The sequence below is a fragment of the Amycolatopsis sp. NPDC049691 genome, from assembly GCF_040675005.1.
Taxonomy (GTDB): Bacteria; Actinomycetota; Actinomycetes; order Mycobacteriales; family Pseudonocardiaceae; genus Amycolatopsis.
The window spans coordinates 327994-435273 of record NZ_JBFANX010000007.1 but is presented as its reverse complement, the minus strand read 5'-3'; the positions used below and the strand labels follow the sequence as shown (position 1 = coordinate 435273).

The following is a 107280-nucleotide window of genomic DNA, read 5'->3' as shown; positions in this document are numbered from 1 at the left end:
ATCAGTTCGTGTTCCTGGCGTTCCCGCAGTGCTTCGACGGTGAGGCGGAGTTGTTGTTCGATCTGGTTCATCGGCTGGTTGTAGAGGTCGGCGACGCGGGAGTGGACGCGTAGGACGGTTTGGGCGACGGAGAGTTCGTATTCGCGGGGTTGGGCGTCGTAGTCGACGAAGGTGCCGGGCAGGACCGGTTCGCCGTCGTGGCCGGAGGCCAGCGAGATTTCGGCTTCGCCGTGGTCGTTGCGGGCGGTGGAGCCGACGGCGAGGTAGGCGTCCAGGTGGGCTTGCAGGGTTTCGGAGCGGGAGAGGACGTCCTCGAACGCGTGCCGGGGGAGGGTGAGGACGGTGCAGGTGGTGACGGCTTTGGCGGTGAATTCCCAGATCCCGTCGCCGTGGGTGAGGGCGGTTTCGCCGAAGTAGTCGCCGTCGGCCAGCGTGCCCAGGACGGTTTGGTCGCCGTAGGCGCCGGTGCCGATTTTGGTGATCTTGCCGTGGGCGATGAGGAAGACCTGGTCGGCTTGGGAGCCGAATTCGACGAGGGCGTCGCCGGGGGCGTACTCGTGCTGGGTGAACCGCGACGCGAGTTCGGTGAGGACGTCTTCGTCGTCGTAGCCGCGCAGGGGGGCCAGTTCGCCGAGTTCGGGTGGGATGACGCGGACCTCGGCGCCGGTGGTGGTGAAGGTGACGCGGCCATCGCCCACGGAGTAGGACAGGCGGCGGTTGACGCGGTAGGCGCCGCCGGACACTTCGACCCAGGGCAGGACCTTCAGCAGCCAGCGGGAGGAGATGCCCTGCATCTGGGGGACCGACTTGGTCGTGGTGGCCAGGGTCCGGGCGGCGGCCCGGCCGAGGCTCAGCGGTGCCTGGTCGGTGTCCACCGGGTCGGTGACGGTCACAGCGAAAACCACCCAATCATTCGTAGGTCACTACTGGTAACGGGGATTGGTGGCGTGCCAGGTGAAGCCGCCGCCCATCCAGGAACGGACACCCACGAGGAACCGCTGCAGCTCCGGCGACGGGACCGCCATCAGCTCCCGGTGGCCGTCCTCGAACTCGTGGACGATCTTGTTGTGCAGCTCGACGGTCGCCTCGATCGCCTCCTCGACCGAGCACCCCCGATCGGCGGCGATCTGCAGCACCATGTTGCAGACCGGCTTCTCGTCAGCCGCGTCCTTCGCCACCGAGTGCAGGTCGTTGACCAGGACCGACGCCGTCCCGGCCCGCATCATCGCCTCCCGCACGCGCGGGTCGTAGTAGAACGGCGCGGCCAGCTCGTAGCCGCCGACCGCGTCCACGAGGGTCATCGACGTGTAGAAGCTGTCGTGCTGGCGGGCCGCCAGGTACTCCCACGCCGGTGGGTAGCGGCCGGTGTGGCGCCACGCCGCGTAGGCGTCCCAGCTGACGAACATCGAGAACGTCGCGTAGCAGACCCGCTGGACCAGCACGGGTGAGCCGTGCCGGCCCAGGTGGCCGATCGCCGAGTGCAGGCCGACGAGGATCGGATCGGCCCGCAGCGCTTCTTCGAGGGGCGCCGAGAACTCCCCGGCCGGCGCGACCGGGTCCATGGCCGCCATGACGAGCGCCAGGCGCGGCGGCAGTTCGGTCGGCGCCGCGCCCAGCGTGCTGTCGTCGGCGTAGTAGTCGTCGGCCGCCCACCAGACCGCGTTCAGCTGCGCCGCGACGAGCAGCCGGTCCGGGTCGTCGCAGTCGGCGTGGGCGAGCATCGCCAGCCTGCCGAACCCGGCGCGGGCGATCTGGTCGAGGCCCGCGCCGGTGAACCCGCAGTCCTCGGCCCACGCGACCAGCCGCCGGTCGACCTCCCCGGCGAGGGCGTCGTCGACGCGGCCGGCGACCGGGCAGTACAACGGCGGCCCGCTGCCGTCTCCCCACGGCAGGTAGGCGTAGGTCGGGTCCTGCCCGGCCGCCGGCGCGAACTGCGTCGCGATCCGGGCCGCCGCGGTGCCGAGGCCGAACGGGCCGGCGAGCAGGCTCGCCGCGCCACCATCCGTCCACTGTGGACACTGGGTGCCGGTCGTCATGGGTTCTCCCTCGTCGCCCGGCCGCCTCAGACGCGGTCGGCGGCGATGAGCAGGTAGTGGAAGCTACCCTCGCGGTAGGCGGTCAGGAACGGCTGCTCGATCCCGGTCGCGACCGACGACTTCGCCCGCAGCTCCCAGTAGGGGATCGTCGCCGCCGTCAGGTCGACGACGTTGATCGGCACGAACCCGTTGGCGGACAACGCCTTGAAGTAGTCGCCGCGGGCGTGGATGTTGCAGATGTAGTGCTGGTCGATCTGGCTCACCGCCCGCGACCGGCCGCCGGTGACGTCGTTGTAGCACCCCGTGATGGTCACGTACCGGCCGCCGGGCTTGAGCTGCCGCGCGTGCTCGGCGAACAGGTCGTTCAGGTCGACGTACATCGTGCTCTCGTTGTTCCAGATGCCCTGGAAGATTCCGGATTTGAAGCCGGTGTCGAGCATGTTGCGCAGGTGGTAGCGGACCGAGCCGTCGATCCCGCGCTGCCGCACGTGTTCGTTGGCGAACCCGACCTGCTGCTCGGAGATGGAGATCCCGTCGACCTGGCAGCCGAAGCGCTGGTGGGCCATGACGCTCGTGCCGCCGCGGCCGCAGCCGGCGTCGAGCAGCCGGTCGCCGGGCCCGATCGGGCCGAGGTGGTCGAGGAGGACGTCGGCCTGCGCCGTCTCGAGCCGGTGCATCTCGGCGATGATCGCCTGGTCCCGCTGGGCCTCCGGCACCTCGAGCACGGCCGGGTCGTAGTCGCCGAGGCCGTAGTGGTGGTGGTACAGACCGTCGACATCGCCCAGCCGGAGGTTCACCGGGTCCTTCTCCGCGTTCCAGTAGTCGGCGACCGACTGCTGGTACGCGGTGCGGGTCACGGGCTGGTCGAGAGCCGTCATCGAGAACTCCTCGTTCGGTTTTCCTTGGTGTGCAAGGAACTTCCCGGACAGCCCGGTGTCGTCCCCTCCCCGTCGACGCTAGCGAGGAAAGATCGGCAGGGACAAGGAGGTTCACTCGCGCTGGCCGGGTGTGGCCCGTCTGGCCCAGCGGCGGCCCTGCACGGGGTGGTGGGCGGCCGCCGCGGAGGAACCCTTTCGAGACCGGCCGTGACTCGTCCGGCTGACGAGGTGCGACCCTGGGTCGCAGGACGCCACGTCAGCCGACCCAGGGGTTCGGGCGGCAGACGGCACCGTCGGGCCGGATCCTCGTGGCGGCCCCGGGCTCTACGCGGTTGAGTTCGGCGAGGTAGGAGTTGGAGAGGCCGAAGGTCTGCTGCATCATCACCGGCGCGGGCGCGCCGGGAGCGGGACAGCCGACGTGCCCGAAGCCGAGGGCGTGCCCCATCTCGTGGTTGACCGCGTAGGCGCGGTAGCCGGCGAGGTCGCCGCCGAAGGAGTGAGCGCCCCGGATCCAGCGTGCGAGGTTGAGGACGATCCGGTGGCTCAGGTGGCACGAGGAGTCGTAGGGGATGGCGAACCCGCAGAGCCGGCGGCTGGTGCCGGGGGTGGTGAGGCTGATCCGCACGTCCGGCTGCGCGTCGGGGGTGGTTTCCCGCCGGAAGGCGACCTTGCCCTGGCCGATCCAGCCGCGCGGGTCGCCGAGGACGGCGTCGACGTCCTCGGCGAAACCCGGTTCGTCGACGCCGTCTTCGAGTTCGACGGTGTAGGTGAGTTCTTCGGCGCCGTCCCCGGCTCCGGCGAGGGTGGCGGGACCGGGGAGGACGTGCCAGGTGCCGCGCCCGGCCGGGGTGACGGGAGGACCGTCGGGAAGGGCGGCGGGTTCCGGCGGCCGCGTGGTGACCGGCGAGGCCGGCGCGGAGACGGCGGCGGCCGGAGTACCCCCGAGCCGCCGCGGTTCGGCGGCGCGAGGGAGCAGGAGCAGGGCAACGGCGAGAGCGACGGCGAACACCAGCACCGCGGGCGGCCACCACGCCATGGGGGCCGGGGGTTCGGCCGGTGAGTCGAGTAGGTTCGCCGCGGTGGTTTCTTCGGTGGTGCGCCGAGGTTCGGTGGCGAGCGGGAGAACGGCGGTGGTGGGCGGCGCGGGTTCAGGCCCGGACGGCCAGACGATCGCCGTCGGTTGCTCGTCCGGCGCCGGACTCGGCGGCTCGGCCGGAGTGACGAGCGGCGCGGGCTGTTCCGCCGCTGGGGACGGCTCCGCTGGTGTAGTCGGGTGCGGGGGTGGTGGTTGGGTCGCGGGGCAGGCTTGTGGTGCGGCCGGCATGGTTGCGGGCGCCGGCTCGGTTGCGGTGGTCGCTTGTGGCGCCGTGGTGGGCAGTTCGGTCGGTGCGGTCGGGTGCGCGGGCGTTGGTTCGGTGACGAGGCTTGCTTGTGGTGCCGTGGCCGATGATGCGGGGCTCGCTTGCGGGATGGGTGGTTCGGCTGCCGCGACCTGCTGCGCGGCCGCCCATGGCTCGGGCCGCTCGGCGACGTTGGGCTGCGGCTGCCGTAGCGGTTGCTGCAGTGGTTCCGTCGCCGGTTCGGCGCGAGGCAGCTGCTCCGCAACCGCGGGGCTCCCTTGTGCTTGCAGGATGCGTGGTTCGGCTGCAGCAGCCTGTGGCTTGGGCTTCTCGGCCACTTCGGACAACGGCTGCCGCACAGATTCCGCCGTCGCCTCGGGCAGCTGCACCTCCGTTGCCGGTGGGCGTGGTTGCACTGGGGCCTCAGGCGAGCGCCCCTCCACCACCGTCGTGCTCTGCGGTGACCGCGGCCGGGGCACCGTCCCCGTCCCCGTCCGGCGGAACCGCAGCCGGCGGCGGGCTCGCGGCACCCCCGCCGCCGGGGGTTCCTCCGCCTCCGAGCGGGCCTTCCTCGGACGGGGCTGGGGCAGCCAATCGACGCGCGCCGGTTCAGTAGGCAAGGCCCACGCTCGCGCACGCCGGGCCGGGGGCCGCCGACGATCGGGGGTACGCCACCGTCGTCGGGTCGCCGTCGGACGTGTAGCGGTGGCCGTTCGGTCCGGCCAGCACGTCGAGCCAGTGCGACGACCCGTACTCCGCCTCCGCCCCGCTCGACTGCGACCGGATCCGCGGGATCGCCCCGGGGTCGAACCCGCTCGAACACGGCGAAGGCGCCGGCCCGGCCCCCACCAGCAGCGCACCCTCGTACGCGTAGCCCGGCCCCCGCAACGCCGATTCCGCGCGCCGCGGGCGCGTCCCGTACGGCAGCGCCAACGTCCGCGGCTGGTAGCCGGTCGCGCGGATCGCCGCGTCCTCCTCCGTGATCGCCGTCGTCACCTCGCTCTCCGACGCCGTGCGCAGGTTCGTGTGGTGCCGCGTGTGGTTGCCGATCTCGAAACCGTGGGCGGCCAGCCAGCGCAGCGCCGGCCCGTCGTCCGGCGCGCCGAACGGGTGCTCGTTGACGTACAGGCTCGCCACCGGGCGGAACCGCGGGTGCGCCGCCGCGACGTCCAGCAGGATCCGGACCGCCGTGCCCGGCGCCGGCTGTCCCTGCGGGGTCAAGGCGAACGTGCTCGGGTCGCCGTCGTCGAAGGTCAGGACCACCGGGTGCGCGCCGGCCGGGAGGTCGAGCCGGCGCGACACCAGCTCGGCCGTCGTCACCGGGACGTAGTCCTCCGCCGCCAGCCGTTCCAGCTCCGCGGTGAAGTCGGCGGGCGTGCGGTCGTACACCGACCGCGGCCGCTCGACGATCCGGTGGTACATCAGGATCGGCACCCGGCCGAGCTCGTCGGCGCCGACCTGGCGCGCGAACGCGGGCGTGACGCGGGTGGGCGTGGCGGCGGCGGGCGCCGGCCGGGGCGCCGGGGACTCGGCGGGCGCCGGGGCGCCGCACGCCGTCACGGCGGCCACGACGGCGAACCCCGCGCCGAACCGGAAAAGGCTACGCATGCGGGGAAGTGTGGGGGCGGGCCCGCCGCGGCGCGGCCCGGTCCACCGGGTCGGGTGAGCGCGGATTTCCGTGCCACGGGCCGGAATTCGCCGTTTCCGCAGGCAGCGGCCGTGGTCACGAAACGGTCTCCGGCACGATGCGGTGATCATCGCCCGCGACGTTTGCCCGAAGATCACTGCGGGTATTTCCCTGCGATGGTCCCGAAAACGGCCTTCGCCGCCGCCCAACGCACCCTCGATCGACGTCTGGTCCTCACCGCCGCACTGGCCGGTCTCGCGGCGAGCGCGTGCGGCGCGCGCCGGGCGGGCCGGGCCCTCGCCGTGCCGGTCACCGCGACGCCGGCCCCGCCGACGCCACCGCCGAACCCCTTGGAGAAGAACCTGCTCGTCGGCTTCTGCGGAGCCCCGGGTTCCCCGGCGCTCGGCCGGATGACCGGCGACCTGACGGCGGCGAGCCGCGAGCTGCGCCAGCGGATCCGCGCCTTCCCGGCGGGCCGGCCGGTCACCCCGGTCGTCGAGCTGATCGCGACCACCGTGCACCGCTCGCCCGGCGAGGACGGCATGTACCGCAGCCGCTGCGCGGAGGAGACGGTCCGGGACTACCTCGACGCCGCCCGCGCCCTGAACGGCCTGCTGCTGCTGAACATCCAGCCCGGCCGGGCCGACTTCCTGCCCGAGGTGCAGGCGTACGAGCGCTGGCTGACCGAGCCGGACGTCGGCGTCGCGCTCGATCCCGAGTGGGCCGTGGAGCCGGGCGTGATCCCGGGGAAGAAATTCGGTCGCACGACCGGCGACGAGCTCGACGGCGTCGCCCGCTACCTGGGCGGCCTGGCCGAAGCGCACCGCCTGCCCGTCAAGGTCATGGTGTACCACCAGGTGGCCTCGTCGGTGGTGCGCGACGAAGAGCTCCTGCTCGCGCACCCCGGGGTCGCGCCGGTGAAGGTCGTCGACGGCATCGGGTCGGCGGCGGCCAAGAAGGCGACCTGGAAGACGCTCATGACGACCCGGCCGGCGCACGTGCGGCCCGGGTTCAAGCTGTTCTTCGACGAGGACACCCGCCGCGGCGCGGCGTTGATGACCCCGGCGGAGGTGCTGGCGCTGAGCCCGGTGCCCGCCTACGTCGTCTACGAATAACGGCGGAAGTACGAAAGCCCGGTGCGGATTCCGCACCGGGCTTCTTCGTAGGTGGCCGAAGACGACGAAAGCCCGGTGCGGGGAGGTGAGCCGCACCGGGCCATCGCCGGCTGTCCGTCCGGGGTTCCGATCGGTCCCTAGCCGACCGGGACGGGCAGCCCGCCGAGAAGGTCGTTCACGAGAGCGGACAGCGAGATCAGCACGCGCTGCAGCAAGGCGTTCAGGAGCGCGGAGACCGGCGGGAGGCTCTGGCGGGCCTTCATGTCCGCCGCCAACCGGTCGACGCCTTCGCGTGCTTCGGTGGTGTCGTGCTGGGCCGTCGCCGCCTTGTCGCGGGTCTCGGCCTGGATGGTGTACCGGTTGCCCTGGGCCAGATCCGTGAGCACCGGATCGAGGTCGGTCAGGGTGACGCGCGTGCCGGCGACGTCGCCGTCGTCCGCTCGCGAGACCAGCTGGTCGCGCAGGGATTGGACCTGGGCCGCCGCGCTCGTCGTGCTCGACGAGCCGCTGCCGCCGGGCCCGCCCGCCGATGCCACGCCCACCCCGGTCAGGGTCACCGCCGTCGCGGTGAGGAAAACCGTGACCGCTCGGGCCAGTGCACTTTTCATGTCGTACTCCTCCGGAATTCCGATACCGACTGGAGATCATGGTGATCTCCGGCGCCGAATACCGCGAGCGGATCCGCTGACCTCGGCGGACGCGTCGATTCCGCTCGGTGCACGGCCGTTCGGGAACCGCGGAACAAACATCAAGTTCGCGTGAAGCCGATGATCGACAATTCCGCACGCTGATGACTGATCGTGATCGCATCACTCGTTCGTGAGTGTTGGTTACGATGAACGGCTGAAATGGGGCCGGTTTCTTCACCGAAGGTATGACTGGGGTGGTTCTCGCGTGGCACGCAGGTTTCATCCGATTGTGAGGTTTGTTGGGACGATTAATGGGTAACCATGCGCATTTGCCTACGGCCGGAAAGCCACTCTTAAGAAGGTTACGACGCAAAACCACTTCTTGCGCGCTGAGTGCCTCGCTAATCTGGGTGGCGGCCACCGGACCCGGTTTCCGGCCCTCCGGTGGCCTCCTCGGTGCCGAGACCTGACAACTGGGCGCCAATCGGAGAACACGAAAACGCAGAACGTCCCGGCGCCACCGGTGCCGGGACGTTCTGTGCGGGAGAAGAGGGGATCAGGTGCGGCGCGCCAGCGGAACCCGGCCACCGGAAGCGGTGCGAGGGAAGAGTTCCGGCGCACCCGGCTGCGCCGACGCGCTTGGCGGCGCCGGCTCAGCCGATCCCCGGCCCCGGCCGAGAGCTGGGGAAACCGGCGGCTTCCGCTGCGGCGCAAGTGACCGGGTGGGGTCGAGTCCGCGGGGAATCGGTGGATTCAGTCGCGGCGTGGTGGGCGGCGGCGTGGTGGCCGCTTGGCTGAAGCCTCGGGAAACCGGCGCGTTCGACCAAGGTGCCATGGCTACCCGCCCCGCCGGCGAACCTGCTTGCACCACTACCCCCGCCGGGCCCTGGCCGAGACCTCGGGAGACCGGCGGTCCCAACCACCCCACCGCGCCTCCCGGGTCCCGGCCCGAACCTCAAGCCCCCGGCGGGTTGCGTCGCGGCTCCGCCGGCGGGTACGTGTTCATCGGGGGCGCCTGCCCCGGCCGCGAAGGCTCCGCGGGCGGAACCGCGTCAGGGTGGGAAGGCCGCCCCGCGGCGGGATACCCCGCCATGGCCCCGGACTTCGGCCCGCGCCGGGCCAACCCGGCCAAGCCCAGCAACCCGACCAGCCCGAGCAGGCCCCACAATCCGTTGTCGTCATCGTCGGCCTGCACCGACGACGTCGGCTCGTTCGGTTCCGCCGAAGCAGGAAACGCCCCGGTCAACGTGATGGTGGCCGCCGCGGCTGTCGCGGCCAGCAGGTTTCGTGCCGTTCGGTTCATCTCGGTTCTTCCTTCCGTTCGGGCGGACGGTCACCGGGCGCGTACCCCGGCCCTCCGCCTTCACACCCGGAGTCACGGGAACGGGCGACGCGACCCGGATTCCGGTGCCCCGGCGGCGTTTGTAGAATGGCCGTCGGTTCAAGCAGGAGCCGTGGAAGGACGTGTGCGTCCGCCACCGGCGTCCTTCCCCTTGCTTCGCGCGAGTGCGCATCCGTTCTCGGAAACACCGTCCACTGCTGTGGACCCGGGGGAGTAATGAACAGTCAGCTCGTGGTCGCCCCGCTGGGCGCGACCTTCTCGGCACGCTTGATCTGCACCACCGGCGACCGCCTGATCCACCCGGCGGACGGCCGCAACGACCTCGCCCGCATCGTCGTGCGCTGGGCCCGTGCCTGGGTTCCCGAAACCTGGCCCGCCCGGCAGTACTTCGCCGCGCTCGGCATCGGTGACGACGAAAACCCTTGCTACACCGACGAAGACGTCACCGGCTGGCACCTCCTCGAGCCCCGCCCCGGCTCGCTCGCGTGGCGGGTGCGGTCGGGCGAGATCGACGTGACGACGGCACTCACCGCCGAAGCGGAGGCGTGGCCCGGCTAGAAAACCGACGGCACCAGCCCTGCGTCGCCTTCACCGAGGCGGCGCAGGGCTCTTTGGTGTGCCCGGATATCCCTGCCGCACAGGCAATGCAAGGCGGCGTGATCGGCAAACCGTTGCGGGCAAACGTAACCCGATCGGACCACTGAAAGGCCGGTCAGAGGCTTGCGGCACCCACACGATGGTGGCATGGAGTGGAACCGGTGCGGCCGCATCAGTACGTTTCCCTCACACCAGGCGGAGAACACACCTTCACTGCCGCCCCATCCGACGCAGATTGTCGATCGAGGAGAAATCCATGCTGAAGAAGCTCGGCTTCGTCACGGCCGCCGCCGCGGCGGGCGCCTTCCTGGCCGGGGGCGTCGCGTCCGCCGGCACCCCGGACGAGCACGGCCACCACGGCCACCACCACGGCGGCTACGACTACACGGGCCAGGTCGGCCTCGTGAACCTGAACAACACCGACGTGCTGCACAACGTCGACGTCACGCCGGGTCTCTGCGGCAACGACATCAACGTCCTCGGCGTCCAGGTCCCGATCCGCGACTCGCTCAACGGCATCGGCGTCCCGGTCCTCTCGCCGGGCGAGAGCGAGGCCAACGGCGACGCGCCGTACAACTGCGCCGCCAGCGCGCTGACCGACGGCGGCACGAGCCAGGGCAACTGAGGTTCCGTGCCGCCGCCGCCCGCTGTGTGTGCGGACGCCGGCGGCCGGCACGGGAAACCGGCGATTCGCGTCGACGTCGTGACGCGGGCCCGGAACGCGGAGCGAGCTGCACACTCCGGTTCCGCGTCCCGGGCCCGCCGCGACGCCGGACGTCGCCGGCACGGGTGGGACCGGTCACGACCTGGAGAAGTGCGCCGGTCCCACCCGGCGTGAACCGCACCCTAACCGACTTGCCGCGGCTCGGCGAACCGAAGCCGGGCCCGGTTCCCTTCCCCGATCTCCCACCGGACGGTCCGGTGGGTCGCTATAAGGAGTTCTTCAAGTGATCAAGCAGCTCGGCTTCGTGGCCACCGCTCTCGCCGCCGGGATGGCGGTGCTCGGCGGATCCGCGTCCGCGACCGGCATCACCGTCGCCGGCCAGCCGATCGACCACAGCGACCAGGTCGGCCTCGGCAACGTGCAGAACCTCGACGCGGTGCACAACCTGAACGCGGTCGGCGGCGTCTGCGACGACAACGTCAACGTGCTCGGCGTCCAGGTGCCGGTGCAGCACGTCGCCGACGGCGTCGGCGTGCCGGTCCTTTCCCCGGGCGGGCACGAGGCCGAGGGCGAGACCCCGTTCAACTGCGCCAGCGGTGCCATCTCCGACGGCGGGACCGCGCAGGACAACTGACCGGTCCTGGTCGAAGCCGCCGCGCGGTTGCCCCCCGCGCGGCGGTTTCACGTCCGGTCGAGCCGGTGCACGGCCACTTCCCGCACCACCAGGAGCACGGCCGCCGCGACCGGCACCGCCACGAACGCGCCGACCACGCCGAGCAGCTCGAAGCCGATCAGCACGGCGACGACCGTGACGAGCGCCGGGATCCGCACGGCCCGGCCGACGATCTTCGGCAGCAGCACGTAGTCCTCGAGCACGCGGTAGCCGACGAAGAAGCCGGCGGTCGCGAGGCCGACGGGCACCGACACCGTCAGCGCGATGAGGGTGGTGCCCGCCCCGGCCGCCGCCGAACCCGCGACGGGCACCAGGTCGAGGACGGCGACGAGCAGGGCGAGCACCAGCGGGTAGGGCACCCCGAAGGCCCAGAGCCAGGCGAACGTCAGTGCCCCCGCGATCAGCGACACCACGACGTTGCCGACCAGGTAGGCGCCGACCTTCCGGAAGACGGCGTCGCCGATGAGGATCACCCGCGGCCGCCGGGACCGGGGAGCCAGCCGGTAGAGCGCCGTGCGGACCCGCGGGAAGTCGGCGACGAAATACGTGCTGAGCACGACGACGATCGCGGCGTCGCCCAGCACGGCGGCCAGCGACTTCGCGACCTCCGTCAGGCGGATGCCCCGGAGCGCGGCCTCGAGCCCGAAGGTGGCGTTGGCGCGGCCGATGAGGGTGCCGGGGTCGCGCAACAGCGCGAGGTAGTGCGGCGCGCCGTCCCGCAGCTGCCCGATCTGGTCGGCCAGCGGAACGGCGGCACCGGCGACGGCGGCGGCGAAGACGGCCAGCCCGGTCAGGACGACCAGGCCGGCGGCGAGCGCGCGGGGCACCCGGCGGGTGAGCCGGGCGGTCACCGGTTCCAGCCCGACCGCGATGAAGAACGCGATGCCGATCAGCAGCAGCACGTCGGACGCCGCGAGCACGACCTCGACGACGGCGACCGTGACGACCACCCCGGCCGCGGCGGTCAGCCCGGCGAAGAACGGCGACCGGCGGTCGAGGGGCTTTCCCGGCGTGCCCAAGGGTTTCTCCTGGCGCGTCGCCGCCCCTTCGGCCTCCCCGACGGCGTGGCCGGCGCGGTAGGCGCCACGGCCTTTCGTTGCGTGCATGCGACGGCGGCTACCCCGCGGCCGCCGATCGAATCCACCCGATCCGGGCGCGCGGGCAAGTCCACGCTTCCCGGTGAACGCGTTTGCCGAAACCCCAGGAATGTCAAGAGAATCGCCTATGAGCACCCGGTACTTCCTGCTCGCTCCCGTGATCGCGCTCGTGGTCGCGTTCGCCGTCTGCCCGGCCGCGTCGGCCGTCAGCGAACCGCGGCTGCTGATCAACCAGGACTTCCCCGACCCGGACATCGTGAAGACCCCGGGTGGCTACTTCGCGTTCTCGACGAGCACCGGTTCGGGCCGGGTCCCGGTGGCGACCGCGTCGGCGCCGGAAGGACCGTGGCGCATCAGCGGCGACGCGCTCGGCGCGGTTCCCGCGTGGGCCAAGCCGGACGGCGGGTTCTGGGCACCGGACGTCACCCAGCTGCCGAACGGCACGTTCGTCCTGTACTTCTCGGCGGCGAAGACGGCGGACGGGGAAATGTGCCTCGGCGCCGCGACCGCGGCGAAAGCGGACGGGCCGTACACCCCGGCCGGCGACCGGCCGCTCGTCTGCGTCCCCGAGGACCACGGCGACATCGACCCGCAGACGTTCCTCGACGCGGACGGAACCCGTTACCTGCTCTACAAACGCGACGGCGCCGCGACCGGCGTGCCGGCCGCGATCTTCCTGCAGAAGGTCGAGGCCGACGGGCGCACGCTCACCGGGCCGCGCACCGAGCTGCTGCGCGCCGACCTGACCGCGGAGAAGGCGGTCGTCGAGGCGCCGTCGGTGGTGAAGACCGCGAGCCGCTTCCTGCTGTTCTATTCGGCGGACACGTTCCAGAGTTCGGGCTACCACACGTGCTACGCGTCGGCGCCGACCGTCACCGGGCCGTTCGTGAAGGCGGACGCCCAGTTCCTCTCGACGGAGCTGCTCGGCGGCAAGGTGGACGCGCCGGGCGGCGCCGACGTCGTGGACGGCCACATCTACTTCCACGGCTGGCTGGGCGGTGCGCGTACGGCGCGCGGGTTGTACGAGCTGCCGATCTCGTTCCCGAACGACGTGCCGCAGCTGGGCTGAGCTTCACTCACACGGGTAGCGGTCCGGTTGGCGTGCGCGTGGCCGGTTATCCGAGGTGCGAGCGCGGAAGAGGAGGACGGTCATGACGGTGTTTTGGGGTCTCGTCGGCTTGCTCGGCCTGCTGGGGTGCGTCGGGTTGCTGCGGAGCCGGGCGGTGCCGACGGAGGCCGATCCACTGGCCCGGTACCCGGAAGCACGGGAACCGGCGCGGCCGAACGCCGACGCCGCGCACACGCCGCTGATGACGCCGGTCGTCACGCCGGACATGCTCGGGTCGGAGCAGCCGCTGAACCAGGTCCGCGCGCAGCCGCAGGGTGAGCCGCGGCCTCGGGTTCAGGCTCAAGGGGAGCCGCAGTCCGCGCCTCGGCCCGTGACCGAAACCCAGCTGCCGGCCCAAGTTCGTACCGAGCCGCAGCAGCGGGTTCGAGCCGAGCCCGAGTCCTCTCCGGGGAGCCAGGTTCGGGCGCAGCCGGCGGTTCAAGCCGAACCGCCGGCCGTGCCCGACGTGCCGCGACAGCCCCGCCATGCGCCGACGGCGGCTCCCGTCCCGGCGCGCTCGGCGGCGGCTGCTCCGGCGTCGGCCCACGCCGCCGAGCCGCGGCCCGTCGCGCGGCACGCCGTCGAGCCGCAACCCGCCGAGTCGCAACCCATCGCGCAGCAATCCGTCGAATCGCGGCCCCGCGAGCCGCAGCCCGTCGAGCCGCAATCCATCGAACAGCGGGCCGTCGATCCGCGATCCGTTGAGCCGCAGCCCGTTGAGCCCCAATCCGTCGAATCCCGTCCGGAACCGTCTGCGCCCGAGTCGGGAACCATCACCGGCGAAATCCCCGCGCCGCGAGGGCAATCCGCGGCGGAGACACCCGAGAAGCCGGCGCCGGGCAAGACCACCGTCGGCCGGAAAGCCGTGCGGGGCTTGCTGAACCGGGCCAAGCGCGTCCTCAGCCGGCACTAGGGCAGCGGCGCCCGGCTCTCGGCCAAGCCGGCGAGCAGATCACCGTGCTCGTCGACGCGGTCGAGGACGTCCTCGGCGGTGAACGTCAAGTGGTTCACGTGCCGGCAGGCGCTGACTTCGTCCCACGTCACCGGGGTCGAGACCGTCGGGTGGTCGCGGCCGCGCAGGGAGTACGGCGCGACCGTCGTCTTGGCCGGGTTGTTCTGGCTCCAGTCGATGAACACCCGGCCGCCGCGCTGCGCCTTGGCCATCACCGCGGTCACCGAGCCGGGCGTCTCCCGCGCGAGCTGCTGCGCGAGCCGCTTCGCGTACGCCGACGGCGCCGCCGGGTCGTCGGTCCGGATGCCGCAGTACAGCTGCATTCCCTTCGAACCGGACGTCTTCGCGAACGGCGTGAGGCCGTCGGCGACCAGGACGTCGTGGAGGCGTTCGGCGACGCGCGCGCAGTCGACGACCGTCGTGCCCGGCCCGGGGTCGAGGTCGAACATCAGGCGGTCGGGCGGCCGGCGCGTCGCGTCCGAAGTGACCGTCCATTGGGGAACGTGCAGTTCGAGCGCCGCCATGTTCGCCGACCAGACCAGTGCCGGGAGGTCGTCGAGGAGCGGGTAGTCGATCGTGTCGCCGCTGCCGCGCGAGCCCGTGCTGGGCAGCCGGACCGTGCGCAACCACGACGGCGCGCCGTTCGGGACGTTCTTCTCGAACCACTTCTCGCCGCCGACGCCGTTGGGGTACCGGATGAACGTCACGGGACGACCGGCCAGGTGGGGCAGCAGGACCGGCGCGATCCGCGAGTAGTAGTTGATCACCTCGCCCTTGGTGAACCCGTCCGCCGGGTACAGCACCTTGTCCAGGTTGGACAGGGTGAGCCGCCGGTTCCCGGCCTGCACGGTGATCCGCTGACCGGCCGGTTCGGGCGGCGGAGGCGGGGCGACGGGTTCCGCCGCCCGCGGCGCGACGACGTCCGCGGGCTTCTTGTCGGCCCGCAGGCCGCGCCAGGCGGTGTGGCGGACGCGGCCGCCGCGGGTGAACTGCCGGTAGACGATCTCCCCGACGAGCCGCGGCTCGACCCAGCGCGCGCGGACGGTGTCCTCGCGCGGCGGTGTCGTCGCGAACGGGTGGGTGCGGCGTTCGAGCGGCTGCAACTGCGCCATCAGGTCGGCGCGGGTGGCCTGGCTGAAGCCGGTGCCGACGTCGCCGATGTAGACGAGCTCGCCGCTGCCGGGGTTGTGCGCGCCGAGCAGGAGGCCGCCGAGGGTGCCGGTGAAGCTGCGCTGGCCGGGGCGCCAGCCGCAGACGATGACCTCCTGGGTGCGGATCAGCGGGTGCTTGAGCCAGGAGTCCGGCCGCTGCCCGGGCACGTAGGCGGAGCTGCGAAGCTTCGCGACGACGCCCTCGTAGCCGGCGGCCGCGGCATGGGCCAGGAAGTCGTCCGGCGTGCGGCGGTCGGCGGCGAGCTCGTCGAAGGTGACCGCGCGGACCACCGAAACGCGGTAGGGATCGGGCATCGGCAGCCCGGCCAGCAGGCGGCGGCGCTCGTCGTACCGCTCTTTCAGCAGGTCGCGGTCGCCGAGCCGCAGCAGGTCGAAGGCGAGGAACCGGACCGGGACGTCGTCGAACGGCCGGCCCTTCGGCCCGCTCTGGTGCCGGACCCAGCGGCCGCGGCGCTCCTGCATGAGCTCGAAGTCGATCCGGCCGTCTTCGCCGTAGGTGACGACCTCGCCGTCGAGGTAGGCGGCCTGGCCGTCGAGCGCGGGGGCGAGCACGCCGGCGAGCTCGGCGAATTCGGCGGTGAAGTCGATGTTGTTGCGGCTGGTGAGGACGGTGGTGCCGTCCGGGGCGATCCGCATGGCGGCGCGGTAACCGTCCAGTTTGTACTCGTACGCCCACTCGGCGCCGCTGCGCAGCCGGCCGCCGTCGGCCTTGGCCAGCATCGGCTCGACCCACGCCGGGACGCCGGACGCGTCGTGAGCAGCCATGCCGAACCTCCGTGTGTGCCTCTCGAAGGTAACCCGTTCGGCCTAGCCCCGCTGAGTTTGTGCAGGTGAAAGGCTACCGGAACGCTTGTTCCCATTCGTCGGCGCGCAGTTCGCCCGGCGTCGTCCAGCACGCGGCGAGCAGGTCGTAGCCGCGGTGGACGAGCTCGGCGTGCGCGGCCCAGTGCCGCCGCGTCCAGGCGAGGTCGTTGTGGGCCGAGTCGACCGCCGCGCGCGTAGTGCCCTCGAGTTCGAACTGCAGGTCGCGCCGGAGGTGCATGGCCGCGGGGCCGGCCGCGAGCAGCGTCCGCGCGGCGGCGCGGACGCGGGATCCGGTCCAGCGGAACGTCGTGCGGTGGGCGTTCGGGGCGAGCAGGTACTGGGCGAGGACCGCGAGCACGACGCCGATGAGCGTCTCGACCAGACGGTCGCGCACGACCGGGCCGATCGCGCCGGACGCCGCGGCACCACCGGCGAGGAGCGCGACCGGCGTGATGAAGACGACGGCCACCGCGTAGTTGCGCGGGACGAACAGCTCGATGCAGAACTGCAGCACGGCGACGGCGGCGACCAGCGCGATCCCGGTGGGCGCGAGCAGGGAGAGCGCGGCGAAGAGGGCCAGGCCGACGGCGGTCCCGGCGAAGCGCTGCAGGCCACGGACGTTCGCGTGGAGGCGGTCGGTGCCCTGCTGCAGGACGACGAGCGCGCTGAGGATGGCCCAGTGCGGACGCGCCAGGCCGAGCGACGCGCTGAGGGTTCCGGCGAGCACGCAGGTGCCGCCGACGCGCAGGGCCGTCACCGTGGCGTGCGAGCGGAGGGACGCCGACCGTCGCAGCCGGTAACCGACGCTGGGCCGGGGGAGCGGCAGGGGTGCGGCTTCGTCGTCGGTCGCGGCGGTGAAGCGCCGGTGGGCGGTGATGAGGGTGGTGGCCAGTGCGGACTTCGGTGGGTGGCCCGCGTCGTGGACGGCGTTCCAGGCGGCCGAGATGGCCGAACCCGCGGCGTGGCGGGTGGCCGCGCTGGGGTTTTCGGCTTCCAGAAAGGCATCGACGGCTTTGACTGCCTTGTGGACGGCCGAGCGTTCGGGCTTCTGGCGGTCGGCGAGGGCGCCGGCCATGGAGACGACGGCGGAGGACGCGCCGCCGAGCGCGGTGCAGAGAAGGAGCGGAAGAGGATCGGCGCCGGCCTCGGTGGCGATGAGGGCACCACCGCAGACGAGGGCGAAGAAGAGAGCGCCGGGCGGCCCGAGCCGCAGGGCATCGACGGTGTAGACGGCGAGGACGGCCACGGCGGTGACGACGATGACGACACCGGCTTTGGTACCGGTCGCGCCGACGGCGGTCCCGAGCCCGGCGGCGAGCAGCAGCATGACGGCGGCGGCGAGGACAACCCGGGCGCGGACCCGGTAGGGGCGGCCTTCGCCGTAGAGGACGGCGAAGGCGCCGAAGGTGACGAAGAGGGCTTCGGAGGGATGGCCGGCGAGGACGACGATGCCGCCGGCCAGGAGAACGGCGGCCGCCGCCCGAAGACCGGCACTCCACCGCCGCCCGGCGGCGGGGAGGGCGAAGAGCAGGGCCCGGGGGCGGGCGATGCGGGGAAGCGGATCTTCGGACGGCACGGCTTTCATTCCAGCACGGCCGGTGGGGTCGGATCGGGAGGACCGAGTGCAGGGGTGAGGTGGGTCGCTACGCGCGCGACGGCGGCCGGCGGCGCGGGTGATGGTGGGCGGCGCGGAGGTGGCTCGGGGTTCGGTCGGCCGCAGTGGGCGGCGTGAGAGATGGTTCGGGTTCTTGAGCGAGGGCGGCTTGGGTCGCGCGCCGCCGGGAGCGACGTGCGCTCAGGCCGGGAAGAACTCCTCGACCGCTCGCCGCAGGGTCGTCCGGACCGTCTCCGCGTCGTCCAGCTCTCCGCCGTGCAATGCCCCGTCGCGCAGCAGGACCAGCACCCTCGCCGCGTGGCTGGGCTCCGGATGGCCCATTGCCGCCGCCTCCGACCTCAGGGTCTCGAAGAACCACTTGCGGTGGTCCTCGATCACCCTGCGGACCCCGCTCTCCGGGTCCGGGTACTCGGCCGCCGCGTTGAGGAACTGGCAGCCGCGGAAATCCTTGCCGCACGTTGCCTCTCCCACCACCGACAACGCCGCCGCCAGCGCCTCGCGCGGGGGCTTGCCCGCCCTCGCCGCGTCCACCGCCTCGCGGATCTGGCGGCTTGTCTCCGCCAGGTACGCCGCCACCAGGTCGTCCTTGGTGGGGTAGTGCCGGTAGAACGTCGCCCGCGTCACCGATGCCTCGGAAACCAGCCGCTCCACCCCGACCGCGTGGATGCCCTCCGCGTAGAACAGCCGGGACGCGGTCGCCAGCAGCCGGTCCTTCGGGTGCACGTCGGCAGTCGTCATCAGCCCAGCATAGAGAAAGAATGATCGTTCTGCAAGATCGCCTACGTCACGTTGCCACGCGGCCCCCGAGCAGCCAAAGTATGGAGACAGAAAGACTGATCGTTCTCGCTAAGGAGCCCGCCATGAGCAAGCCCACCATCGTCCTGGTCCACGGCGCTTTCGCCGACTCGTCGAGCTGGACCGGCGTCGTCGCGAAGCTGCAGGAGCAGGGCTTCCCGGTCGTCGCGGTGGCGAACCCGCTGCGCGGCGTCGAGTCCGACGCGGCGTACGTAGCGGACGTCGTCAAGGGCATCGAAGGCCCCGTGGTCCTCGCCGGCCACTCCTACGGCGGCGCCCTGATCACCCGCGCGGCGACCGAGACGCCGAACGTCCGCGCCCTGGTCTACATCGCCGCGTTCCAGCCCGACGCGGGGGAGAGCGTCTTCGAGCTGTCCGGCCGCTACCCGGGCGCCAAGCTCGGCCCGGAGACCACGAACGTCCTGGTCCACGAGGGAACGCCCGAGCTGTCGATCAAGCCGGCGGACTTCGCCGAGGTCTTCGCGGCCGACGTCCCCGCCGAGACGGCCGCGATCCTGGCCGTCACCCAGCGCCCGGTGGCCCAGCAGGCCCTGGCCGCGCCGTTCGAGGGCACCCCGGCGTGGACGAAGCTCCCGTCGTGGACGCTCATCGCCAACCAGGACAACGCCATCCCGGCCGCGGCGCAGGAGTTCATGGCCGAGCGCGCGTCCTCGACCGTCCGGCGGATCGACGCTTCGCACGCCGTCGCGGTGTCGCAGCCCGGCGTTGTCGCCGAGGTGATCGTGGCGGCCGCGGGCGAGTGACCCTCAGGTGATCGGCGGGAGGCCGGCGCGCGCCGCCCGGTACTCCCGCACGATCCGGGTCACGATCTCGGCCGCCCGCGGCACGGAGTCGACCAGCCCGGCGGACTGGCCCGCCTCGAAATGTGCGTCATGCCTGCTCCAGCAGGGAACGCGCGTGTGCGGCCAGCCGGTTCTTCTGCACCTTCGAGCTCGCCGTCATCCCGGTGCCCTCGAAGCCGTCGACGATCCGCAGGTGCCCACCTCGGCCGCACTAGCGGCGCAGGGGCGTCTCTTCGTCCAAACGCGACAGTTTCTCCGGGTTCCGCACCGCGTACAACCCCGTGACGAGCCCATCGTCGATGCGCAGCGCCAGCACCGTGTCGACCTCCCCGTCGCGGCGCAGGACCAGCGCCGGGTGGCCGTTGACCTGGGCCGGCGCCAGTGCGCCGGTCGCGAAGTTACCCAGGCCCGCCGTGAGCAGCCGGGCCACCGCCGCGGCGCCGACCACCGGTTCGAGGACCGCCTGGACCACTCCGCCGCCGTCGCCGAGGAACACCACCTCCGGGGCGAGGATCTCCAGCAGCTCGCGCAGGTCGCCCGTCTCGACCGCGCGTCGGAACGCCTCCAGCGCGTCGCGGGACGTCGCCGGGGACACCTCGCCCCGGGGCCGGCGCGCCGCGACGTGGGAGCGGGCGCGGTGGGCGATCTGGCGGACCGCCGCCGCGGTCTTGCCGACCGCTTCGGCGATCTCGGCGTAGTCCAAGGCGAACACCTCGCGCAGCACGAACACCGCTCGTTCGGCCGGGGTCAGCGTCTCCAGCACCAGCAGCATCGCCATCGAGACGCTGTCGGCCAGCTCGACGTCCTCGGCGACGTCCGGTGTCGTCAGCAACGGCTCGGGCAGCCACGGTCCGACGTAGGACTCCTTGCGCCGGCCCAAGGATCGCAGCCGCATGAGCGCCTGACGCGTGGTGATCCGGACCAGGTACGCCCGCTCGTCGCGCACGGCGGCGCGGTCCACGCCCGCCCAGCGCAGCCACGTCTCCTGCAGGACGTCTTCGGCGTCGGCCGCCGAGCCGAGCATCTGGTAGGCGACGGTGAACAGCAGGTTCCGGTGCGCGAGGAACGCCTCGGTCGCGGGGTCGGCCATCGGGGGCTCCTCAGTCGGCGTCGAGCGGAGTTTCCCACCAGATGCCGCGCACTGCCCCGATGTGACAGTGACCGTCGTCACGCGCCCGTGGTGTCACGCACGCCGGGGGCTCCGGCATCTCCTGGCCGACCGTTCCGCGACCACGAAGTGAGGACCCATGGCACCCCGGTTCACCTTGACCGACAACGAAATCGGCGCGAAGTTCGCCAAGCGCTTCGGCACCGCGAGCCTGGCGATCATCCAGTCGCCCCTGCCGAAGGTCACGCAGGAGCTGGTGTCGCTGCGCGTCAGCCAGATCAACGGCTGCGGCTGGTGCGTCGACATCCACACGAAGGAGCTGGCCGCCGCCGGGGAGCCGGCGGTCCGGATCAACCTGGTCGCCGCCTGGCGCGAGGCCACCGTGTTCACCGAGGCCGAGCGGGCCGCGCTGGCACTGGCCGAGGAGGGCACCCGGCTCGCCGACGCGGCCCCGGGCGTCTCCGACGACACCTGGGAGAGCGTGCGCAAGCACTTCGACGACGACCGGACCGCGGCGCTGGTCGCGCTGGTGGCCCAGATGAATTCGGCCAACCGGCTCGCGGTGATCCTGCACCAGCGGGGCGGCTCCTACGAGCCCGGCATGTTCGGGTGAGCAGTCCCGGCCCGGGAGCACCCGATCCCGGGCCGGTTCGTGCTTCGCTGGGGGCATGACGAAGGCGCAGCGGTGGAACCGGTACTGGGACCGCAAGTCGGCGACCTACGACGCGGAGATGGGCGTCTGGGACCGCCGCCTCTTCGGCGACTCCCGCGAGTGGGCCTGCGGGCAGGCGAGGGGCGAGGTGCTGGAGGTCGCCGTCGGCACCGGGCTCAACCTGCCCTGGTACCCCGCGGAGGTGACGCTCACCGGCCTGGACCTCAGCGCCGGGATGCTGGAGATCGCCCGGTCCCGGGCGCGGGAACTCGGCCGCGAGGTGACGCTCCGGCAGGGCAGCGCGCACGAGCTGCCGTTCGCGGACGCGTCGTTCGACACGGTCGTGTGCACGTTCGGCCTCTGCGCGATCCCGGACCCCGCGGCGGCGGTGGCGCAGATGCACCGCGTCCTGCGCCCGGGCGGGCGGCTGATCCTGGTCGACCACGTGGCGGGCTCATCGGTCGTCGTCCGGGCGGCGCAGTGGCTGGTGGAGCTGGCGAGCGTCCCGCTGGCGGGCGAGCACTTCCGGCGCCGTCCGCTGAAACTGGTGGAGGCGCTGGGAATGCCGGTCGAGCGCCGGGAGCGGTTCAAGCTGGGCCTGGTCGAACGGCTGGTGGCCCGCAAGGTCAGCTGAACAGCCGCGCCAGCGGGCTCTTCTCCAGGTCGGCCAGCAGCGCGGCGACGTCGTCGTACGTCGCGATCGCGCCCGCCTCCTTCAGTTCCGCCTCGCTCACGCCGCCCGACAGCACGCCGATCGTGCGCACGCCCGCCTTCGCCGCGGCGCGGACGTCCCAGACCGCGTCGCCGACGAAGACCGTGTCCTCCGGGGCCGTGCCCGCCTTCTCGAGGGCCACCTGCACCGGTTCCGGGTCGGGTTTCGTCGCCTCGACGTCCGAGCCGGCGACGATGTCCCGCACCACGTCGTCGACGCCGAGGGTCTTGCGCAGCACGTCCAGCTCGTCGGGACCCGCCGACGTCGCCAGGACGACCCGCACGCCCTTCGCGGCCAGTGCCCGGACCAGCTCCGGGGCCTGGGCGAACGGCCGCAGCAGCTCGGCGTCCTCCAGGTAGTAGCGGCTGTGCAGTTCCTTCGCTTCGTCGCCGACGCGCTCGGCGTCCTCGTCACCCAGCAGGGTGCTCAGCAGCTTGCCGGAGCCCTTCCCGATCGCGCGGTGCACGCGCCAGGAGTCGACCTTGCGGTCCAGCTCGTGGAACGCGCGCCGCCAGGCGTGGACGTGGAGGTAGTTGGAGTCGACGAGCGTGCCGTCGACGTCGAACAGGACCGCGGTGGCGATGGTGGTCTCCTCGGGTTTCTGCGGGCTCCGGGCGGGTATCGCCGACAGCGAGTACCCGACGCGAGGAGGACCTACACATGACGACGCCGGACGACCGCGACGCCGCGACCGAGCTGGACCGCGAACTCGGCGGCACTGACGAACTCCAGCCGGGGGAGCAGCGCGAGACGGCCGAGCGCGAAGCGACCGAAGACCGTTGACCGGTCTCGTGGCGGCCGGCTTCCGCGGGCTGGCCGCCCTGCGCCGCGCCCGCGCGTTCCACCCCGCCGGGCTGGTGCTGCGCGGCGAGCTGCGGCCGCTCGACGACGACCTGCCGTGGCCGGCCGGGCCGACGGCGGTCGTCGCGCGGCTGTCCAAGGGCGCGGGCACGCCGGGCCGGCTGCCGGACGCGCTCGGGCTGGCGGTGCGGATCCCCGGCGCGGGCCGCGACGGCGGGCCGTGGGACCTCACCCTGACGACGTCCGGCCGCGGCCACGTCGGCCGGATGCTGCCCCGGCCGGCGGCGACGTGGACCGGCGGGGCGTACAGCAGCCTGGTGCCCTACCGCCGCGCCGATCGGCTGATCTGGCTGGCGGCGTGGGCGGCGGCGGGCTCGCCGCGGGTCGACGCGTCGCTCGAAGCGGTGGTGGCGGCGGGCGGCCTGGAGTTCGTGCTGCGGACCGGACGGGAAGACGGGCGCTGGTGCGACAGCGCGGAACTGACCCTGTCGGACGTCGGGGGTGACGCGCCGGCGTTCGACCCGATGCTGCACCGCCCCGTAGGCCTCGAACCGGCTCCGGGGTGGCTGGCGGAGGTGCGGGAACGGGCTTACGCGGGGAGCCGGGCCGGGCGGCCGTGAAGGCCGCCCGGCCCGCGCGGCTCACCGCGAGTCGGCGATCGGGCCGCGGGTCGCGCCCAGCGGGATCAGGCCGAGCGCGATCATGCCGACGCCCAGGCCGAAGTGCAGCCAGTTGTCGGCCGTGTTCACCGGGACGAAGTTGGCCGCGCTGTCCTGGTCGATCAGCAGGCCGTAGAGCCACAGCACCAGGTAGATCACGCCGCCGCCGACGAGGAACGCCTTGGCGCCGCCCGGGGTCCGCGCCAGCGCGAGCCCGGCGACGCCGAACGCCAGGTGCACGATGTTGTGCAGGATCGACACAGTGAAGATGCCCAGCAGCAAGGCCCCGGAGTGGTGTCCCGCGCCGGTGAGCATGTCGTAGTTCGTCGTCACGCCGGGGATGAAGCCCAGCACGCCGACCAGCAGGAAAACCACTCCCACGATCGCCGCGAGCAGCTGGCGCGGGGTCCGCCGGACGGCGGTCTCCGTCGATGCCATGGTGGTTCCTCCGATTCGGATGGGACGGGCCCTCGGCCGGGGGCCGCGCCGGGGCGGCATGCCCGGCGCGCGGCCCGGCAAACGCGTTTCGCCGCGCCGGCCGCCGGGTATGCCCCGGTTTCGCCCGAACGGAGGAACCGATGAGCACTCCCGAAATCGACCCGGTGACCGCCGAAAGCATGGAAGAGGACGCGGACGTCGGCGGCGAGCACACCGAGCCGACGTTCCGCGACCAGGAGCCCGGCCCCGCGCCGACCGACGAGGACGACGCCGACCACGGCGGCATGCCCACCGGCTGAGGTCGGGAGCGGGCGCGCGGGTACGTCCGGCGCTCGCCGATCCGGCCGTCCTCCGTGTGGATGAAGTGCGCCGTGCCGCGCTTGAGCGCGAGCTTCGCGCGGGCAGCGTGCCGCCGCCGGGTCGCCCTCGAGCAGCCGGGCGTCGCCGTCCGAGCCGCGCGGGTTCCCTCGTTCGCCGCGATCACCCGGGAAACCGGCCGTTTGAGTGCTCTGTGACCGGATATCCGCTCCGGAGTTCTTTCACCAGGAGGTGGTCCCGGTGCTCGCCCGGCACAATTCCGTGTGGCTGGTTTCCCCGGCGGGGTCGGCCGCCACCGCTTCCGTCGTCGGCGTGCTCGACCGGACGACCTATCCGCGGCTGCGCGACAGCCTGCTCGAGCTCGCCGCCGACTCCGACGGCGCCGTGCTCGTCGACATCGAACGCCTCGCCCTGCGCGACCCGGAGCTGCTGCGGGTCTTCGCGCTGGTCGCGCTGCGGGTCGGTGACTGGCCGGCGGTTCCGTTCGCCCTCGTGACCGGACGCGCCGAGCAGCGGGCGGTGCTGGCCGGTGGGCGGGTGCCCGTGTACGCCGACGTCGCCGCGGCCGAAGCCGCGCTGAGGCGGCCGGCGGGAAAACGGGCCCGCCAGGCGCTGGCCCGCTCCGCGAGCACCTCCGCGCGCGCCCGCGAGTTCGTCCGGGGCACGTGCGCCCGGTGGGGGGTGCCCGAACTGGCCGAGGACGCCGAGCTGATCGCGACCGAACTCGTCGAAAACACGCTGCGGCACACGGATTCGGCGCCCCGGCTGCGGCTGGAGCTGCGCCGTGGGCGGCTGTCGGTCGAGGTGGCCGACGAGAGCTCGCGCCCCGCGGTCGTCCGCGAAGGGCTGGACCTCATCGAGACGGGACTCGGCCTGCGGATGGTCGCCAAGGTCGCGAAGACGTGGGGGAGCAGCCGGTGCCGGTCCGGCGGCAAGACCGTGTGGGCCGTGCTGGCCCGCCGCTGAGGCCCGCGTCACGTCCGGGAACACGGCCGTTTCCCCTGCGTTGTAACGGATGCAGGCTCCCGCCTCCGCTCGCAGGTAACCCCCAGCCTTCGCCGAGCGGGGGCGGGTCTTTCGTCTACTGTGGACGCTTGGCGCGCGGCCGGTAGTCCCGCTCGGTCTCGACGTCGCCTTCGGGCGTGTGGACCACGTGCCCGACGCGCCGCTTCTTCGCGATCAGCCGGCCGGACAGCACCGCGTCGGTCCGGCGCGGCGAGGTGTTGGACGCCCGGCTGCCGCCTTCGACGCGGTTCTTCCACAGCCCGTCCTCGAAGTAGGTGTGCACGTCACCCTCGGCCACGACGTCCGCCTCCGTCCACAAACCGCCAGGCTCTGCGGGTGCCCGGGGACGGACCGGACAAACGTTCAGCCCAGGCCGAGTACCCGGACGGCGTTGTCCTTGAGGATCAGCGGGCGCACCTCGTCCTTGAGGTCGAGGGCGGCGAAGTCGGCGAGCCAGCGGTCCGGCGTGATGACGGGGAAGTCCGAGCCGAACAGCACCTTGCGCTTCAGCAGCGAGTTCGCGGCGCGGACCAGCTGCGGCGGGAAGTACTTCGGCGACCAGCCGGACAGGTCGATGTACACGTTCGCCTTGTGCGTCGCGACCGAGATCGCCTCGTCCTGCCACGGCACCGACGGGTGGGCCAGGATGATCGTCAGCTCCGGGAAGTCGGCGGCGACGTCGTCGAGCAGCATCGGGTTCGAATAGCGCAGCTTGATGCCGTGCCCGCCCGGCAGGCCGGCGCCGATCCCGGTCTGCCCGGTGTGGAACAGCGCCGGCACGCCCAGCTCCCGGATCGCCTCGTACAGCGGGTAGTACCGGACGTCGTTCGGCTCGAACGCCTGCAGGCTCGGGTGGAACTTGAAGCCCCGGACGCCGTGCTCGGCGACCAGCCTGCGCGCGCGCCGCACGGCGGCCTTGCCGGCGTGCGGGTCGACCGAGCCGAACGGGATGAGCACGTCGGCGTGCTCGGCCGCCGCGTCGGCGATCTCCTCGCTCGAGAGCGCGGGGTGCCCGGTCGCGGCCGGCGCCTCGACCGTGAAGACGACGGCGGCCATGTTCCGCGCCCGGTAGTGCTCGGCGATGGAGGCCACCGTCGGCGTGCGGTCCTGGTCGGCGCGGAAGTACTTCGCCGACGCGTCCAGCAGCTCCTGGTCGAGGGCGAAGCAGCCGTGCCCGTCCTGTTCGACGTGGGTGTGGACGTCGATGGCGGTCAGTGCGGAAAGGTCCACGGGATTCTCCGGTGCTCAGGGCAGGTCGGGCTGGGCGGCTTTCGCGGCCAGCAGGTGGTTCAGGACGGCGTCACGGGCGGCGACGAGGGCGCGGTCGTCGGTGCCGGCCAGCTCGGCGTCGACCCCGGCGACGAGCGTTTCGGCCAGCTCCGGCGTCAGGTGGACGCGGCCGAGGTCGCGCCACCACTCCTCGGTCGGCGGCCCGAGGTGGGCGAGGACGTGCGCGAGCCCGCCCGCGCCGCCGGAGAGGTGCTGGTTGACGAACGGGCCGAGCACGGCCCAGCGCAGGCCCGGCCCGTTGGCGATCGCCGCGTCGATGTCGGCGACCGTCGCGACACCGCGCTCCACCAGTGAGTACGCCTCCTGCCACAGCGCGGCCTGCAACCGGTTCGCGACGTGGCCGGGCACCTCGCGCGCCAGCCGGATCGGCCGCTTCCCGACCGAGGCGTAGAACTCGACGGCGCGGTCGACGACCTCCGGCGCCGTTTCGCGGCCGGGCACGACCTCGACGAGCGGGATCAGGTGCGGCGGGTTGAACGGGTGCCCCACGACGACCCGCTCGGGGTGGCGCGGGCAGCCGCGCGCGATGGCGCTGGGCAGTAGCCCGGACGAGCTGCTCGCCAGGACCACGTCCGGCCGCGCGGCTTCGTCGAGGACGGCGAACAGCGCGTGCTTGACGTCTTCGCGCTCGGGCCCGTTCTCCTGCACGAAATCCGCGGCGGCGGCCGCGACGCCGGCGTCGGCGACGAACCGCAGCCGGTCGGTCGCCACGTCTTCGAGAGCGGAAAACAACTGCTCCTCGGCGCCGGGTGCCGGATCGGTCGCGACGACGTCGAGGCCGTGGGCGAGGAAGAGCCGCGCCCAGCTCGCGCCGATCACGCCGGTGCCGACCACCGCGACGGTGCTCACGCCGACGTCCCGAAGTGGTCCAGCGCGGTGGGATCGGCCAGGACGTCCCGGCCGACGACGTCGTCGGCCCGGGCGCCGAGCAGGAGTTTCTTCACGGGCAGCTCCAGTTTCTTCCCGGTGCGGTTGCGGGGGATCGCCGGGACGGCGGTGATCGTGTCCGGCACGTGCCGCGGGGACAGCGCGCTCTTCAACGCCGTCGCGATCTTCTCCCGCAGCGGTGCGTCCAGGACGGCGTCCCGGAGCACGACGTAGAGGCGGAGGTCGCCGTTCCCGCCCGCCGGGTCTTCCAGGTGCACGACGAGCGAGTCCTCGACCTCCGGCAGCTCCTCGACGACGGCGTAGAACTCGGCGGTGCCGAGCCGGACGCCGCCGCGGTTGAGGGTGGCGTCCGAGCGGCCGGCGATCACGCAGCTGCCCTCGGGGGAGAACCGGATCCAGTCGCCGTGGCGCCAGACGCCCGGATACGTGTCGAAGTACGTGTCGCGGTAGCGGGAACCGGTGTCGTCGCCCCAGAACCCGACCGGCATGGACGGCATCGGCGCGGTGATCACGAGTTCGCCCAGCTCGCCGACGACCGCGGTGCCGTGTTCGTCGAACGCCTTCGCGTCGACCCCGAGGCAGGGCCCGGAGATCTCCCCGGCGACCACGGGTTGCAGCGGGCCGCCCTGGACGATCCCGCTGCAGACGTCGGTGCCGCCGCTGCCGACGTTGAGCAGGACGTCCGGTCCGAAGACGTCCCGCACCCAGTGGTAGCCCTCGGCGGGCAGCGGGCTGCCGGCCGCGCCGAGCTGCCGCAGCGCGCTCAGGTCGTACTCCGCGGCCGGGTCGAGCCCGGCCTTCCGGCAGGCCATCAGGAAACCCGGGCTCGCGCCCATCAGCGTCGCCCGGGTCTCGGCGGCGAGCCGCCACTGCCACGCCAGGTCCGGGTGCAGCGGGTTCCCGTCGACCAGCACGATCGACGCGCCGGTGAGCAGGCCGGACACGAGGGCGTTCCACATCATCCAGGCGGTGGTGGAGAACCACAGGATCCGGTCGCCGGGGCGCAGGTCCCAGCTGAGACCGTGGTTCTTGAGGTGTTCCAGCAGGATCCCGCCGTGGCCGTGCACGATCGCCTTCGGCTTGCCGGTGGTGCCGGAGGAGAACAGCACGCACAGCGGGTGCGCGAAGCCGACCGGCTCGAACCCGGGCGCGCTTCCGGTGAGGAGTGCGCTCCAGGCCAGGGCGTCCGGGAGGTCGTGGTCGCCGTAGGGGACGTGGACGACGTGCTCGACGGTCGGCAGGCCGGCGCGGATCTCGGCCACCTCGGCGCGGCGGTCGACGTCCTTGGCGCCGTAGCGGTAGCCGGACACGGTCAGCAGGACCTTCGGTTCGATCTGGCCGAACCGGTCGACGACCGAGCGGGCCCCGAACTCGGGCGCGCAGGACGCCCAGACCGCGCCGAGGCTCGCGGCCGCCAGGTAGGCGACGACGGTTTCGGGGATGTTCGGCAGGTACGCCGCGACGCGGTCGCCGCGTCCGACGCCGAGCCGGAGCAGGCCCGCGCGCGCCCGCGCGACCTGGTCGCGCAGCTCGGCCCACGTCAGCTCGGTGCGGTCGCGGGTCTGCGAGTAGGCGACGACGGCGACTTCGCCGTCGGGGCCGCCGAGGGCGTGCTCGGCGTAGTTGAGGGTCGCGCCGGGGAACCACTCGGTGCCGGGCATCCGCCGGTCCGGGACGACCGCGCTCTCCGGCGAGTGGAAGCGGACGCCGAAGAAGTCCTTGATCGACGACCAGAAGCCGTCGAGGTCGGTGACCGACCAGCGGTGGAGCGCGGCGTAGTCGTCGAACGCGTGGCCGCGCTCGGCGAGCCAGGTCAGGTACCGGCCGATCTCGGTGGTTTCGCGGACGTCGGGCGCGACCGGGCGCAGGATCATCGGCCGACCTTCCCGGCGCGCTTGTCCAGGAACGCCTGCATCCGGTCCTTGGCCTCGGCGCTGCCGCCGGCGACGGCGGCCATCAGCGCCTCCAGCAGGTAGCCCTCGGCCGGGTTGGCCTCGGCGATGCGGGGAAGCGCCTGCAGCACGGCGAAGTTCGTGACCGGGGAGTTCCCGGCGATCTTGCGGGCGAGGTCGAGCGCGTGCGCCGAGCCGTCGTCGACGAGGTAGTGCGACAGCCCGGCGGCGTGGCCTTCGGCGGCGTCGAGGACGCGGCCGGTGAGCATCATGTCGGCCATCCGGTGCGCGCCGATCAGCCGCGGCAGCCGGACCGACCCGCCGCCGCCGACGAACAGGCCGCGCCGGCCTTCGGGCAGCGCGTAGAACGCCGACTGCTCGGCGACGCGGATGTGCGCGGCCGCCGCCAGTTCCAGGCCGCCGCCGATGACCGCGCCCCGCAGCACGGCGACGACCGGGACGCGCCCGCGTTCGAGCCGCTCGAAGGCGCGGTGCCACATCATCGAGTGCTCCAGGCCCTCGAAGGTGTCGCGCTCGGTCAGCTCGGAGAGGTCGAGCCCGGCGGAGAAGTGCTTGCCGACGCAGTCGAGCACGACGGCCTTGACCCCGCGGGGCGGGGCGCCGAAGAACGCTTCGAGGCCGAGCACGCTGGCGTCGTCGAGCGCGTTGCGCTTCTCGGGCCGCGCGAGCCGCAGCACGGCGACGTCGTCGTGCAGCTCCAGGCGCAGGGACGGGGGCAGGAAAGCGGTGGTCATGCGGGTCCGTTCGAGAAGGCTTCGGCGGCCCGCGCGCGGAGTTCGACGCGGCGGATCTTGCCGGTGGCGTTGCGGGGCAGGGCATCGGTGAACCGGATGTGCTTCGGGATCTTGTAGCGGGCGAGGTGCTCCTCGAGGTGGGCGCGGAAGGCGGCTTCGTCGAGCTCGGCGCCGGCCCGGCGGACGACGAAGGCGGCGCCGACCTCGCCCCAGCGCTCGTCGGGCACGCCCACGACGGCGCAGTCGCCGACCGCGTCGAGGCGGACCGCGACGGCCTCGATCTCGGCCGGGTACACGTTCTCGCCGCCGGAGATGATCATGTCCTTGACGCGGTCGACGACGTGGGCCCAGCCGTCCTCGTCGACCTTGACGACGTCGCCGGTGCGGAACCAGCCGTCCTCGACGAAGCTCGCTTTCGATTCTTCGGGCCGGTTCCAGTACCCGCCGAAGACGTGCGGGCCGCGCACCAGCAGCTCCGCCGGGGTCGCGGTGAGCGGCTCGGGGGTGAAGCCGGGCCCGAGCCCGGCCACGTCGGTGAAGAAGTGCGGCACGCCCGCGGCGACCGGGTGGTCCAGGGTGCCCTCGTGGGTGGCCATCGAGACGCCGGGAGAGGCTTCGGTCATGCCGTAACCCTGAAGGAGTTTCACACCCCGGTCGAGCCACGCGCGGGCCACGCGCTCGGCGACCGGCGAGCCGCCGTAGAGCACGCACGTCAACGAGCTCAGGTCGGTGCGCTCCCAGTCTTCGTGGCGGCTCAGCAGCTCCAGCATGGTGGGGACGGCGGAGAAGCTCGTGATGCCGGCCTCGCCGATCCGGCCGAGGATCGTGCCCGGGTCGAACTTCGCCACCGGTTCCACGCTGCCGCCCTTGAACAGCGTCGGCAGCGTGATCTGGCCCAGCCCGACGCAGTGGAACAGCGGCGCGATGCACAGCGCCTTGTCGGTGCCCAGGACGTCGAGGTGGGCGAGCTGGTTGACGGTGTTCCAGGTGAGGTTCCCGTGGGTGAGGACCGCCGCCTTCGGCCGGCCGGTGGTGCCGGAGGTGTAGAGCAGCAGGCACGGGTCCTCGAGCGCCACCCCGGTGGCCGGTGGGTCGCCGGCGGCGGCCAGCTCGGCTTCGTAGTCCAGCCCGCCCGCCGGGCACGACGCCGGGTCCGTCGCGACGACGTGCCGGAGCGTCTCCGGGAGCGGGCCGGCCAGCAGGCCGTCGGTGTCCGGGCTGTGCACCAGCACCGAAGCGCCGCTGTCTTCGAGCATGTAGCGGATTTCGGCGGGGGAGAGGCGGTAGTTGAGCGGCACGAAGAGCGCGCCGAGGCGAGCGGTGGCGAAGAGCGTCTCGAAGACGGTGACATCGTTGACGCCGAGGTAGGCGACGCGGTCGCCGTGACCGACGCGGAGCCGGGCGAGCGCGCCGGCCAGCCGTTCGACGCGCTCGGCGAGCCCGGCGTAGGTGCGCGTGCGGCCGGGCTGGACGAGCGCGGTGCGCCCGGGGGAGATCCGCGCCCGGCGCGCGGGCCAGCTGCCGAGGCCGAAGTCGGCCGGGCCGTGGGTCATGCCGCACCCCTTCTATGTCAGGAACCCTGAGATGCCTCCGAGCATGACCGTCACCCGCGCGGGCTGTCAAGAGCGGGCCGTCCGGCGGTGGGTTTTTGGTGCCTACGCCGGGAAGACGCGCTTTCGGCCGACATGGGTTCACCACCGGTTCGGCCGTTGGCGGGGTTGCGCCGTTTGGATCAAGTACTAGGCTGCGAGGGTGCGGTTCAGGAGCAGCCGCCCTCCCCCAGACTTGCCGGCGTTCGAGCGGGCAGTGGACACCGCTCGGCACGCCATCCGCGACTGAAGGCGTACAAGATGTTGGTCGTGCAGCACCCCGCGACGGCGATCCCCGTGCCGTCTCCCCGCGTGGAACGAAGTTCCTCCGCCATCAAGGTCATCCGGCCGTACTTCGGCGCGGTGATGGTCCGGATCAGCGGCGCGCTCGACGAGGACAGCGCCGCCGAGCTCGGTTCGGTCCTCGCCACCTGGGCGCACCGGCGGTTCCCGACGCTGGTGCTCGACCTCTCCGAGGTCGACTTCCTGGACTCGGCCGGGCTTTCCGTGCTCGCGGACATCCACGTCCGGACGGTCCGCGAGAACACCACCCTCCGGATCGTCACCGGCGACAACCGCGTCGTGCGCCGGGCCCTGGCCGGCAGCGGCCTCGACCACGCGCTGAACCTGAGCCCGCTGCCGTCGGGCTGGGAGCGGGCGACGGAGATCCCGAACTGAGCGGAGTTTCGCGGGCAGGCCGGCCGTCACCGTCTCGGCGCGCCGGCTCTACCGGCGTGCGCAGATCCTGAGCTGGCTGACCGGGCGCGGGGCCGGCCGTCACCGCGTTGCTGCACCGGACTTTCCGGGGTGCTTCGGACCTGTAAGCCCTTCGATGGTCTCCCGCAGGGCGTCGTCGGTCGGGGTGGGCTCGATGCCGAACGCCGCCGTCGCCGCCGCCGAATCCAGCACGAACGGCCCGCGCAGCTGGTACTGGACCTCCAGCAGCTCCCGCGCCGTCGGGTTGAAGACTCCCGCCAGCCGCAGCGCGATGCGCGGCATCGTCCTCACGCGGGCCGCCGGGGCTCCCGTCAGCTCCGCCGCCCGCGTCGCCAAGGCGCGCACCGACATCGGCGGCGGCGTAGGCACGTGCCACGGGCGGCCCCACGCGCCCTCGTCCGCCGCGACCGCCACCAGCGTGCGGGCGACGTCGCCGACGTAGGTCCAGCTGTACGGCGCGTCGAGGTCGGCCGGGGCCGCCGCGCGCTTGCCCGCCAGTACCTTCGGCAGCACCAGCGCCGTGAACGCCGACAGCGCGCCCGCGCCGAGGTAGTCCGAGCCGCGGACCTCGGCCGTGCGGAGCCGGCCGGCTTCGTGCGCCGCCAGCGCGTCGGCCCAGAGCTTCGCCCGGACCTCGCCCTTGACCGAGTTCGGGCGCATCGGCAGCCGCTCGGTCATCGGGCCGTCGACCGCGCCGTAGGCGTACAGGTTTCCGGTCGTGACGAGCACCGCGCCGCTCGCTTCGGCCGCGTGCCGGAGCGCCGCGCCCAGCGGCGGCCAGTCGGCGGGCCAGCGGTGGTACGCCGGCCCGGCGCAGCTGTACAGCGCGGCCGCGCCGGCCGTGTGGCGCGCGAGTGCGGCGGCGTCGGTCGCGTCCGCGGCCAAGCGCTCGACGCCGTCGACGGCCGGGCCGCCGCCGCGCCGGCTCAGCAGGCGGACTTCGTCGCCGCGGGCGGCGAGCAGGCGCGCGGTGGCCGAACCGACCGGACCGGCGCCGACGATCACGTGCAGAGCCATGGAAACCCCCAATGAGAGAACACTGTTCTCGGACGAGAACACCGTACGAGTTCCGGGCGCGCGGAGTCAAGAACAGTGTTCTCGCCTGTGCGACACTGGGGCCGTGTCCGCCTCGTCGCTGCGTGCCCGGGTCCGCTCGGAAATGCACCAGGAGATCAAGGAAGTCGCCCGCCGCCGCCTCGCCGAGGAGGGCGCGAACCTGTCGCTGCGCGCCGTGGCGCGGGACATGGGCATCGTCGCTTCGGCGCTGTACCGGTACTTCCCGAGCCGTGACGCGCTGCTGACGGCGTTGATCATCGACGCCTATGACGGGCTCGGCGACGCGGCGGTCGACGCCGAAGCGGCACTCCCGCGCGACGACCTGCGCGGCCGGTGGCTGGCGACGTGCCACGCGGTCCGGACGTGGGCGCTCGCGCACCCGGCCGAGTACGGCCTGCTCTACGGCAACCCCGTCCCCGGCTACGCGGCACCGCAGGACACGGTGGCGCCGGCGTCGAAGGTGATCCTGCTGCTGGCGGCCATCGTCGCCGAGGCACCGGCGATCCCGGCCGGGCCGCCGGTGCCCCCGGCGGTCCGCACCGACCTGCGCCGCCTGGTCGACGAGCAGGCGGGCGACCTCCCGGAGGAACGCCTGGACCGGGCGCTGCTCGCCTGGACGCACCTGTTCGGCCAGGTCAACTTCGAAGTCTTCCACCGCCTCGACGACATGATCCACGCACGCGCCGAGTACTTCGAGCACCACATGACCGTGCTGGCCGACCTCGCGGGCCTGCCCTGACGGCCATCAGGGGCGGAAGTACGCGCGGAACGTCGTGCCGTGGTCGCCGGTGTGCAGGCGGACCAGGTCGGCCAGGTAGTTGACCAGCAGCAGCCCGCGGCCCCGCGGCTGCTCGGGCGTCGCCGGGTGGCGGCCGGCCAGCGGGTCGGCCAGGGTGCCGCTGTCGTGGACCTCGCAGACGAACTCGCCGTCTTCGCTCCACAGCCGGACCGTGCCCGTGCCGCCGCCGTGTTCGACGCAGTTGGACAGCAGCTCTGTCACGACGACCTCGACGTCGGCGATCCGGTCGGGGCTCAGCCCGCCGGCCGCCGCGCGGACGTGGGCCAGCGCCCGGGCCGCCGCGAGGTCGGTCGTGTCCGCCAGCTCCACCACGCGGTCGGCCGCGGGACCCGGCGGCAGCGGCCGGTTGTAGCGGGTGAGGACGTCGTCGGGGGCGTACGCCGTGCTGGGGCGGCGGCCGGCCCCGTCGATCAGGACCGGGTGCGTGGCCTCGGCGTCGGCCAGCGCGGCCGGGTCGAGGCGCGAGACGTCGTACGGGCACAGGATCGTCACGTCCCGGCCGGTGAACGCGTGGTTGATCAGCGCTTCGTGCTGCACGCACGCCGGGTACTCGACCTCGGACCGCCCGGCCCAGATCGGCTCGCCGATGATCCGCACCGGGCCGTCCGGGTGCGCGTCGGCGAAGGCCCGCAGCACGCGCGGGATGATCCGCCCGGGGTTGCGCCCGGCTTCGGTCATGTCCAGCAGCCGGACCTTCTCCGCGTCCGCGCCGAGCTCGCGGCGCAGCAGCTCGAGGTTGGGTCCCGGCACGGCGACGGCGACCGGTTCGCCGGCGGCCAGCCCGCCCCACACGAACGGAACGGTTCCGGCCACGTACTCGGCGTCGTCGCGGTAGAACAACGCAGGGTGCACGAAGGGATCCGCGCTCAAACTGGCCTCCTCCGGGTACCGAGGACGCCTCCCAGTATGCGCGACCGACGTCACCGGTTCGGGGGAACCCCGTCAGGAGAGCCGCTGAGCCGCCTCGAGCAGCGTGGCGTGGACGAACGCCTGGGGCAGGTTCCCCCGCAGCTGCCGCTGCCGCACGTCGTACTCCTCGGCGAACAGCCCCGGCGGCCCGCACGCCGCCCGGTTGCGTTCGAACCAGCGGAACGCCTCGGTCCGCTCGCCCTGGTGCGCGCACGCCAGCGCCATGGTGAACCCGCACAGCAGGAACGCGCCTTCGGCCTCGCCGAGCGGACGCTCGTCGGGCGCGAAGCGGTAGACGTACCCGTCTTCGGCGAGGTTTTCGCGGACCGCGGCCAGGGTCGCGCGCGTCCGCGGGTCGTCGGCGGGCAGGGCGCCGCGCACCGGCGGCAGGAGCAGCGCCGCGTCCGTTCCGGTGTGCGCCGGGCTGCGCCGCCAGAACCCCCGCGGGTCGAGGCACCGGGACGTCGTCTCCGCCAGCAGCTTGTCGGCGAGCGCGGACAGCTGCGCCCCGTGGCGTGCGGGCACCTCCCGCGCCAGCGCGTTCAGCCCGGCGACGCAGGCGAGCCGCGAGTGCGTCCACCACTCGTCTTCCAGCTCCCAGACACCGGCCTCCGGCTGGTCCCACCGTTCGGTGAGCAGCCGGACGACGACGTCGGAGGCGCGCTGGACGTCGCCGTCGAACCGGCCGTGGCGCGCCGCGGCCGCGTGGAGCTGCAGCAGCTCGCCGAGGGAGTCCAGCTGGAACTGGTGGGCGACGTGGTTGCCGACGACGTCCGAGCCGCCGGGGTAGCCGGGCAGCTTCAACGTCGTCTCGTCGGGGGGCGGGGTGCCGTCGGTGCGGTAGGCGGGCAGGAGCCGGTCGCCGTGGTCGAGGACGCGGGCCGTGCTGAACCGCAGCGCGTCGTCGAGCAGCGGGTGCGGCTCGTCGACGGCCGCGGCGAGCCCGGCGTAGCACTGGTCGCGCAGCCAGACGTACCGGTAGTCGTAGTTGCGGCCGGCCTCCGACCGCTCCGGCAGGCCCAGCGTGGCCGCGGCGACCATGCCACCCGTGCCGGTGGTCAGGCCGCGCAGGACCGCGTAGGAGTGCCGCGCGTCGCGGGGCGCGACGGTGTGCTCCAGCTCGGGAACGTCCCGGTGCCACGCGGTTTCGGTCGCGAGCCACGCGGAATCGACGTCGACCGGGTCCGGCAGGCGGCCGCCGATCTCGAGGACGAGGTCGTGGTGGCCGCCGGCGGGCACGGTCAGCTCGAAGCCCAGCCCGCCGTCGCCGGGCACCGCGTCGCCGGCGCCGGTCCACCGCACCCGCAGGTCGCCGGTGCGGCCGGTCCAGGTGCCGTCGCCGGAGCGGTGCAGCTCGCGCAGCGACCGGCGGCCGAAGCCGTCGGCCAGGTCCAGCCGGACGCGCACCCGGACGTCCCGCTCGACCGCCTCGACCCGGCGCAGCAGCACAACGTGGTGCGGGTCCCCGGGGTAGGCCAGGGCGTCCCGGCACTCGACGGCGGTCGACGTCGTCACCCAGCGGTTGCGCCAGATCAGCGTGCCGGGCTCGTAGAAGCCGCCCCAGACGCAGGTTTCGGTCGGGGTGACGGTGTAGCTGCCGGTGCCGCCGATCAGCGAGGACAGCACGGCGCTGTCGGACCAGCCGGGCGCGCAGAGCCACGCGATGTCGCCGCGCGGGCCGCAGAGCGCACCGCGCTCGCCGTCGGCCAGCAGGGCGTACTCCCGCAGGACGTGCGGGGACATGCCGGTCACGACCGGGCTCGGCGCCACACCGCCAGCGCCGTCGCGGCGAGCGCGCTCCCGCCGGCGGCGAGCAGGCCGTGGTGCCGGCTCGCCCACAGCTGGAAGCTGCGTGGGGTGGCCTTGGCGTCGAACTCGCCGTGCGCGCCGAAGTCGCGCGTCCGGTCGGCGGGTGCCCACAGGTTGGCGGGCTGGTCCGCGGGCTTGGCGTCGCCGGTCTGCTGGGACTTGTAGCCGGTCTTCGCGAGGTAGCGGTCGAGGATGCCGGGGGCGACGGCGTTGGCGACGAGCGTCCCGACGGTGCTCCCGCCCACCCAGTATTCGCGCCGGCGCGGGTGGTCGGCGGCGTGCACGACGGCCCGCGCGGCGACTTCCGGCTGGTAGATCGGCGGCACGGGCTGCGCGTGGTCGGGGAGTTTCGAGAGGACCCACGAGAACTGCGGGGTGTTGACCGCGGGCATCTGCACCATGGTCGTCCGGACGTGGCTGCCTTCGTGCAGGAGTTCGCAGCGGAGGGATTCGTTGAAGCCCTGGATGGCGTGCTTGGCGCCGCAGTAGGCGCTCTGCAGGGGGATTCCGCGGTAGGCGAGTGCCGAGCCGACCTGGACGATGGTGCCGCGGTCGCGCGGTTTCATGCGCTTGAGGGCGGCCATGGTGCCGTGGACGTAGCCGAGGTAGCTGACCTCGGTGACGCGCCGGAACTCGTCGGGCCCGATTTCGGAGAAGGGCGCGAAGACCGAGGTGAAGGCGACGTTGACCCAGACGTCGATGGGCCCGAGTTCCTTTTCGGCCCGTTCGGCGGCGGCTTCGACCTGGTCGAAGTCGGCGACGTCGGTGGGGAGTTCCAGGGCGGTCCCGCCCTCACCGGTGATGTCTTCGGCGGCTTCGTGCAGGCCTTTTTCCCCGCGGGCGAGGAGGGCGACGCGGGCGTGCCGGGCCCCGAAGGCCCGCGCGACGGCTCGCCCAATGCCCCCGCTGGCCCCGGTCACGACGACGACTTGGGTGCTGGACATGGAACCTCCGATCAGGAGTGGGTGGTGGTTTCGGGCGGGGTGCCGACCCGCCGGTGCTTCGGCCGGGCCGCGCGGGCCCAGGCGGCGGCGACCGCCGCGTTGGTCAGCGCGGCCGCACGCCACCGGCGGGAAACCGCGGCCCAGACGAGCATGCTGGCGCTGTGGGCGGCATCGGCCGACCAGCCGAACCGGGCGACGAGCCCGGCCGGCCGCCGCAGCGCGGCGGCGGCCTGGACCAGGTGGCGGGCCGCGAGGACCACGGCGATTTTGCGCGGGATGGGGAGGTAGCGGGCGGCGAACAGCACCCCGCCGGCCCACAGGAGCCGAGCCCGGGCGACCCGCTTCGCGGTCCGCTGGAGGTGGGCTTGGCGCTCCCCGGCCGGCCGCACCTCGGGCTGCCGCCCTGGGCGACCCTGGGTCACACTCGCGAGCCCTGCCACCGCGAGCCGCTTCACTGGATCCTCCGGCGCCGAGCGAGTCCGAGCGCAGCAACGGCCGCGGCTCCGATCCCCACCGCCGAAACCAGCGTCTTGCCGCGCCGCCGGGGAACTTCGTCCGGCCCTTCCAGCCCGCTCGCCAGCAACTCCGCCAAGTGCATCCCTTCCCGGCCCCCACTGTCCAGCTGGTGCAGCTGGGTCCGGCAACTGAACCCATCGGCCAGCACCGCGGTCTCCGGAGCAGCCGAACGCACCCGCGGCAGCAAAACCCGCTCGGCGCAAGCCTCCGAAACCTCCAAGTGCCCCTTCTCGAACCCGAAGTTGCCGGCCAGCCCGCAACACCCGGAATCCAGCTGCTCGGCTTCCACCCCGGCAGCGGAAAGCAATCGCGCGTCGGCGTCCCAGCCGAGTACCGCGTGCTGGTGGCAATGCACCTGCGCGATCGCCTTCGCCGCCACCCGAGGCGGGCGATACCCGGGGGAGTGCTCGGTCAGCAGCTCGGCCAGCGTCACCGTCTGCGCCCGCAGCCGGCGGACGTCCTGGTCACCCGGGAACAGCTCGGCCGCGTCCGACCGGAACACCGCCGTGCAGCTGGGTTCCAGCCCCACGACCAGCCCGCCGTCGTGCAGGTGCGGAGCCAGTGAGCGGACCGTGCGCGCCAGGATGTGCTTCGCCACGCCCAGCTGCCCGGTCGAAATCCACGTCAGCCCGCAGCACAGCGCCGCCGACGGCATCGTCACCCGCCACCCCGCGTCCTCCATCAGCCGGACCGCGGCCCGCCCGACGTGCGGGTGGAAGGAGTTGGTGAACGTGTCCGGCCACAGCACCACCGTGCCGCGGGCGCCCGTGCCGGACGGTCCGCGCCGCGCGAACCACTGCTGCAGCGTTTCTCCCGCGAACAACGGAACTTCACGGTCCTCGACGCCCGCCGCGAGCGTCGCCAGCCGGGACAGGCCCGGCGCGTGCGTCAGCGCGTTCACCACCCGCCCCGCGCGGAGGCGGCCCACGAGCCGGGCGAACGCCGGCAGCCAGCCCATCGTGAAGTCCGACCGCGGCCGCCGCCACGGGCGGCCTTCGTAGTGGTGGGCCAGAAACTCCGCCTTGTACGTCGCCATGTCCACATTGGCCGGACAGTCCGTCTTGCACCCCTTGCACGCCAAGCACAAATCGAGCGCGTCGCGCACCTCCGTGGAGCGCCAGCCATTGGACACGGGACTGTCGCCGTGCCCGTTCAGCATCTCGAACAGCAGCCGTGCGCGGCCGCGCGTCGAGTGTTCTTCCTCGCCGGTCACCTGGTACGACGGGCACATGACCTGGCCGCCGCTGGTGGTGTGCTGCCGGCACCGCCCGACCCCGACGCAGCGGTTGGCCGCCTGGGCGAACGAGCCGCCGTCGTGGGGGAACCGGAAGTACAGGTCCTGCGGGTCCGCCGGGCTCCAATCGCTGCCGAGGCGCAGGTGCTCGTCGAGCTTCGCCGGCGCGACGACCTTGCCCGGGTTCATCCGGTTCCCGGGGTCGAAGACGGCCTTGAGCTGCCCGAACGCCCGCACCAGGTCGGTGCCGAACATCTTGGGCAGCAGTTCGCCGCGGGACTGCCCGTCGCCGTGCTCGCCGGAGAACGAGCCGCCCAGCGACGCGACCAGGTCGGCGGCACGCTCCATGAACCGGCGGTAGGTGGCGACGCCGTCGGCGCTGTAGAGGTCGAACGGGATCCGCGTGTGCACGCAGCCCTGGCCGAAGTGGCCGTACAGGCTCGGCCCGGTGTCGCCGGCGTACCCGAACTCCTCGTACAGCGCGGAAAGCTTCCGCAGGTACTCGCCGAGCCGTTCGGGCGCGACGGCGGAGTCCTCCCAGCCTTCGAAGGTGTCGGCCTTGCCGGGCAGGTGCGCGGTGGCGCCGAGCCCGGCTTCGCGGACCTGCCACAGCTCGTTCTCGCGCTCGGGGTCGTCCAGGAACTCGACGTCGGCCTCGTGCTCGGTGTCGTGCAGCGCCTCGAGCATCTTGTGGGCCTGGCGGTCGGCTTCGTCGTGCGTCGTCGCGGCGAACTGGACCATCAGGAACGCCCGGCCCTCGGGCATTTCGCGCAGCGCCTGCGGGTTCATGTCCTTGATCTGCTGGTCGCGGATCAGCTTGTGGTCGACGCCTTCCAGCGCGACCGGCTCGTGCGGCAGGATCGACGGCACGGCGTCGGCCGCCTTCGCGACGTCCGGGTAGCCGAGCACCACCAGCGTCCGCTCGGGCAGCACCGGCACCAGCTCCAGCTCGGCCCGCAGCACGGTGACCAAAGTGGACTCACTGCCGACCAGCAGCCCGGCGACGTCGAAGTGGTGCTCCGGGAGCAGGGAGTCGAGGTTGTAACCTGATACGCGGCGCGGGATGTCCGGGAACCGGCGGCGGATCTCGTCGGCGTATTCGTCGCGCAACCGCCGCAGCTGCCGGTAGATCGCCGCGCGCGGGTCGCCGTGGCGCTCGATCTCCGCGTACTCCTCGTCGGTGGTTTCCCCGCACCAGAACCGGGTTCCGTCGTAGGTGAGCACCTCCAGCCGCCGGATGTTGTCGACGACCTTGCCGGTCCGCTGGGCCGTCGCGCCGCAGGAGTTGTTGCCGATCATGCCGCCGAGCGTGCAGTTCATGTGCGTCGCCGGCTCGGGTCCGAACCGCAGGCCGGTGTCGGCCAGCTGCCGGTTCAGCTCGTCGAGCACGATCCCCGGCTGCACGACGCACGTGCGCGCCTCGGCGTCGACCGACTCGAGTTCCGTGCAGTACTTGGAAAAATCGAGCACGACGGCGGTGTTCGTGCACTGGCCGGCGAGGCTGGTGCCGCCGCCGCGCGAGAGCACCGGCGCCCCGAACTCCCGCGCCACCGCGATCGCCGCCACGGCGTCGTCCGGCGTCTTCGGCACGACGACGCCGATCGGCACCTGGCGGAAGTTGGACGCGTCGGTCGAGTAGGCCGCGCGTGTCCCGCGGTCGAAGCGCACCTCGCCGTCGACCCGCTCGCGCAGGGCGGCGGCGAGCCCACCGGTGTCCAGGTCCTCGTGGTCGGCGTGGCGCACCACGGGGTCGGGGAGCTGGACGGTTCCCATCGCGGATCCTCCTTCAGAGTGCGTACTCGGCGGCGGCCTCGGGCCGGAACGCCAGCCCGTGGCCGGGCGCGGCCAGATCGGGGGAGACGGTGCCGCCCGCCGGGTCGAGGCAGCCGTCGAAGAACAGCCGCTCGATCCGGTCGTGGTCGGCGAACCACTCGATGTGCCGGAAGTTCTGCGTGGCGACGGCGGCGTGCGCCGAGAGGTTCGGCGCGCAGTGGGCCGAGACGTCCCGGTTCGCCGCGGCGGCCAGCGCCGCCGCTCGCTGCCACTCGGTGTAGCCGCCGCAGCGGGTGACGTCGACCTGGAGGCAGTCGACCGACGGCAGCATGCGCGCGAAGTAGGGCAGGTCGTAGCCGTACTCCCCGGCGGCGATGTCCGGGCCGCCGGGGAAGCGCGTCGCCGCGAGGCCGGGCAGGTCGTCGCTGGAGACGGGTTCCTCGAACCACGTCACGCCCCACTCCAGCAGCCGCTCGGCGACCCGGCGGGCCTGGCCGGGGGAGTAGGCGCCGTTGGCGTCGACGTAGACCTCGGCGGTGTCGCCGACCTTGTCCCGCGTCACGGCCACCCGGTCCAGGTCGCGGGCCACGCGGGTACCCGCCGACTCGCCGATCTTGATCTTCACGCGCGGGATGCGCTGCCGGCGGACCCAGTGGTCGAGCTGGGCGACCAGCTCGCCGTCGGTGAGCGTGGTGAAGCCGCCGCTGCCGTACACGGCGACCTCGTCGTGCACCCGGCCGAGCAGCCGGCTCACCGGCAGCTCGAGCGAGCGGGCGGCGGCGTCCCACAGGGCGATGTCGACGGCGGACATCGCGCACGAGACCAGGCCGGGGCGCCCGAGGTTGCGGATGGCGTGGCGCATGGCCGCCCAGCAGGCGGGCACGTCGAGCACCGGCCGGCCGCGGACGGCGTCGGCGAGCATGCCCTCGATCAGCGGCACGCAGGCCGCGTCCGCGTACGTCCAGCCGAGCCCGCGGATCCCGCCGGCTTCGGCGTGCACGACGACGATCGTGGTGGCGTCCCAGGCCAGGGTGCCGTCGGCCTCGGGCGCGGGGGCCGGCACCCGGTAGGCCCGGGCGCCGACCCGTTCGACCGTCGTCATCGGCTCTTCCCGGGCAGGAACTCCTGCAGCTTCGTCTTGACCCCCTGCGCGACGAGGTGGAACGCGTCGGGGTCGCCCTTCAGCACCGCCTGAGCGGCCGACTTGACCTGCTCGAACGTCGCGTGCGGCGGGATCGGCGGCACCTCGGGGTCGCAGCGGACGTCCAGCACCGCCGGCTTGCCCGCGGACAGCGCGGTGTCCCAGGCCGACGCGAGCTGGTCCGGCTTGTCGACGGTGACCGCGGTGAGGCCCAGCGAAAGCGCGAAGCCGGCGTAGTCGACGTCCGGCAGGCTCTGGGACTCCTCGAACTTCGGTGCGCCGCCCATCGCCCGCAGCTCCCAGGTGACCTGGTTCAGGTCGTTGTTGTGGAACACGCAGATCACGCAGCGCGGGTCGCTCCACAGGTGCTGGTAGCGGGCGATGGTGATCAGCTCGGCGAGGCCGTTCATCTGCATGGCGCCGTCGCCGACGAGGGCGATCACCGGCCGGTCGGGGTGGGCGAACTTGGCGCCGATCGCGTACGGCACGCCCGGTCCCATGGTGGCCAGCGTCCCCGACAGCGACCCGCGGATGTCGCCGCGGATGCGCAGGTTGCGGGCGTACCAGTTGGTGGACGAGCCGGAGTCCGCGGTGACGATGGCGTTCTCGGGGATCCGCTTCGACAGCTCGGACACGACGGCCATCGGGTTGACCGGCTCGGCGTCGACCGCGGCTTCCTTCTCGACCGTGTCCCACCACGAAGCGACGTTCTTCTCGATCGTCTCCCGCCACGACCGGTCCGGCTTGCTGGTGAGCCTCGGCAGCAGCGCGCGCAGCGTGGCCGCGCTGTCGCCGACGAGGTTCACCTCGGTCGGGTAGCGCATCCCGATGAACCGGCCGTCGAGGTCGATCTGGACCGCCCGGGCCTGGCCGAAGTCCGGCAGGAACTGGCTGTACGGGAAGTTGGAGCCGACGATGAGCAGCGTGTCGCAGTCGCGCATCATCTCGTAGCTCGGCCGGGTGCCGAGCAGCCCGATCGAGCCGGTCACGTACGGCAGCTCGTCGGACAGGACGTCCTTGCCCAGCAACGCTTTCGCGATGCCGGCACCGGTGACCTCCGCGAGCTGCCGGACCTCTTCGGCCGCACCTCGCGCGCCCTGCCCGACGAGGACGGCGACCTTCTCGCCGGCGTTGAGCACCTCGGCCGCCGCGTCGAGGTCCGCCTCGGGCGGGACCGGCGCGGGCCACGCCGTGCTCGGCGGGCTGGAGGGCACCTGCTTGAACGCGTGCTTCGGCGCTTCGTACGGTTCTTCCTGCAGGTCGGCGGGGATGATCAGGGCGGTCGGGCAGCGGCCGGCCTCGGCCGTGCGGATCGCGCGGTCGAGCGCGTTCGGCAGCTGCTCGGCGACGTTGACTTCGACGAGGTATTCGCTCGCGACGTCCTTGTAGAGCGCCTGCAGGTCGATCTCCTGCTGGTAGGACCCGCCCATCGCGCTGCGCGCGGTCTGCCCGACGATCGCCACCACCGGGACGTGGTCGAGCTTGGCGTCGTAGAGCCCGTTGAGCAGGTGGATCGCGCCGGGGCCGGACGTGGCCATGCAGACGCCGACCTTGCCGCTGAACTTCGCGTAGCCGACCGCCGAGAAGGCGGCCATCTCCTCGTGCCGCGCCTGCACGAAGCGTGGCTGGTTGTCCGCTTTGCCGAACGAGGCGACGAGGCCGTTGATCCCGTCGCCGGGGTAGGCGAAGACCTGCTCGACACCCCACTCGCGCAAGCGCTGGAGCAGGTAGTCGCCGACTGTCTGAGCCATGAGTACTCCCTGTGCGTCCTTGGCTTCCGGTGGACGGTTACCCGTGCGGCGCCCGTGGAATCGCAGTACCCGCTTTCGAGTCGTACTATTCTTGCGTGACGCAAATGTCCTGGGAGTCCGATGGGACCGGTGCCGCGATGGCCGTGCTCCGGGCGATGGTGACCATCGCCGACGCGACGGTCGGGCGGAACACCGAGCAGCTGACGCTCACCCAGTTCCGCGCGCTGCGGGTGGTGGCCGGCCGGACACCCGTCACCGTGGGCAAGGTGGCGCGCGAACTGGCCATGAACCCGTCGTCGGTCACCCGGGCGTGTGCGCGGCTGGTGACGCTGAACCTGCTGGAAAAAGCCCCCAACCCGTTGAACCGCCGGGAAACCCTGCTCGCGCCGACGGCCCCCGGCCGCCGGCTGGTCGAGCGGGTGGACCGCGATCGGCGGCAGGTGCTCGCGGCCGTGCTCGACCGGCTCGACGCCGACGCGCGGGCCGCGGCGGTCGCCGCTTTCGAGCAGTTCGCCGAGGCCGTCAAAACGTACGAAACGGATTTCCTTCCACTGTTGCGTGGCGCAAATTAAGTCGCACGCGTTCGTTTGGGCGCCTTGCGTGCGGGTATCCGCGATGGCAACTCGATCTTCGGGAGGTCTTCGCGGTGGCGCAGCGTGACGGAATCACCGAACCGTGGGGGACGAGGACGCCTTACGGGCCGGGGGATCCGTGGCCGGTCCGCGTCGACAGCCGGCTGGCCGAGGGCGTGCGGCCCGAAGACGTCGACCGCTGGGTCCGCAGCGCCGCCGTGCTGCACTCCAACGGCGACGGCCTGGACATCGCGGTCGCCGGTGGCCGGATCGCCGGGGTCCGCGGCCGCGCCGACGACCGCGTCAACCGCGGGCGGCTCGACCCGAAGGACCTGTTCGGCTGGCAGGCCAACAACGCACCCGACCGGCTGACGACGCCGCTGGTGCGCAAGCACGGCGAGCTGACCGAGGCGAGCTGGGACGAGGCGCTGGACCTGATCGTCCGGCGCAGCCGGGAACTGCTCGACGAGCAGGGCCCGGGCGCCCTCGGGTTCTACACCAGCGGCCAGCTGTTCGCCGAGGAGTACTACACGCTCGCGGCGATCGCGCGCGGCGGCCTCGGCACGAACCACCTCGACGGCAACACGCGGCTCTGCACGGCGACGGCGGCCGCGGCCCTCAAGGAGTCCTTCGGCTGTGACGGCCAGCCGGCGTCCTACGCGGACGTCGACCACGCCGACGTCATCGCGCTCTTCGGGCACAACGTGGCCGAAACGCAGGCCGTGCTGTGGTCGCGGATGCTGGACCGGCTCGCCGGGCCGAACCCGCCGGCGCTGCTGTGCGTCGACCCGCGCGACACCCCGGTCGCCCGCGCGGCGACGCTGCACCTCGCGCCGCTGCCCGGCACCAACCTGGCGCTCATGAACGGCCTGCTGCACGAGGTCGTCGAGCACGGCTGGGTCGACCGCGAGTACGTCGAGCGCTGCACCGTCGGCTACGACGACCTCATCGCGACGGTCGCGGACTACCCGCCCGAGCGCGTCGCGGAGATCTGCGGCCTCGAAGCGCGGGAGATCCGGGAAGCCGCCCGGCTGGTCGGGACGGCTTCCCGGCTGCTGTGCACGGTCCTGCAGGGCTTCTACCAGTCGCACCAGGCGTCCGCGGCCGCCGTGCAGGTCAACAACCTCGTGCTGCTGCGCGGCATGCTCGGCAAGCCGGGCGCCGGCGTCCTGCAGATGAACGGCCAGCCCACCGCGGAGAACACCCGCGAGTGCGGCGCCGACGGCGACCTGACCGGCTTCCGCAACTGGGCCAACGACTCGCACGTCGAGGAGCTGGCTTCGCTGTGGAACGTCGACGCCGGCAAGATCCCGCACTACGGACCGCCGACGCACCTGATGCAGATGCTGCGCTACGCGGAAACCGGCACCCTCCGGTTCCTCTGGGTGTCGGCGACCAATCCCGCGGTTTCGCTGCCCGAGCTGACCCGGGTACGGTCTATTTTGGACTCTCCCCGGTTGTTCCTGGTGGTGCAGGACGCGTTCCGCACGGAGACGGCGGAGTTCGCCGACGTCGTGCTGCCCGCGGCGCTGTGGGGTGAGAAGACGGGCACGTTCACCAACGCCGACCGCACGGTGCACCTGTCGGACAAGGCGGTCGACCCGCCGGGGCAGGCGCGCTCGGACCTCGACATCTTCCTGGACTACGCGCGGCGGATGGACTTCCGGGGCCGCGACGGCGAGCCGTTCCCGCAGTGGCACGACGCGGAGACGGCGTTCGACGCGTGGAAACGCGCGTCTTCGGGGCGGCCCTGCGACTACAGCGGGCTGAGCTACGCGAAGCTGCGTGAGGTGAGCGGCATCCAGTGGCCGTGTACTTCGGACCGTCCCGACGGGACGGAACGGCTGTACGCCGACGGGAAGTTCTTCGCCCGGCCCGATTACTGCGAGAGCTACGGCCGCGACCTCGTCACCGGCGCGCCGATGGAGCCCACCGAGTACCGGGCGATGAACCCGGAGGGCAAGGCGATGCTCAAGGGCGCCGGATACGTCCCGCCCCACGAAACCCCCGACGAGGACCACCCGTTCTTCCTGATCAACGGCCGGACGATCCACCACTTCCACACGCGGACGAAGACCGGCCGGGCGCCGGAGCTGCGCTCGGCCGCGCCGGAGGTGTGGCTCGAAGTGTCCGAACGGGACGCGGCCGCCGCCGGGCTCGCCGAGGGCGACCTCGCGGAGGTCTCGACGCCGCGCGGCAGCGTCCGCGCCCGCGTCCGGATCGGCGGCATCCGCGACGGCGTGCTGTTCCTGCCGTTCCACTACGGCTACTGGGACGTCGACCACCCGGCGGGCAAGGACGGCGACCGCGCGGCCAACGAGCTGACGTTCACCGACTGGGACCCGGTGTCCAAGCAGCCGCTGTTCAAGACGGCGGCGGCCGCGCTGCGCAGGATCGGCCCGGTGGGGAGCCCCGCTGCCGAGCGGGTGCCCGCGGTGGTGGAGGAGGACGTCCGATGAAGCTCGACCTCGTGCTGCGCGAGCTGCACCGCGCGGAGAAGGTGCTGGCCAGGGATCTGCTGAAGACCTCGGACCGCCACCACGCGGAGCACGAGGTGCACCACCTCGCGCGCGATCTGGCGGCCTGGTCGGCCGAGCACGTCCGCGAGATCGCGCGCGCCGGGCGGGCGTTCGACCTGGACCTGGACGAGGACATTCCGGGTCCCGGTCCGCTGGAGCCGTTGCGGACGGCGCTGGCCGACCTGACCGGCCGCCGTCCCGAGCCGGGCGTGCTGCTGCTGGCCGACCTGCGCCGGCTGCACCGCCGGGCCGCGGGCGTGTCGCTGGACTGGGAGCTGCTCGCGCAGGGCGCGCAGGCGGCCAAGGACAGCGGCTTGCTGGATTTGGCGAGCCGGTGCCACCCGCAGACGTTGCGGCAGCTGAAGTGGACGAACGCGATGCTGAAGGTGCTCTCGCCGCAGATCCTGACGAGCTAGGTTAGGTTCCGCGGCCGGGGGTATGGCGTGATCATGCTGCCCACGGTGAAGGACCTGACGGACCTGGTCCGCCTGTACGAGAGCGAAGGCGACGACCTGTACGTGCGGTGGTCCCGGGGTCCGGAGGTCGATCTGGCGGACTCGGCGTCCAGCCGTGACGGGTTGACGGGGATCCCGCTGCCGGGGTTGTCGGCGAACTCGTTGCGCCGCGAGCCGTGGTGGGGCGACCGGTCGGTCCGCCTGTGGCTCGCGCGGCGGCTGTACGACTACGAGCACCTGCGGGACCTGCGCGGCCCGGGCGTCCGGCCGTGGGTGCTGCGGGCCCGGGAGATCGCGCGCGGGCCGGACAACGAGCCGCTGGTGGTGGCGGCGGAGCCGTTGGCGTGGGTGGCGGACGAGGTGCTGCAGGAGGCCCGCCGGCTGGTGGACGAGCAGGGATCGGCCGAGTGGGGGCCGATGGACCGCCGGGCCCACCGCTGACCACCCGGCCGGCCCCCCTCGCCCGGCTTCGACCAAGCCATTTGGCCCGGCCCGGCTTCGACGAACCCGCCCGCCTTCGACCAACCCGCCCAGCTTCGACCAACCCGCCCGGCCCGCTCGCCGGCGCGCCCAGCCCACTCGCCTCCCGCTGCCGCCCCGCCCGCGGAAGGCGGCCTACCGTGGCCGGTCGTGAGTGTTAGAGGCGTTCCAACCCTTCCAAGCACTCATGAGGGGCGGTCGCCGGAATTGCGGTGGGCCGTCTCGATGCTGCGCAGGAACGCCACCGGGTCCGCGCCGAACCGATCGAGCGCCCGGTGGCGGATCCCCGACGCCACCACCGTCGAGCCGACCGCCCACGCCGCCACCACCACGACCACCGCCGGTGCCGGCAGCACCCGGCCGAGGAACGCCAAGCACACCGTCGCGGCCAGCGCCGCGATCCGGGCCATCCCGCCCCACCAGCGCTCGGCCGGACCGGCCGAGAACACCCGCGTGCCGGACAGGTACAGCGTCAACCCCACCGTCGTGAACCAGCCCGCCGCCTGGGGTGGGGACTCGTGCAGCGACAGGTTCACCCCCGCCGCGATGAGCAGCAGCGCGAACGCCGGGAACAGGTGGCCGCCCGCGTACAGCGAATACGCCAGCGCCGGGTTGCCGCCCGACAGGTCGAGCAGGCGCTCGTAGATCCGCGCCGCCGAGGTGAAGTACAGCCACCACAGCGCGCCCGCCATCACCAGGCCCGCGGCCAGCGACGCCCAGTACGCGAGGTCGTCGGCCGGCCGCTCGAGCGCCGCCGTGCCGACCGTGAGCACCAGCTCGCCGAGCAGCAGGATCATGAACAGCCCGAACCGCTCGGCCAGGTGCGCCGAGTCGACCGCCAGGCTCGGGTCGCGCGGCGGCGCCCACATGCGCCGCCACCTCGCCTCGCGCGTCGGGCGCTCCCGGCGGTCACCGCGACGTCGGTCGCCGAGCAGCAGGAAGCCCGCCTCCTGCAGCAGCGCGAACACCCACAGCGCCCACGAGTGCGGCACGACCGCCGACACGCCGAACAGGACCGCCGACGCCGCGTAGCCCCAGCTGATCCGCCGCTGGTCGAGCCCTTCGCGGGCCGGCCAGCGGTGCGCGGCCGCGAGGATCAGCCGCACCCCGGCCATCGCCGCCGCGAAGATCGCCGGGTGCCCCTCGAAAACGTGGTGCGCCTGAGTGGCGGCGATCCCGCAGGGGATCGTCCCGGCGAGCACGAACAGCCGGTCGGCGACGCGGCTGTCGTCGCCGCGGCGGTTGTACAGCACGGCGAAGCCGATCCACGTCCACCACAGCGTCGCGAACAGGCCGAGCGCGGCGGCCACGCGCGCCCAGTGCGGGTCCGCGACGACGCCGTGCGCCACCTGGCCCACCGCGAACACGAAGACCAGGTCGAAGTACAGCTCGACCCAGCCGACCCGCTTGCCGCCGCCGGTTTCGTCCACATCGGTCACGACGGCGATTCTGCCGCGTCCGCGGCGACGCCCCACCGGTGGGCGCCCCGGGAATTAATAACACACCATTCGAACAATGGGCGGAATTCGTCCCGGCAACGCCTGTGGGTAATTCTGCCGCCAATGCCGCGCGCGGTTCGATTACCGCTCGGTAGGCCCCGGAGCTGCGCGAACAGGCTTGTACGGTGTACAAGCAGCGATCATCGGGACACGATCCGTCAACTGCCGGAGTGAATCGCGATCAATTCGATCGCGGCGTTCCGAAACGCCGCTGCGCAGGGTTGACAAGGATGCCGGGCGTGGGGTTCTCTGCTGGTCGGCTCGATCAACGCCACGTTCGTGATCGGCCCTGGGGCCCCTCGTCCTGTCCGAGTTCGACGTCAGCCGTGCGCGCGGCTGGGAATCGAGCGATTCCGCCATGCACGAAAGCAGATCCACGCCCCGCCTGCCGGTGGACGCCGCGTGGTGGCCGGCGCACTGGAGCGTCCGCACCAAGATCAGCGTCGTCCTCCTGCTGCCGGTCCTGGTCGCGGTGGCGCTCGCGGAAATCCGGATCCAGGGCGAACTCGACCGGGCCACCGCGCTCAGCGCGGCCCGCGACCGGTTGCCGGTGCTGCGCGACACGATCGACCTGACCGCGTCGCTGGGCGAGGAAATGGTCGCCGCGGTGGCGGTCCCGGCCGGCGCGCCGAACACGCTGGTCGCGGCCGTCGACGCGAAGGTGGCCGCCGTCCAGCGCGACACCGGGTTCGCGCCGCTGCCCGCCGACACCGGCCGCGCGCTGAACACCGCGCTGGGCAAGCTCGCCGGCATCCGCGCGGCCGGCGCCGGCGGCGGCGACGTCCGCACGAAGGCCGCCGGCTACAACGACATCATCGCCACCCTCGGCGACCTCGTGCCCGCGATCGTCTCCGCCGACGCCGGCAACGCGGAAACCACCCGGCTGCTGGTGCACCTGCGCGGCGAACTGGCCACCGAGGAGACCTACCGGCGAGCCGCGCAGAACAGCCCCGACGACGCGTCGCTGCGCCCGGCCGTCATTCAGACCACCGCCGAGCAGGAGGTCCTCGCCGAGCAGGCGGAGCACCAGCTGACCGGCGACGTGCTGGCCCGGTTCACCGCGGCGGCCGACGGCGCCGACGACAGGCTCGACGCCCTCCAGGAGCCCGGCGGCGGCCGCCCGCTCGCGGCGTTGCTGCCCTCGATCGCCGCCGAGACCACCGCCGTGACGGCCGTGCTGAACGACGTCTCGGCGGAGCTGGCGGACGACGTTTCGGCCGCGGCCGACCGCGCGCGGTCCGACTCGCTGCGCGACACGGCACTGGTTCTCGGCTCGCTGCTCGGCGCGCTCGCGATCGCGCTGCTGGTGGTCCGTTCGCTGGTGACGCCGGTGCGCCGGCTGCGCGCGGCCGCCCTGCGCGCGGCGAACGAGCAGCTCCCGGAGACCGTCCGGCAGGTCCGGGAAGGCCACGACGTCGACTGGCGCGCGGTGCCCGACTCCGGTGTCCGGACGGAGGAGGAGATCGGGCAGCTGGCCAGCGCTTTCGACGACATGCACCGGCAGGCGGTGCGGCTCGCCGTCGAACAGGCCGAGCTGCGCAAGCAGGTCAGCGAGATGTTCATGACGCTGTCGCGGCGGAGCCAGTCGCTGGTCGAGCAGCAGCTGTCGATCATCGAAGACCTCGAGGCGGGGGAGCAGAACCCGCGGCGGCTCGACGAGCTGTTCCGGATCGACCACATCGCGACCCGGCTGCGCCGCAACGGCGAGAACCTGCACGTCCTGGCGGGCGGCCGCCCGGTCCGGCACGGCCGCGAACCGGTGCCGACGCGCGAACTGCTGCGGGCGGCGACGTCGGAGGTCAAGGACTACCGGCGGGTGGCGATGGGCAACGCGCCGCGCAGCTCGGTGCAGCCCGAAGCGGCGGCGGACGTGGTGCACATCCTCGCGGAGCTGCTGGAGAACGCGACGCGGTTTTCCCCGCCGGAGCACAAGGTGGCGCTGACGGCCGATCGCGGCGCCGACGGCGGGCTGCTCATCGAGGTGGTCGACCAGGGGCTGGGCATGACGCCGGCGGAGCTCACCGCGGTGAACGAGCGCCTCGCGGCGGCCGGGACGGTCGGTCCCGAGACGACCCGCCGGATGGGCCTGTTCGTGGTCGGCCGGCTGGCGGCCCTGCACGGGGTGACGGTCCGCCTGCGCGCGACGGGCACGGGCGCCCGGCACGCGGGGGTGACGGCGAGTGTCCACGTCCCTGGCGGGCTGGTGATCGCGGACCTGGCCCGCCCGATCGGCGGGGGAAGGCTGGTGTCCGCGGGAGCGGCCCGCAACGGCCACCACCGGCCACCGGTGGTGCCGGCGCAGGCGTCGACGCCGATCTTCGAGCAGGTGGTGACGAGCTGGTTCACCGAGCCGGCCGCGAAGCCGCCGGTCCGGCGCAACGGGGCGGCGGGGCCGGGGGAGTGGCCGGCGGTGGGGAAGAAGGCACCGGAAGCGGCGCCGGTGGAGTCCGCAGTGGACTGGCCGCCTCCCGAAGCCGAAACCCCAGCGGCGAACCGGAACTCTGCCACCGAAACCGCTCCGGCCGCACACGCAGCCGATTCGGCCGGCCCGGCCACGGGCAGGCCCACCTCCGTCGAAAAGCCCGTCGCCCGGCCCGAAAAGCCCGTCGTCGGCGAGTGGGACACCCCCGCCGATCGCGCGCGGCAAGCCGCCGAAAGCGCTCTCAAGCCCGCCGTCGCCCAGCGGCTCACCGATGCCGGCCTGCCCACCCGGCGGCCCGGTGCCCAGCTCGCCCCCGGCGCGGTCGTCCCGCGCGTGCGCGAGCAGAACGGCGGGTCGTTCCGCGACGCCGCCGCCGTCCGCACCAGCCTCTCCCGCCACTACCAGGGGATGCGCGCGGCCCGGCGGGAGACCGCGGCCCGTGCCGAAGAATCCGGAAAGGACGAAGTGGATCCGCGATGACGGAACTTCCCGACGTGCCGCCGCGACGCGCCGAACCGACGGCCCGGTCCCTCACCGGGACGCTGGCCTTCCCCGGTTCCGCCGCGCCGCCCGAACGGACGGCGACGCTGAACTGGCTGGTCAACGGGTTCGTCCAGGACGTGTCGGGGGTCGCGCACGCCGTGCTGGTCTCCGCCGACGGCCTGCTCGTGGCCGCCGACGAAACCCTGCCCCGCGAGCGCGCCGACCAGCTGGCGGCCATCGCCGCCGGCCTGTCCAGCCTGTCGCTGGGCACCGCCGAGCTGTTCACCGCCGGGCGGGTGGTGCAGTCGGTCATCGAGATGGAGCAGGGGTTCCTGCTGCTGATGAGCGTGGGCGACGGCTCGAACCTCGTCGTGCTCGCCTCGACCGGCTGCGACATCGGGCTGGTCGGCTACGAGATGACGATGCTGGTCGAGCGGGTAGGGCAGAAGGTCGACGTGCCCGCGCGCGAGATACCGGTGGCCCAGGACCACCGGTGATCGACGACCCGCCGCCCGGGCCGTACGGGGAGGAGCCGCGGCGCAGCGCGTCGCTGGCCCGTCCGTACGCCTGGACGGAAGGCCGGACGGCACCGGCGGTCGAGATCGCCGTCGAAGCGCTGGTCGAGACCACGGCGGCGGGCCGCGCCGAGGCCGGCTACCTCGGGTCGAGCGCGCTGGCGGAGGTCACCGAGCTGTGCCTGCGGCCGCGGTCGCTGATGGAGATCGCCGCGCTGCTGTCGCTGCCGCTCGGCGTGGTCCGCGTGCTCGTGTCGGACCTGATGCAGGACAACCTGGTGATCGTCCGCGACACGCTGTCGGACACCTCCACCTGGGACGAGCGCCACGACCTGATGGAACGCGTGCTGCACGGGCTGCGCGACCTGTAGGAAGGACTTTGCGATGGAGCATTTCGCACTGGGGCACTGGCTGCTCGTGCTCGCCTACCTGACGTCGGTGGTGGGCTGCGCGCTCGGGCTGGCGTGCGCCGTGCAGGCCCGGCACGCCGCGAACGCGCGGCACCGCATGCGGTGGCTGGTGCTGGCGGCGATCTCGATCGGCGGCGTCGGCATCTGGCTGATGCACTTCGTGGCGATGCTCGGCTTCAGCACGCCGGGGATGCCGGTCCGCTACGACATCTTCCGCACGGTCCTGTCGGCGATCCTTTCGGTCGCGGCGGTGTTCGCCGGCCTGCTGGTGGTGGGCGGCCGCGCGAAGTTCGGCTGGTGGCGCCTCGCGCTCGGCGGCGTGCTCACGGGCCTGGCGGTGAACGTCATGCACTACACCGGGATGTCGGCCCTGCGGGTGAAGGGCGACTTCGGCTACGACGGCGGCCTGGTCGCGCTGTCGGTGGTGATCGCGGTGGTGGCGGCGACGGCGGCGCTGTGGTTCGCGGTGGTCCTCGACCGGCTGTCGCTGCGCCTGCTGGCGGGGTTCGTGATGGGCGCGGCGGTGACGGGCATGCACTACACGGGCATGGCGGCGGTCGAGATGCACATGGACATGAACGCCCCCGACCCGGCCGGGGTGGAGGTGTTCTCCTTCCTGTTCCCCGTGTTCGTCCTGGCGGCGATCGCGATGGCGGTGCCGCTGTGCGCGGTGCTGATGGCACCGGCGGTGTCCCCGAAGGCCGGGAAACCCGAGCCGGTCACGGTGTGAGCTGCTCGCGGATGGCGTCGGTGTCGACGAGCGACCAGATCTCGGCGATCTTGCCGTCTTCGTAGCGGTAGAAGACGTGCTCGACGAAGGAGATGCTCTTGCCGGTCGGCGGAATGCCGCGGAAGGGCCGGGCCGGGGTGCAGTCGAACCGGATGCGGCACGCGACCTGGTCGTCCTGGACGACGAGGCGGTCGATCGCGTAGTGCAGATCGGGGATCTCGGTGACGTCGCGCTCCAGGAGGTCCCGGAATTCGGCGACGCTCAGGGTGCGGTCGTTGTGGATGACCGGGTCGTGCGCGAACTCGCCGAGGTCGGCGAAGCGACGCTCGTTCAAGCAGGTGAGGTACGCGCGGTAGCGCTCTTCGATGTCCGCCATGGTGCTCCTCGTGGTGTGGACGGCCCGCGAGGGGACTTCCCCCGCGGGCCGTCACCTCAACCCCCTACAGGATGCACAACAGCGAACACGCGGTCGCCGACGACCACCCCGTGTGCGACGGCGGCGTCCCCGGCGGGACGTTCGCCGGCAGGTAGCTCACCTTCGCCTGGTTCGTGATCGGGAACAGGCTCAGCAACGCGTACGTCGAGCAGTACACCTGCTTCGACTGACCCGCCGCCAACGTGAAGTCCCCCGTCTGGCACGACGGCTCCACGCTGTCCACGACGTGCGCGGACGTGATCCCGACCGGGCCGAGGTTCGTCACCGTGATCCGCCAGTACGCGGTCGCGTTCAGCAGGCCCAGCAGCCCGACCCCGGCCTGCTTCGCCCACGGTCCCGCGCCGCCCGGACCGCACTTCGAAGCCGACGACGACGTGCAGATCTCCTTCTCCACCTTGACCTTCGGCGTGCACGACGCGCCCGGCGCGACGGGGAGCGTCACCGTGTTCGACGTGAACGAACCCGTCGAATCCGTGCCGGACGCCGTGTTCGCCACCGACGACACCGCGCAGTCCGCGGAGATCGTCGTGCGGAAGCACAGCTGCGGCGCGTCGCCCGCGTAGTCCACCACCAGCCGGCCGGCGAACCCGGCCGCGGAGTGCAGGACCAGCGTCGTCGTCACCGTGATCGCCGGGTGCGCCGCCACGGATACGCCCGTCAGGTCGACCGAGCCGTCCGGGGCGAAGCCCGGCGTCGGCACCGTCGCGCCGCCGGAGTCGACCACCGTCACCCGGGACGCCGCGAAGTCGACGTTCGCCGGGTCGACGCCCGTCAGCCGCGCCGCCGTGTAGCCCTGGACGTGCGAGCCGCCGTCGCAGTAGAAGTCACCCGGCTTGAGCGTCACCTGCCCACCCGAACGGACGCACGGCGTGGCCCCGGTCGTGGGATCCATCGAGAACAGCACGCCCGCGTCGCCCAGCCCGATCAGGCAGCCGGACGGCGGGTCGTACGAATACCCGTAGTCCCGCGTGGCCCCGCCGTTCACCGTCGGGTGCGAGATCGGTCCCGGCAGGCCCGCGCACGCCGTGCCCGTCGTCCAGTCGTGGCAGAGCGCCGCACCCGCGTAGCCGCCGTTCCAGATCGGCAGGTAGGTGCGCACGTGCCCCGCGGGATCGGTGACGACCTCCGGCGGGAAGGCGTACACACCGGCCGGCAGCGCCGCCGGGCCCGGCGGGGCCGCGAGCGCGGACCCGTCCAGCGCGTAGCACGTCGTGACGTCCGGGCTGCCGGTCGTCGTCGCGCACGCGCCCACCGGGGCGCCGTTCGTGTCGAACGCCGTGTAGTCGTTGTAGTTGTAGCTGCCCGCGGGGCCGGTCGGGCGCGACGACGCCCAGTTCGCGCACGCCGTGGCCGTCGCCGGGTCGAAGCAGCCCAGCGACGGCTGCTGCCCCGTGCCCGGGCTCGACGTCGACGCGAACACCTTGCCCGCCACCACGGTCACCGCGCCGTAGACGTACGGCTGGTTGGCCGCCGGCACGATCGGCGCGTACGGCTGGCCGCCGCAGGCGCTCTGCGTGGCCATCGTCCAGCACACCACGGCGCCGGAGCTGACGATGCCGTACAGGTTGCCGCCGACCGCGACGAAGCCGCCGATGCTGCTCACCGGCGGGGAGCCACCGGTGGGGGACAGCGCCGAGTACCCGCAGTTGGCCGCCGCGGCCAGGTCGAGGCAGCCGACGCCGACCGAGGACGCGGTGACGGCGGGGTAGTAGACCTTCGCCGGGTTGGCGGGATCGTGCACGTACTGCTCGACCATGGTGCTCGCGATGTCCCCGGCCCCCAGCGTGCCGAGCGGGCCGGGTGCGGTGTTCAGCACCTTCGGCCACGGGCCGCCCGGGCAGCGCTGCCCGGTGGCGAGGTCGGTGCAGACCACCTTCGGCGAAGCAGCCCCCAGGTGGTGGTAGATGTTCCAGGCCTGCAGCACGCCGCCGGGGGTGCGGTACAGGATCGGGCTGAAGCCGTCTCCGCCGGTCGCCGTCGTGACCGCCTGCACGGGCGGGGTGAGGGCGCCGGACAGCGAGGTCGCGTCCGGCCCGGCGTCGGGGTTCGTGGCCCGCACGGCGGTGACACCGGACGCGGGTTCGGTGCCGGTGAAGGTCGAGCCGTCGGTGGACCACGACGGCGTCCAGCCGGGCGGCGCGTGCAGCGAGCCGGGCTGGAAGGCCTGGCCCGCGCCGACGGCGTCGGTGATGGTGGCGGCGCCGGACCCGGTGGCCTGGTCGTCGTAGCCGATGACCCAGTTCGCGGTGGCGCCGTGGTCGGCGGGGGACCCGGTGCCCTGCACGGACTTCGTGAGCCCCGAGACGGCGGCGGCCTCGGCGGTCACGGGCAGGGCGGCGGTGCCGGCCGCGACGAGCACGAGGGGCAGCACCGCACCCAGCATGCGTCTTCGCATGAATGGTCCTCGATTCTTTCACGGGAGTGGATTCCGGGAATCGTTTTCCCGGCCGAAGGAAAATCCTATGCCGTGCCGGGAGTGCGTTGAAGCGCTCTCACCCGGGCGCCAGAAAGGCGATGCCAACAGCGCAGTTCGTTACCGACGCGAAACAACGGGCACCTGGTGTGACAAGGGCTTTCCTGCGGTTGCTCACCCGGATGCCCCCGTGCTGTCACTCGATCGGGTAATGGCCGGCCGCGAAAACCGGCGTGATTCCGCTCCGGTGATGATCTATTTTCCGGATGCGGTCAGCCCGATTCGGCGTCGAAGCGGAGTTTCGACGTGATCCGGTACCGGTCGCCGCGGTACACCGAGCGCGTCAGCTCGACCGCCCGGCCCGTCGTGTCGCGGGTCAGCCGCTCGATGTGCAGGATCGGCGCGTACACCGCGATCTCGAGCAGCTCGGCCTGCTCCGGGTTGGTCACCGCCGGCTCGATCGTCTGCACCGCGTCGGACACCACGATCCCGAACCGCTCCCGCAGCAGCCGGTAGAAGTTGCCCGATTCCAGGTCCGCGACGGCGAGCCCCGGGACCACCGACGCCGGCAGCGCCAGCTGCTCGATCGCGATCGGCTCGTCGTCGACGTACCGGACCCGCGTCACGCGCAGCACCGGCGTCCCCGGCTCCAGTTCGAGGTCGGCCGACAGGGACCGCGAGGCCGGGGAGATCGCGAACGCGACCACGCGGCTCGTCCAGTGCCCCTCGGCGGGCGGGACGGCCAGGCCCGTTGCCAGTTCCTGGGTCACCTTGTGCGGGCTCGTGAACGTCCCGCGCCCGCGCTGGCGCACCAGCAGCCCGGTGCGGGTCAGCTCGTCGATCGCCGCCCGGACGGTCGGGCGGGACACGCCCAGCTCCGCGGCCAGGTCGCGTTCCGACGCCAGCCCGGTGCCGGGGCCGGCGTTCTCGATCACCTTGAGCAGGTGCCGCCGGACGCGGTCGCGCTTCACGGTGGGCGGGCGGTCCGCCGGCTCGCCACCTTCTTTCCGGGGCGAAGCCCCTGATGGCACGGCTTCTTTTCGGGGGCTCCGGGTGGCGGAGCCCCCGGCCTGGGGCGAAGCCCCTGATGGCACAGCTTCTTTTCGGGGGCTCCGGGTGGCGGAGCCCCCGGCCTGGGGCGAAGCCCCTGATGGCACAGCGGTCAAGGCACCGTCTTCCCGGGTACTCCGAGCGCCCCGGCGAACCGGACGCGCTCCTTCGGCAGGGCGTCCAGGGCGCGCAGCCGTTCGAGGTGACCGGTCAGGCGCTCCCGGAAGTCAGCATAACCGCGCTCCGGCGGCGACCACGCGCGCTCGGCCAGCGCGCACAGCCGCGGGAACGCCAGGTGCCGCACGTGGTCGGGCGTCGGCGCGTGCTCGGTCCACAGCTGGGCCTGCGTGCCGAGCACCCCGGGCCGGGTCCCGTCGCTGACCGGAAGCCCGCCCGCCAGGGGGTCGAAGCGGTGGACGTCCCGGAGTGTCGTGACGTCCGCGCGCGGCGGCTCGTCCGGTTCTTCGCTCTGGCGGTAGTCGAAGTAGGTCGACGTGTGCGGCGCCATGATCACCTGGTGCCCGCGGGCCACGGCGAGGGCGCCGTGCGCGGCGTCGCGCCAGGCCGTGACGACCAGGTCCGCGGGCAGCCGGCCCGCGGCGTGGCCGGTCTCGTCCCAGCAGACGGCCTGCCTGCCGAGGCCGGCGACGATCCGGTGCAGCTCGCCGAGGAACCACGGGTGCAGCTCGGCGGGGTCGCGCAGGCCGAGCCGGGCCGCCTTCTCCCGCGCGACCGGGTTCGCCGCCCACTGCGTGGTCGGGCACTCGTCGCCGCCGATGTGCAGGTGCGGCGCCGGGAAGACGTCGGCGACCTGGGTGAGGACCTCGCGGCAGAACGCGAACGCGCCGTCGTGGACGCCGAGGATGTCCGGGCTGATGCCCCAGGCGGTCCAGACCGGCAGCCGCACGTCCGGCCGGTTGCCCAGCTCGGGATAGGCGGCGAGGGCCGAGCGGACGTGGCCGGGCAGGTCGATCTCGGGCACGATCCGCACGCCGCGGCCGGCCGCGAAGGCGACGAGTTCGCGCAGCTCGCGCTGGGTGTAGAAGCCGCCGTGGGGAACGCCGTCGTAGACGTCGCTGCCGGCCGCCCCGACCATCGACTCCGTGCGCCACGCGCCGACCTCGGTCAGCCGCGGCCGTCCGTCGATCTCGATCCGCCAGCCCTGGTCGTCGGTCAGGTGCAGGTGCAGGACGTTGTACTTGTGCAGCGCCAGCAGGTCGACGAACTCGCGCAGGAACTCCAGCGGCATGAAGTGCCGGGCGACGTCGAGCAGCACGCCGCGCCACGGCAGCCGCGGCGCGTCGCGGACGTGCAGGCACGGCAGCCGCGGCGGTCCGTGCAGCGGCACCAGCTGGCGGAGGGTCTGCACGCCGTTGCGCAGGCCCGCTTCGGCCGACGCCGTGAGGAGCGCGCCCGTGGGCGTGACGTCGAGTTCGTAGCCCTCCGGCCCGTGGTCCCCGCCGGGCACGAGGTCCAGGCGGATCGCCGGTCCACTGTGGATCGACGGCCGAGGCAGGTAGCCGGCGAGCAGGCGGGCGGCGTTTTCGGCGCCGCGGCCGGCCAGGACGCGCAGGCCGCCGGCCGGCGCGAAGGAGCCGGCGCGGCGGGTCAGCCGCGCGGGGGAGGGGATGATCATCAGCCCTTCACCGCGCCCGCGGTCATGCCTTCGACCAGGTGGCGCTGCACGAGCGCGAAGAAGACGACGACCGGCAGCGCGAACAGCGTGGACGCGGCGATCAGGCCGCCGTAGTCGGTGCCGGTGCTCGTGCTGAACGACACCAGCCACACCGGCAGCGTGTAGCCCGAACTGTCCTTCATGATCACGTACGCGAACAGGAAGTCGTTCCACGCCGTGATGAACGCGAACACGCTGGTCGCGATCAGCCCGGGCAGCACCAGCGGCAGCAGGACCGAGCGCATGACCCGCCCGCGGGTCGCGCCGTCGACCATCGCCGCCTCCTCAAGTTCGACCGGGATGCCGTGCAGGAACCCGCGCAACGTCCAGATCGTGAACGGCAGCACGAGCGCCACGTAGGTCAGGATCAGCCCGAACAGCGTGTCGAGCAAGTGCGCGCTCTTGAGCCCGAGGAACAGCGGGATGACCAGCGCGGGCACCGGGACCATCTGCAGCACCAGCACGCCGATGAGGAAGCCGCGGCGCCCGAAGAAGCGGAAGCGCGTCAACGCCGTCGCGGCCAGGAAGGCGACCACAATGGACAGTGCGACGACCGCGACGACGACCACGACGCTGTTGACGAGGTCCTGTACGAACCCCGGCTTGGCGAGCGCGTCGGCGAAGTTGGCGAAGGTGACGTCGAACGGCAGGAACTCCGGTGTCGGCTGGAGGATCTTGCCCGCGGGCTTGAACGCCGTGAGCACCATCCAGTAGACCGGGAAGATCCACACGAGACAGAAGAGGGCGGCTGTGACGTTTCGGCCGATCCGCCGGATCACAGGTCCTCCCCGGAGCGGACGAGCCGGCGCACGTACACGGCCGTCATGGCGACCAGCAGCGCGACCGAGACGACGGCGATCGCCGCGCCCTGCCCGAAGTCGTTGCGGCTGAACGCCCGGGTGAACGTCCAGATGCCCAGGGTCGTGGTGCCGTCGTTCGGGCCGCCCTGGGTGAGGATCCAGATCTGGTTGAACACGGTGAAGTCCCAGATCACCGACAGGATGGTGACCAGGCCGAGGATCGGCTGCAGGAACGGGAGGGTGATGGTGCGGTGGACGCGCCACGGCCGGGCGCCGTCGAGGGCGGCGGCTTCGTAGTAGGACCGCGGGATCTGCGACAGGCCCGCGTAGAGCGTGAGCGCGACGAACGGCACGGACTGCCAGACCACGAGCAGCCAGACGAGCGTGAACGCCGACGCCGGGGACGTCGTCCAGTCGTGCTGGGTGAGGTCGCCGAAGCCGACCTGGGTGAGCAGCCAGTTGACCACGCCGTAGCCGGGCTGGAAGAGCCACTGCCAGACCAAAGTGGACGCCACGTTCGGCAGCGCCCACGCGGCGATCAGGCACAGCGTGACGGCGGTGCGCATGCCGCGGCCCAGGCGTTGCAGCAGCAGTGCGACGCCGAACCCGATGACGAGCGTGCCGAGCACGAGCGCCGCGCAGAACCCGATGCTGCGCCCGAGGACCGGGAGGAGCTGGTCGTCGCCGAGGACCGCGGCGTAGTTGGCCAAGCCGGCGAAGGACGTCGTGCCGGTGAACAGGGACCGCAGGCTGTACTGCTGCAGCGAGATGACGACCAGGCGCACCAGCGGGTAGCCCAGGACGAGTCCGAGCAGGACGGTCGCGGGCAGGAGCAGGCCGTAGGGCAGCAGCGAACGACGCCGGCGCGGCGTGGCCGGTCTCGGCGGGGCTTCGGGCGGCGCTTTCTCCAGCACTGTGCCGTTCGTTGCCAATCCGACCACAGTCACGGCCGGATGGCTTTCGTGGCCATGGCACGTACCGCTGGAGGGCCGGCCTGCTTTTGGTCGGATTGGCAACACGAGGACTCCTTCGCGGAAAGGGGCGGGGTGGCCCGGTTGGGGACGGCAGTCGGCCGGACCACCCCGCCGGTCAGCGGGCGTTCAGCGCCTCGGTCAGGTGAGCGTCGAAGTCCTTGGCGGCGTCGGCGATCGGCCGGCGTCCGGTGGCGATGTCCGCGAAGAAGGTGTTGATCGACTTGTCGCTCTCGATGGTCGCCCAGCCGGGTGCGGCCGGGGTGGCGACGCTCGTCTTGGCCGCGGTGGCGAAGGCGGCGTTGAGCGGCGGGAGCGTGGGCGTGACCTGGTCGATCAGCTGGGTGGAGATGGGGGTCCAGCCGTCGATGCCGACGATCGCGTCGCGCTGGACGGCGGGGTCGGTCGCGGCCTTGAGGTAGGCGAGGGCGAGGTCGGGGTTGCGGCTCTTGGCCGCGACGACGAGGTCGGAGCCGCCGAGGAACACCGGCTGTGTCTTGCCGGGCGTGGCACTGGGGAACGGGAAGGTGCCCAGGCGGTCCTTCAGCTCCGGCTTGTTCTTGACGACGGTGTTGACGCTCGTGTCGAGGATCGCCCCGGCGCCGCCGGCGGAGAAGATGGCGGCCTGGTCGGGGGCCTTGGTGTCGACGTTGCGTGAGGCGGCGGAGGAGTAGGCGTTCTGGAAGTCCTTCCAGGCCTGCAGTCCCTTCTGCGCCTCCGGGCTTTCGAGCGCGCCGGCCCACTTGCCGTCCTTCTGCGTGGCGATCTGCCCGCCGGCGTCCCAGACGAACTGCAGCGCGCCGAACCAGTACTTGCCCGGGAAGTGGAAAGCCGAGTAGTCCGCGGCCGGGTGCTTGGCCTTGAGCTTGTCGAGGTCCTGCGTGAGTTCGGTGAACGTCTTCGGCGGCGCGGTGATCCCGGCGTCGGCCCAGACCTGCTTGTCGTAGACGACCGCGCGGTTGCCGGCGAACAACGGGGCGCCGTAGACGTGTCCGTCCACAGTGGCCGGTCCGGCGAGGCCCGGCAGCCAGGACTGCCCGGCGGCCAGCTCGTCGCGGTGCGGGGTGAGGTCGGCGAGGGCGCCGTTCGCGGCGAACAGCGGGACGTCGGTGTTGCCGATCTCGATGACGTCGGGGGTGGTGTCCTGGGCCAGCGCGGTGCTGATCTTGGTGTTGATGTTGTCCCACTCTTGGATCTGCACGGTGACCTTCGCGCCGGTGGCCTTCTCGAACGCGGCGTTGATCGCCGCGGTGGCCTTGTCGGACAGGTCGCCGTTCATCAGCCAGACGGTCAGCTGCCCGCCGCCCTGGGCGGAGGGGGCGGGGGTGTCGGTACCGCAGGCGGCGGTGGCGGTCACGGCGGCGACGGCCAGGGCGGCGGCGAAGGTGCGTCTGCGCATGGGAGTTCCCGGAGAGTGAGGTAGCGGGGAGCGGTGCGGGAGGTGAGGGGCCGCGGCCCGGATTGGTCCCGTTGACCCGGGCCGCGGCCGGACTTCAGCAGTGGCCGAGGTCGGCCCACTGGGCGGTGAGCCCCGGTTCGGACCCCTGGGTCCACCAGTTCGCCTGCCAGAGGTGTGCGTTGTGCTTCACCCGCTGGCCGCCGAGGTACACCGTGCCCCAGTCCCATTCCGGCGCCGTCGAGCAGTCGGCGGGCTGCGACGGCGTGGTCGGTGTCGTCGGGGTCGTGGGCGTGGTCGGCTTGGTCGTCGTGGTCGCCGGCGGGGTGGTCGGCGTCGTGCACCCGGTCACGGTGTCCACATGGGACGTTCCGGCCGAGCGGTAGGAACCGGCGCGGGCCACGGCGTCCGAAGGCGAAACCACCTGGTTGCCCGCGTAGTACGTCCAGTCGACCTGTTCGGTGTAGACGCTGGTGCCGCTCGTGTGCCCGGCGGTGTCGATGAACCACATGTTGTAGTTGATCGACATCGGCGTCCGCGGGTACACCGGATCGCCCTGGGCGTCGGTCGTGTGGTCCGCGGTGAGCACGCCGTCGATGTAGTACTTCACGTGCCCGCCCGACACCTGCGTGACGATGTCGTGCCAGCCCGCGAAACTGCGGTTCTGCGCGGTGGACGTGCGCAGGCCGTCCCACGTCGGGTTGTTCCAGTAGGTGTACCAGCTGGTCTGGTAGTCGGCCGTCGGGCCGCCCCAGCCGCCGTTGGGCAGGTACTCCGAGAAGTCGAGCTCGCTGTAGAGCGGGTCGCGGTCGTACCGCAGCGGCGAGATCGTGAAGTACGTTTCGTTGACGTGGTCGCCGTCCGTGCCACTGTCCGGCGCGTCGGTGAAGCGGACCCGGCTGGCGTACGTGCCTTCGAAGAACCGCAGCTGGTTCTGGTACATCTCCGAGTGCGTGGTGCCGGCCGCGCTCCCGTCGGTACCGGCGGCGAGCTGGGCGACGCGCTCGCCGTTCACCGTCGGGAACGTGACGTTGCTGGTGAGCCACCGCGCGCCGGGCACGCCGGGGCTGCCGACGTCGTTGCGCGTGGTCCAGCCGGCGCCGCTGAACGCGGAGTCGGTGGGGGAGTTGTAGTGGAAGTCGTCGAACAGCACCCCGCAGTCGGCGGCCGCCGCGGCCGTCGGGGTCGCGGCTGCCCCGCCGGAGAGGATCAGGGCCGTCGCGGCCACGGTCGCGGCGCTCGTGAGGACTGCGGTGGTGGTCCGGGTTCTGCGGGACATGGGTCTCCTCCTGAGGATGGCCGTCCGCCGGAGCTCGCTGATTGGTCTAGACGAATCAGGTGGCGAGGACTCTCCTCCTGACCATTGGTAAAGTCAAGGCGGCGACAGAACTTACCTTTGGTAATTTCCGCGGGCTGTTTTCGCCGGGTCCCGCGTGGCCTGTCGAGTTACCGTCGTCCTGTTCGTCATCCTCTTCGACCGACGCCGGACGAAGGAGCGCGCGTGCTCTACATGCTGCTGATCTACAACTGCGAACGGCCCGAGCCGGGCGACCCCGGGTTCGAGGAGGCGCTGGCCGCCGTCAACGCCTTCGCCGACGAGTGCCGCCGCCGCGGCGTCTTCGTCTCCGGCCACCCGCTGCAGGGCGAGCACACCGCCACGACGGTGACCGTGCAGGAGGGCCGGACCCTGATCACGGACGGGCCCTTCACCGAAACCCACGAGCACCTCGGCGGCGTGTACGTCTTCGACTGCCGCGACCTCGACGAAGCCCTCGAGCTGGCCGCGCTGTGCCCGATGGCCTCCCAGGGGTCGATCGAGGTCCGCCCGGTCGCAGGCGTGCCCGGGCTGGACCACCGCGCAGCCCGTGGCTGATCGCGCCGCCGGTGCGGTCGAACGCGTCTACCGCGAGGACCGCGCGCGGCTGCTGGCCGCGCTGGTCCGGGTGCTCGGCGACTTCGAGCTCGCCGAAGACGCCCTGCAGGACGCGATCGCGCGGGCGCTGCGGACGTGGGACGCCGGAATCCCGGACGACCCCGCGGCCTGGCTGTTGACCGCGGCGCGCAACAGCGCCGTCGACCGGATCCGCCGGGCCCGCGTCGGCCGGGCCAAGCTGGCCGAGGTCGCGGCCGGGGAAAGCGGGGTGACCGCGGTGCGCCTGCCCGACGACCGGCTCGCCGAGGTCGGCGACGACCGGCTGAGCCTGCTCTTCACGTGCTGCCACCCGGCACTGGCCGAAGACGCCAGGGTGGCACTGACCCTGCAGGCGGTCGCGGGCCTGACCGCCGCGCAGATCGCCCGGCTGTTCCTCGTCGCCGAGCCGGCGCTGGCGCAGCGGCTCGTGCGCGCCAAACGCAAGATCCGCGACGCGGGCATCTCGCTGAGCGTCCCGCCGGACCACCTGCTGCCCGACCGCCTCGCCGGCGTCCTCGCGGTCATCTACCTCGTCTTCACCCGGGGCTACACGTCGCCGTCGGGCCGGGACGAGCCGGCGGAGCTGCGGCGCGAAGCGATCCGGCTGGCGAAGCTGCTGGCCGCGCTGATGCCCGACGAGCCGGAGGCGCTCGGCCTGGTCGCCCTGCTCCTGCTGCAGGACTCGCGCTCGGCCGCGCGCTACACGCCCGAAGGCGACGTCGTCCTGCTCGAAGACCAGGACCGCGACCGGTGGGACCGCGCCGAGATCGCCGAGGCGCTCGGCGTGCTCGGGCGGGCGCTGCGCCACGGGACGGTCGGGCAGTACCAGCTGCAGGCGGCGATCGCGGCCCAGCACGCGCAGGCCCGCACCGCCGCCGACACCGACTGGGCCCGCATCGCCGCGCTCTACGCGCAGCTGCGCACGCTCGCGCCGTCCCCCGTCGTCGCGCTCAACCACGCCGTGGCCGTCGCGATGGCGTCCGGTCCCGGACCCGGCCTGGCCCTGGTCGAGGCGATCGACGGGCTCGACCGCTACCACCTGTGGCACGCCGCCCGCGCGGACCTGCTGCGCCGCCTCGGCCGTCCCGGGGACGCCGCCGCCGCGTACCGGCGGGCGCGCGAACTGGCCGAAGCCCCGGCCGACCACCGTTTCCTCGACCGCCGCCTGCGCGAACTGGAGTCCTGATGCGACTGTCCATCCTGGAGAACGGCCACCGCCGCCGGGCCCGGCTCTTCATGGCCGTCACCGGCAAGCTGTCCGGCGTCACGAGCCCCGACATCGTCAAGCTGCTGCTGTACCGGCCCGGCTTCCTGACCCGGCCGCTGCTGGAGCTGACCGCGCCCGCGATGCGGGGCGAGTCGTACTGGACCGCCGCCGAGCGCGAGTACCTCGCGATGAGCACGGCGCGGGTGCACGAGTGCCCGTTCTGCGCGGTCACGCACGCCGAACTGGTGCGCGTCGCCGGCGGCGGCGACCTCGATCCCCGGCCGGAACTGCTTGCCGTGCAACGGTTCGTCGAAGACGTCTCCCGGGACGCCGACCTCGACCCCGCGCCGCTGCGCGACCTGCCCGCGCACGCCGTTTCGGAGGCGCTGAACGTCAACCTGGTGTGGAACATCGTCAACCGCCTCGCGAACGCGTTCGGCTTCGAGCTGCTCGACGGGCAGCTGAAGACGGGCACGCGGGCGCTGCACCGCGCCGGCTACCGATTCCCGGGCTTCCTGCTCGCCGACGGCCCGGACGACCTCCGGGAAAGCGTCTTCGACCAGCCCGCGTACACGAGCCCCGAGCTGCGGCGGGCGGCCGGCGCCGGCGAGGGGCTGCCCGCGCCGTGGGCCGGCTACGTGGCGCTGGTCCGCGACGCGTCCCACCGGATCGGCGACGACGACGTCCGTGCCCTGCTCGACGCCGGGTGCGGCGAGGACGAGATCTTCGAGGTCACGGTGGCCGCCGCGGTGGGCGCGGCGCTGCGCAGCTTCGACGCCGGCCACGCCGCGCTCACGGCTTAGCGGGCGGACTCGAACAGCTCGACGAGGTTGCCCGCGGGGTCGGCCAGCAGGATCTGCCGTCCGCCGGGCCCGGCGACGACGTCGCCGCGGAAGGTGAGGCCTTCGCCGGTGAGCCGGGCGATCTCGGCGTCGAGGTCGGGCACGACCAGGTGGATGCGGTTGCGCCCGGCGGCCGCGGCGTCGGCGGGGGTGGCGCGGGCGCCGGAGCTGGCGGGCCCGGAGAGCAGCAGCCGCAGCGGGCCGCGGACGACGTCGGCGAACGCGGGCCCCGCGCTCATGCGGACGGTGAAGCCGAGGTGGGTGGTGTAGAAGTCGAGGGCCGCCGGTACGTCGTCGACGACGTACCGGACGCTGGCGTACTCTTCGGTCACGGCTGGGCCTCCTTGCCTTGTGCCACCACGAGATCCGGCAGCAGGTGCCGGACGCGGACGTCGATTTCGGCCGCCGTCCGCCGGAACGCGGCGTAACCGTCGGGTTCGGCCAGGCTCCAGTGGCGGCGGCTCGGGAACTCGGGGCAGACCTCGCGGGCCTTGTCGCACAAGGTGACGACGTGGTCGAACCGCCGTCCGGCGACGGCGTCGAGGGAGCGGGGCCGTTGCCCGGCGAGGTCGATGTCGAACTCTTCGCGCAGCACTCGCAGCGTGTCGGGGTGCAGCGCGGCTTTCGGACGTGTCCCGGCGCTGGTGACGGTGATCTTGCCGCCGGCTCGCCGGTGCAGCAGGGCTTCGGCGATGGGGGAGCGGGCGCTGTTGCCGGTGCAGACGAACAGGACCGCGATCCGCCCGTGGTCCGCCGGGGTGGTTTCGCCGCGCAACGAGGGGTGCAGCGCCGCGCCGGTCTCGGCCAGCGCGGTCGCGCAGCGGTCGAGGTCCAGGTGGTAGTAGGTGTCCCGGCCGTCGAAGCTGCTGCGCGTGGCGGCGACCAGCCCGCCGTCGCGGAGCAGCCGCAGGTGGTAGGAGACGAGGTTCTGCGGCTGGCCGAGGCGTTCGGTCAGTTCGCGCACGCGCAGGTCGCTCCCGGCCAGCGCCGACAGCAGCGCCCACCGCAGGGGGTGGGCGGCCAGCCGGACGAACGCGGGCGGTTCCATCCCCGTAAAGTACATCAAACGGGTTTGATGGACCAGGGCCCGCAGGCCCTGGTCCGGTGGCTCAGACCCCGGCCGGCTTGGCCTCGGGGGCTTCGCGAAGCCGTGCCGCGCGGGTCTTCGGGCCGAACACCGCCAGCACCACGGCGCCCACGAGCCAGGTCCCGGCGATGAACAGGAACACGCTTTGGTAGCCGCTGCCGTTGTACAGCGCGGCCACGATCAACGGCCCCACCGCGTTGGACAGCCGGCCGAGCCCGTACGACACGCCCGTCCCCAGCGACCTGCCCCGCGTGTCGAACAGCTCCGGCGAGTACGCGTACCCCAGCGCCGTGTAGCCGCGCTCGAAGAGGTTCACCAGGAAGCCGAACACCACGATGAGGACCGGGTTGAACGTCAGCCCGTAGAACAGGCCGCACAGCGCGATCACCGTGCCGAACGCGACCAGGCACCACTTGCGCTCGAAGCGGTCCGTCACCAGGGCCGCCAGGTACGAGCCCAGCGGCGCGCCCACCGTCGTCAGCGCCACGTAGAACACCGACTTCTCGACGCTGAAGCCCTCCTTGGCCAGCAGCGTCGGCGCCCAGCTCGAGTAGCCGAAGAAGCCGATCGTCTGCGTCACCCACAGGACCGTCAGCAGCAACGTCGGCATGAGGTACTTCTTCTTCAGCAGCAACCGCAGCGGGGCCTTGGCCACCGGCGCCTCGTCGACCGGCGGCGCCGGCTCCGGCAGCGGGCCCTTCTCCGCCGCGACGCGCTCTTCGATCTCGCGCAGCACCGCGTCCGCCTTGGCGTGCTCGCCGCGGCTTTCGTACCAGCGCGGCGACTCCTTCAGCTGCCGCGTGAACAGCACCAGCAGCACGCCGAGCGCGCCCCACAGGTACACCAGCCGCCACGACCAGGAGTTGATCGGCACCACCGCGCTCGCGATCAGGTTCGTCACCGGCGTGCCGCAGATGCCGATCACGATCGCGTACGCCTGGTACTTGCCGCGGCTGGCCGCCGGGTACAGCTCACTGACGTAGATGACGGCGACGACGGTCATCGCCGACAACCCGGCCGAGGTCAGGATGCGGAACACCCCGAGCGACACGATGTCCCAGGAGAACACCGCCGCGAACGAAAAGACGCCGAACCACACGGTCGTCCACATGAGAGCGTTCTTCCGGCCCCAGCGGTCGGCGAGCTTGCTCGCGACGATCGAGCCGAAGAACATGCCGACGAACGACAGCGAGGTCACGTAGGCGACCTGGTCGACCGTCACGCCCCACAGCTTGATCAGCTTGGGCGCGGTGGTGGCGAAGCTGTTGATGTCGGCGAACTCGAAGAAGTACGCGAACGAGACGGCGAGGAGCGTGATCTTGTGGAACCGCGAAATCGGCAGTCTGTTCAGCCGGTTGAACGCGTTGGCGTGCTGCATTGCATGCCCTTCAGGGGGTTTCAGGCGGTTTCGCCGGGCCAGTAGAGGCGCATCGGGTTGTCGACGAGCAGCTTCCGCCGCAGCTCCTGCGTTTCCGCGATGTGCGGGACGTAGTCGACGAGCAGGCCGTCGTCGGGCATGTGGTTCTTCAGGTTCGGGTGCGGCCAGTCGGTGCCCCACAGCACCCGGTCCGGGAACTCCGTCACGACGCGCCGGGCGAAGGGCACGACGTCGGTGTACGCGTGCCGTTCGCCGTCGAGGGCCGGTGGGCCGGTGACGGTGAGGCGCTCGGGACAGCTCACTTTCACGTGGACGTCGTTGCGGTCGACGAACGCCAGGAACCGCGCGAACTCCGGGCCGTCGACGGGTTTCGTGACGTCCGGGCGTCCCATGTGGTCGATCACCAGCGGCGCGGGCAGCCGGCCGAAGAAGTCCTCGAGCTCGGGCAGGTCGGCGGCTTCGAAGTACAGCACGACGTGCCAGCCGAGCGGCGCGATCTTCTTCGCGATGGTGCTCAGGTCCTCTTTGGGCGAGGCGTCGACGAGCCGTTTCACGAAGTTGAACCGGACGCCTTTGATGCCCGCTTCGTCGAGTCGGCGGAGTTCTTCGTCGCCGACATCGGGTCGGACGGTCGCGATCCCGCGCGCCCGTCCGCCGGCCGCCCGGACGGCGTCGACCATGGCCGAGTTGTCCGCGCCGTGGCAGGTGGCCTGCACGATGACGTTCCGCGTGACGCCGAGGTGGTCCCGCAGGGCGAAGAGCTGGTCCTTGCTCGCGTCGCAGGGCGTGTACTTGCGTTCGGCGGCGAACGGGAACTCCCGCTCCGGGCCGAACACATGGCAGTGCGCGTCCACAGTGCCCGGTGGGAGCCGGAAGTCCGGTGTGGACGGATTCGCGTACCAGTCCAGCCAGCCGGGTGTCCTGGTCATCGGCCCTGTCCTTTGAGGAGGGTGTCGAGCCGCGGGTAGACGGCGCGGGCGTTGTGCTCGCGGATCGCGGCCCAGTCCTCTTCGGACAGTTTCGCGGCTTCGGCGTACCGGCGGGTGTCGTCGAAGTGGTGCCCGGTGCGCGGGTCGACGCTGCGGACCGCGCCGATCATCTCCGACGCGAACAGGATGTTGCGCGCCGGGACGACGTCGAAGAGCAGGTCCGACCCCGGCTGGTGGTAGACGCAGGTGTCGAAGAAGACATTGTTCAGCACGTGCTCTTCCAGCTCGGGCTTGCCGAGCGCCATCGCGAGGCCGCGGAACCGGCCCCAGTGGTAGGGCACCGCGCCGCCGCCGTGCGGGATGACCAGCCGCAGCGTCGGGAAGTCGGTGAACAGGTCGCCCTGCACGAGCTGCATGAACGCGGTCGTGTCGGCGTTGAGGTAGTGCGCGCCGGTGGTGTGGAACGCGGGGTTGACGCTGGTGCTGACGTGCACCATCGCCGGGATGTCGTACTCGACCAGCTTTTCGTAGATCGGGTACCACGACCGGTCGGTGAGCGGCGGGGCCGTCCAGTGGCCGCCGCTGGGGTCGGGGTTGAGGTTCACCGCGACGGCGCCGTACTCCTCGACGCAGCGGGTCAGCTCGGGCAGGCAGGTGGCGGGGTCGACGCCGGGCGACTGCGGGAGCATCGCGGCGGGGGCGAACCGCTCGGGGTAGAGCGCGCTGACGCGGTGGCAGAGCTCGTTGCAGATGGCGGCCCACTCGGCCGACGTCTCGAAGCCGCCGACGTGGTGGGCCATGAACGACGCGCGCGGCGAGAAGATCGTGAGGTCTATGCCGCGCTCGTCCATCAGGCGCAGCTGGTTCGGCTCGATCGTCTCGCGCAGTTCGTCGTCGCTGATCCGCAGGTCCGCACGGTTCGGCGGGGTGGCGTCCCCGGTCAGGGCCGCGACCTGCTGGTCGCGCCACGCCGCGAGGGCGGGCGGGGCGGTGGTGTAGTGGCCGTGGCAGTCGATGATCAAGAGGGTTCCTCGTCGCTTCCGGGCTTCGATACTCGCACACTAATCGTCGATGAAATTGTTGACAATATCTACGACGAGATTGACCTGATTGAGACGCTTCGGCGGCAGGCCGGCCTCGCATGAGAGACTGCGGCCGAACCGCCGGGGGCCGGAGTCGGCGCACCGTTGGGGGCGGGCAGCCGAGACCGAGGACGTCATGACGAATCCGCAGTACCCCGGGCCGCAGGGGCAGCAGCCGTACGCCGGACCGGGCCAGCAGCCTCATGGCGCGCCTTCGGGTGGCTTTGCGGCGCAGCCGGACCCGGGCCAGCAGTCTCACGGCGTGCCTTCGGGCGGCTTCGCGGCACAGCCGGGTGCCGGTCAGCAGCCATATGGTGCGCCTTCGGGCGGTTTTCCCTCTCAACCGGGGGCCGGCCCGTCGTACGGCGCGCCCTCCGGCGGCTTCGCGGCACAGCCGGGAGCGGGCGAGCCGTTTGGCGCGCCTTCGGGTGGTTTCGCGGCGCAGCCGGAGGCTGGTCAGCAGCCGTTTGTTGCGCCTTCGGAGGGCTTTCCCGCTCAGCCGAACCCGGGCCAACAGCCGTATCCCGCACCCTCGGGCGGCTTCGCGGCGCAGCCAGGTGCCGGTCAGCAGCCGTACGGCGCGCCCGCCGGCGGCTTCCCGGTCCAGCCGGGAGCGGGCCAGCAGCCGTACCCCTCGCCGTCGGGCGGTTTCCCGGCGCCGCAGCCGTATCCCGGCCAGCCCGGGTTCGGCCCCTACCCGCCCGCGCCCTACCCCGGCTACGGCATGCAGCCACCGCAACCCAGCGGGGCCACCGCCATCATCGCCGGTGTTCTCGCCGTCCTCGGCGGGCTCGCCTCGCTGCTCGGCCTGATCACCGGCGTCATCGGGATCTCCAGCCTCGGCTTCCTGCACTGGCTCTTCGTCGTCGCCCTGGTCGAGAACCTGATCCTCGTCGGCACGCTGCTGCCCGGCGGCATCCTCCTCTTCCTGCGCAAGCCGGCCGGCCGCCTGCTCACCATCGTCGGCAGCGGGTTCGCCATCTTCGTGGCCGTCGCGACGGTCGTGGTCGACCTGGTCGGCATCGGGCACTACGGCGCCGGGCTGTTCCCCGGCTTCGTCGGGCTGCTGCTGACCCTCGTCCCGGCCGTCGCGACGCTCGTCCTCGCCATCGTCAAGCCGACCGTGCTGTGGTGCGCTCCTCGCCCACACTGACGGCGCGGCGGACCAGGCTCACCATGGCCGCGCCGAGCACGCCCGCGATCGCGAACACCGCGAAGCCCAAAGAGGGCAGTCCACTCGCGACCAGGATGCCGCCCAACCACGGGCCGAACACCGCGCCCAGCCTGCCGACGCCGGACACCCAGCCGAGCGCCGTGGCCCGGCTGTCGGCGGGGTAGTACGCGCCGACCGCCGCGTAGACGAGCGTCTGCGCGCTGAACAGCCACGCGCCGGTGAGGAACACGACCACGTACGTCACGCCCAGCGGCAGGTGAATGGCCAGGAGGCCGACGCCGCCCGCGGTCAGCGCGAACCAGACGATCGCCACCGGCCGGGCGCCGAACCGGTCGGCGAGCCGTCCGGCGACGAGCATGCCCGCGATCCCGCCCAGGTTGATCACCAGCAGGAAGCTGATCGCGGAACCGAGGTTGTAGCCGCTGCCGCGCATCATCGTCGGCAGCCAGGTGTTCACGCCGTACACCAGGAGCAGGCCGGCGAAGGAGGCGATCCAGAACAGCAGCGTCGTCATCCGCACCGACGGCGTGAACAGGCCGCGCAGGCCGCCGCGCCGGTCTTCGGCCGGTTCGGGCGCGAACGTGCCGAGGGAGACCGCGTACTTGTCCGCGATGGCCTGAGCCCGGTCGGTCCTGCCCTTGGCCAGCAGGAACGTCAGCGACTCGGGCAGCAGGAAGACGACCGCCGGCAGCACCACCACGAGCAGCAGCGCGCCGATCCAGTACACCGAGCGCCAGCCCAGCGACTGCACGAGCGTCATCCCCAGCGCGCCGGCCAGCGCGCCGCCGGCCTGGTGGGCCGTCATCACCGTCGTGACGGCTAGGTTCTTCCGCCACGCCGGCGCGTACTCCATGACCATCGCGATCGCCGACGGCAGCAGGCCGCCGAGCCCGATCCCGGCCACGAACCGCGCCGCGCCGAAGAACTCGACCGAAGGCGCGGCGGCGCACGCGGCCGCGGCCAGCGAGAACACCGTGACGCCGGTGATGATGATCTTCCGGCGCCCGGTGCGGTCGGTGAGGATCCCGGACGCGAGCGCGCCCAGCATCATCCCGAACGTCGTCAGGCTGCCCCGATGGTCCCGCCGGTGACCGCGGTCAGGCCGAAGCCCTTGTCGGCCAGCACGCCCGGCAGCGTCGCTCCGTAGACGAACAGGTCGAGGCCGTCCAGCGGCACGAGGACCCAGCACAACGCGGTCACCCGGATCGACAGCCGGACCGTGGCGGCGGCCGTGCCGCCGAGTTCTCGTGTGGACATCCTCGTCCCTTTCGTCCGGGGCAGCGAAGAAGTCCGAAGCTACATTGGCTGAGATATTGCCCACAAGAGTCGCGGCAAGATTGTTAACAATCCTGTGAATCTGCTATGTACGCGAGCTGGTCCCGGGAGGCGCCGGCGACGTCGGCTCGCACGCCCAGCTCGGCCAGCATCTCCGCGGCCGCCGCCATCTCGGCGGTGCGGCGGACGGCGTGCTTGTAGGAGCCGTCGACCAGCCGGTCGACGGTCGCCGCGTTCGCCGCCGTGAGCTCGTCGACGATGATCTTGCGCAGCCAGTCTTCGCAGCCCGCGGCACGCGCGGCCGTCAGCGCCTCGACCACGGCGGCCGACATGCCCTTGAAGAACACGCTGCGCAGCAGCTTGCGCTCGGCGGCGAGGCCGGCGTCGCCGGCCATGACCTCCACCGTGGCGCCGAACGTGTTGAGCAAATTGGCGACGATCTCGGCGGCGACACCGGTGGCGAGCATCGGTACGCGCAGGCCCCGCCCCGGCACCGGCGCCATGATCGCGATGTCGGCGAACGGCACGCCGTGCTCGGCGGCGATGGCGGCGAGTGTGCGCTTCGTGCCCGGGGAGGCGGTGTTCAGGTCGGCCCAGGCGGCGCCGGTCTTGACGCCGGCCAGGCCGGCTTCGAGCGCGTCGACGGCCGCGTGTGCGCTGTTCACGCTGAGCACCAGGTCGGCCCCCTCGGCGGCGTCCGCTTCGGAGCCCGTGGCGACGACCCCTTCGGCGGCGGGAACGGCCGGGTCGTAGCCGCGCACGACGGCCCCGGCGGCGACCAGGTCGTGGGCGAGCGCGCTGCCCGCCTCGCCGAGCCCGAGTACCGCGATGGTTCCGGACATAGCAGAATCCTCTCTACAAGCTACGATCGAGTACACGATGTGTTCGACAATATTGTCAACAACGGAGTCGGGGTATGACCGAGAGTGCTGCGGACCGGCAGCCGGGGGAGCGTTCCGTGGTGGCGGCCATCCGCGACGCGATCGTCCGGGGCGAGTTCGTCCCCAACCAGCGGCTGGTGGAGGCGGACCTGTCCGCCCAGTTCGCCGCGAGCCGCGCGACGGTGCGCGCGGCGCTGATCGAGCTGACGAACGAAGGGCTCGTCGAGCGCGTGCAGAACCGGGGTGCCCGGGTGCGCGCGGTGTCGCTGGCGGAGGCCGTCGAGATTTCCGAGGTCCGGATGATGCTGGAGTCGCTGTGCGCGGCGAAGGCGGCCGAGCGCATTTCGGATGCGGAGATCAACGAGCTGGAAGAACTCGGCGAGCTGATGCAGCAGGCGGTGGCGGCCGGCGACGTGGTCGGGTATTCGGGTCTCAACCAGCGGCTGCACCGCCGGGTTCGCGAGATCAGCGGTCAGCGCACGGCGGCCCAGGTGCTGGAGCGGCTGCGCGGGCAGAGCGTGCGCCACCAGTTCCGCCTGGCGATGCGCCCCGGCCGGCCGCAGGTGTCGCTGCCGGAGCACCTGGCGATCATCGACGCGATCTGCGCGCACCGCCCGGACCGCGCGGCCGAGGCGGCGCGGGTGCACCTGGCGAGCGTGATCGAGGCGCTCAAGGCTGCCGATGCCGCGGAGGTTTCGCACTTGCGCCCGTGAGGTCGGCGCGGTGGTGACGGCGGTGGCGCTGCGGAGGCTCGCACTTCGGTTGTGGGCCGGCGCGCCGCGAGGGCGGTTGTGCTGGGGAGGTTTGGCGCTTGCGCTCGTGGGGCCGGCTTGACGGTGGTGCAGCAGAGGTTCGCGTTTGCGCCCGTGGGTCCGGCGCGCCGCGATGGCGGCGGCGCTGCGTGGGATTGGCCCTCGTGGGCCGGCGCGGTGGTGATGTTTCGCTGGGGAGGTTTGCGCTCGCGCCCGTGGGGTCGGCTTGGCGGTGGCGCAGCAGAGGTTCGCACTTGGGCACCTGAGGTCGGCGCGCCGCGAGGCGGTTGCGCTGCGGAGGTTTCGCTCTCGCGCCCGTGAGGTCGGTGCGGTGGTGGCGGTTGCGCAGTGGAGGTTCGCGCTGCACTCGTGAGGCCGGCGCGCCGCGAGGGCGGTGGTGCTGCGGAGGTTCGCGCTCCCGCCAGTGAGGGTGCCGCGGAAGTTTCCCGCCTGCGCCCGCGCCGGCATGAGGCTTGCCCTCCATCCCCAGGCCACAGCTGGCGCCAAGATTGTTGACAATTTCGTCTACCGAACCGTACCGTAACCCGTATGAAGCCCGTCATCGTCACCGATCCGCCGCGTGCCGACCTCGCGCACGTCGCGCAGCTGGCCGACTACGGCGTCGCCACCGTTCACGAGGCTCTTGGGCGCTCTGGGCTGCTCGGCTCCGATCTCCGCCCGATCCAGGACGGCGCGCGGATCGGCGGTACCGCCGTCACCGCGCTCTGCTGGCCCGGGGACAACCTCATGATCCACGCCGCCGTCGAGCAGTGCCGCGAAGGCGATGTCCTCGTGGTCACCACCACCTCCCCCTGCCGCGACGGGCTCTTCGGCGAGCTCTTCGCCACCGCCCTGCGGTACCGGGGCGTGCGGGGCCTCGTCATCAACGCCGGCGTCCGGGACGTCGCCGACCTGCGCGCGCTCGGCTTTCCCGTCTGGTCGGCCGCCGTCAGCGCGCAGGGCACCGTCAAGGCGACCGCCGGTGCCGTCAACGTGCCCGTCGTCATCGGTGGCCAGCTCATCCGCCCGGGTGACGCCATCCTCGCCGACGACGACGGTGTCCTGCGCGTGCGCCGCGAAGACGTCCAAACCGGACTGAAGGCCTCGCAGGCCCGGCTGGAAAAGGAAGCCGCCGCACGGGAAGCGTTCGCCCAGGGGCAGCTCGGCCTCGACCGCTACGGGCTGCGCGAAAAGCTCGAGGCCCTCGGTGTCCGGTACCTGACCGCCGAGGACTACGAGAAGGAGCAGGCATGACCGGCGTGCGCTGCATGCTCATGCGCGGCGGCACCTCCAAAGGTGCCTACTTCCTCGCCGAGGACCTCCCCGCCGACCCGCGCACCCGCGACAACCTCCTGATGCGGATCATGGGCACCCCCGACCCGCGCCAGATCGACGGTCTCGGCGGGGCCCAGCCGGTCACCAGCAAGGTCGCCATCGTGTCCGAAGCGGACGGTCAAGACCACGACGTCGACTACCTGTTCCTGCAGCTCGGCGTCGAAGAGCCCACCGTCTCCGACCGGCAGACCTGCGGCAACCTCCTCGCCGGTGTCGGGCAGTTCGCCGTCGAACGCGGGCTCGTGCCCGCCGGCCCGGACCGCACCACCGTGCGCGTGCGGCTGGTCAACACCGGGACCATCGCCGTCTCGACGTTCGCCACCCCCGGCGGTGAAGTCGACTACAGCGGGGACACGGCCATTTCCGGCGTGCCCGGCACCGCGGCCCCGGTCGAACTGGACTTCACCGAGACCGAAGGCTCGGTCTGCGGCAGCCTGCTGCCCACCGGCCACGTCCGCGACGACATCGGCGGCATCGCCGTCACCTGCGTGGACAACGGGATGCCGGTCGTCGTGGCCCGCGCCGAGGACCTCGGCGAGGAGCCGGGACTGGCCGACCGGATCGACGCCCTGCGCATCGAAGCGGGAAAGCTGATGGGCCTCGGCGACGTCCGCGGCTCGTCGGTCCCCAAGACGACGCTCGTTTCCGCGCCTCGCGACGGCGGCGCCATCGCGACCCGCACGTTCATCCCGGTCAAGCAGCACCCGTCGATCGGTGTGCTCGGCGGGGTCAGCGTGGTGACGGCGTTGCTGCTCGAGGGCGCCGTCGGGGCCGAGCTGCTCCGCAAGCCGGCGGACGGCGAGCCCGTCCAGATCGAGCACCCGAGCGGCAAGCTCGCCGTGGCGATCGAGTTCGAAGGTTCCCGCGTCCGCAGGTCGACCGTCATCCGCACCGCGCGGAAGCTGTTCGACGGCACCGTTTTCCCGCGTCCCTGAGGAGCTGTCCATGCCCGATCCCTCGCCGCGCCACGAAATCGCGCACCTCGGCCACGTCGAGCTGCTGACGCCGGAGCCGGAGCGGAGCCTGGACTTCTTCGTCCGCGTGCTCGGCCTGACCGAGAACGGTACCGACGGCGACTCCGTCTACCTGCGCACCTGGGACGACTACGAGCACCACAGCCTGAAGCTCACCGCGGCGAAGACGTCCGGGGTCGGGCGGACGGCGTTGCGCGCGTCCAGTGAAGAGGCCCTCAAGCGGCGCGTCGTCGCCCTCGAGGAGCGCGGGCTCGGGATCGGCTGGGTCGACGGCGACACCGGGATCGGCGCGACCTACCTGTTCCGCGACCCCGACGGCCACGAGCTCGAGATCTACTGGGAGACCGAGCGCTACCGGCCGCCGGAGCACCTGCGGCCCGCGCTGAAGAACCAGGCGCAGGCGTACCCGGGGCGCGGGGTCGGCGTCCGGCGCCTCGACCACGTCAACTACCTGGCCCGGGACGCCGAGGCCAACGGCCGGTTCGTCTGCGACGCGCTGGGCGGCCGCGTCACCGAGCAGATCCGGCTCGACAGCGGCGTGATTTCGGGGCAGTGGACGCACTTCGCGCAGAAGTCCTACGACCTCGTCTACACGAACGACTGGACGAACTCGAGCGGCAGGCTGCACCACATCGCGTTCGCCACCGACACGCGCGAGGACATCCTGCGCGCGGCCGACATCGCGCTCGACAACGACGTCCACATCGAGACCGGGCCGCACAAGCACGCGATCCAGCAGACGTTCTTCCTCTACGTCTACGAGCCCGGCGGCAACCGCATCGAGCTGTGCAACCCGACCGCGCGGCTGATCTTCGCGCCGGACTGGGAGCCGGTCACCTGGACCGAGGCCGAGCGCGCGAAGGGGCAGGCGTGGGGGTTGAAGACGATCGAGTCGTTCCATACGCACGGGACGCCGCCGGTCGCGTGAGCTCGCGGTAGGCGTCGGCGACGCGGCACAGGTACTCGGTGTCGCTGCCGAGGTCCTGTCCACCTTGGACGGCCGGCTCGGTCGCGAGCGGTGGTTCGCCTTGCTCGCGGGCGTGCAGGGCGGCGGCGATCTCGGCGGCTTCCTGGTGTTCGCCCGTGCCGGAGCCGGTGCGGTGGGGGCGGATGGCGAGCAGGCCGTCGCGGATCTCGATGACGCGCCGGTAGAGGTGCAGCCGCGTCGGGAACGGGGTGGTGCGCGGCGGTTCGAGCGCGATCGCGGGCTCCGCGCGGTAGAGGGCGAGCCAGAGCGGGGCGAGCCGGCGGTACTGGCGGTACCGGCGCAGCCAGCCGGCCGCCGCGGGCACGCCGACGCCGACGAGCACGAGCACGTGGGCCGCGGTGGGGAGGGCCTTGCTCAGCAGGAACCCCCGGCCGTAGTCGAAGCTGAACGGGGCGCGGGCGGTGACGGCGATGACGGTCCGGATCACCATGTAGCCGGCCGCGGCGACGACCCCGGCGACGACCAGCCCGAGGCCGGCGCGCAGGATCCGGTCGGGGGAGCGGCGCGCGTCCTGCAGGCACAGCACCGCGATGACCGCGAACTCGGGAAGGAGCGCAACGGCGTAGGCGATGCAGTACTCCATGACGAACGGCGACTGCGGCATCATGTTCGGGGCCAGGACGAAGAGCGTGACCATCGCGGCGCCGCCCGCGGCGGCCCAGGCGGTGTGCCGCCGGGCGCTTGCGTGGAGCCCGTGCAGGGTGAGCAGGAGCCGGGCGCCGGCCCAGACCGCCCCGACCATGGCGAGGTGGGCGACGAGCAGTTCGACGCTGGCGGCGCCGAGCGCGCGGGTGAGCGAACGGACGGCGGGGGTGAGCGCGGTCTGCGAGACGGCGAGGCCGAGCACGCAGCACCGCACGAGCCGGCGGCCGGGGGTGGGGCTCGGGCGCAGCCAGAGCAGGAGGGCCCAGGCCAGGACGGCGGGCCCGTAGCGGCGGACGAGTTCACCCATGGGCATCGCGGTTCGTCGTGGCGACCGGACTCCCGCCGGCGTTCGGTTCACTCACGGTCGCCGCGCTCCGGCGGAGGGGCGGTGCCGCGGATCGGCCGGGCGTGGCCGCCTGGCCGGCGCACCTTCTCGGTTCACCCACGGTCGCCGCCGTCCTCCAACGCCGAGCGCAGCCGGTCCGCCGCCGAGTCGCCGGGCTGGGCGAACCCCGTGTGCTGGCCCAGCATCGACGCGAACAGCTCCGCCTCCCGTTCCTCGGCGCTCGAATACCCCGCGCGTCCCAGCACCCGGCGGACCATCGCCGGGTCGAGGTTGGGGAGCAGGACGTGGGCCTGCTCGGCCGGGGTGAGCGTCGCCGGGTAGTGGTCGCACAGCATGTGGCCGATCTCGTGCAGCACGATGTGGTCCTGGTGCGGGGCGCTCGTGTGCTTCTCGTACGCGATCAGGTCCGTCGTGGCCGTCGCGATCCACAGGCCGCACACCTCCGACAGCCCGGGCAGGGGCAGCAGCCGGATCGGGCGGCCGCGGCGCTCGCCCAGCGCCGCGCACAGCGTCCGCACGTCGAACCCGGGCGGAAGGCCCAGGTCCCGCAGCACCGCGGCGAACCGGTGCCGCAGCCGGCGCCGGGAGGTCATCGGTCGGCGTCGCTCGCCGGTTCGGGAAGGCCCTCGAGCTCGCGGACCCGGTCGACCATGTCGCTGATCGCTTCGAGGCTCTTCGCCGACAAGCCGCGCGCGCGGAGGGCGATCTGCCGGACCGGGGCGTCCCGCAGCGCGCTGAGCAGCGTCAGTTCCGCGTCGATGCGCTCGGCTTCGGCGTCGTCGAAGAAGTACGCGGGAGGCACGCCGAAGAAGCCGGCGAGCGCCTCGAGGTGCCGCTTGGTCGGGTTGTCGCGCAGGCCCTTGCGCAGCTGCCACAGGTAGGTGGCCGAGATCGTGGGACCGCCCTGCGCGCGGATCGATTCGGCGACCTCGTCGAAGGTGTACTCGTCACCGTCGGCGGGCCGCACGACCCCGAACAGGTGATTCAGCTTCGCCGCCAGTGTCCCCGCGGCGATCTCCTCCGGCATGGCGCGAGTCTACCGTTGACCGCGTCGCCCACGTCAGTTTACGATCTCGGCCGAGTTCACCAACTGATGTGAATGGGCGAGGGGGCGGTTCACATTCCGAGGAAGCACCCGAAGATGAAGCTGAACGGACGGCTGGCCGTGGTGGGGGCCGCCGCACTGCTCTACGCCCACTGCATCGGAGGCGCCGGCTGCCCTGCGGGGCAGCGAACCTGAACCTCCGACGACCCCGTGGCGCTCGCCGCCGTCTCGAAACCGGCGTGCGGAACGCCGCCCCTCGTGCAGTTGACTCGTATAACGGTCTATACGTCGATGCTCGACCATGCCGGGCCGGTCGCGCTGACCCGCGTCGTCGCGGTCAAGCGCCCAGGAGACGGCGCGTGCGACCGGACCAGTCAGTAGCCCGTCCGGCGGGTGGTGTGCCGAAGGGCGGCGCACCTGCCACCAGAGGGCGTTGGCGAAGCTCCACACCGGTGCCGTCGCCGGGTTCGCCGATCCGGCAACGCACCACCTCGGGCAGGTTGCCGTCTTCTCCGGCGGGTGAAGGGTCACCAAGGGGAACGCGCCGGGCCGCCTGAGCTGGGCCGGTCGCGCTGACCCGCATCGTCGCGGTCAAGCGCCCAGGAGCCGGCGCGTGCGACCGGACCAGTCAGTAGCCCGTCCGGCGGCATAACACCGCCCGCGGCGCGGATCGCATGTCCGTGCCGGCCTGCGGCGATTCCGGCTGTCCGACGAAAGTCGGTGCCACGCAACGAAAACCGCGGCCTAACCTCCGATTCCCGCGGGCGGCCCTCGTCCGGCGAGGACGAGGAGACGTGCCGATGCGGAAACTGCTTGCCGTCCTGTGCTGTGCCGTCGTGGTCACCACCGCCGTGGCGGGGCCGGCGTCGGCCGCGGGGACTGTGCCCGGCCTCACCGGCGCCGCCGCGAAGGCCGCCGCCGGCCCCATGGCCGACCGGTTCCTCCAGCTGCGCCAAGGGAAAGCCGTCGCGCAGCGGCACACCTTCTGGGGCCCCGAACCCCAGCTCGCCACCAGCGCGGACGGGCTGGTCGTCACCCAGAGCGTCACCCCGTCCCTGCGGATCTCGAACCGCAACGACGTCGTCTACGCCCCCACGATGAAGCCCACCGGGCACTCGTGCGTCGAGGTCGTCACCGCCTACGGCCTCGGCGAAGCGGCGCAGGTCTGGGCGTGGGACTGGTGCCGCTCGGTGGCGCCCGCCAAGGTCGTGCCGATCGACAGCGCTTTCCTCGCCACCTACACCAGCACCGTCGACGGCCATCCCGCCTACACCGTGCAAGAGGTCAGGACCAACGCGACGGCCAACTCCTGGACGGCCTCTCTGCGCAACGTCAAGACCGGCGCGTGGGACACGCTGTTCACCCAGAGCGGCAGCGACCAGAGCTCGCTGGACGAGGGCTGGGACATCTTCGAGCTGTACTCGACGCGCAACCCCGCGACGGGCAACGCCTACTACTGCTCGGACGCCCGCGGCGCGGTGTTCGAGTCCAGCTCGCTGCAGCTGCGCGTCGCCGGGCACTGGGTGAACGCGTCGCCGACGAACTCGCCGCTGCGCCCGACCGCGAACCCGCGGCCGGCCGACTACGACTGCTCGACGCTGCGCTTCGAGGTCCCGGCGCCGAACAGCACCTGGCGGGTCACCGTGTGAGCAGCAGCTCGCGGCCGCGTTCGCGCCACCAGGCGTCGAACGCGGCGCTGCAGCCGAGCCGGCCGGCGTAGCTCGCGACGACGGCGGCGTGGATTTCCTCGGCGTGCGCCGCGACCGGCGTGCCCGGCCGGTAGCAGAGCCGCAGCTCCTGCCACAGCGGCGCGCCTTCGATCGCGCGCACGGCGATGCTCGCGGGCCGGTCTTCGCGGGTCGCCAATGCCGGCGCGACCGCCATGCCCGCGCGGACGAGGTCGAGCAGCGTCGCCAGGCACTGCGGCCGGTGCGGCTGGTCGAGGGCGACGCCGTGGCGGCGGCAGACGCGCTGCAGGTACGCCGACCACCGCGTCGTGCCCGGCGGGTCGTCCGCCCACGGGTGCTCGGCGAGCGCGGCGAAGGGAACCTCCCGCGCGCCGGCCAGCGGGTGGTCGGGGGCGAGGATGACGAACACCGGTTCGCGCGGGTGGACGACGAGGCTTTCGACGCCCGCCGGCACCACCGGATCGGGCAGCGGCGGCAGGTAGACGAGCGCGAGGTCGAGGGCGCCGGTGGCGAGCCGGTGCAGGGTGGCCGTCTCGTCCTGGTCCTCGTGGACGCTCACGCCGTGGCTCCACGGCCGGTCGCGCAGCCAGCGCGACACCGCGAGGTGCAGGAAGCCGCAGTACCCGCCGACGCGCAGCGGCCCGGTGGGCGCGCGCCGTTCGCCGAGCCGCTCGGTGAGCGCGGAGACGCCGGCGAGGACGGTCCGCGCGTCGGCGACGACGTCCGCGCCGAGCCGGGTGGGCACGCAGCCGGTGGGGGAGCGGACGAAGAGCGGGCCGCCGACGGACCGTTCCACGCGGCGCAGGAGCCCGGAGAGCGCGGGCTGCGAGACGTGCAGGAGGCGGGCGGCGCGGGTGAGGCTGTGCGTGTCGGCGACGGTCACGAGCATGCGCAGGTGGCGCAGTTCCAGGTCCACGAAGCCTCCCGGTGCCGCTCAGCTGAACCCACTGTAGGCGCGGTGATCACCGGGGACATCCGACCTGAGTCGGGCGGTGACGGCCAACGCCGCGCCGGCCAGCGCGAGCCCGGTCCGCACCCAGTTCACCGCGTTCCACGTCGTCAGCGCGGAGGCGACTTCGCCGGGCGGGAACGCGGGGTCGAGCAGCGCGGAGTTGGTCGGCACGAAGTACAGCAGCAGCGCGAAAGTCCCGGCGAGGCACAGGGTCGCCGCCGCCCACAGCCGGACCGGTTGGTGGCGCTTCGCGGTGGCGATGCCCAGGAAGATCAGGGAAGCCAGCTCGAACGGGAACACCGTCAACCCGGTGATCGGCCCTTCGGTCGCGAAGCGGGCCAGGAACACCTCCGGCGGCGCCGCCCGCCAAGAGGGGACGATGACCGTCTGGCTCAGCAAGGCGGCGCCGGCGAACGCCGCGGTGGTGGCTGTCGCGAGAGTCCTCATACCGCCTTGACGTGCCCGCGGCAGCGGCTGTGACCGGAGTCGACAAATCGTCAGCCGAACGGCCGCTCGCGCGCGTTGGACGAGCTTCGCCGGGAATCCGATCCTACGGTGATGCCATGCTCTCGATCAGCCCGGCCAGACGCTTCGAAGACGTCGCCGCGATCCTCAACCCCGGCGGGAACGACCGCGCCTGCTGGTGCCTCGCCTACCGGATCACCTCGGCCGAGTACAGCGCGCTGCGCGGGGAGCAGCGGGCCGACCGGGTCCGCGGGCTCTGCGCGGACGAGCCGGCGCCGGGCGTGCTCGCCTATGACGGCGAGACGCCGGCCGGGTGGTGCGGCATCTCGCCGCGCTCGAGCATGGAACGGCTGAATCGGTCGCGGACGATGCCGCCGCTCGACGGCCTGCCGGTGTGGAGCGTCGTGTGCTTCGTGGTCCGCGCGCCCTATCGGCGCCGCGGGGTGTCGGCCGCGCTGCTCCAAGGCGCGGTGGACTACGCGCGCGAGTGCGGCGCACCGGCGGTGGAGGGCTACCCGGTCGACACCGAAGGCGAGCGCATCTCCTCGAGCGCGGCCCACGTCGGCACGACGACGCTGTTCGAGGCCGCGGGCTTCGCACGCGTCCGGCCGACCGCCGCGCGTGCCGACCGGCGCGTCCGCTGGCTCATGCGGCTCGACCTCCGCTGACTTCTACAGGTCCAGGACGACGTCCTCAAGCGGCCGCGAGCAGCAGACGAGCGCCTCGCCCGCCGCCGGCGGCTCGAGCGGCTCGGGGGCGTAGTCCACGCCGCCCGACAACAGCGGCGTCGCGCACGTGTGGCAGACGCCGGTCCGGCACGACCAGCGCGTCGGCACGTCGCACGCCTCCGCGAACTCCAGCAGGCTCGGGTACCGCTCGCTCCACGGCACCGTGATGCCGCTGCGTGCGAACGTCACCGCCGGCCCGGTCCCCGCCTCGCCCGCCGGTGCGTGCGGGGTCTTCCGGACGACACCGGTCAGTCCGGGGTTGATCGCCGACACGCCGCCGAACAGTTCACTGTGGACTCGGGACGCGTCGAAGCCCAGGGACACCAAGGCTTCCCGCATCGCCGTCATGAACGCGTCCGGGCCGCAGAGGTACGCGGTGCCCTCGGTGGGCAGGTCCAAAGCAGACAGTGTGTCGGCCGTCAACCGGCCGCGCTCCGCCGTGTAGTGCACGTGCTCGCGGCCGTGGGGCAGGCTCGTCACCAGCCGGTGGGCCTCGGCGGCGAACGCGTGCTCGGCCGCCGACCGGGCGGTGTGCACCCACCGGACCTCCCGCGGGCTCCGGCGGGCCGCGAGCGCGTGCAGCATCGCCAGGACCGGAGTCACGCCGATGCCCGCCGACAGCAGCACCACCGGCCGGTCGTCGTCGGCCAGGACGAAGTCGCCGCGCGGCGCCGCGACGTCCACGAGCGCGCCGGGCTCCAGGCGCGAGTGGAGGTAGCTGCTGACCACGCCGTCGCGCTTCACGCTGATGCGGTACTCGCGGTCCGACGGCGCCGCCGACAGCGAGTAGCTGCGAACCGGCGCGGGGTCGCCGGCGCCGGGGACGCGCAGCGTGAGGTACTGGCCGGGCTCGGGCCGGGGGAGCGGGGCGCCGTCGTCGGCGGTCAGGTGGATCGACGCGACCGTCGTGCTCTCGGGCACCACCCGGGCCACGCGCAACGGCCGGAAGCCGCGCCACCCGCTCGGTGCGGCAGCGGGCCGCGAGGCGAGGAGGTCGCGGAACGAGGCCTGCCAGCCGGGGCTGAGCGCGGGGATGTCGACGGCCTTGCGGAGCGTGTCGCGGTCGCGGCCCGGCAGGTAGAGCAACGCGTCGACGTCCGCGACGCTCAGTTCGTGGCGGCCGGTCCGGGTGCGGACGATCTCGTCGCCGGCCTGGACGTGGCCTTCGGTGATGACGCGCAGGTAGAAGCCCGGCCGGTGGTGGGCGACCAGCAGCGACGGCATCCGCGGCTCGCCCAGGCGCATGCCGACGCGGAAGCAGGTGACCCGCGGCTGGGTGACCTCGAACTCGGCCTCGCCGATCCGGTACCGGTCGCCGATGTGCACCTCGTCGTCGGGCAGGCCGTCGACGGTGAAGTTCTCGCCGAACCGGCCGTCCTCGAGGTCGTCACGGCCGAGGAAGCGCCGCCAGTGCTCGTAGGACTCGCGCTGGTAGACGAGCACCGCGCGGTTCTCGCCGCCGTGGCCGCCCAGGTCGCCCTGGCCGTCGCCGTCGACGTTGAGCCGGCGGACCATGCGCCTGCCCTCGACCGGGTACTTGAAGATTCCGGTGTGGACGGTCCGCCCCTCCCAGGGCACGTCCCGCGGCATCCCGACGTTGAGTGACACCAACCGGGCCATGGTCGTCTCCTTCAGTCCGCCGCGGTGCGGGAGCGCTGGTAGTGGCGCCGGGCCTTCATGCGGTTGCCGCACACGGCCATCGAACACCAGCGGGCGCTGTTGGGCTTGCTGTGGTCGATCAGGAACAGCCGGCACTCCGGGTTGGCGCACGGGCGCAGCCGACCGGGGCCGGCCTTGGCGAGCGCGTCCCACGCCAGGACGGCCCGCGCGGCGGCGGAGCGGCCGGCGGGGACGTCGAGCACCCATTCGACGCCCTCGTCGCCGAAGGCCGCCCGGTAGCTCACGTCGTCGACGAACCGGGCGGCGGAGGCGGGCGCGTCCTGGCCGCGCACGATCCCCTGTAGCACGGTTCGCGCTTCGAGCAGTGCCCGGTGCTCGTCGCCGGTGGCCGGCTGCCCGTGGGCGGCGAGCCACGCCCGGGCGGCCTCCGGGCCGGCCAGGTCGTCCGCGGGGACTCCGTCGCGCACCGGGGTCGTGTTGAGCAGGTCCAGGAGCAGCGTCTCGTCGGCCGTCGTCAGCCTAACCTCCAAACTCATGCTTGACAGGTTACAGCACGGGTGCTTGCATGTCTAACCATCAAAGTCGATTAGAGGGGTTAGGACGATGGGACTGGCCTGGCAGCAAGGACCACTGGCCACGCGGTCGGTGGGGCACTTCCTGGTCGAGCAGCCGCTGCCCGAGCGGCTGCTGTTCGCCGAGCCGCTGCGGCGGCGGATGCGCGTGCGGTTCGCCGGCGAGTGGGTCGCCGACAGCGAGGACGTCGTCCTGCTGCACGAGCCCGGCCGCTACCCGGTGGCGTACTTCCCGCTCGCCGACGTCCGCGAAGACGTGCTCGCCGCCGAGAACCGGACGACGACGCACCGCGAGCTCGGCCCCACCGAGTGGTTCACCGTCCGGGCGGGCGAGCGGCAGGCGCCACGCGCGGCGTGGCGATACACCGGCCTCCCCGGGCACGCGGACGTCCTGCGCGACCGCGTCGCCTTCGCCTGGCGGGCGATGGACGCCTTCTACGAGGAGGACGAGCGGATCGTCGGGCACGCGGCCGACCCGTACCACCGCATCGACATCCGGCAGACCTCGCGCCACCTCGTCGTGCGCGACGGCGACCGCGTCGTCGCCGAGACCCGGCGCCCGGTCGTGCTCTACGAGTCCGGCTTCGCGCCGCGCTGGTACGTCCCCCGCGAGGACATCGACCTGACGGCGTTGACACCGGTCGAGGGCGAGACGTTCTGCCCCTACAAGGGGCTGGCCGGCTACTTCGACATCGGCGACGGCAAGCGCGCGGCCTGGTCGTACCCCGAGGCGTGGCCCGAGGTCGAGCGGGTGTCCGGGTTCGTGTCCTTCGAGCCGGACGTCGTCGACGTGACGCTCGACGGCCGCAAGCTCGCGCTCGAACCGGGCCAGACCGTCACCCCGCACGGCATCGACCGCGGCCTGGACCCGGACGAGCTGCTGACCAGGAAGGGCAACTGACATGACAGCCTTGAAGGACCGCACCGTGCTCGTTGTTGGCCGCGGCAGCGGCATCGCCCGCGCGGTGACGCTCGGCGTCCGTGAAGCCGGAGCCACCGTCGTGGTCGCCGGGCGTGACGAAACCGCCCTGGCCGCAGCCTACGACGACCCGGGCGTCACGGCGGCCACCGTCGACCTGACCGACGAAGCCTCGGTCGCCGCGCTCGCCGAGCGGCTCGGCCGGGTCGACCACGTCGTCTCGACGGCGTCGGCCCGGGCCCGCGGCGCGGCCGCCGACCTCGCCCACGACGTCGTGCTCCGGTCGTTCGACGTCAAGGTGCTCGGTCCGCTGCTGCTGGCCAAGCACTTCGCGCCGCGGCTGCCCGAAGACGGCTCGTTCGTGTTCTTCTCGGGATCGTCGGCGCGCAAGCCGGCCGCCGGCATGCTGGCCGTCGGCGCCACGAACGCCGCGGTCGACGCGCTGACCCGCGGGCTCGCGGTGGAGCTGGCACCGATCCGGGTGAACGCGGTCTCGCCGGGAACGATCGACACCGGGGCCTACGACGCCCTCGGCGACCGGAAGAAGGCCGAGCTGTTCGCCGCGCGCGCGGCCACCAGCCCGGCGCGGCGCGTCGGACGGCCCGAGGAGATCGCCGAAGCCGTCGTCTTCGCGCTCGGCAGCACCTTCCTGACCGGGGTGTCGCTCGGCGTCGACGGAGGTGAGTCCCTTGTCTGAGCTCGCCTTCCGGCTGGAGGTCCTCACCCTGCCGGTCGCCGACGTCGACCGGGCCGTGCGGTTCTACACCGAGCAGGTCGGGTTCGGCCTCGACGTCGACTACGCGCCGCACGACGGTTTCCGGGTCGTCCAGCTGACCCCGCCCGGGTCGGCGGCGTCGGTCCAGCTCGGGACCGGCCTGACCGCCGCGGCCCCGGGCTCGGCGCGGGACCACTACCTGGTGGTGACCGACATCGAGGCGGCCCACGAGGAACTGGCCGCCCGCGGCGTGCGAGTGAGCGGGCTGCGGCACAAGAAGTCCGCGGACTGGCAAGGGGATTTCGCGCCCGGCGCCGATCCCGGCCGGCGCGACTACGCCAGCTTCTTCGGCTTCGCCGACCCGGACGGCAACACGTGGACCGTCCAGGAACGCGGTCACCCCCGCTGACCGCGTTCGGCGATGTCCATCGCCCAGGCGTGGACCTTCGCCGGATCGCCGACGCCGGCCCGGATCCCGGGCGGGACGAGCGGGCCGTTCACCGCGCTCAGCAGGTGGAACAGCCCCAGGTAGGCCCACTCCCAGAGCATGCTGTCGAAGTTGTACGCCGTCATCAGCGGCGTGAGCCGGTCGCGGATGCGCCTCACCTCGGGCCGCGGGATCCCGGCGCGGTGCAGCCGCTCGTCGGTCGCGCGCTCGGCCTCGGCGCCGATCTCGGTGTCGAGGAACGGTTCCAGCAGGTCCGCCCAGACGTCCCGCCGCCGGACGACGGCGATTCCGTGGCGGTGGCCGAACTCCTCGAGCTCGGCGCGCCGGTCGTGCGGCACGAAGAGCGTCTCGCCCCGCGTGGTCCGGATTTCCGGAGGCGTGGCTCCCGGCTCGGCGTCGCGGATCCGGTCCGGCGTGACGACCCCGGTCGGGTGGACGCTCGCGCCCGCGAACGGGTACTGCCGGAAGCAGATGTGGTCTTCGGCGAACGTGACGATCACGGTTCGAGCAGCCCGGCGAGGCTGAGCTGGTCGGCGGCGGCGAAGACGTCGGTGCCGGGCCGCGCTTCGAGCACCGCGATGACGTCCTCGACGGTGGCTTCGCGGCGGCCCGCCGCGTCGAGCAGGTGCCGGCAGGCGGCGGTGGACCCGGCCTCGGCCGCCATCGCGTGGACGGTCTCCTCGGCGGACCGGACCGGCGGCAGCGGCGACGTCAGCTCGCCGGTGGTGTGGGTGGGACCCCGGAACCACCGGTCGCCGGTCCACCAGAAGCAGAAGCTCAGCAGGCCGTTGCGGGTCCGGGTGTTGAGGACGGGGTCGGTGACCCACGCGGGCGCCCCGGTGTAGAGGTCGGGCAGCGGGCGCCCGCCGTTGTAGGCGGCCTCGAGCAGCGGGGAGTTCCACCGCCCGCCCGACAGCACCGCGCGGCCGCCCGGGAGCACGTAGAGCGTCGACCCGCTGCGGTGGTCGTCTTCGAACCAGGCGTACCCGGGGTGGATCCGCGGTCCCCACTCCGAGCCGAGGCCGGCGAAGACCGCCGAGAGCACCGCCCACCGCGTCCAGAGGTCGTCGAGGGGCGGGACCCCGGACGCGGCCACGGCGAACTCGGTGTCGTCCGACGCGAACGCGGCCCGGCGCGGGCTGCGGCCCTGCGCGCCGGGGCCGGCGGCGTAACCCGCCAGCCAGACGGGCACGCGCGGGCGGGGGTAGGCGTCGAGGTCGTTGCGGTAGTGGCCGGCGGCGAGGAGCTGGTCGTCGGGGAAGGGCTCGTCGCCGTAGTCGTACTCGACGCTGGTCTCGCCGGTGTCGGCGACGGCCAGCAGCAGCCGCCACCACGGCCCGGCCGGCATCCGCGCCGCGACCTGCCGCTGACGGCGGACCAGCTCCGCGATCGCCCGCGGCACCGGCACGAGCCCCGAACCCTCGCCGACCCAGAACCGCAGCTGAGCCACTTCGGCCGACACCGTGACGGAGAACTCGGCGGTCAGCTGCTCCCACCCGGGCGGGCCCAGCCGCGCCAGCTCCCGCACGATCGGGTCGATGAGCCGCGCGGCCTCGGCGGCGGTGGCTTCGGCGTCGTCGTCCGGCGGCACGTGGTGGAACTCGCGGAAGACCGGCGGCCCGCCGGCGGCGGCGTCGCGGAAGGCCAGCTCGAACTGGGTCATGAACGCGGCCGCCTCGGACCCCGGCGCGGCCGGCCGGGCGGCAAGCTCCTCGAAGACGAACTCGTCCTGCGCGGTCCGCGGCGGGGTCGACGACGACACGAGCTTGACCCGCCCGGAGTCGCCGACCAGGAAGAGCGTCTGCCCGACCGGCAGTTCGAGGAACGCGAAGGGATCGCTGTCGTCGACGGCGACCGGTGCGTAGACGCACCAGCCCACTTCGAAGCGCTCCGCTTCCAGACCTTCGGTCGGGTAGTCCATGCCGGTGGACCGGATCCACGACACGACCGTGGAAATCGCCTGCGCCTCGTCCATCCGCCCCCCAGCCATCCGGTACGCCGCTCAGCCTACGGGAGATCGGCCGGGTGCCGGCCCCGTCATGCGGCGCGGTGGGCCAGGGAAACGGCCGGGTCCGATCAGCGGGCCAGGTGCTTGCGGACGTCGTCGGCCACCGCGGCGCGGCCGCTCATCCCGTACTTGGCCAGGATGTTGCGCACGTGCGTCTTCACCGTGTGCGGGCTGATGCCCAGCTCGCGCGCGATCCGCTCGTTGGGCAGGTCGCTGCCGAGCAGGACCGCGACCCCCTGTTCGGCGGCCGTGAGCGACCGGAACCTTTCCTCGGGCCCGTTGTCGATGTCGAGCGTCAGCTCGACGAGGTCCGACTGCAGCTGCTGGCAGTCGGTGACGATGCGCTGCAGGGCCTCGCGCATCGCGGCCGCGTCCGGGGTCTCCAGCGCGCTCTGGGCCCGCTGGCGGACGTCGGCCACCCGCGACGACAGGAACTCGACGATGTGGTCGGCGGTGACCAGCGGCGGTGCGCCGGCGACGTCGGCGGGCAGCCGGCGCAGGGCGTCGAGGTTCTCGGCTTCCGCCGTCAGCACGCGGGCGACCAGGTCGGCCAGCCACTCGAACGCGCGGACCGAGTTGTCGTCGAAGGTGCCCGGCCGGTAGCTCTGCATGGACATCATGCCGAACACCACCGGCTCGCCCGCGCGGCCGCGGCGGAACAGCGGGGTGGTGACGGCGTCGGCGGACATCCGGCTGGTGTCGCCGGAGGCGACGCCGGCGTTGAGCGCGGCGCCGTTGTCGTACTGCATCCGGTAGGTCTGGCGGTGCTTCAGCAGCCACGCGGCCTGGCCGTGCGGCCCGTAGGTGTGCGACGCCGGGTCGGTGTACATGCCGCCGTCGTAGCCGTACGGGTAGCGGACGCGGTTCGAGCCGTGGAAGAAGCCGATGTAGAAGTGGTCAAGGGGCACGATCTTGCTCATCACGGCGCGGGCGTAGTCGTAGAGGCCGTAGTGGTCGGTGCGGTAGTTGGCGTCGATCTTGTGGAACGCTTCCCGCAGGATCAGCGTCGTCTCGGCGTCGACCCGCAGCCGGGCCGGCGCGTCCGGGTCCATCATCCTCCCGGTACGCCCGCACGATGAGGTTCCGCGCCGATTACCTCACTCCACGAGCGATGGAACCGTGGGCGTCGCGCTGCGACCGTGGACGGGTTCCGGCGAACGACGGAGGAGTGCCGTGGAGACCCATTCAATGCGAATCCCGTCAGTTTCGAATCCATTCTCTGCGATTTGACCGTAATTCCCGCGAAGCACGGTCAGTGCGCGGTCATGTGCGGCAGGAGGTGGCGGAGGGACTCGGACGGTTCCAGTCCCAGTTCCTCGCGCAACGTCCCCCGGCACTGCTCGTACTGGTGCTGGGCCGCCGCGCGGTTGCCCGCCGCGAGGTGCGCGTCGATCAGCACGCGGTGTGCGCTCTCCCGCAATGGTTCCGCGCGCACCGCGGCCAGGCCGGCCGCCACCGCCTCGCCGTGGCGGCCCGCCGTGGTGAGCCGTTTCGCCATGGCCTCCAACGCGTAGAGCCGCAGCTGGTGGTACTGCTCCTGCTCGATGAGCACCCACTCGTTGTCCGACCACTCGGGCAGCAGGTCGGCCGAAAGGTCGTCGCGGGTCTGGCGGTTCAGGATGTCGTCGCACCCGCACGACTTGTCGAGCAGGCGGTGCGCGCGGGTGACGGCGTCGTGGATGTCGACGCTGATGTTGCCCGCCAGCGCCATTTCGTGCACCGACGCGTCGATGACCTGGTGCCCGCTGCGCGAAGCCCGCCACAGCGACGAGCGCAGGTTCGCGTTGGCGCGGCTGGTGGTCGCCTCCGGCCACAGCGTTCTCGCCACGTACGTGCGGGTTCTCGGCCGGTCCTGCAGCGCGAGGAACGCCAGCAGCCGCTGCGCGCTGAACGACAGCGCCACCGGGTCGTCCGCCACGAGCAGCGTGAATCCCTTCAGCAGCCGCAATGTCACGATCTGTGTCACGTCAGTGCGCATCGGCTCCCCAACCTACGCCCGCCACCGATCGGATCGACCCCACCGCACAGCAATTCGCGACCCGTGTGGGAAACGTTACGCGAATTATCGATCGAGTGGCGTCAACAGGGCGTCACGAAAACGTCATCGGGCCTGATCCGAGCTCGTCCAGCCAGCTTTGCACGGCCGCGAGCACCGCTTCGGCGGACGTCACCGCGAGCGGTTTCGCCTCGGCCGTGCCGACGGTGGAGAGGATGCGCACCCGCAGCGCGCCGGGCTGACCGCCTTCCAGCCAGGCGCGAAGGACCATGCTGCCGGATCGTTCCTCGGGAGCCTCCACCGCCGCAGCATGCGCGCGCGCCTGTCACCGCCGCGTCGCCGCCGCGTCAACGCGGGGGGCGGGAACGCCGCGGTGACGCTCGCGCGACGCGCGGATCGCGGCCCCGCCACGCCACCCCTGCGATGCTGCGCCGCGGCAGGCAGGGGAGGACTGGCATGGGCGATTTCGGTGTCGTCGCCGACGTTTCGACGATCATCGTGGACCGGCTCACCGAGGCGTTGCGCTCCCTGGACCCGGCCGAGCCGCCGACGGCGGTGCTGAGCGACCTCGAGGACCGGCCGAGCCGGGCGACGCTCACGGTGTTCCTGTACGAGATCGCCGAAGACCCGACCTCGCGCAACCGGCCGCCGGTCCGGTCGCTGCCGCCGGCCGCGCCCACGAGCCGCAAGCCGCCGATGGCGCTGCTGCTGCGGTACCTCATCACGCCGTGGGGCGGCAGCCAGGAGACCCAGCACCAGATGATCGGCCGGGCGCTGCAGGTGTTCTACGACGACGCGATCTGGACCGGCGAGGAGCTGACCGGCAGCATGGCCGGCACCACCGAGGCGCTGCAGTTCACGCTGACCCCGCTGACGCTCGACCAGAAGTCGTGGATCTGGTACGCGATCCAGAAGCCCTACCGGCTGTCGCTGAACTACGAGGTGCGGGTCGTCAACCTCGACTCCCTCGACGTCTCCGAGCTGAAGCTGGTGCGCAGCCGGACGATCACCGGGGCGCCGCTGCCATGACCCGCTTCTATCCCGTCGAAACCTCCGTCCTGCACAGCCCGGCGTGGTTCGTGCCGTTCGACGAGTTCGCCCGGCGCCCGCGGGCCGCCGGCGTCGGCACCGAGCTGGACCGTTTCGACCCGGACGCGAACGTCTGGGTACCGCAGGACACGCAGGCGATCCGCACGCCGAGCGCGGCGATCGCCTACCCGGAGCTGGGCCGGCGCCGGGGCCCGGGCGCGGAGCCGGAGCGGTTCCGGGTGCGGTTCAGCGCCATCGGGCTCGCGCCGCTGTACCCGGCCGACGGCGAGGACTTCGACGCGGCCGTGGCCGGGGTCGAGTTCGTCGCCGCCCCGTACGACGACACCACGCCGCCGGCCGTGGACAGCGAGCCGCGCGTGGTGCGGCTGCTGCCGGGCATCGCGTTCCCGTACGGGCCCGGCGTCCGCACGGTGTACGGCGTGGTCGTCGACGCGGCCACGCGCGCGCCGATCGCCAACGCGCTGGTCGAGGCCCGGGGCGTCACGAGCCGCGACGGGATCGCGTGGCTGGAGCGGACGCTGACCGATCCGGCGGGCGCGTTCCGGCTCGCGCTGCGGTGGGAGGGCGAGCCGGTCACCGGGCCGCCGCCCGTGCGGGTCTTCCACCTCACCGCCACCGAGCGGCCGGGGCGGACCGGGGCCCTGGACGTCCGGCTGCCCACCGAACGGGACGTGCGGCACGTCATCGAAATCGTCGAGAACCAGAGGAGCTGAAACCATGCCCGAATACCTGAGCCCCGGCGTCTACGTCGAGGAGGTCGACGCGGGGCCGCGGCCGATCGCGGGGGTGAGCACCAGCACGGCGGGCATGGTCGGGGTCACCCAGCGCGGCCCGACCGACGGCAAGCCCAAGCTGGTCACCAACTTCCTGGAGTTCCAGACGACCTTCGGCGGGTTCCTGCCCGAGCCCGACCCGGCGATCCGGGACGCCTGGACGAACAACCCCGCCGAAGGCGGCCGCTGGTGGCTGTTTCCGCTGGCGGTCAAGGGTTTCTTCGACAACGGCGGCCAGCGCCTCTACGTCAAGCGGGTCGCCGGCGGCACCGCGCAGGCCGCGTCCGGCCAGGTCTTCACCGGCCTGGTCAGCGCGATCACCCAGGACGCCGCGGCGGGGGCCACCGCACTGCAGCTCGCGCACCTCATCGGCTTCACCGGAACCGACGAGGTCACCGTCTTCCGCGGCAGCGACAACGTCGAGATCGGCACCGTCACGATCACCGCGTACAACGCCACGACCGGCCGGGTCACGCTCGGCACCGGGCTGCCGGCGGCGGTCAAGGCAAGCCGTGGCGACTACGTGCAGCGGGGTGCGCGCGGCACCGACCCGAGCCTGCGGTTCTCCGCGTCGAGCCCGGGGTCGTGGGGCCGGGCGGTCCAGGTGCGGATCCAGCCGTCGGTGAGCGCCTCGCTGCCGGTGCTGCCCGACCCGGAGCAGGGCCCGCTGTTCGTCACCGCGCTCGCGGCCGACGCCGCGGCGGACGCCGGGTCGATCAAGGTGACCGCCGTGCCCGGGCTCGACCCCGGCCCGCTGCCCGACGACGTCTGGGTCCTGATCGGCGACCGGCGGTTCCCGGTCACCGTCGCGCAGCCCGCCGACGGCGAGGTGACGCTCACCTTCCCCGACGGCACCACACACGCGCCGTGGAAGGCGGGTCTCGCGGTCCGCCGGGTACGCCTGGCCACCGCCGGCGCCGGCCCGGCCCTGCGGATCAGCGGCTCCGGCCGGCTGTACGAGGGCGCCGTCACCCAGCTCGACACCGGCGAGGAGCTGAAGACCCTGAACGTCCGGTCGGTCGGACCGGACGACGTCGTCACGTTCGAACCGGACACCCCGGCCCAGGTCTTCGAGTCCGCCAGGCTCCGGCTGATCGAGTCCACTGTGGACACACGGTTCACCGACCCCGGCGGCGGCTCGGTCACCGAAACCTTCCGCAACCTGCGCTTGCGCGGCGAGGGGCCCGGCACCGTCACGGGCACCTTGGCGGGCCAGTCGCGGCTGGTCCGGGGCGAAGCGGTCGGGGAGATCGACCCGGACCCCGCCCGGTTCCCGACCCCGGAGACCGGCTCCTGGCTGAGGCTGGCCGACGAGGGCGACGACGGTTTCGACGGCCTCACGGTCGCGGACTTCGTCGGCACCGACGGCGGGAGCGGCAAGCGCACCGGCATCGTCGCGCTGGAGGACATCGACGAGATCGCGATCTGCGCGGTGCCCGGCGTGTGGGCGGGCACCGTCGAGTCGGCGCTGGTCACCCACTGCGAGCAGCTCAAGGACCGGTTCGCCGTCCTCGACCCGCAGGACGGCCTCGACATCGAGGGGATCCAGGCGTTCCGGGAGCCGTTCGACACCAAGTACGCCGCGCTGTACTACCCGTGGCTCGTCGTCAACGACCCTTCGACCGGCCAGTTCGTCGAGGTACCGCCGTCCGGGCACATCATCGGCATCTACGCCCGCACCGACGTCGAGCGGGGCGTGCACAAGGCGCCGGCCAACGCGGTCATCCGCGGCATCCGGCTGACCGACGGCATCGCCCAGGACGTCACCAAGCGGCACCAGGACGTGCTGAACCCGCGCGGCATCAACGCGCTGCGCTTCTTCCCCGGCCTCGGCCAGCGGGTCTGGGGCGCGCGCACGCTGTCCTCGGACACGTCGTGGAAGTACGTCAACGTGCGGCGGCTCTTCCTGTTCCTCGAGGAGTCGATCGACGAGGGCACGCAGTGGGTCGTGTTCGAGCCGAACGACGAGTCGCTGTGGGCGCTGGTGCGCCAGACCGTCGCGAACTTCCTCACCACCGTCTGGCGCAGCGGGGCGCTCGCCGGCACCACCGCGGACGAAGCGTTCTTCGTCCAGTGCGACCGCTCCACGATGACGGACGACGACATCGCGGGCGGCAGGCTCATCTGCGTGATCGGGGTGGCGCCCGTGTTCCCGGCGGAGTTCGTGATCTTCCGGATCCAGCAGAAGACCCGCGAGCCCCAGCTCGTCTGACCACTGAAAGGCAAGGGACATGCCACCTGTGACGCGGGACGACCCGTATGCCGCGTATAACTTCCTGGTCATCGTGACCAACGTCAGCGACGACGGCGTGGCGGTGAGCGGGTCGTTCACCGAAGCCAGCGGGTTCGACATCGAGCTGCCGGTGATCGAGTACCGGACCGGCAGCGAGGACATCACGGTCCGCAAGCTCGTGGGCCTGAAGAAGTTCCCGAGCGCGCTGACGTTCAAGCGCGGGGTCACCGGCCACATCGGTTTCTGGAACTGGGTGAAGGAGGCCCTCGACGGCCGGGTGCGGCGCACGTCCGGCTCGGTCGTCATGCTCGACGAGAACCGCCAGGAGGTCATGCGCTGGAACTTCGACCGGGCCTGGCCGACGAAGTACACCGGACCGTCGTTCAACGCGACCAAGAACGAGATCGCCATGGAGACGCTCGTGCTGGCCGTCGAGAGCTTCGGCATCGACACGTGATGGCCGGCTCGGCGCTTCCCGGCGTCTCCCTGACCTTCGACCGCGCGGCCGCCGCCGACGAGCCGCTGCGCACGGACGTGGCCGTGTTCCTCGGCCGCACCCGGCGCGGCCCGGTCGGGCTGCCCGTGCGCGTCGAAAGCTGGAACGACGTCGTCGGCGAGTTCGGCCCCCCGGACGGCACGTCGGCGACGCCGTACGCGCTGCGCGGCTTCTTCGAAAACGACGGCCGCACCGCGTGGGTGCTGCGGGTGTCCGGGCCCGCCCAGCCGGCCAGTGCACTGTGGACGGACGGCTTCCTCGTGGTGGCCGCCAGTCCCGGAGCGTGGGCGAACGGCGGCCGGGTCACCGTGCGGTACCGGGCCAGCAGCGTCGCGGGGCCGCCGGCGGTCACCGTGCGGGCGCTCGTGCCCGGCGAGCCGGCGGAGATCTTCGCCGGCATGGCGCCCGGCGAGGTCGTCGAGCGGGTCGCCGCGTCCCGGCTGATCCGGGTGGTCCCGCTCGGCGGGGCGGACCCGATCCCACCGGCCGGGCCGATCTCGCTGTCGTGGGACCTGACGCTCACCGGCGGGACGGACAGCCCGCCGGGCCGCGCCGACTACGCGGACGCCGTGACCACGCAGGCCGAGCTGCCGGAACCGGCGCTGGTCGCCCTGCCGGACCTCGGCGCCGACCTGGCCGGTGACGACCACACGGGCCTGGTGCTGGATCTGCTGGGGACCGTGGCGCCGCTGCTGGACCGGCTGGTGCTGCTGGACGTTCCGCCGGATCGGTCCACAGTGGACGACGTGCTCGCCTGGGCCGGCGCGCTGGCGGACTTCGGCGACGAGGCGCTGCTGGCCGCCGCGGCGGTGTACCACCCGCCGCTGCGGGCGCCGTCGCTCGAGGGCGCCGGGCTGCGGACCGTCCCGGCGTCCGGGCACGTCGCCGGCCTGGTCGCGCGGCTCGACGCCGAGCGGGGTGCCGCCGAGACCCCGGCGAACGCCACGCTGCTGGACGCCGTCGACCTCGACGTCGAGTACCCGGAAGCGCAGCAGGTCCGGCTGTTCGAGGCAGGTGTCGACCTGGTGCGGTGCGTGCGCGGCCGCGGTCTGGTCGTCTGGGGCGGGCGGACGCTGTCGGCCGACCCGCGCCGGGTGTACCTCGCGCACCGCCGGCTGCTGCACCTGCTGGTGCGGGCCATCCGGCGGGCCGCCGCGCCGCTGGTGTTCGAGGTGAACTCGCCGGAGCTGCGGCTGTCGCTGGTCCGCGCGATCACCTCGGTGCTGCTGGAGGCGTTCCGCACCGGGGCGCTCGCCGGGACCCGGCCGGAGGACGCGTTCCGCGTGGTGTGCGACGAAACCAACAACCCGCCGGAGCAGGACCCCGGCCAGGTCGTCTGCGAGATCGACGTCGCACCGGCCGTGCCGATGGAGTTCATCGCGCTGCGGCTGGTGCTCGGCCGGGACCGCGGGCTGGAGGTGATCGAGCGGTGACCACCCCGGTCGACCAGCTGCTCGCGCTGAACGAGCCGCTGGGCAAGTTCCGCTTCCTCGTGACGCTCGCCCCGGCGGACGTCTACCTGCCGCCGGCGCAGGCGCTGCTGCTGCCGGCCGTCGCGGCGGGCGCGTTCCAGGAGGTCACCGGCATGGGGGCGCAGCTGGAGGTGGTGACCTACGCCGAGGGCGGCCGCAACGACTCGGTGCACCGGCTGCCGCTGCGCCACTCGTGGAACCCGATCACCCTCAAGCGCGGGGTGGTCCGCGACCGGCTCCTGTGGGCCTGGTACGAGACCGGCCTGCACGACTCGCTCGGTGCCCGCCGCGACGGCGCCGTGATCATGCTCGACGAGGCGGGCCTGCCGGCTAAGTCCTGGATCTTCCACGGCGGCCTGGCCGCCAAGTGGACCGGCCCGGACCTGCACGCCGAGCAGAACGCGGTCGCGATCGAGCAGCTGGAAATCGCCCACGAGGGCCTGACGGCCGTTCTCTAGGGGAGGAGGAGCGTGCCCAAGAACCTGATCATCCACAACCTCGAGGTGCGGTTCCAGGTGGACGGTGACGACGGGGCGTTGTTCACGCGCCTGTTCAACAAGCACATCCAGGCGTGGTCCCGGCTCTACGAGGAAGAGTGCGCGCGGGCCGAGCGCAGCGACAACGACCGCAGGCTCGGGGACCCGGGAGGCAGCCGGTGAGCGTCACCCCGTTCTCGCTGGTGAGCCAGGGCGCCGACGCGCACCTGGAGATCGAGCAGCCGGCGAACCCCCAGGAAGTGCCGAAGCGGATCCCGCTGAAGTTCAACCCGACCGAGTACAAGCTGAGCAAGAGCAACACCTTCGCCGAGATCACCATCCCCGGTCTGGAAACACCGCCCATCCAGTACATCCGGGGCGGCAGCGAGTCGCTGTCCGTACAGGCGCTGGTGGATACCTCCGACACGCTCGACGACGTCCGCAAGTCCTATGTGGACAACATCAGGAAGCTGATGCGGCCGCAGAACACGCTGCACGCGCCGCCGATCGTCAAGTTCGTCTGGGACAAGACGGTGTTCCGGGGCGTGGTGGAGAAGCTGGACGTGAACTACGTGCTGTTCGCCAAGAACGGCGTCCCGCTGCGGGCCCAGCTCGACCTGACCCTGAAGGAGTACCGGCCGGCGAAGGAGCAGGCCAACGACCCGCCGCGGTCGTCGCCGACGGTGGAGAAGAGCTACGTGGTGCGCCGCGGCGACACGTGGGACCGCATCTCCGCCGCGGTCTACCGGCGCCCCGATGCGTGGCGGGAACTGGCGCGCGCCAACGGGATCTCCGATCCCCGTGACCTGCGGCCGGGGCTGGTGCTGACCGTGCCCCGGCTGCCGTGAGGGGGGTGCGATGACCGCGCCCGCGGGCACCAAGCCCGAGATCGCCGACCCGGACCGCTACGCGCCCGCGTTCGAAGTCGTCATCGACGGCCTCCAGGCCGACCCGACGACCCGCAACGACATCCTCGACATCAAGGTGCACCGCGACCTCGACGAGATGTCCGGCTTCGACCTGGAGCTCAACAACTGGGACGACGTCACCTTGACGTTCAAGCACAGCGACTCCGAGAAGCTGCAGATCGGCACCCGCGTGTCCGTCCGGCTCGGCTACGCCGACCGGCTGCTGACCGTCGGCACCGGCACGATCAGCTCGCTGGCGCCCAAGTTCCCGGACGCCGCGTCGCCGACCGTCTCGATCACCTGCGTGGACGGGATGCTCGCGCTCAAGGACCGCAAGCCCACCAAGGAAGAGGACAAGAACTTCGTCGGCAAGACCGACTGGGAGATCGCCGAGCAGATCGCCCGGCGCAACAAGCTGGCGGTCCAGACGACCCACGAGGGCCCGCGCCACGACCTCGTGGTGCAGAAGAACCAGTCCGACGCGCAGTTCCTGATGGAACGGGCGAAGCGGATCGACTTCGACTGCTACATCCTGCCGGACCCGGCGACGGGCGAGCAGACGCTCTACTTCGTCAAGCCCACCGACGGCCGCGACAGCAGCCCCATCCGGGTGTTCCGCCTCGCCTACAGCCCCGGCCTGGCGACCGGGCCGAGCGGGCAGCCGGCCGGGCTGGTGCCCAACCTGATCGACTTCACGCCGACGATGACCGTGTCCAACCAGGTCAGCAAGCTGACCGTGCACGGCTGGGACCCGGTGAAGGCCGAGCCGATCGAGTACGTCGCGACCGCGAAGGACCTGCCCGGCGGGCAGAACCAGAGCGACGGGCAGAGCGGGCCGGAGGCCGCGGACAGCGCGGCGGGCGGGCGGCAGGAGGTGGTCGTCGACGCGCCGGTGCTCAGCCAGGAGGAGGCCAAGGAGCTGGCCATCGCGCTGCTGCGGGAGCGGGCGTACGAGTTCATCACCGCGACCGGCCGGGTGGCCGGGCTGCCCGAGCTGCGGCCGGGGGACAACCTGGAGATCTTCGGCCTCGGCAAGCGGTTCTCCGGCACCTACTTCGTCAAGCGCGTCGAGCACGCCCTCAACTCCAGCGGCTTCTTCACCACGTTCACCGGCCGGAAGATCTTCCAGGGGGAAAAGAAATGACGGCGATGCCCCGGGCCATGGCGACCGACCGGCGCTTCTACGGCGTCGCGCCGGCGGAGGTCGTGCAGAACGACGGCGACGACGAGGGCCGCGTGAAGGTCAAGTACTACTGGCTGGACGGCGGCGCGTCGATCAGCCCCTGGATCCGGGTCAGCCAGCTGTACGCCGGCGCCGGTTACGGCTCGGTGTTCGTGCCCGAGGTCGGCGACGAGGTGCTCGTCGCGTTCTTCCAGGGCGACATGCGGCAGCCGTACGTGCTCGGCGGGCTCTACAACGGCAAGAAGAAACCGCCCGTGGCACACCAGGACGGCGTCGACCGGAAGATCGTCCGGACCCGGGCCGGGCACCGGATCCTCTTCGACGACAAGGAGAAGGAGATCACCATCAGCACCGCGTCCGGGGCGACGGTGGTGCTCAAGGACAGCGGCGAGATCACCGTCGAAGCCAGGACCGTCACGGTCAAGGCGGACGGTGTCGACCTCGGCGGCGGCTCGACCGAACCGGTCGTGCTCGGCAACGCGCTGCTGCAGGCGTTCGTCCAGCACACCCACCCGGCACCGGGTGGTGTCACCGGCCCCGCGTCGCCGCTGCCGCCGTCCGTGCTCGCGAAGAAGGTGAAGGCGACGTGACCGAACCCGTCCTCGGCACCGGCTGGCGCTTCCCGATCCTGCCCGACGAGGCGGGCCGGCTCGCCTACGCCGTCGGCGAAACCAGCATCGAGCACTGCCTGCGCGCGCTGCTGCTCACCGCCACGGGCGAACGCGTGATGCGGCCGGACTTCGGCACCACGGTGAGCGAGTCGGTGTTCGCACCCGGCAGCGTGCAGAACCTGCGCGAGCTGGAGCGGTCGATCGCCGACGCCGTGCGCGACTTCGAGCCGCGGGTCGAGCTCTCCGGTGTGCTGGCCGAGGCCGACCCGGCCGACGAATCCCGCGTCACGGTCTCGGTCGAGTACCGGATCCGGCGCACCAACACCAAGGCCAACCTGGTGTTCCCGTTCTACCTCGGGATGACGGGACCGACGCCATGACCCTGCCCGTGCCGAAGCTCGACGACCTCACCTGGGCCGACCTGACGGCGGCCGTCACCCGCCGCATCCCGGCGGAGTCGGACGGCACGTGGACCCTGCACGCGCCCGCCGATCCCGGCGTCACGCTCCTCGAACTGTTCGCCTACCTGCTCGAGCAGCGGCTCTACTGGCTCGACCAGGCCCCGGACGAGCTGGTCGTCGCGATCCTGAAGCTGCTGGGCCTGGACCCGCCGCGGCCCGCGCAGCCGGCGGCGACGGTACTGGCGCTGACGCCGGAGGTGAGAACGCCGGAGGTCGTGCCCGCGGGAACCGTCTTCGCCCGCGACCCCGCCGCGGCCATCCGGTTCAGCCTCGACGACGACGTCACCGCGTTCCCGCTCGCGGGCGAGCCGGCGGTCTTCACCGACCGCGACCGCACCGCGGACCTCCTCGCCCGGCGCGGGGTCCCGTTGCTGGCGAGCGACGGCACCGCCGCGTCGGCCCGGTTCACCCTGCCGCTGACCGGCGCGCACGAAGCGACCGGCTGGCTGTCCCTGCTCTTCGAGCTGGACTCGCCGGTGCCGCCGTCCTGGTCGCCGCTCGCGGCCGCCGCCGACCCGCCCGCCGAGCTGACCTGGTCGTGGTTCCGGCCGAGCGGGGACGCCGCCGGCGGGTTCGAGGAGGTCGAAGACGGCACCGGCGGCCTGCGGCGGTCCGGGGTGGTCCGCCTGCGGCTGCCGGATTCGTGGTCCACCGTGCACAAAGGACTGGTCGTGTCGACCCCGGCGGCGACCTACGCGGCACCGCCGCGGCTGCTGCGGCTGGCGGTCAACGTCTCGGCGGCCCGCCACCTCGAACACCGCACGCTCACCGGCCTCACCGACCAGACCGAAACCTGGCTTAAGCTGCCCGGCCGGCGCCTGGTGCTGCCCGACGCGGCCGGCCGGCTGCTCACCGCGGCGCTGGAGCTCGATGGTGACAAGTGGCTCCCGGCCGCCGACTTCGCCTTCGGCACGTCCCGCGACCGGATCTTCCTGCTGGACCGGGACGACGGTGCCCTCGTGTTCGGCGACGGGCTCACCGGCCGGATCCCGCGTCCGGACGGCGACGGGGGCGTCGAGTACACGATCGGCGGCGGCCGCGACGGCAACGGCGGCCGCACCGGCAACTGGCTGCCGGTGACGTCGAACGCGCCCGTGCGCGCGGAGAACCTCGTCCAGGCCGAAGGCGGCGCGGACCCGGAAACCCTGGCCCAGGCCCGCGACCGGGCCGCGGGCGCGCTCGGCGAGGTGACCAGGGCGGTCACCGCCGAGGACTTCGTGACGCTGGCGGTGACGACCCCCGGCGTGGCGGTCGGGCGGGCCTACGCCGCGGTCGGCGAGCACCCGGGCTTCCCGTGCGCGCGGGTGCCCGGCGCGGTGACCGTCCACATCGTCCCGGCGGTGCCCTCCGGTGCCGTGGCCGCCCCGGAGCCGGACCCGGGGATGGTCCGGGCGGTCGCCGGCCGGCTGGCGGAGGCGCGGCTGCTGACGGCCGAGGTGTTCGTGCGCGCGCCGGCGTATCGCGACGTGCGCTTGCGGGTCGACCTGTCCGGCACACCGGCCGACCGGGTGCGGGTGTCCACAGTGGTCGGTGCCGCGCTGCGCCGGTTCCTCGACCCGCTGGACGGCGGCGACGACGGGACGGGCTGGCCGTTCGGCGAGGCCCTGCGGCCCTCGGCGTTGCTGCGGGCGGCCCAGCAGGCCCTCGGCGACCTGGCCGACGTGAGCGCGGTCGCGATCGGCGTCGACGGTGCGGAGCCGGCGGAAACGTGCGGCGACGTCGAGTTGCGCGCCGGGGACCTGCCCGTGGTGCGGGAAGTCCGCACCCACGTCGTGCCCGCCGCCGAACCGGGGGAGGGGTTGCTGTGACCGACGTCTGGTGGGCCCGCGGCTCGGGCGAAGAAGCACGCATGGTCCCCGGCCCCGGACCGTCCGGGGTGCAGCCGGAACTCGTCGACGCGACGCGGGAAGCGGTGCGGGCCGCCGTGCGCGATCGCATCCCCGGCTACACCCCGGACTGGACCAACCCCGACCGGCAGGACGCGGGCGTCGCGCTCGTCCGGCTCTTCGGCACCGAGGCCGAACCCGTGCTCGCCCGGGTCAACCGGCTGCCGGAGAAGATCCTCGCCGAGCACCTGAACACCGCCGGTGCGCGCCGCCGCCCGGCCACCGCGGCCGCCGCGCTGCTGGAGTTCACCGTGACCCCGCCCGACGGTGCCTCGGTGCTCGTGCCCGCCGGTTTCCAGGCCGCCGCGTCCGGCACCGACGGCGACGTCGTCTTCGAAACCGACCAGGACCTCTACGCCACGCCCGCCACCCTCGCCGTGCTCGCGGTGCAGCGGGGCGGCGCGCTCGAACCGGTCCCGCTCGGCCCCAGCGGTCCCGGCCGCCCGTTCGCGCCGTTCGGCACCGAACCCCAGCCCGGCAACGCCCTCTGGCTCGGCCTCGACGGCACCGCGAGCCCGTTCCCCTCGCTGTCGCTCGGGTTCGTGATCGCCGCCGCGCCGCCCGCGCCCGCGGCCGCCGGCGGGCTCACCCCGCCGCCGCTCGCGCCCCAGCCGCTGCTGCGCTGGGACGTGCTGGACGGCGGCCGGTTCGTCCCGGCCGAAGTCGTCCGCGACGAAACCCAGGGCCTGCGCACCGGCGGGACGGTCGAGCTGCGGCTGCCGCGCACCTGGGCACCCGGCAGGCCGCCGACCGCGCGGCCCGGCCCGGCGCTGCGCTGGCTGCGGCTGCAGGTCACCGACGGCCTCGTCACGGAAGCGCCGCCGCTCGTGTCGGGGCTGCGGCTGAACACGGTCGCCGCCACCGCCGCCCGCACGATCTTCGCCGAGGCGCTGGAACCGATCCAGGACCCGGCGACGCCGTCCGAGCGGCGCCGGCTGCGGCTGAGCCAGGTCCCGGTCCTCGCCGGCAGCGTCGTGATCGAAGTCGACGACGACCCCGGCACGGATCTTTTCGGGACCACCGAAGAAAACTCGTCGCGGTGGCAGGAGGTGCCGAGCCTCGCCGCGTACGGGCCGGACGACCGCGTGTTCGTCGTCGACTACGACACCGGGATCGTCACCTTCGGCGACGGCGTCAACGGCGCGCCCGTGCCGCCGGGCTTCCGCAACGTCCGGGCCGTGCGGTACCGGGTGGGCGGCGGCGCGGCCGGTGCCGTCGCGGCCGGTGCGGTCAACGGCGTCGTCACCGCGCGGCAGTTCGTGACCGGTGTGACCAACCCGTTCCCGGCCACCGGCGGCGCCGACGCCGAGCCGGACGCGGACGTCGTCCGGCGCGGGGTGGGGGAGCTGCGCTCCCGCGGCCGCGCCGTCGCCCCCGCCGACTACGGCCTGCTGGCGCTGCGCGCGCCCGGCGCCTCGATCGCCCGCGCACACGGCGTACCCGGCCTGCACCCGGACTTCGCCGGCACGCCCATCCCCGGTGTCGTCGGCGTCCTCGTGGTGCCGCCGATCGACGCGGGCGCCACCGAGCCGCCCGTGCCGGGTGCCGAAACCCTGCGCACGGTGGCCGGCTTCCTGAGCCGCGAGGTGGCGCCCGCCGGCATCACGGTGGTCACGGGCCCGGTCGCGTTCCGCCGGATCGCCGTGGAGGCCCGGGTCGTGCTCGACGCGGACCAGGACCGGGCCGCCGTGCTCGCGCGGGCGGCCGACGCCGTGACCACCTACCTCGACCCGCTGCGCGGCGGGGAGGACGGCGGCGGCTGGCCGTTCGGCGGCGCGGTGCGGCACACCCCGCTCGTGCGCCGGCTGCTCGCGGTGGACGGCGTCCTGGCGGTGTCCGGGCTCGCGTTCACCGCCGACGGGCTGCGGCTGCCGCCGTGCACCGACCACCCGATCGGGCCGGACGACCTGGTGTGGCCGGAGCGCCCGCTGCTGATCCCGGTGGAGGAGTCCCCATGACCTGTGCCCCCGTCACCGCCACGTTCCGGCTCCTCGACGACGTCGTCGGGTGGGACCAGGACGCGGTGACCGACGTCGTCGGCTTCGACGACGAGACCGGCGTCCGGCTCGCCTACGCCGGCGCGTCCCCGGCCGGGCCGACGCGGACGCAGCTGCTGCCGTGGTTCCCCGACCCGCGGCTGGCGCCCGGGTGCGGTCCCTGCGGCTGGTTCCTGCTGTCCGGCGAGCGGTTGCTGCGCCGCGACACCCGCACCGGCGGCTGGCGGTCCGTCTGGGCCCCGTACTGCGACCCCCGGCTGCTGCGGGCGCCGGCCGCGGTGGCCGTGCGCGGGCACCGCGTCGCCGTGGTCGACTCGGGCCGGATCTTCGTGTGGCGCAACGAAGGCGACCAGCTGACGGCGGTGATCGGGCTGTCGCACGCCACCGTCGTCGCGCTCGCCCAGGACGAGCAGGTGCTCGTCGCGCGCTCCGGCAGCGACCGGCTGTGGCGTTACGGCGCCGACGGACGGCTGTGCGAGGTCGTCCGGACCCATGTCCGCGGCGAGATCATCGGGATCCGCACCGGGCCGGGCCGCACCCTCTGGCTGCTGACCGAGGAGAACGGCGAGCTCCGCCTCTACCGCGACCACCGTCGGTCCACTGTGGACGAACTGGCCGCCGCACTGCCGCCCAGCTCGCTCGTGGCCGCGGACGACGCCGGCTTCTGCCTGCGGGAACAGGGGCCGGACGGCGACGTGACCTCCTGCTACGACTGGGCGGGCGAGCCGCGCGCCGAGCCGGCGACGGCGGACGGCGAGTTCGTGACGCGGGGCGAGTTCACCACCGGCCTGATCGACAGCGGCATCTCGCGCTGCCGCTGGCACCGGGTGCGGGTGGCGGCGGACGTGCCGGCGGGCACGGCGGTGTCCGTGGCGGTCGTCGTGTCGGAGGACGGCAGGTTCGCCGGGAGCGACTGGCAGACCGCGCCCGCCGGCCTCACGG

General features: G+C 72.7%; 107 protein-coding genes (1 of these 107 only partly in view). 50 read left to right on the top strand and 57 right to left on the bottom strand.

Annotated features, from left to right (window positions below; translation table 11 throughout):
• The 5 genes from AB0J40_RS19545 to AB0J40_RS19525 form a co-directional block, all read right to left on the bottom strand.
• On the bottom strand, positions 1-893 hold an 893-nt coding region (locus AB0J40_RS19545), incomplete at its 3' end, for a family 2B encapsulin nanocompartment shell protein (protein WP_364454754.1).
• 30 nt (positions 894-923) lie between these two features.
• Complete coding sequence (locus tag AB0J40_RS19540; RefSeq protein ID WP_364454730.1) at positions 924-2036, bottom strand: family 2 encapsulin nanocompartment cargo protein terpene cyclase; 1113 nt, start codon at positions 2034-2036, stop codon at positions 924-926.
• 26 nt (positions 2037-2062) lie between these two features.
• Positions 2063-2914, bottom strand: coding sequence for a geranyl diphosphate 2-C-methyltransferase (locus AB0J40_RS19535; RefSeq protein ID WP_364454728.1), 852 nt, complete (start codon positions 2912-2914; stop codon positions 2063-2065).
• 256 nt (positions 2915-3170) lie between these two features.
• Positions 3171-3950, bottom strand: a complete 780-nt coding sequence (locus AB0J40_RS19530) for a DUF3152 domain-containing protein (protein WP_364454725.1) — start codon at positions 3948-3950, stop codon at positions 3171-3173.
• Positions 3951-4863: 913 nt separating this feature from the next.
• Complete coding sequence (locus AB0J40_RS19525; RefSeq protein ID WP_364454723.1) at positions 4864-5862, bottom strand: polysaccharide deacetylase family protein; 999 nt, start codon at positions 5860-5862, stop codon at positions 4864-4866.
• A gap of 195 nt (positions 5863-6057) precedes the next feature.
• On the opposite strand from AB0J40_RS19525, the gene AB0J40_RS19520 reads away from it, so the two are divergent.
• On the top strand, positions 6058-6996 hold the full coding sequence (locus tag AB0J40_RS19520; protein ID WP_364454720.1) for a hypothetical protein: 939 nt from the start codon (positions 6058-6060) through the stop codon (positions 6994-6996).
• A gap of 137 nt (positions 6997-7133) precedes the next feature.
• Here the strand turns inward: AB0J40_RS19520 and AB0J40_RS19515 are convergent, their stop codons facing one another.
• The gene (locus tag AB0J40_RS19515) at positions 7134-7604 is read right to left on the bottom strand and encodes a hypothetical protein (protein ID WP_364454718.1); all 471 of its coding nucleotides are present in this window, start codon (positions 7602-7604) and stop codon (positions 7134-7136) included.
• A gap of 976 nt (positions 7605-8580) precedes the next feature.
• The gene (locus AB0J40_RS19510) at positions 8581-8928 is read right to left on the bottom strand and encodes a WGxxGxxG family protein (RefSeq protein WP_364454715.1); all 348 of its coding nucleotides are present in this window, start codon (positions 8926-8928) and stop codon (positions 8581-8583) included.
• A gap of 255 nt (positions 8929-9183) precedes the next feature.
• Here AB0J40_RS19510 and AB0J40_RS19505 point away from each other — a divergent pair, with 255 nt between their 5' ends.
• The 3 genes from AB0J40_RS19505 to AB0J40_RS19495 all read left to right on the top strand — a co-directional run bounded on the left by AB0J40_RS19505 (position 9184) and on the right by AB0J40_RS19495 (position 10862).
• Complete coding sequence (locus tag AB0J40_RS19505; protein ID WP_364454713.1) at positions 9184-9525, top strand: hypothetical protein; 342 nt, start codon at positions 9184-9186, stop codon at positions 9523-9525.
• Between the two features lie 295 nt (positions 9526-9820).
• Positions 9821-10189: a hypothetical protein gene (locus AB0J40_RS19500; protein ID WP_364454710.1), complete on the top strand. Its 369-nt coding sequence runs from the start codon at positions 9821-9823 to the stop codon at positions 10187-10189.
• Between the two features lie 322 nt (positions 10190-10511).
• On the top strand, positions 10512-10862 hold the full coding sequence (locus AB0J40_RS19495) for a hypothetical protein (RefSeq protein WP_364454708.1): 351 nt from the start codon (positions 10512-10514) through the stop codon (positions 10860-10862).
• Between the two features lie 47 nt (positions 10863-10909).
• On the opposite strand, the gene AB0J40_RS19490 is transcribed toward AB0J40_RS19495, so the two are convergent.
• Positions 10910-12007 (bottom strand): AI-2E family transporter, encoded by a 1098-nt coding sequence (locus AB0J40_RS19490; RefSeq protein WP_364454705.1) that lies wholly within the window; start codon positions 12005-12007, stop codon positions 10910-10912.
• A 118-nt stretch (positions 12008-12125) separates the two neighbouring features.
• Here AB0J40_RS19490 and AB0J40_RS19485 point away from each other — a divergent pair, with 118 nt between their 5' ends.
• Together AB0J40_RS19485 and AB0J40_RS19480 are read left to right on the top strand one after the other, a co-directional pair.
• Positions 12126-13067 (top strand): glycoside hydrolase family 43 protein, encoded by a 942-nt coding sequence (locus AB0J40_RS19485; RefSeq protein WP_364454702.1) that lies wholly within the window; start codon positions 12126-12128, stop codon positions 13065-13067.
• 82 nt (positions 13068-13149) lie between these two features.
• Positions 13150-14019 (top strand): hypothetical protein, encoded by an 870-nt coding sequence (locus AB0J40_RS19480; protein WP_364454700.1) that lies wholly within the window; start codon positions 13150-13152, stop codon positions 14017-14019.
• Here AB0J40_RS19480 and ligD read toward each other — a convergent pair.
• The 3 genes from ligD to AB0J40_RS19465 form a co-directional block, all read right to left on the bottom strand.
• A complete protein-coding gene (gene ligD, locus AB0J40_RS19475; RefSeq protein ID WP_364454697.1) occupies positions 14016-15995 on the bottom strand; it encodes a DNA ligase D in 1980 nt (659 codons plus the stop codon). The genes AB0J40_RS19480 and ligD overlap by 4 nt on opposite strands.
• A gap of 73 nt (positions 15996-16068) precedes the next feature.
• On the bottom strand, positions 16069-17610 hold the full coding sequence (locus AB0J40_RS19470) for an FUSC family protein (protein WP_364454696.1): 1542 nt from the start codon (positions 17608-17610) through the stop codon (positions 16069-16071).
• Positions 17611-17829: 219 nt separating this feature from the next.
• Positions 17830-18387, bottom strand: a complete 558-nt coding sequence (locus tag AB0J40_RS19465; RefSeq protein WP_364454693.1) for a TetR/AcrR family transcriptional regulator — start codon at positions 18385-18387, stop codon at positions 17830-17832.
• 122 nt (positions 18388-18509) lie between these two features.
• Here AB0J40_RS19465 and AB0J40_RS19460 point away from each other — a divergent pair, with 122 nt between their 5' ends.
• Positions 18510-19208 (top strand): alpha/beta hydrolase, encoded by a 699-nt coding sequence (locus AB0J40_RS19460; protein ID WP_364454691.1) that lies wholly within the window; start codon positions 18510-18512, stop codon positions 19206-19208.
• 250 nt (positions 19209-19458) lie between these two features.
• Here the strand turns inward: AB0J40_RS19460 and AB0J40_RS19455 are convergent, their stop codons facing one another.
• Positions 19459-20337 carry an RNA polymerase sigma-70 factor gene (locus tag AB0J40_RS19455; RefSeq protein ID WP_364454689.1) on the bottom strand — a complete coding sequence of 293 codons (879 nt, stop codon included), beginning with the start codon at positions 20335-20337 and terminating at the stop codon, positions 19459-19461.
• Between the two features lie 157 nt (positions 20338-20494).
• Here AB0J40_RS19455 and AB0J40_RS19450 point away from each other — a divergent pair, with 157 nt between their 5' ends.
• The gene (locus AB0J40_RS19450; RefSeq protein WP_364454686.1) at positions 20495-20968 is read left to right on the top strand and encodes a carboxymuconolactone decarboxylase family protein; all 474 of its coding nucleotides are present in this window, start codon (positions 20495-20497) and stop codon (positions 20966-20968) included.
• Positions 20969-21023: 55 nt separating this feature from the next.
• Positions 21024-21641 carry a class I SAM-dependent methyltransferase gene (locus AB0J40_RS19445; protein WP_364454684.1) on the top strand — a complete coding sequence of 206 codons (618 nt, stop codon included), beginning with the start codon at positions 21024-21026 and terminating at the stop codon, positions 21639-21641.
• On the opposite strand, the gene AB0J40_RS19440 is transcribed toward AB0J40_RS19445, so the two are convergent.
• A complete protein-coding gene (locus AB0J40_RS19440; protein ID WP_364454752.1) occupies positions 21634-22287 on the bottom strand; it encodes an HAD family hydrolase in 654 nt (217 codons plus the stop codon). The genes AB0J40_RS19445 and AB0J40_RS19440 overlap by 8 nt on opposite strands.
• Before the next feature lie 92 nt (positions 22288-22379).
• On the opposite strand from AB0J40_RS19440, the gene AB0J40_RS19435 reads away from it, so the two are divergent.
• Both AB0J40_RS19435 and AB0J40_RS19430 read left to right on the top strand, forming a co-directional pair.
• Complete coding sequence (locus tag AB0J40_RS19435; protein ID WP_364454757.1) at positions 22380-22502, top strand: hypothetical protein; 123 nt, start codon at positions 22380-22382, stop codon at positions 22500-22502.
• Positions 22499-23140 (top strand): hypothetical protein, encoded by a 642-nt coding sequence (locus AB0J40_RS19430; protein ID WP_364454681.1) that lies wholly within the window; start codon positions 22499-22501, stop codon positions 23138-23140. Before AB0J40_RS19435 ends, AB0J40_RS19430 begins: the two co-directional genes overlap by 4 nt.
• 21 nt (positions 23141-23161) lie before the next feature.
• Here the strand turns inward: AB0J40_RS19430 and AB0J40_RS19425 are convergent, their stop codons facing one another.
• The gene (locus AB0J40_RS19425) at positions 23162-23617 is read right to left on the bottom strand and encodes a DUF4383 domain-containing protein (RefSeq protein WP_364454679.1); all 456 of its coding nucleotides are present in this window, start codon (positions 23615-23617) and stop codon (positions 23162-23164) included.
• 140 nt (positions 23618-23757) lie between these two features.
• On the opposite strand from AB0J40_RS19425, the gene AB0J40_RS19420 reads away from it, so the two are divergent.
• Positions 23758-23916 (top strand): hypothetical protein, encoded by a 159-nt coding sequence (locus AB0J40_RS19420; protein ID WP_364454676.1) that lies wholly within the window; start codon positions 23758-23760, stop codon positions 23914-23916.
• Positions 23917-24175: 259 nt separating this feature from the next.
• On the top strand, positions 24176-24901 hold the full coding sequence (locus AB0J40_RS19415) for an ATP-binding protein (protein ID WP_364454675.1): 726 nt from the start codon (positions 24176-24178) through the stop codon (positions 24899-24901).
• 115 nt (positions 24902-25016) lie between these two features.
• Here the strand turns inward: AB0J40_RS19415 and AB0J40_RS19410 are convergent, their stop codons facing one another.
• The 6 genes from AB0J40_RS19410 to AB0J40_RS19385 all read right to left on the bottom strand — a co-directional run bounded on the left by AB0J40_RS19410 (position 25017) and on the right by AB0J40_RS19385 (position 31318).
• Positions 25017-25238 carry a DUF2188 domain-containing protein gene (locus AB0J40_RS19410; protein ID WP_364454749.1) on the bottom strand — a complete coding sequence of 74 codons (222 nt, stop codon included), beginning with the start codon at positions 25236-25238 and terminating at the stop codon, positions 25017-25019.
• Positions 25239-25303: 65 nt separating this feature from the next.
• Entirely contained in the window at positions 25304-26170 is an 867-nt protein-coding gene (couO, locus tag AB0J40_RS19405) for a 4-hydroxyphenyl-beta-ketoacyl-CoA hydrolase (protein ID WP_364454672.1), read from the bottom strand.
• Positions 26171-26185: 15 nt separating this feature from the next.
• A complete protein-coding gene (locus AB0J40_RS19400) occupies positions 26186-27079 on the bottom strand; it encodes a 3-hydroxyacyl-CoA dehydrogenase NAD-binding domain-containing protein (protein ID WP_364454670.1) in 894 nt (297 codons plus the stop codon).
• The gene (locus AB0J40_RS19395) at positions 27076-28992 is read right to left on the bottom strand and encodes an acetoacetate--CoA ligase (protein ID WP_364454667.1); all 1917 of its coding nucleotides are present in this window, start codon (positions 28990-28992) and stop codon (positions 27076-27078) included. Before AB0J40_RS19395 ends, AB0J40_RS19400 begins: the two co-directional genes overlap by 4 nt.
• Positions 28989-29765 (bottom strand): crotonase/enoyl-CoA hydratase family protein, encoded by a 777-nt coding sequence (locus AB0J40_RS19390; RefSeq protein WP_364454665.1) that lies wholly within the window; start codon positions 29763-29765, stop codon positions 28989-28991. The genes AB0J40_RS19395 and AB0J40_RS19390 overlap by 4 nt, the downstream gene beginning before the upstream one ends.
• The gene (locus tag AB0J40_RS19385) at positions 29762-31318 is read right to left on the bottom strand and encodes a long-chain fatty acid--CoA ligase (protein ID WP_364454662.1); all 1557 of its coding nucleotides are present in this window, start codon (positions 31316-31318) and stop codon (positions 29762-29764) included. Before AB0J40_RS19385 ends, AB0J40_RS19390 begins: the two co-directional genes overlap by 4 nt.
• Positions 31319-31615: 297 nt before the next feature.
• Between AB0J40_RS19385 and AB0J40_RS19380 the strand changes: the two genes are divergently transcribed.
• On the top strand, positions 31616-32032 hold the full coding sequence (locus tag AB0J40_RS19380) for an STAS domain-containing protein (protein ID WP_364454659.1): 417 nt from the start codon (positions 31616-31618) through the stop codon (positions 32030-32032).
• A 99-nt stretch (positions 32033-32131) separates the two neighbouring features.
• Here the strand turns inward: AB0J40_RS19380 and AB0J40_RS19375 are convergent, their stop codons facing one another.
• On the bottom strand, positions 32132-33088 hold the full coding sequence (locus AB0J40_RS19375; RefSeq protein WP_364454656.1) for an NAD-dependent epimerase/dehydratase family protein: 957 nt from the start codon (positions 33086-33088) through the stop codon (positions 32132-32134).
• Positions 33089-33191: 103 nt separating this feature from the next.
• On the opposite strand from AB0J40_RS19375, the gene AB0J40_RS19370 reads away from it, so the two are divergent.
• Positions 33192-33866, top strand: a complete 675-nt coding sequence (locus AB0J40_RS19370) for a TetR/AcrR family transcriptional regulator (RefSeq protein ID WP_364454653.1) — start codon at positions 33192-33194, stop codon at positions 33864-33866.
• Positions 33867-33872: 6 nt separating this feature from the next.
• Here AB0J40_RS19370 and AB0J40_RS19365 read toward each other — a convergent pair whose 3' ends face one another.
• The 7 genes from AB0J40_RS19365 to AB0J40_RS19335 all read right to left on the bottom strand — a co-directional run bounded on the left by AB0J40_RS19365 (position 33873) and on the right by AB0J40_RS19335 (position 44003).
• The gene (locus AB0J40_RS19365) at positions 33873-34796 is read right to left on the bottom strand and encodes a sensor histidine kinase (RefSeq protein WP_364454650.1); all 924 of its coding nucleotides are present in this window, start codon (positions 34794-34796) and stop codon (positions 33873-33875) included.
• Between the two features lie 72 nt (positions 34797-34868).
• Entirely contained in the window at positions 34869-36578 is a 1710-nt protein-coding gene (locus AB0J40_RS19360) for a glycoside hydrolase family 15 protein (RefSeq protein WP_364454647.1), read from the bottom strand.
• 5 nt (positions 36579-36583) lie between these two features.
• On the bottom strand, positions 36584-37588 hold the full coding sequence (locus AB0J40_RS19355; RefSeq protein ID WP_364454644.1) for an SDR family oxidoreductase: 1005 nt from the start codon (positions 37586-37588) through the stop codon (positions 36584-36586).
• An 11-nt stretch (positions 37589-37599) separates the two neighbouring features.
• Positions 37600-38010 carry a hypothetical protein gene (locus AB0J40_RS19350; protein WP_364454642.1) on the bottom strand — a complete coding sequence of 137 codons (411 nt, stop codon included), beginning with the start codon at positions 38008-38010 and terminating at the stop codon, positions 37600-37602.
• A 29-nt stretch (positions 38011-38039) separates the two neighbouring features.
• Entirely contained in the window at positions 38040-41111 is a 3072-nt protein-coding gene (locus AB0J40_RS19345; RefSeq protein ID WP_364454639.1) for an FAD-binding and (Fe-S)-binding domain-containing protein, read from the bottom strand.
• 13 nt (positions 41112-41124) lie between these two features.
• Positions 41125-42213 (bottom strand): enolase C-terminal domain-like protein, encoded by a 1089-nt coding sequence (locus AB0J40_RS19340; protein ID WP_364454636.1) that lies wholly within the window; start codon positions 42211-42213, stop codon positions 41125-41127.
• The gene (locus AB0J40_RS19335; RefSeq protein WP_364454633.1) at positions 42210-44003 is read right to left on the bottom strand and encodes a thiamine pyrophosphate-requiring protein; all 1794 of its coding nucleotides are present in this window, start codon (positions 44001-44003) and stop codon (positions 42210-42212) included. Before AB0J40_RS19335 ends, AB0J40_RS19340 begins: the two co-directional genes overlap by 4 nt.
• A 155-nt stretch (positions 44004-44158) precedes the next feature.
• On the opposite strand from AB0J40_RS19335, the gene AB0J40_RS19330 reads away from it, so the two are divergent.
• The 4 genes from AB0J40_RS19330 to AB0J40_RS19315 all read left to right on the top strand — a co-directional run bounded on the left by AB0J40_RS19330 (position 44159) and on the right by AB0J40_RS19315 (position 47990).
• Positions 44159-44575, top strand: coding sequence for a MarR family transcriptional regulator (locus tag AB0J40_RS19330; RefSeq protein WP_364454631.1), 417 nt, complete (start codon positions 44159-44161; stop codon positions 44573-44575).
• 74 nt (positions 44576-44649) lie between these two features.
• Positions 44650-47034, top strand: coding sequence for a molybdopterin-dependent oxidoreductase (locus AB0J40_RS19325; RefSeq protein ID WP_364454628.1), 2385 nt, complete (start codon positions 44650-44652; stop codon positions 47032-47034).
• Positions 47031-47510 (top strand): hypothetical protein, encoded by a 480-nt coding sequence (locus AB0J40_RS19320; protein ID WP_364454626.1) that lies wholly within the window; start codon positions 47031-47033, stop codon positions 47508-47510. The genes AB0J40_RS19325 and AB0J40_RS19320 overlap by 4 nt, the downstream gene beginning before the upstream one ends.
• 33 nt (positions 47511-47543) lie before the next feature.
• Positions 47544-47990, top strand: coding sequence for a DUF6098 family protein (locus AB0J40_RS19315; protein WP_364454623.1), 447 nt, complete (start codon positions 47544-47546; stop codon positions 47988-47990).
• Positions 47991-48214: 224 nt separating this feature from the next.
• On the opposite strand, the gene AB0J40_RS19310 is transcribed toward AB0J40_RS19315, so the two are convergent.
• The gene (locus tag AB0J40_RS19310; RefSeq protein WP_364454620.1) at positions 48215-49468 is read right to left on the bottom strand and encodes a low temperature requirement protein A; all 1254 of its coding nucleotides are present in this window, start codon (positions 49466-49468) and stop codon (positions 48215-48217) included.
• 418 nt (positions 49469-49886) lie between these two features.
• On the opposite strand from AB0J40_RS19310, the gene AB0J40_RS19305 reads away from it, so the two are divergent.
• The 4 genes from AB0J40_RS19305 to AB0J40_RS19290 are packed head-to-tail and all read left to right on the top strand — an operon-like array spanning position 49887 to position 54088.
• The gene (locus tag AB0J40_RS19305) at positions 49887-52430 is read left to right on the top strand and encodes an ATP-binding protein (protein ID WP_364454617.1); all 2544 of its coding nucleotides are present in this window, start codon (positions 49887-49889) and stop codon (positions 52428-52430) included.
• Entirely contained in the window at positions 52427-52930 is a 504-nt protein-coding gene (locus AB0J40_RS19300; RefSeq protein ID WP_364454615.1) for a roadblock/LC7 domain-containing protein, read from the top strand. Before AB0J40_RS19305 ends, AB0J40_RS19300 begins: the two co-directional genes overlap by 4 nt.
• Positions 52927-53319 (top strand): DUF742 domain-containing protein, encoded by a 393-nt coding sequence (locus AB0J40_RS19295; protein ID WP_364454613.1) that lies wholly within the window; start codon positions 52927-52929, stop codon positions 53317-53319. Before AB0J40_RS19300 ends, AB0J40_RS19295 begins: the two co-directional genes overlap by 4 nt.
• A 13-nt stretch (positions 53320-53332) precedes the next feature.
• Positions 53333-54088: an MHYT domain-containing protein gene (locus AB0J40_RS19290; RefSeq protein ID WP_364454610.1), complete on the top strand. Its 756-nt coding sequence runs from the start codon at positions 53333-53335 to the stop codon at positions 54086-54088.
• Here the strand turns inward: AB0J40_RS19290 and AB0J40_RS19285 are convergent.
• The 8 genes from AB0J40_RS19285 to AB0J40_RS19250 form a co-directional block, all read right to left on the bottom strand.
• Positions 54078-54464: an ester cyclase gene (locus tag AB0J40_RS19285; protein ID WP_364454609.1), complete on the bottom strand. Its 387-nt coding sequence runs from the start codon at positions 54462-54464 to the stop codon at positions 54078-54080. The genes AB0J40_RS19290 and AB0J40_RS19285 overlap by 11 nt on opposite strands.
• A 64-nt stretch (positions 54465-54528) precedes the next feature.
• Positions 54529-56919: a hypothetical protein gene (locus tag AB0J40_RS19280; protein WP_364454607.1), complete on the bottom strand. Its 2391-nt coding sequence runs from the start codon at positions 56917-56919 to the stop codon at positions 54529-54531.
• A gap of 290 nt (positions 56920-57209) precedes the next feature.
• Entirely contained in the window at positions 57210-57908 is a 699-nt protein-coding gene (locus AB0J40_RS19275; protein ID WP_364454605.1) for a GntR family transcriptional regulator, read from the bottom strand.
• Between the two features lie 191 nt (positions 57909-58099).
• Positions 58100-59623 (bottom strand): beta-N-acetylhexosaminidase, encoded by a 1524-nt coding sequence (locus tag AB0J40_RS19270; RefSeq protein WP_364454602.1) that lies wholly within the window; start codon positions 59621-59623, stop codon positions 58100-58102.
• On the bottom strand, positions 59623-60441 hold the full coding sequence (locus AB0J40_RS19265; protein WP_364454600.1) for a carbohydrate ABC transporter permease: 819 nt from the start codon (positions 60439-60441) through the stop codon (positions 59623-59625). The genes AB0J40_RS19270 and AB0J40_RS19265 overlap by 1 nt, the downstream gene beginning before the upstream one ends.
• Positions 60438-61376, bottom strand: coding sequence for a sugar ABC transporter permease (locus tag AB0J40_RS19260; RefSeq protein ID WP_364454597.1), 939 nt, complete (start codon positions 61374-61376; stop codon positions 60438-60440). The genes AB0J40_RS19265 and AB0J40_RS19260 overlap by 4 nt, the downstream gene beginning before the upstream one ends.
• A gap of 175 nt (positions 61377-61551) precedes the next feature.
• A complete protein-coding gene (locus AB0J40_RS19255; RefSeq protein WP_364454594.1) occupies positions 61552-62832 on the bottom strand; it encodes an extracellular solute-binding protein in 1281 nt (426 codons plus the stop codon).
• A gap of 94 nt (positions 62833-62926) precedes the next feature.
• Positions 62927-64108: a carbohydrate-binding protein gene (locus AB0J40_RS19250; RefSeq protein ID WP_364454591.1), complete on the bottom strand. Its 1182-nt coding sequence runs from the start codon at positions 64106-64108 to the stop codon at positions 62927-62929.
• Between the two features lie 222 nt (positions 64109-64330).
• Here AB0J40_RS19250 and AB0J40_RS19245 point away from each other — a divergent pair, with 222 nt between their 5' ends.
• Genes AB0J40_RS19245 through AB0J40_RS19235 form a run of 3 tightly spaced genes read left to right on the top strand, consistent with a single transcriptional unit; the run spans position 64331 to position 66751 of the window.
• On the top strand, positions 64331-64702 hold the full coding sequence (locus AB0J40_RS19245; RefSeq protein WP_364454588.1) for a YciI family protein: 372 nt from the start codon (positions 64331-64333) through the stop codon (positions 64700-64702).
• Positions 64695-65927 (top strand): DUF6596 domain-containing protein, encoded by a 1233-nt coding sequence (locus tag AB0J40_RS19240; RefSeq protein WP_364454585.1) that lies wholly within the window; start codon positions 64695-64697, stop codon positions 65925-65927. The genes AB0J40_RS19245 and AB0J40_RS19240 overlap by 8 nt, the downstream gene beginning before the upstream one ends.
• A complete protein-coding gene (locus tag AB0J40_RS19235; RefSeq protein ID WP_364454583.1) occupies positions 65927-66751 on the top strand; it encodes a hypothetical protein in 825 nt (274 codons plus the stop codon). Before AB0J40_RS19240 ends, AB0J40_RS19235 begins: the two co-directional genes overlap by 1 nt.
• Here AB0J40_RS19235 and AB0J40_RS19230 read toward each other — a convergent pair.
• The 5 genes from AB0J40_RS19230 to AB0J40_RS19210 form a co-directional block, all read right to left on the bottom strand.
• On the bottom strand, positions 66748-67122 hold the full coding sequence (locus tag AB0J40_RS19230; protein WP_364454581.1) for a VOC family protein: 375 nt from the start codon (positions 67120-67122) through the stop codon (positions 66748-66750). The two genes, AB0J40_RS19235 and AB0J40_RS19230, sit on opposite strands and share 4 nt — an antisense overlap.
• Complete coding sequence (locus AB0J40_RS19225; protein WP_364454579.1) at positions 67119-67838, bottom strand: ArsR family transcriptional regulator; 720 nt, start codon at positions 67836-67838, stop codon at positions 67119-67121. The genes AB0J40_RS19230 and AB0J40_RS19225 overlap by 4 nt, the downstream gene beginning before the upstream one ends.
• A gap of 61 nt (positions 67839-67899) precedes the next feature.
• Positions 67900-69255 (bottom strand): MFS transporter, encoded by a 1356-nt coding sequence (locus AB0J40_RS19220; protein ID WP_364454577.1) that lies wholly within the window; start codon positions 69253-69255, stop codon positions 67900-67902.
• A gap of 20 nt (positions 69256-69275) precedes the next feature.
• Entirely contained in the window at positions 69276-70184 is a 909-nt protein-coding gene (locus AB0J40_RS19215) for an amidohydrolase family protein (protein ID WP_364454575.1), read from the bottom strand.
• Positions 70181-71206 carry an amidohydrolase family protein gene (locus tag AB0J40_RS19210; protein WP_364454573.1) on the bottom strand — a complete coding sequence of 342 codons (1026 nt, stop codon included), beginning with the start codon at positions 71204-71206 and terminating at the stop codon, positions 70181-70183. The genes AB0J40_RS19215 and AB0J40_RS19210 overlap by 4 nt, the downstream gene beginning before the upstream one ends.
• A 784-nt stretch (positions 71207-71990) precedes the next feature.
• Here AB0J40_RS19210 and AB0J40_RS19205 point away from each other — a divergent pair.
• Complete coding sequence (locus tag AB0J40_RS19205; RefSeq protein WP_364454571.1) at positions 71991-72419, top strand: hypothetical protein; 429 nt, start codon at positions 71991-71993, stop codon at positions 72417-72419.
• On the opposite strand, the gene AB0J40_RS19200 is transcribed toward AB0J40_RS19205, so the two are convergent.
• The 3 genes from AB0J40_RS19200 to AB0J40_RS19190 all read right to left on the bottom strand — a co-directional run bounded on the left by AB0J40_RS19200 (position 72379) and on the right by AB0J40_RS19190 (position 74557).
• Complete coding sequence (locus AB0J40_RS19200; protein WP_364454568.1) at positions 72379-73488, bottom strand: MFS transporter; 1110 nt, start codon at positions 73486-73488, stop codon at positions 72379-72381. The genes AB0J40_RS19205 and AB0J40_RS19200 overlap by 41 nt on opposite strands.
• A gap of 14 nt (positions 73489-73502) precedes the next feature.
• Positions 73503-73697: a hypothetical protein gene (locus AB0J40_RS19195; protein ID WP_364454566.1), complete on the bottom strand. Its 195-nt coding sequence runs from the start codon at positions 73695-73697 to the stop codon at positions 73503-73505.
• An 83-nt stretch (positions 73698-73780) separates the two neighbouring features.
• Entirely contained in the window at positions 73781-74557 is a 777-nt protein-coding gene (locus AB0J40_RS19190) for a DUF1932 domain-containing protein (RefSeq protein ID WP_364454563.1), read from the bottom strand.
• A gap of 74 nt (positions 74558-74631) precedes the next feature.
• On the opposite strand from AB0J40_RS19190, the gene AB0J40_RS19185 reads away from it, so the two are divergent.
• The 4 genes from AB0J40_RS19185 to AB0J40_RS19170 all read left to right on the top strand — a co-directional run bounded on the left by AB0J40_RS19185 (position 74632) and on the right by AB0J40_RS19170 (position 78585).
• Entirely contained in the window at positions 74632-75309 is a 678-nt protein-coding gene (locus tag AB0J40_RS19185) for a GntR family transcriptional regulator (RefSeq protein ID WP_364454562.1), read from the top strand.
• A gap of 588 nt (positions 75310-75897) precedes the next feature.
• On the top strand, positions 75898-76602 hold the full coding sequence (locus AB0J40_RS19180; RefSeq protein WP_364454559.1) for a 4-carboxy-4-hydroxy-2-oxoadipate aldolase/oxaloacetate decarboxylase: 705 nt from the start codon (positions 75898-75900) through the stop codon (positions 76600-76602).
• Positions 76599-77618 carry a 4-oxalomesaconate tautomerase gene (locus tag AB0J40_RS19175; protein ID WP_364454557.1) on the top strand — a complete coding sequence of 340 codons (1020 nt, stop codon included), beginning with the start codon at positions 76599-76601 and terminating at the stop codon, positions 77616-77618. The genes AB0J40_RS19180 and AB0J40_RS19175 overlap by 4 nt, the downstream gene beginning before the upstream one ends.
• 10 nt (positions 77619-77628) lie before the next feature.
• Positions 77629-78585, top strand: coding sequence for a catechol 2,3-dioxygenase (locus tag AB0J40_RS19170; RefSeq protein ID WP_364454554.1), 957 nt, complete (start codon positions 77629-77631; stop codon positions 78583-78585).
• Here the strand turns inward: AB0J40_RS19170 and AB0J40_RS19165 are convergent.
• The 3 genes from AB0J40_RS19165 to AB0J40_RS19155 form a co-directional block, all read right to left on the bottom strand.
• Positions 78491-79603 (bottom strand): MAB_1171c family putative transporter, encoded by a 1113-nt coding sequence (locus AB0J40_RS19165; RefSeq protein ID WP_364454551.1) that lies wholly within the window; start codon positions 79601-79603, stop codon positions 78491-78493. The genes AB0J40_RS19170 and AB0J40_RS19165 overlap by 95 nt on opposite strands.
• A gap of 125 nt (positions 79604-79728) precedes the next feature.
• Positions 79729-80229 carry a hypothetical protein gene (locus tag AB0J40_RS19160; RefSeq protein ID WP_364454550.1) on the bottom strand — a complete coding sequence of 167 codons (501 nt, stop codon included), beginning with the start codon at positions 80227-80229 and terminating at the stop codon, positions 79729-79731.
• Positions 80226-80663: a helix-turn-helix domain-containing protein gene (locus AB0J40_RS19155; RefSeq protein ID WP_364454547.1), complete on the bottom strand. Its 438-nt coding sequence runs from the start codon at positions 80661-80663 to the stop codon at positions 80226-80228. Before AB0J40_RS19155 ends, AB0J40_RS19160 begins: the two co-directional genes overlap by 4 nt.
• An 818-nt stretch (positions 80664-81481) precedes the next feature.
• Between AB0J40_RS19155 and AB0J40_RS19150 the strand changes: the two genes are divergently transcribed.
• Entirely contained in the window at positions 81482-82330 is an 849-nt protein-coding gene (locus AB0J40_RS19150) for a carbohydrate-binding protein (RefSeq protein WP_364454545.1), read from the top strand.
• On the opposite strand, the gene AB0J40_RS19145 is transcribed toward AB0J40_RS19150, so the two are convergent.
• Together AB0J40_RS19145 and AB0J40_RS19140 are read right to left on the bottom strand one after the other, a co-directional pair.
• On the bottom strand, positions 82320-83285 hold the full coding sequence (locus tag AB0J40_RS19145; RefSeq protein ID WP_364454542.1) for a LysR family transcriptional regulator: 966 nt from the start codon (positions 83283-83285) through the stop codon (positions 82320-82322). The two genes, AB0J40_RS19150 and AB0J40_RS19145, sit on opposite strands and share 11 nt — an antisense overlap.
• Positions 83286-83303: 18 nt before the next feature.
• A complete protein-coding gene (locus AB0J40_RS19140; RefSeq protein WP_364454539.1) occupies positions 83304-83768 on the bottom strand; it encodes an anthrone oxygenase family protein in 465 nt (154 codons plus the stop codon).
• 116 nt (positions 83769-83884) lie between these two features.
• On the opposite strand from AB0J40_RS19140, the gene AB0J40_RS19135 reads away from it, so the two are divergent.
• The gene (locus AB0J40_RS19135; protein WP_364454536.1) at positions 83885-84454 is read left to right on the top strand and encodes a GNAT family N-acetyltransferase; all 570 of its coding nucleotides are present in this window, start codon (positions 83885-83887) and stop codon (positions 84452-84454) included.
• Between the two features lie 3 nt (positions 84455-84457).
• On the opposite strand, the gene AB0J40_RS19130 is transcribed toward AB0J40_RS19135, so the two are convergent.
• Positions 84458-86134: an MOSC and FAD-binding oxidoreductase domain-containing protein gene (locus AB0J40_RS19130; RefSeq protein WP_364454533.1), complete on the bottom strand. Its 1677-nt coding sequence runs from the start codon at positions 86132-86134 to the stop codon at positions 84458-84460.
• Positions 86135-86145: 11 nt separating this feature from the next.
• Positions 86146-86670, bottom strand: a complete 525-nt coding sequence (locus AB0J40_RS19125; RefSeq protein ID WP_364454530.1) for a CGNR zinc finger domain-containing protein — start codon at positions 86668-86670, stop codon at positions 86146-86148.
• A 67-nt stretch (positions 86671-86737) separates the two neighbouring features.
• Here AB0J40_RS19125 and AB0J40_RS19120 point away from each other — a divergent pair, with 67 nt between their 5' ends.
• Genes AB0J40_RS19120 through AB0J40_RS19110 form a run of 3 tightly spaced genes read left to right on the top strand, consistent with a single transcriptional unit; the run spans position 86738 to position 88749 of the window.
• Positions 86738-87607: a DUF427 domain-containing protein gene (locus AB0J40_RS19120; RefSeq protein ID WP_364454528.1), complete on the top strand. Its 870-nt coding sequence runs from the start codon at positions 86738-86740 to the stop codon at positions 87605-87607.
• 1 nt (position 87608) lies between these two features.
• Positions 87609-88322: an SDR family oxidoreductase gene (locus tag AB0J40_RS19115; RefSeq protein ID WP_364454525.1), complete on the top strand. Its 714-nt coding sequence runs from the start codon at positions 87609-87611 to the stop codon at positions 88320-88322.
• The gene (locus AB0J40_RS19110; RefSeq protein WP_364454523.1) at positions 88315-88749 is read left to right on the top strand and encodes a VOC family protein; all 435 of its coding nucleotides are present in this window, start codon (positions 88315-88317) and stop codon (positions 88747-88749) included. The genes AB0J40_RS19115 and AB0J40_RS19110 overlap by 8 nt, the downstream gene beginning before the upstream one ends.
• On the opposite strand, the gene AB0J40_RS19105 is transcribed toward AB0J40_RS19110, so the two are convergent.
• The 5 genes from AB0J40_RS19105 to AB0J40_RS19085 form a co-directional block, all read right to left on the bottom strand.
• Positions 88737-89288, bottom strand: coding sequence for a hypothetical protein (locus tag AB0J40_RS19105; protein WP_364454520.1), 552 nt, complete (start codon positions 89286-89288; stop codon positions 88737-88739). The two genes, AB0J40_RS19110 and AB0J40_RS19105, sit on opposite strands and share 13 nt — an antisense overlap.
• The gene (locus AB0J40_RS19100; RefSeq protein ID WP_364454517.1) at positions 89285-90763 is read right to left on the bottom strand and encodes a hypothetical protein; all 1479 of its coding nucleotides are present in this window, start codon (positions 90761-90763) and stop codon (positions 89285-89287) included. The genes AB0J40_RS19105 and AB0J40_RS19100 overlap by 4 nt, the downstream gene beginning before the upstream one ends.
• A gap of 101 nt (positions 90764-90864) precedes the next feature.
• Positions 90865-91848: a LuxR C-terminal-related transcriptional regulator gene (locus AB0J40_RS19095; protein ID WP_364454514.1), complete on the bottom strand. Its 984-nt coding sequence runs from the start codon at positions 91846-91848 to the stop codon at positions 90865-90867.
• 200 nt (positions 91849-92048) lie between these two features.
• Entirely contained in the window at positions 92049-92774 is a 726-nt protein-coding gene (locus AB0J40_RS19090) for a BTAD domain-containing putative transcriptional regulator (protein WP_364454513.1), read from the bottom strand.
• 112 nt (positions 92775-92886) lie between these two features.
• Complete coding sequence (locus AB0J40_RS19085) at positions 92887-93093, bottom strand: hypothetical protein (protein WP_364454512.1); 207 nt, start codon at positions 93091-93093, stop codon at positions 92887-92889.
• Positions 93094-93248: 155 nt separating this feature from the next.
• Here AB0J40_RS19085 and AB0J40_RS19080 point away from each other — a divergent pair, with 155 nt between their 5' ends.
• The 14 genes in view from AB0J40_RS19080 to AB0J40_RS19015 are tightly spaced (at most 19 nt apart) and all read left to right on the top strand, a layout consistent with a single transcriptional unit that may run on beyond the window.
• On the top strand, positions 93249-93821 hold the full coding sequence (locus AB0J40_RS19080) for a DUF4255 domain-containing protein (RefSeq protein WP_364454510.1): 573 nt from the start codon (positions 93249-93251) through the stop codon (positions 93819-93821).
• Positions 93818-94555, top strand: a complete 738-nt coding sequence (locus AB0J40_RS19075; RefSeq protein WP_364454508.1) for a carboxypeptidase regulatory-like domain-containing protein — start codon at positions 93818-93820, stop codon at positions 94553-94555. Before AB0J40_RS19080 ends, AB0J40_RS19075 begins: the two co-directional genes overlap by 4 nt.
• Before the next feature lie 4 nt (positions 94556-94559).
• A complete protein-coding gene (locus tag AB0J40_RS19070; RefSeq protein ID WP_364454506.1) occupies positions 94560-96827 on the top strand; it encodes a phage tail sheath C-terminal domain-containing protein in 2268 nt (755 codons plus the stop codon).
• A 19-nt stretch (positions 96828-96846) separates the two neighbouring features.
• On the top strand, positions 96847-97305 hold the full coding sequence (locus tag AB0J40_RS19065) for a phage tail protein (protein ID WP_364454505.1): 459 nt from the start codon (positions 96847-96849) through the stop codon (positions 97303-97305).
• Complete coding sequence (locus tag AB0J40_RS19060; RefSeq protein WP_364454504.1) at positions 97305-98777, top strand: phage tail sheath subtilisin-like domain-containing protein; 1473 nt, start codon at positions 97305-97307, stop codon at positions 98775-98777. Before AB0J40_RS19065 ends, AB0J40_RS19060 begins: the two co-directional genes overlap by 1 nt.
• Complete coding sequence (locus AB0J40_RS19055) at positions 98774-99274, top strand: phage tail protein (RefSeq protein WP_364454503.1); 501 nt, start codon at positions 98774-98776, stop codon at positions 99272-99274. The genes AB0J40_RS19060 and AB0J40_RS19055 overlap by 4 nt, the downstream gene beginning before the upstream one ends.
• Positions 99275-99286: 12 nt before the next feature.
• Positions 99287-99475 (top strand): putative phage tail protein, encoded by a 189-nt coding sequence (locus tag AB0J40_RS19050; protein ID WP_364454502.1) that lies wholly within the window; start codon positions 99287-99289, stop codon positions 99473-99475.
• Positions 99472-100140, top strand: a complete 669-nt coding sequence (locus AB0J40_RS19045; protein ID WP_364454500.1) for a LysM peptidoglycan-binding domain-containing protein — start codon at positions 99472-99474, stop codon at positions 100138-100140. Before AB0J40_RS19050 ends, AB0J40_RS19045 begins: the two co-directional genes overlap by 4 nt.
• 10 nt (positions 100141-100150) lie before the next feature.
• Positions 100151-101344 carry a type IV secretion protein Rhs gene (locus AB0J40_RS19040; protein ID WP_364454498.1) on the top strand — a complete coding sequence of 398 codons (1194 nt, stop codon included), beginning with the start codon at positions 100151-100153 and terminating at the stop codon, positions 101342-101344.
• Positions 101341-101973 carry a phage baseplate assembly protein V gene (locus AB0J40_RS19035; protein WP_364454497.1) on the top strand — a complete coding sequence of 211 codons (633 nt, stop codon included), beginning with the start codon at positions 101341-101343 and terminating at the stop codon, positions 101971-101973. The genes AB0J40_RS19040 and AB0J40_RS19035 overlap by 4 nt, the downstream gene beginning before the upstream one ends.
• Positions 101970-102374 (top strand): GPW/gp25 family protein, encoded by a 405-nt coding sequence (locus tag AB0J40_RS19030; RefSeq protein ID WP_364454495.1) that lies wholly within the window; start codon positions 101970-101972, stop codon positions 102372-102374. The genes AB0J40_RS19035 and AB0J40_RS19030 overlap by 4 nt, the downstream gene beginning before the upstream one ends.
• Positions 102371-104263: a baseplate J/gp47 family protein gene (locus tag AB0J40_RS19025; protein ID WP_364454492.1), complete on the top strand. Its 1893-nt coding sequence runs from the start codon at positions 102371-102373 to the stop codon at positions 104261-104263. The genes AB0J40_RS19030 and AB0J40_RS19025 overlap by 4 nt, the downstream gene beginning before the upstream one ends.
• Entirely contained in the window at positions 104260-106299 is a 2040-nt protein-coding gene (locus AB0J40_RS19020) for a putative baseplate assembly protein (protein WP_364454490.1), read from the top strand. Before AB0J40_RS19025 ends, AB0J40_RS19020 begins: the two co-directional genes overlap by 4 nt.
• A protein-coding gene (locus AB0J40_RS19015; RefSeq protein WP_364454487.1) for a phage tail protein I crosses the window boundary here: on the top strand, positions 106296-107280 show its 5' portion. The gene runs 932 nt beyond the window's last position; 985 of the gene's 1917 nt are visible here — the first part of the coding sequence; it begins with the start codon at positions 106296-106298; its stop codon lies off the right edge, out of view. The genes AB0J40_RS19020 and AB0J40_RS19015 overlap by 4 nt, the downstream gene beginning before the upstream one ends.

What these genes read in the sequence shown, in the direction of transcription:
- AB0J40_RS19380 (WP_364454659.1), top strand. Translation starts at nt 31,616, where the DNA reads ATGTTGGTCGTGCAGCACCCCGCGACGGCGATCCCCGTGCCGTCTCCC.
- AB0J40_RS19285 (WP_364454609.1), bottom strand. Translation starts at nt 54,464, where the DNA reads ATGGCGGACATCGAAGAGCGCTACCGCGCGTACCTCACCTGCTTGAAC.
- AB0J40_RS19235 (WP_364454583.1), top strand. Translation starts at nt 65,927, where the DNA reads ATGCGACTGTCCATCCTGGAGAACGGCCACCGCCGCCGGGCCCGGCTC.
- AB0J40_RS19320 (WP_364454626.1), top strand. Translation starts at nt 47,031, where the DNA reads ATGAAGCTCGACCTCGTGCTGCGCGAGCTGCACCGCGCGGAGAAGGTG.
- AB0J40_RS19065 (WP_364454505.1), top strand. Translation starts at nt 96,847, where the DNA reads ATGCCACCTGTGACGCGGGACGACCCGTATGCCGCGTATAACTTCCTG.
- AB0J40_RS19290 (WP_364454610.1), top strand. Translation starts at nt 53,333, where the DNA reads ATGGAGCATTTCGCACTGGGGCACTGGCTGCTCGTGCTCGCCTACCTG.
- AB0J40_RS19525 (WP_364454723.1), bottom strand. Translation starts at nt 5,862, where the DNA reads ATGCGTAGCCTTTTCCGGTTCGGCGCGGGGTTCGCCGTCGTGGCCGCC.
- AB0J40_RS19390 (WP_364454665.1), bottom strand. Translation starts at nt 29,765, where the DNA reads ATGACCACCGCTTTCCTGCCCCCGTCCCTGCGCCTGGAGCTGCACGAC.
- AB0J40_RS19135 (WP_364454536.1), top strand. Translation starts at nt 83,885, where the DNA reads ATGCTCTCGATCAGCCCGGCCAGACGCTTCGAAGACGTCGCCGCGATC.
- AB0J40_RS19160 (WP_364454550.1), bottom strand. Translation starts at nt 80,229, where the DNA reads ATGACCTCCCGGCGCCGGCTGCGGCACCGGTTCGCCGCGGTGCTGCGG.
- AB0J40_RS19355 (WP_364454644.1), bottom strand. Translation starts at nt 37,588, where the DNA reads ATGTCCAGCACCCAAGTCGTCGTCGTGACCGGGGCCAGCGGGGGCATT.
- AB0J40_RS19375 (WP_364454656.1), bottom strand. Translation starts at nt 33,088, where the DNA reads ATGGCTCTGCACGTGATCGTCGGCGCCGGTCCGGTCGGTTCGGCCACC.
- AB0J40_RS19115 (WP_364454525.1), top strand. Translation starts at nt 87,609, where the DNA reads ATGACAGCCTTGAAGGACCGCACCGTGCTCGTTGTTGGCCGCGGCAGC.
- AB0J40_RS19060 (WP_364454504.1), top strand. Translation starts at nt 97,305, where the DNA reads ATGGCCGGCTCGGCGCTTCCCGGCGTCTCCCTGACCTTCGACCGCGCG.
- AB0J40_RS19205 (WP_364454571.1), top strand. Translation starts at nt 71,991, where the DNA reads ATGCAGCCACCGCAACCCAGCGGGGCCACCGCCATCATCGCCGGTGTT.
- AB0J40_RS19040 (WP_364454498.1), top strand. Translation starts at nt 100,151, where the DNA reads ATGACCGCGCCCGCGGGCACCAAGCCCGAGATCGCCGACCCGGACCGC.
- AB0J40_RS19070 (WP_364454506.1), top strand. Translation starts at nt 94,560, where the DNA reads ATGCCCGAATACCTGAGCCCCGGCGTCTACGTCGAGGAGGTCGACGCG.
- AB0J40_RS19435 (WP_364454757.1), top strand. Translation starts at nt 22,380, where the DNA reads ATGACGACGCCGGACGACCGCGACGCCGCGACCGAGCTGGACCGCGAA.
- AB0J40_RS19340 (WP_364454636.1), bottom strand. Translation starts at nt 42,213, where the DNA reads ATGACGACGGTCGAACGGGTCGGCGCCCGGGCCTACCGGGTGCCGGCC.
- AB0J40_RS19490 (WP_364454705.1), bottom strand. Translation starts at nt 12,007, where the DNA reads ATGCACGCAACGAAAGGCCGTGGCGCCTACCGCGCCGGCCACGCCGTC.
- AB0J40_RS19395 (WP_364454667.1), bottom strand. Translation starts at nt 28,992, where the DNA reads ATGATCCTGCGCCCGGTCGCGCCCGACGTCCGCGAAACCACCGAGATC.
- AB0J40_RS19130 (WP_364454533.1), bottom strand. Translation starts at nt 86,134, where the DNA reads ATGGCCCGGTTGGTGTCACTCAACGTCGGGATGCCGCGGGACGTGCCC.
- AB0J40_RS19250 (WP_364454591.1), bottom strand. Translation starts at nt 64,108, where the DNA reads ATGTCCCGCAGAACCCGGACCACCACCGCAGTCCTCACGAGCGCCGCG.
- AB0J40_RS19120 (WP_364454528.1), top strand. Translation starts at nt 86,738, where the DNA reads ATGGGACTGGCCTGGCAGCAAGGACCACTGGCCACGCGGTCGGTGGGG.
- AB0J40_RS19385 (WP_364454662.1), bottom strand. Translation starts at nt 31,318, where the DNA reads ATGACCCACGGCCCGGCCGACTTCGGCCTCGGCAGCTGGCCCGCGCGC.
- AB0J40_RS19300 (WP_364454615.1), top strand. Translation starts at nt 52,427, where the DNA reads ATGACGGAACTTCCCGACGTGCCGCCGCGACGCGCCGAACCGACGGCC.
- AB0J40_RS19460 (WP_364454691.1), top strand. Translation starts at nt 18,510, where the DNA reads ATGAGCAAGCCCACCATCGTCCTGGTCCACGGCGCTTTCGCCGACTCG.
- AB0J40_RS19190 (WP_364454563.1), bottom strand. Translation starts at nt 74,557, where the DNA reads ATGTCCGGAACCATCGCGGTACTCGGGCTCGGCGAGGCGGGCAGCGCG.
- AB0J40_RS19270 (WP_364454602.1), bottom strand. Translation starts at nt 59,623, where the DNA reads ATGATCATCCCCTCCCCCGCGCGGCTGACCCGCCGCGCCGGCTCCTTC.
- AB0J40_RS19420 (WP_364454676.1), top strand. Translation starts at nt 23,758, where the DNA reads ATGAGCACTCCCGAAATCGACCCGGTGACCGCCGAAAGCATGGAAGAG.
- AB0J40_RS19465 (WP_364454693.1), bottom strand. Translation starts at nt 18,387, where the DNA reads ATGACGACTGCCGACGTGCACCCGAAGGACCGGCTGCTGGCGACCGCG.
- AB0J40_RS19180 (WP_364454559.1), top strand. Translation starts at nt 75,898, where the DNA reads ATGAAGCCCGTCATCGTCACCGATCCGCCGCGTGCCGACCTCGCGCAC.
- AB0J40_RS19510 (WP_364454715.1), bottom strand. Translation starts at nt 8,928, where the DNA reads ATGAACCGAACGGCACGAAACCTGCTGGCCGCGACAGCCGCGGCGGCC.
- AB0J40_RS19540 (WP_364454730.1), bottom strand. Translation starts at nt 2,036, where the DNA reads ATGACGACCGGCACCCAGTGTCCACAGTGGACGGATGGTGGCGCGGCG.
- AB0J40_RS19155 (WP_364454547.1), bottom strand. Translation starts at nt 80,663, where the DNA reads ATGCCGGAGGAGATCGCCGCGGGGACACTGGCGGCGAAGCTGAATCAC.
- AB0J40_RS19445 (WP_364454684.1), top strand. Translation starts at nt 21,024, where the DNA reads ATGACGAAGGCGCAGCGGTGGAACCGGTACTGGGACCGCAAGTCGGCG.
- AB0J40_RS19025 (WP_364454492.1), top strand. Translation starts at nt 102,371, where the DNA reads ATGACCCTGCCCGTGCCGAAGCTCGACGACCTCACCTGGGCCGACCTG.
- AB0J40_RS19315 (WP_364454623.1), top strand. Translation starts at nt 47,544, where the DNA reads ATGCTGCCCACGGTGAAGGACCTGACGGACCTGGTCCGCCTGTACGAG.
- AB0J40_RS19360 (WP_364454647.1), bottom strand. Translation starts at nt 36,578, where the DNA reads ATGTCCCCGCACGTCCTGCGGGAGTACGCCCTGCTGGCCGACGGCGAG.
- AB0J40_RS19195 (WP_364454566.1), bottom strand. Translation starts at nt 73,697, where the DNA reads ATGTCCACACGAGAACTCGGCGGCACGGCCGCCGCCACGGTCCGGCTG.
- AB0J40_RS19220 (WP_364454577.1), bottom strand. Translation starts at nt 69,255, where the DNA reads ATGCAGCACGCCAACGCGTTCAACCGGCTGAACAGACTGCCGATTTCG.
- AB0J40_RS19455 (WP_364454689.1), bottom strand. Translation starts at nt 20,337, where the DNA reads ATGGCCGACCCCGCGACCGAGGCGTTCCTCGCGCACCGGAACCTGCTG.
- AB0J40_RS19330 (WP_364454631.1), top strand. Translation starts at nt 44,159, where the DNA reads ATGGTGACCATCGCCGACGCGACGGTCGGGCGGAACACCGAGCAGCTG.
- AB0J40_RS19485 (WP_364454702.1), top strand. Translation starts at nt 12,126, where the DNA reads ATGAGCACCCGGTACTTCCTGCTCGCTCCCGTGATCGCGCTCGTGGTC.
- AB0J40_RS19520 (WP_364454720.1), top strand. Translation starts at nt 6,058, where the DNA reads ATGGTCCCGAAAACGGCCTTCGCCGCCGCCCAACGCACCCTCGATCGA.
- AB0J40_RS19165 (WP_364454551.1), bottom strand. Translation starts at nt 79,603, where the DNA reads ATGCCCATGGGTGAACTCGTCCGCCGCTACGGGCCCGCCGTCCTGGCC.
- AB0J40_RS19140 (WP_364454539.1), bottom strand. Translation starts at nt 83,768, where the DNA reads ATGAGGACTCTCGCGACAGCCACCACCGCGGCGTTCGCCGGCGCCGCC.
- AB0J40_RS19305 (WP_364454617.1), top strand. Translation starts at nt 49,887, where the DNA reads ATGCACGAAAGCAGATCCACGCCCCGCCTGCCGGTGGACGCCGCGTGG.
- AB0J40_RS19100 (WP_364454517.1), bottom strand. Translation starts at nt 90,763, where the DNA reads ATGGACGAGGCGCAGGCGATTTCCACGGTCGTGTCGTGGATCCGGTCC.
- AB0J40_RS19200 (WP_364454568.1), bottom strand. Translation starts at nt 73,488, where the DNA reads ATGCTGGGCGCGCTCGCGTCCGGGATCCTCACCGACCGCACCGGGCGC.
- AB0J40_RS19215 (WP_364454575.1), bottom strand. Translation starts at nt 70,184, where the DNA reads ATGACCAGGACACCCGGCTGGCTGGACTGGTACGCGAATCCGTCCACA.
- AB0J40_RS19170 (WP_364454554.1), top strand. Translation starts at nt 77,629, where the DNA reads ATGCCCGATCCCTCGCCGCGCCACGAAATCGCGCACCTCGGCCACGTC.
- AB0J40_RS19280 (WP_364454607.1), bottom strand. Translation starts at nt 56,919, where the DNA reads ATGCGAAGACGCATGCTGGGTGCGGTGCTGCCCCTCGTGCTCGTCGCG.
- AB0J40_RS19095 (WP_364454514.1), bottom strand. Translation starts at nt 91,848, where the DNA reads ATGGACCCGGACGCGCCGGCCCGGCTGCGGGTCGACGCCGAGACGACG.
- AB0J40_RS19035 (WP_364454497.1), top strand. Translation starts at nt 101,341, where the DNA reads ATGACGGCGATGCCCCGGGCCATGGCGACCGACCGGCGCTTCTACGGC.
- AB0J40_RS19175 (WP_364454557.1), top strand. Translation starts at nt 76,599, where the DNA reads ATGACCGGCGTGCGCTGCATGCTCATGCGCGGCGGCACCTCCAAAGGT.
- AB0J40_RS19225 (WP_364454579.1), bottom strand. Translation starts at nt 67,838, where the DNA reads ATGGAACCGCCCGCGTTCGTCCGGCTGGCCGCCCACCCCCTGCGGTGG.
- AB0J40_RS19345 (WP_364454639.1), bottom strand. Translation starts at nt 41,111, where the DNA reads ATGGGAACCGTCCAGCTCCCCGACCCCGTGGTGCGCCACGCCGACCAC.
- AB0J40_RS19535 (WP_364454728.1), bottom strand. Translation starts at nt 2,914, where the DNA reads ATGACGGCTCTCGACCAGCCCGTGACCCGCACCGCGTACCAGCAGTCG.
- AB0J40_RS19075 (WP_364454508.1), top strand. Translation starts at nt 93,818, where the DNA reads ATGACCCGCTTCTATCCCGTCGAAACCTCCGTCCTGCACAGCCCGGCG.
- AB0J40_RS19480 (WP_364454700.1), top strand. Translation starts at nt 13,150, where the DNA reads ATGACGGTGTTTTGGGGTCTCGTCGGCTTGCTCGGCCTGCTGGGGTGC.
- AB0J40_RS19185 (WP_364454562.1), top strand. Translation starts at nt 74,632, where the DNA reads ATGACCGAGAGTGCTGCGGACCGGCAGCCGGGGGAGCGTTCCGTGGTG.
- AB0J40_RS19515 (WP_364454718.1), bottom strand. Translation starts at nt 7,604, where the DNA reads ATGAAAAGTGCACTGGCCCGAGCGGTCACGGTTTTCCTCACCGCGACG.
- AB0J40_RS19505 (WP_364454713.1), top strand. Translation starts at nt 9,184, where the DNA reads ATGAACAGTCAGCTCGTGGTCGCCCCGCTGGGCGCGACCTTCTCGGCA.
- AB0J40_RS19090 (WP_364454513.1), bottom strand. Translation starts at nt 92,774, where the DNA reads ATGCGCACTGACGTGACACAGATCGTGACATTGCGGCTGCTGAAGGGA.
- AB0J40_RS19080 (WP_364454510.1), top strand. Translation starts at nt 93,249, where the DNA reads ATGGGCGATTTCGGTGTCGTCGCCGACGTTTCGACGATCATCGTGGAC.
- AB0J40_RS19500 (WP_364454710.1), top strand. Translation starts at nt 9,821, where the DNA reads ATGCTGAAGAAGCTCGGCTTCGTCACGGCCGCCGCCGCGGCGGGCGCC.
- AB0J40_RS19255 (WP_364454594.1), bottom strand. Translation starts at nt 62,832, where the DNA reads ATGCGCAGACGCACCTTCGCCGCCGCCCTGGCCGTCGCCGCCGTGACC.
- ligD (WP_364454697.1), bottom strand. Translation starts at nt 15,995, where the DNA reads ATGGCTGCTCACGACGCGTCCGGCGTCCCGGCGTGGGTCGAGCCGATG.
- AB0J40_RS19425 (WP_364454679.1), bottom strand. Translation starts at nt 23,617, where the DNA reads ATGGCATCGACGGAGACCGCCGTCCGGCGGACCCCGCGCCAGCTGCTC.
- AB0J40_RS19125 (WP_364454530.1), bottom strand. Translation starts at nt 86,670, where the DNA reads ATGAGTTTGGAGGTTAGGCTGACGACGGCCGACGAGACGCTGCTCCTG.
- AB0J40_RS19335 (WP_364454633.1), bottom strand. Translation starts at nt 44,003, where the DNA reads ATGGCTCAGACAGTCGGCGACTACCTGCTCCAGCGCTTGCGCGAGTGG.
- AB0J40_RS19150 (WP_364454545.1), top strand. Translation starts at nt 81,482, where the DNA reads ATGCGGAAACTGCTTGCCGTCCTGTGCTGTGCCGTCGTGGTCACCACC.
- AB0J40_RS19530 (WP_364454725.1), bottom strand. Translation starts at nt 3,950, where the DNA reads ATGGCGTGGTGGCCGCCCGCGGTGCTGGTGTTCGCCGTCGCTCTCGCC.
- AB0J40_RS19450 (WP_364454686.1), top strand. Translation starts at nt 20,495, where the DNA reads ATGGCACCCCGGTTCACCTTGACCGACAACGAAATCGGCGCGAAGTTC.